Origin of the sequence: Senegalia massiliensis (genome assembly GCF_009911265.1) — a bacterium.
Taxonomy (GTDB): domain Bacteria; phylum Bacillota; class Clostridia; order Tissierellales; family SIT17; genus Anaeromonas; species Anaeromonas massiliensis_A.
Genome location: NZ_QXXA01000007.1, coordinates 1 through 115,343, shown reverse-complemented (window position 1 = coordinate 115,343; position 115,343 = coordinate 1). Strand labels below are relative to the sequence as shown.

General features: G+C 25.7%; 134 protein-coding genes and 4 pseudogenes (1 of these 138 running past the window's edge). 130 read left to right on the top strand and 8 right to left on the bottom strand.

From position 1 onward, the window contains the following. Both D3Z33_RS07665 and D3Z33_RS07660 read left to right on the top strand, forming a co-directional pair. Positions 1-1,100, top strand: partial view of a peptidoglycan D,D-transpeptidase FtsI family protein gene (locus tag D3Z33_RS07665; RefSeq protein ID WP_160197189.1) — the 3' portion only. Its footprint begins 532 nt before the window's first position; the window shows 1,100 of its 1,632 coding nt (coding positions 533-1,632); its start codon lies off the left edge, out of view; its stop codon occupies positions 1,098-1,100. 75 nt (positions 1,101-1,175) lie between these two features. Further along, a pseudogene (locus D3Z33_RS07660) lies at positions 1,176-1,616 on the top strand (sigma-70 family RNA polymerase sigma factor); the annotation flags it as partial. An 8-nt stretch (positions 1,617-1,624) separates the two neighbouring features. Here D3Z33_RS07660 and D3Z33_RS07655 read toward each other — a convergent pair. Further along, positions 1,625-3,163: a recombinase family protein gene (locus D3Z33_RS07655; protein ID WP_160197187.1), complete on the bottom strand. Its 1,539-nt coding sequence runs from the start codon at positions 3,161-3,163 to the stop codon at positions 1,625-1,627. A gap of 280 nt (positions 3,164-3,443) precedes the next feature. Here D3Z33_RS07655 and D3Z33_RS07650 point away from each other — a divergent pair, with 280 nt between their 5' ends. The 16 genes and pseudogenes from D3Z33_RS07650 (at position 3,444) to D3Z33_RS07575 (ending at position 16,300) form a co-directional block, all read left to right on the top strand. Then, positions 3,444-3,644, top strand: coding sequence for a hypothetical protein (locus tag D3Z33_RS07650; protein ID WP_160197186.1), 201 nt, complete (start codon positions 3,444-3,446; stop codon positions 3,642-3,644). A gap of 330 nt (positions 3,645-3,974) precedes the next feature. Further along, positions 3,975-4,184, top strand: a pseudogene (locus tag D3Z33_RS16710) (GNAT family N-acetyltransferase); the annotation flags it as partial. 215 nt (positions 4,185-4,399) lie between these two features. Next, positions 4,400-4,912, top strand: coding sequence for a GNAT family N-acetyltransferase (locus D3Z33_RS07640; protein ID WP_160197185.1), 513 nt, complete (start codon positions 4,400-4,402; stop codon positions 4,910-4,912). Between the two features lie 126 nt (positions 4,913-5,038). Further along, complete coding sequence (locus D3Z33_RS07635; RefSeq protein WP_160197184.1) at positions 5,039-5,548, top strand: ClbS/DfsB family four-helix bundle protein; 510 nt, start codon at positions 5,039-5,041, stop codon at positions 5,546-5,548. A gap of 256 nt (positions 5,549-5,804) precedes the next feature. Further along, complete coding sequence (locus D3Z33_RS07630) at positions 5,805-6,545, top strand: peptidase E (protein WP_160197183.1); 741 nt, start codon at positions 5,805-5,807, stop codon at positions 6,543-6,545. Positions 6,546-6,681: 136 nt separating this feature from the next. After that, positions 6,682-7,962 (top strand): erythromycin esterase family protein, encoded by a 1,281-nt coding sequence (locus D3Z33_RS07625; protein WP_160197182.1) that lies wholly within the window; start codon positions 6,682-6,684, stop codon positions 7,960-7,962. A gap of 48 nt (positions 7,963-8,010) precedes the next feature. Next, the gene (locus D3Z33_RS07620; RefSeq protein WP_160197181.1) at positions 8,011-8,646 is read left to right on the top strand and encodes a hypothetical protein; all 636 of its coding nucleotides are present in this window, start codon (positions 8,011-8,013) and stop codon (positions 8,644-8,646) included. A 566-nt stretch (positions 8,647-9,212) separates the two neighbouring features. After that, positions 9,213-9,977 (top strand): annotated as a pseudogene (locus D3Z33_RS16705) (Nif3-like dinuclear metal center hexameric protein). Between the two features lie 167 nt (positions 9,978-10,144). Further along, the gene (locus D3Z33_RS07610) at positions 10,145-11,323 is read left to right on the top strand and encodes a toll/interleukin-1 receptor domain-containing protein (RefSeq protein ID WP_160197180.1); all 1,179 of its coding nucleotides are present in this window, start codon (positions 10,145-10,147) and stop codon (positions 11,321-11,323) included. A gap of 135 nt (positions 11,324-11,458) precedes the next feature. Then, positions 11,459-12,043: an AAA family ATPase gene (locus tag D3Z33_RS07605; RefSeq protein WP_160197179.1), complete on the top strand. Its 585-nt coding sequence runs from the start codon at positions 11,459-11,461 to the stop codon at positions 12,041-12,043. Between the two features lie 135 nt (positions 12,044-12,178). After that, positions 12,179-12,982: a GNAT family N-acetyltransferase gene (locus tag D3Z33_RS07600; protein WP_160197178.1), complete on the top strand. Its 804-nt coding sequence runs from the start codon at positions 12,179-12,181 to the stop codon at positions 12,980-12,982. Positions 12,983-13,065: 83 nt separating this feature from the next. Beyond that, on the top strand, positions 13,066-13,230 hold the full coding sequence (locus D3Z33_RS07595) for a hypothetical protein (protein WP_160197177.1): 165 nt from the start codon (positions 13,066-13,068) through the stop codon (positions 13,228-13,230). Between the two features lie 313 nt (positions 13,231-13,543). Next, positions 13,544-14,314 (top strand): nucleoside phosphorylase, encoded by a 771-nt coding sequence (locus tag D3Z33_RS07590; RefSeq protein WP_243153458.1) that lies wholly within the window; start codon positions 13,544-13,546, stop codon positions 14,312-14,314. A 197-nt stretch (positions 14,315-14,511) separates the two neighbouring features. Then, positions 14,512-14,820, top strand: coding sequence for a hypothetical protein (locus tag D3Z33_RS07585; RefSeq protein ID WP_160197175.1), 309 nt, complete (start codon positions 14,512-14,514; stop codon positions 14,818-14,820). Between the two features lie 178 nt (positions 14,821-14,998). After that, positions 14,999-15,487 carry an HIT family protein gene (locus D3Z33_RS07580; RefSeq protein ID WP_243153457.1) on the top strand — a complete coding sequence of 163 codons (489 nt, stop codon included), beginning with the start codon at positions 14,999-15,001 and terminating at the stop codon, positions 15,485-15,487. Between the two features lie 507 nt (positions 15,488-15,994). Beyond that, positions 15,995-16,300, top strand: a complete 306-nt coding sequence (locus D3Z33_RS07575) for a hypothetical protein (RefSeq protein ID WP_160197174.1) — start codon at positions 15,995-15,997, stop codon at positions 16,298-16,300. A gap of 428 nt (positions 16,301-16,728) precedes the next feature. On the opposite strand, the gene D3Z33_RS07570 is transcribed toward D3Z33_RS07575, so the two are convergent. Together D3Z33_RS07570 and D3Z33_RS07565 are read right to left on the bottom strand one after the other, a co-directional pair. Continuing rightward, complete coding sequence (locus D3Z33_RS07570) at positions 16,729-16,998, bottom strand: hypothetical protein (protein ID WP_160197173.1); 270 nt, start codon at positions 16,996-16,998, stop codon at positions 16,729-16,731. An 81-nt stretch (positions 16,999-17,079) separates the two neighbouring features. Beyond that, positions 17,080-17,313, bottom strand: a complete 234-nt coding sequence (locus tag D3Z33_RS07565) for a hypothetical protein (RefSeq protein WP_160197172.1) — start codon at positions 17,311-17,313, stop codon at positions 17,080-17,082. A gap of 157 nt (positions 17,314-17,470) precedes the next feature. Here D3Z33_RS07565 and D3Z33_RS07560 point away from each other — a divergent pair, with 157 nt between their 5' ends. The 4 genes from D3Z33_RS07560 to D3Z33_RS07545 all read left to right on the top strand — a co-directional run bounded on the left by D3Z33_RS07560 (position 17,471) and on the right by D3Z33_RS07545 (position 19,471). Beyond that, entirely contained in the window at positions 17,471-17,653 is a 183-nt protein-coding gene (locus tag D3Z33_RS07560; RefSeq protein WP_160197171.1) for a hypothetical protein, read from the top strand. A gap of 825 nt (positions 17,654-18,478) precedes the next feature. Further along, the gene (locus tag D3Z33_RS07555) at positions 18,479-18,658 is read left to right on the top strand and encodes a hypothetical protein (protein WP_160197170.1); all 180 of its coding nucleotides are present in this window, start codon (positions 18,479-18,481) and stop codon (positions 18,656-18,658) included. 158 nt (positions 18,659-18,816) lie between these two features. Next, complete coding sequence (locus D3Z33_RS07550; RefSeq protein WP_160197169.1) at positions 18,817-18,978, top strand: hypothetical protein; 162 nt, start codon at positions 18,817-18,819, stop codon at positions 18,976-18,978. 166 nt (positions 18,979-19,144) lie between these two features. Then, positions 19,145-19,471 (top strand): hypothetical protein, encoded by a 327-nt coding sequence (locus D3Z33_RS07545; RefSeq protein WP_160197168.1) that lies wholly within the window; start codon positions 19,145-19,147, stop codon positions 19,469-19,471. A gap of 197 nt (positions 19,472-19,668) precedes the next feature. On the opposite strand, the gene D3Z33_RS07540 is transcribed toward D3Z33_RS07545, so the two are convergent. Next, positions 19,669-19,836 (bottom strand): aspartyl-phosphate phosphatase Spo0E family protein, encoded by a 168-nt coding sequence (locus D3Z33_RS07540; RefSeq protein WP_160197167.1) that lies wholly within the window; start codon positions 19,834-19,836, stop codon positions 19,669-19,671. A 197-nt stretch (positions 19,837-20,033) separates the two neighbouring features. On the opposite strand from D3Z33_RS07540, the gene D3Z33_RS07535 reads away from it, so the two are divergent. The 7 genes and pseudogenes from D3Z33_RS07535 (at position 20,034) to D3Z33_RS07500 (ending at position 25,341) form a co-directional block, all read left to right on the top strand. After that, complete coding sequence (locus D3Z33_RS07535; RefSeq protein ID WP_160197166.1) at positions 20,034-20,186, top strand: hypothetical protein; 153 nt, start codon at positions 20,034-20,036, stop codon at positions 20,184-20,186. Between the two features lie 230 nt (positions 20,187-20,416). Further along, positions 20,417-21,298 carry a M23 family metallopeptidase gene (locus tag D3Z33_RS07530; protein ID WP_160197165.1) on the top strand — a complete coding sequence of 294 codons (882 nt, stop codon included), beginning with the start codon at positions 20,417-20,419 and terminating at the stop codon, positions 21,296-21,298. Between the two features lie 225 nt (positions 21,299-21,523). Next, a complete protein-coding gene (locus tag D3Z33_RS07525) occupies positions 21,524-21,688 on the top strand; it encodes a hypothetical protein (RefSeq protein ID WP_160197164.1) in 165 nt (54 codons plus the stop codon). 750 nt (positions 21,689-22,438) lie between these two features. Beyond that, positions 22,439-22,720: pseudogene (locus D3Z33_RS16700) on the top strand (sigma-70 family RNA polymerase sigma factor); the annotation flags it as partial. Between the two features lie 48 nt (positions 22,721-22,768). Beyond that, positions 22,769-22,963, top strand: a complete 195-nt coding sequence (locus D3Z33_RS07510) for an H-type small acid-soluble spore protein (protein ID WP_160197162.1) — start codon at positions 22,769-22,771, stop codon at positions 22,961-22,963. A 157-nt stretch (positions 22,964-23,120) separates the two neighbouring features. Next, entirely contained in the window at positions 23,121-24,947 is a 1,827-nt protein-coding gene (gene typA, locus D3Z33_RS07505; RefSeq protein WP_160197161.1) for a translational GTPase TypA, read from the top strand. A gap of 25 nt (positions 24,948-24,972) precedes the next feature. Beyond that, positions 24,973-25,341 (top strand): hypothetical protein, encoded by a 369-nt coding sequence (locus D3Z33_RS07500; RefSeq protein ID WP_160197160.1) that lies wholly within the window; start codon positions 24,973-24,975, stop codon positions 25,339-25,341. Between the two features lie 24 nt (positions 25,342-25,365). On the opposite strand, the gene D3Z33_RS07495 is transcribed toward D3Z33_RS07500, so the two are convergent. Continuing rightward, positions 25,366-25,752, bottom strand: coding sequence for a DUF302 domain-containing protein (locus tag D3Z33_RS07495; RefSeq protein ID WP_160197159.1), 387 nt, complete (start codon positions 25,750-25,752; stop codon positions 25,366-25,368). A gap of 102 nt (positions 25,753-25,854) precedes the next feature. On the opposite strand from D3Z33_RS07495, the gene D3Z33_RS07490 reads away from it, so the two are divergent. The 63 genes from D3Z33_RS07490 (at position 25,855) to D3Z33_RS07180 (ending at position 79,454) form a co-directional block, all read left to right on the top strand. After that, entirely contained in the window at positions 25,855-27,018 is a 1,164-nt protein-coding gene (locus D3Z33_RS07490; protein WP_243153456.1) for an MFS transporter, read from the top strand. A gap of 59 nt (positions 27,019-27,077) precedes the next feature. Next, a complete protein-coding gene (locus tag D3Z33_RS07485; protein WP_160197158.1) occupies positions 27,078-27,398 on the top strand; it encodes a hypothetical protein in 321 nt (106 codons plus the stop codon). 52 nt (positions 27,399-27,450) lie between these two features. Next, positions 27,451-27,951, top strand: a complete 501-nt coding sequence (locus D3Z33_RS07480) for a YqeG family HAD IIIA-type phosphatase (protein ID WP_160197157.1) — start codon at positions 27,451-27,453, stop codon at positions 27,949-27,951. Continuing rightward, positions 27,952-28,770 (top strand): shikimate dehydrogenase, encoded by an 819-nt coding sequence (gene aroE, locus D3Z33_RS07475; RefSeq protein WP_160197156.1) that lies wholly within the window; start codon positions 27,952-27,954, stop codon positions 28,768-28,770. A gap of 55 nt (positions 28,771-28,825) precedes the next feature. Further along, complete coding sequence (locus D3Z33_RS07470) at positions 28,826-30,505, top strand: GspE/PulE family protein (RefSeq protein ID WP_160197155.1); 1,680 nt, start codon at positions 28,826-28,828, stop codon at positions 30,503-30,505. A gap of 8 nt (positions 30,506-30,513) precedes the next feature. Continuing rightward, a complete protein-coding gene (locus D3Z33_RS07465; RefSeq protein WP_160197154.1) occupies positions 30,514-31,563 on the top strand; it encodes a type IV pilus twitching motility protein PilT in 1,050 nt (349 codons plus the stop codon). Between the two features lie 19 nt (positions 31,564-31,582). After that, on the top strand, positions 31,583-32,791 hold the full coding sequence (locus tag D3Z33_RS07460) for a type II secretion system F family protein (RefSeq protein ID WP_160197153.1): 1,209 nt from the start codon (positions 31,583-31,585) through the stop codon (positions 32,789-32,791). 19 nt (positions 32,792-32,810) lie between these two features. Further along, complete coding sequence (locus tag D3Z33_RS07455) at positions 32,811-33,173, top strand: competence type IV pilus major pilin ComGC (protein ID WP_160197152.1); 363 nt, start codon at positions 32,811-32,813, stop codon at positions 33,171-33,173. Between the two features lie 6 nt (positions 33,174-33,179). Further along, a complete protein-coding gene (locus D3Z33_RS07450; protein WP_160197151.1) occupies positions 33,180-33,923 on the top strand; it encodes a prepilin peptidase in 744 nt (247 codons plus the stop codon). A gap of 43 nt (positions 33,924-33,966) precedes the next feature. Continuing rightward, entirely contained in the window at positions 33,967-34,902 is a 936-nt protein-coding gene (pilM, locus tag D3Z33_RS07445) for a type IV pilus biogenesis protein PilM (protein WP_160197150.1), read from the top strand. 11 nt (positions 34,903-34,913) lie between these two features. Then, the gene (locus D3Z33_RS07440) at positions 34,914-35,480 is read left to right on the top strand and encodes a PilN domain-containing protein (protein ID WP_160197149.1); all 567 of its coding nucleotides are present in this window, start codon (positions 34,914-34,916) and stop codon (positions 35,478-35,480) included. Next, positions 35,467-36,231 (top strand): hypothetical protein, encoded by a 765-nt coding sequence (locus tag D3Z33_RS07435; RefSeq protein WP_160197148.1) that lies wholly within the window; start codon positions 35,467-35,469, stop codon positions 36,229-36,231. The genes D3Z33_RS07440 and D3Z33_RS07435 overlap by 14 nt, the downstream gene beginning before the upstream one ends. Positions 36,232-36,269: 38 nt before the next feature. Next, positions 36,270-37,007, top strand: a complete 738-nt coding sequence (locus tag D3Z33_RS07430; protein ID WP_160197147.1) for a prepilin-type N-terminal cleavage/methylation domain-containing protein — start codon at positions 36,270-36,272, stop codon at positions 37,005-37,007. 8 nt (positions 37,008-37,015) lie between these two features. After that, positions 37,016-38,950 (top strand): hypothetical protein, encoded by a 1,935-nt coding sequence (locus D3Z33_RS07425; protein WP_160197146.1) that lies wholly within the window; start codon positions 37,016-37,018, stop codon positions 38,948-38,950. Continuing rightward, on the top strand, positions 38,940-39,515 hold the full coding sequence (locus tag D3Z33_RS07420; protein WP_160197145.1) for a PilW family protein: 576 nt from the start codon (positions 38,940-38,942) through the stop codon (positions 39,513-39,515). Before D3Z33_RS07425 ends, D3Z33_RS07420 begins: the two co-directional genes overlap by 11 nt. A 2-nt stretch (positions 39,516-39,517) precedes the next feature. Then, positions 39,518-40,954, top strand: a complete 1,437-nt coding sequence (locus D3Z33_RS07415; protein ID WP_160197144.1) for a hypothetical protein — start codon at positions 39,518-39,520, stop codon at positions 40,952-40,954. Between the two features lie 24 nt (positions 40,955-40,978). Continuing rightward, on the top strand, positions 40,979-41,476 hold the full coding sequence (locus D3Z33_RS07410; protein WP_160197143.1) for a hypothetical protein: 498 nt from the start codon (positions 40,979-40,981) through the stop codon (positions 41,474-41,476). After that, positions 41,473-41,742, top strand: coding sequence for a late competence development ComFB family protein (locus tag D3Z33_RS07405; protein ID WP_160197142.1), 270 nt, complete (start codon positions 41,473-41,475; stop codon positions 41,740-41,742). Before D3Z33_RS07410 ends, D3Z33_RS07405 begins: the two co-directional genes overlap by 4 nt. Before the next feature lie 23 nt (positions 41,743-41,765). After that, entirely contained in the window at positions 41,766-42,311 is a 546-nt protein-coding gene (locus tag D3Z33_RS07400) for a shikimate kinase (protein WP_160197141.1), read from the top strand. A gap of 62 nt (positions 42,312-42,373) precedes the next feature. Continuing rightward, a complete protein-coding gene (gene aroQ, locus D3Z33_RS07395; RefSeq protein WP_160197140.1) occupies positions 42,374-42,811 on the top strand; it encodes a type II 3-dehydroquinate dehydratase in 438 nt (145 codons plus the stop codon). A 25-nt stretch (positions 42,812-42,836) separates the two neighbouring features. Beyond that, a complete protein-coding gene (efp, locus tag D3Z33_RS07390) occupies positions 42,837-43,394 on the top strand; it encodes an elongation factor P (protein WP_130807149.1) in 558 nt (185 codons plus the stop codon). 36 nt (positions 43,395-43,430) lie between these two features. After that, a complete protein-coding gene (locus D3Z33_RS07385) occupies positions 43,431-43,718 on the top strand; it encodes a CD1247 N-terminal domain-containing protein (RefSeq protein ID WP_160197139.1) in 288 nt (95 codons plus the stop codon). A 132-nt stretch (positions 43,719-43,850) separates the two neighbouring features. Then, complete coding sequence (gene spoIIIAA, locus D3Z33_RS07380) at positions 43,851-44,849, top strand: stage III sporulation protein AA (RefSeq protein WP_160197138.1); 999 nt, start codon at positions 43,851-43,853, stop codon at positions 44,847-44,849. Continuing rightward, positions 44,837-45,361: a stage III sporulation protein AB gene (locus D3Z33_RS07375; protein ID WP_160197137.1), complete on the top strand. Its 525-nt coding sequence runs from the start codon at positions 44,837-44,839 to the stop codon at positions 45,359-45,361. Before spoIIIAA ends, D3Z33_RS07375 begins: the two co-directional genes overlap by 13 nt. 13 nt (positions 45,362-45,374) lie before the next feature. Further along, positions 45,375-45,572 (top strand): stage III sporulation protein AC, encoded by a 198-nt coding sequence (spoIIIAC, locus tag D3Z33_RS07370; protein ID WP_130807145.1) that lies wholly within the window; start codon positions 45,375-45,377, stop codon positions 45,570-45,572. A gap of 10 nt (positions 45,573-45,582) precedes the next feature. Then, positions 45,583-45,969, top strand: coding sequence for a stage III sporulation protein AD (gene spoIIIAD / locus D3Z33_RS07365; RefSeq protein WP_160197136.1), 387 nt, complete (start codon positions 45,583-45,585; stop codon positions 45,967-45,969). Positions 45,970-45,980: 11 nt separating this feature from the next. Beyond that, the gene (spoIIIAE, locus tag D3Z33_RS07360) at positions 45,981-47,162 is read left to right on the top strand and encodes a stage III sporulation protein AE (RefSeq protein WP_160197135.1); all 1,182 of its coding nucleotides are present in this window, start codon (positions 45,981-45,983) and stop codon (positions 47,160-47,162) included. 8 nt (positions 47,163-47,170) lie between these two features. Next, positions 47,171-47,755: a stage III sporulation protein AF gene (gene spoIIIAF, locus D3Z33_RS07355; RefSeq protein ID WP_160197134.1), complete on the top strand. Its 585-nt coding sequence runs from the start codon at positions 47,171-47,173 to the stop codon at positions 47,753-47,755. 9 nt (positions 47,756-47,764) lie between these two features. Further along, positions 47,765-48,346 (top strand): sporulation stage III protein AG, encoded by a 582-nt coding sequence (locus D3Z33_RS07350; protein WP_160197133.1) that lies wholly within the window; start codon positions 47,765-47,767, stop codon positions 48,344-48,346. A gap of 13 nt (positions 48,347-48,359) precedes the next feature. Continuing rightward, positions 48,360-49,010, top strand: a complete 651-nt coding sequence (locus D3Z33_RS07345) for a SpoIIIAH-like family protein (protein WP_160197132.1) — start codon at positions 48,360-48,362, stop codon at positions 49,008-49,010. 66 nt (positions 49,011-49,076) lie between these two features. Further along, positions 49,077-49,466: an Asp23/Gls24 family envelope stress response protein gene (locus D3Z33_RS07340; RefSeq protein ID WP_160197131.1), complete on the top strand. Its 390-nt coding sequence runs from the start codon at positions 49,077-49,079 to the stop codon at positions 49,464-49,466. Positions 49,467-49,600: 134 nt separating this feature from the next. Beyond that, positions 49,601-50,005, top strand: a complete 405-nt coding sequence (gene nusB, locus D3Z33_RS07335; protein ID WP_160197130.1) for a transcription antitermination factor NusB — start codon at positions 49,601-49,603, stop codon at positions 50,003-50,005. Beyond that, positions 49,998-50,957 (top strand): O-sialoglycoprotein endopeptidase, encoded by a 960-nt coding sequence (locus D3Z33_RS07330; protein WP_160197129.1) that lies wholly within the window; start codon positions 49,998-50,000, stop codon positions 50,955-50,957. The genes nusB and D3Z33_RS07330 overlap by 8 nt, the downstream gene beginning before the upstream one ends. Beyond that, positions 50,948-52,162, top strand: a complete 1,215-nt coding sequence (gene xseA / locus D3Z33_RS07325) for an exodeoxyribonuclease VII large subunit (protein WP_160197128.1) — start codon at positions 50,948-50,950, stop codon at positions 52,160-52,162. The genes D3Z33_RS07330 and xseA overlap by 10 nt, the downstream gene beginning before the upstream one ends. After that, positions 52,163-52,399, top strand: coding sequence for an exodeoxyribonuclease VII small subunit (gene xseB, locus D3Z33_RS07320; RefSeq protein WP_160197127.1), 237 nt, complete (start codon positions 52,163-52,165; stop codon positions 52,397-52,399). A gap of 11 nt (positions 52,400-52,410) precedes the next feature. Continuing rightward, positions 52,411-53,301, top strand: coding sequence for a polyprenyl synthetase family protein (locus tag D3Z33_RS07315; protein ID WP_160197126.1), 891 nt, complete (start codon positions 52,411-52,413; stop codon positions 53,299-53,301). 684 nt (positions 53,302-53,985) lie between these two features. Beyond that, entirely contained in the window at positions 53,986-54,558 is a 573-nt protein-coding gene (locus D3Z33_RS07310; RefSeq protein ID WP_243153455.1) for a hypothetical protein, read from the top strand. Between the two features lie 23 nt (positions 54,559-54,581). Continuing rightward, positions 54,582-56,450, top strand: coding sequence for a 1-deoxy-D-xylulose-5-phosphate synthase (gene dxs / locus D3Z33_RS07305; protein ID WP_160197125.1), 1,869 nt, complete (start codon positions 54,582-54,584; stop codon positions 56,448-56,450). Positions 56,451-56,462: 12 nt separating this feature from the next. Beyond that, complete coding sequence (locus tag D3Z33_RS07300; RefSeq protein WP_160197124.1) at positions 56,463-57,263, top strand: TlyA family RNA methyltransferase; 801 nt, start codon at positions 56,463-56,465, stop codon at positions 57,261-57,263. A gap of 11 nt (positions 57,264-57,274) precedes the next feature. Beyond that, entirely contained in the window at positions 57,275-57,727 is a 453-nt protein-coding gene (locus D3Z33_RS07295; RefSeq protein ID WP_160197123.1) for an arginine repressor, read from the top strand. A 13-nt stretch (positions 57,728-57,740) separates the two neighbouring features. Further along, positions 57,741-59,432, top strand: coding sequence for a DNA repair protein RecN (gene recN / locus D3Z33_RS07290; RefSeq protein ID WP_160197122.1), 1,692 nt, complete (start codon positions 57,741-57,743; stop codon positions 59,430-59,432). Between the two features lie 168 nt (positions 59,433-59,600). After that, entirely contained in the window at positions 59,601-60,965 is a 1,365-nt protein-coding gene (gene spoIVB / locus D3Z33_RS07285) for a SpoIVB peptidase (protein WP_243153454.1), read from the top strand. 85 nt (positions 60,966-61,050) lie between these two features. Continuing rightward, the gene (spo0A, locus tag D3Z33_RS07280) at positions 61,051-61,860 is read left to right on the top strand and encodes a sporulation transcription factor Spo0A (protein ID WP_160197121.1); all 810 of its coding nucleotides are present in this window, start codon (positions 61,051-61,053) and stop codon (positions 61,858-61,860) included. Positions 61,861-62,001: 141 nt separating this feature from the next. Further along, positions 62,002-62,994, top strand: a complete 993-nt coding sequence (locus D3Z33_RS07275; RefSeq protein WP_347561229.1) for a tyrosine-type recombinase/integrase — start codon at positions 62,002-62,004, stop codon at positions 62,992-62,994. 31 nt (positions 62,995-63,025) lie between these two features. Continuing rightward, positions 63,026-63,253 (top strand): hypothetical protein, encoded by a 228-nt coding sequence (locus D3Z33_RS07270; protein ID WP_160197120.1) that lies wholly within the window; start codon positions 63,026-63,028, stop codon positions 63,251-63,253. Positions 63,254-63,655: 402 nt separating this feature from the next. Further along, positions 63,656-66,370 (top strand): hypothetical protein, encoded by a 2,715-nt coding sequence (locus D3Z33_RS07265; RefSeq protein WP_160197119.1) that lies wholly within the window; start codon positions 63,656-63,658, stop codon positions 66,368-66,370. Positions 66,371-66,763: 393 nt separating this feature from the next. Then, positions 66,764-66,937, top strand: coding sequence for a helix-turn-helix domain-containing protein (locus tag D3Z33_RS07260; protein WP_160197118.1), 174 nt, complete (start codon positions 66,764-66,766; stop codon positions 66,935-66,937). Positions 66,938-67,027: 90 nt separating this feature from the next. Next, entirely contained in the window at positions 67,028-67,498 is a 471-nt protein-coding gene (locus D3Z33_RS07255) for a hypothetical protein (protein ID WP_160197117.1), read from the top strand. 69 nt (positions 67,499-67,567) lie between these two features. After that, positions 67,568-68,398 carry a hypothetical protein gene (locus D3Z33_RS07250; protein ID WP_160197116.1) on the top strand — a complete coding sequence of 277 codons (831 nt, stop codon included), beginning with the start codon at positions 67,568-67,570 and terminating at the stop codon, positions 68,396-68,398. A 66-nt stretch (positions 68,399-68,464) separates the two neighbouring features. Next, positions 68,465-68,686 carry a helix-turn-helix domain-containing protein gene (locus D3Z33_RS07245; RefSeq protein WP_160197115.1) on the top strand — a complete coding sequence of 74 codons (222 nt, stop codon included), beginning with the start codon at positions 68,465-68,467 and terminating at the stop codon, positions 68,684-68,686. Between the two features lie 114 nt (positions 68,687-68,800). After that, positions 68,801-69,595, top strand: a complete 795-nt coding sequence (locus D3Z33_RS07240) for a hypothetical protein (RefSeq protein WP_160197114.1) — start codon at positions 68,801-68,803, stop codon at positions 69,593-69,595. 15 nt (positions 69,596-69,610) lie between these two features. Next, positions 69,611-69,820 carry a hypothetical protein gene (locus D3Z33_RS07235; RefSeq protein ID WP_160197113.1) on the top strand — a complete coding sequence of 70 codons (210 nt, stop codon included), beginning with the start codon at positions 69,611-69,613 and terminating at the stop codon, positions 69,818-69,820. Between the two features lie 9 nt (positions 69,821-69,829). Continuing rightward, on the top strand, positions 69,830-70,411 hold the full coding sequence (locus D3Z33_RS07230; protein WP_160197112.1) for a hypothetical protein: 582 nt from the start codon (positions 69,830-69,832) through the stop codon (positions 70,409-70,411). A gap of 278 nt (positions 70,412-70,689) precedes the next feature. Beyond that, the gene (locus tag D3Z33_RS07225; RefSeq protein ID WP_160197111.1) at positions 70,690-71,085 is read left to right on the top strand and encodes a hypothetical protein; all 396 of its coding nucleotides are present in this window, start codon (positions 70,690-70,692) and stop codon (positions 71,083-71,085) included. After that, entirely contained in the window at positions 71,085-72,632 is a 1,548-nt protein-coding gene (locus D3Z33_RS07220; protein WP_160197110.1) for a hypothetical protein, read from the top strand. Before D3Z33_RS07225 ends, D3Z33_RS07220 begins: the two co-directional genes overlap by 1 nt. Before the next feature lie 19 nt (positions 72,633-72,651). After that, complete coding sequence (locus D3Z33_RS07215) at positions 72,652-72,792, top strand: hypothetical protein (protein ID WP_160197109.1); 141 nt, start codon at positions 72,652-72,654, stop codon at positions 72,790-72,792. Between the two features lie 47 nt (positions 72,793-72,839). Beyond that, positions 72,840-74,012, top strand: a complete 1,173-nt coding sequence (locus D3Z33_RS07210) for a hypothetical protein (RefSeq protein ID WP_160197108.1) — start codon at positions 72,840-72,842, stop codon at positions 74,010-74,012. Positions 74,013-74,056: 44 nt separating this feature from the next. Continuing rightward, complete coding sequence (locus D3Z33_RS07205) at positions 74,057-75,367, top strand: phage portal protein (RefSeq protein ID WP_160197107.1); 1,311 nt, start codon at positions 74,057-74,059, stop codon at positions 75,365-75,367. Between the two features lie 672 nt (positions 75,368-76,039). Further along, a complete protein-coding gene (locus tag D3Z33_RS07200) occupies positions 76,040-76,879 on the top strand; it encodes an SHOCT domain-containing protein (protein WP_160197106.1) in 840 nt (279 codons plus the stop codon). Between the two features lie 10 nt (positions 76,880-76,889). Next, positions 76,890-77,561, top strand: a complete 672-nt coding sequence (locus D3Z33_RS07195; protein ID WP_160197105.1) for a hypothetical protein — start codon at positions 76,890-76,892, stop codon at positions 77,559-77,561. Between the two features lie 86 nt (positions 77,562-77,647). Beyond that, complete coding sequence (locus tag D3Z33_RS07190) at positions 77,648-77,986, top strand: hypothetical protein (RefSeq protein ID WP_160197104.1); 339 nt, start codon at positions 77,648-77,650, stop codon at positions 77,984-77,986. Between the two features lie 87 nt (positions 77,987-78,073). After that, positions 78,074-79,183, top strand: a complete 1,110-nt coding sequence (locus tag D3Z33_RS07185; protein WP_160197103.1) for an Ig-like domain-containing protein — start codon at positions 78,074-78,076, stop codon at positions 79,181-79,183. Positions 79,184-79,355: 172 nt separating this feature from the next. Next, positions 79,356-79,454 (top strand): sporulation initiation factor Spo0A C-terminal domain-containing protein, encoded by a 99-nt coding sequence (locus tag D3Z33_RS07180; protein WP_347561228.1) that lies wholly within the window; start codon positions 79,356-79,358, stop codon positions 79,452-79,454. Between the two features lie 62 nt (positions 79,455-79,516). On the opposite strand, the gene D3Z33_RS16935 is transcribed toward D3Z33_RS07180, so the two are convergent. After that, positions 79,517-79,648 carry a hypothetical protein gene (locus D3Z33_RS16935; protein WP_279279072.1) on the bottom strand — a complete coding sequence of 44 codons (132 nt, stop codon included), beginning with the start codon at positions 79,646-79,648 and terminating at the stop codon, positions 79,517-79,519. A gap of 102 nt (positions 79,649-79,750) precedes the next feature. On the opposite strand from D3Z33_RS16935, the gene D3Z33_RS07175 reads away from it, so the two are divergent. From D3Z33_RS07175 to D3Z33_RS07040, 28 genes are all read left to right on the top strand, one after another. Next, the gene (locus D3Z33_RS07175) at positions 79,751-80,296 is read left to right on the top strand and encodes an NUDIX hydrolase (RefSeq protein ID WP_160197102.1); all 546 of its coding nucleotides are present in this window, start codon (positions 79,751-79,753) and stop codon (positions 80,294-80,296) included. Positions 80,297-80,358: 62 nt separating this feature from the next. Next, a complete protein-coding gene (gene spoIIM / locus D3Z33_RS07170) occupies positions 80,359-80,976 on the top strand; it encodes a stage II sporulation protein M (protein ID WP_160197101.1) in 618 nt (205 codons plus the stop codon). A 309-nt stretch (positions 80,977-81,285) separates the two neighbouring features. Then, entirely contained in the window at positions 81,286-82,176 is an 891-nt protein-coding gene (gene xerD, locus D3Z33_RS07165) for a site-specific tyrosine recombinase XerD (protein ID WP_160197100.1), read from the top strand. Between the two features lie 114 nt (positions 82,177-82,290). Next, positions 82,291-83,616 carry a pyrimidine-nucleoside phosphorylase gene (locus D3Z33_RS07160; RefSeq protein WP_160197099.1) on the top strand — a complete coding sequence of 442 codons (1,326 nt, stop codon included), beginning with the start codon at positions 82,291-82,293 and terminating at the stop codon, positions 83,614-83,616. Between the two features lie 85 nt (positions 83,617-83,701). Continuing rightward, positions 83,702-84,859: a D-alanyl-D-alanine carboxypeptidase family protein gene (locus tag D3Z33_RS07155; protein WP_160197098.1), complete on the top strand. Its 1,158-nt coding sequence runs from the start codon at positions 83,702-83,704 to the stop codon at positions 84,857-84,859. Between the two features lie 352 nt (positions 84,860-85,211). After that, positions 85,212-85,946, top strand: coding sequence for a segregation and condensation protein A (locus tag D3Z33_RS07150; protein ID WP_160197097.1), 735 nt, complete (start codon positions 85,212-85,214; stop codon positions 85,944-85,946). A gap of 4 nt (positions 85,947-85,950) precedes the next feature. Continuing rightward, entirely contained in the window at positions 85,951-86,487 is a 537-nt protein-coding gene (gene scpB, locus D3Z33_RS07145; RefSeq protein ID WP_160197096.1) for an SMC-Scp complex subunit ScpB, read from the top strand. 50 nt (positions 86,488-86,537) lie between these two features. Continuing rightward, entirely contained in the window at positions 86,538-87,137 is a 600-nt protein-coding gene (locus D3Z33_RS07140) for a DUF2953 domain-containing protein (protein WP_160197095.1), read from the top strand. A 3-nt stretch (positions 87,138-87,140) separates the two neighbouring features. After that, positions 87,141-87,563 carry a GerW family sporulation protein gene (gene ytfJ, locus D3Z33_RS07135; protein WP_160197094.1) on the top strand — a complete coding sequence of 141 codons (423 nt, stop codon included), beginning with the start codon at positions 87,141-87,143 and terminating at the stop codon, positions 87,561-87,563. Between the two features lie 29 nt (positions 87,564-87,592). Then, on the top strand, positions 87,593-88,717 hold the full coding sequence (locus tag D3Z33_RS07130) for a D-alanyl-D-alanine carboxypeptidase family protein (protein WP_160197093.1): 1,125 nt from the start codon (positions 87,593-87,595) through the stop codon (positions 88,715-88,717). A 92-nt stretch (positions 88,718-88,809) separates the two neighbouring features. Then, positions 88,810-89,529, top strand: coding sequence for a pseudouridine synthase (locus D3Z33_RS07125; protein ID WP_160197092.1), 720 nt, complete (start codon positions 88,810-88,812; stop codon positions 89,527-89,529). Further along, on the top strand, positions 89,519-90,091 hold the full coding sequence (locus D3Z33_RS07120; RefSeq protein ID WP_160197091.1) for a tRNA (mnm(5)s(2)U34)-methyltransferase: 573 nt from the start codon (positions 89,519-89,521) through the stop codon (positions 90,089-90,091). The genes D3Z33_RS07125 and D3Z33_RS07120 overlap by 11 nt, the downstream gene beginning before the upstream one ends. An 11-nt stretch (positions 90,092-90,102) precedes the next feature. Continuing rightward, positions 90,103-91,503, top strand: coding sequence for an oxaloacetate decarboxylase subunit alpha (locus tag D3Z33_RS07115; protein ID WP_160197090.1), 1,401 nt, complete (start codon positions 90,103-90,105; stop codon positions 91,501-91,503). Between the two features lie 324 nt (positions 91,504-91,827). Next, a complete protein-coding gene (locus tag D3Z33_RS16695; RefSeq protein ID WP_347561227.1) occupies positions 91,828-92,043 on the top strand; it encodes an indolepyruvate ferredoxin oxidoreductase subunit alpha in 216 nt (71 codons plus the stop codon). Continuing rightward, positions 92,033-93,175: a 2-oxoacid:acceptor oxidoreductase subunit alpha gene (locus D3Z33_RS07105; protein ID WP_160197089.1), complete on the top strand. Its 1,143-nt coding sequence runs from the start codon at positions 92,033-92,035 to the stop codon at positions 93,173-93,175. Before D3Z33_RS16695 ends, D3Z33_RS07105 begins: the two co-directional genes overlap by 11 nt. After that, on the top strand, positions 93,168-93,989 hold the full coding sequence (locus D3Z33_RS07100; RefSeq protein WP_160197088.1) for a 2-oxoacid:ferredoxin oxidoreductase subunit beta: 822 nt from the start codon (positions 93,168-93,170) through the stop codon (positions 93,987-93,989). Before D3Z33_RS07105 ends, D3Z33_RS07100 begins: the two co-directional genes overlap by 8 nt. Before the next feature lies 1 nt (position 93,990). Then, positions 93,991-94,518: a 2-oxoacid:acceptor oxidoreductase family protein gene (locus D3Z33_RS07095; RefSeq protein WP_130807113.1), complete on the top strand. Its 528-nt coding sequence runs from the start codon at positions 93,991-93,993 to the stop codon at positions 94,516-94,518. A 14-nt stretch (positions 94,519-94,532) separates the two neighbouring features. After that, a complete protein-coding gene (locus tag D3Z33_RS07090; protein WP_130807112.1) occupies positions 94,533-95,402 on the top strand; it encodes a MurR/RpiR family transcriptional regulator in 870 nt (289 codons plus the stop codon). A gap of 38 nt (positions 95,403-95,440) precedes the next feature. Next, positions 95,441-96,679 carry an NAD(P)/FAD-dependent oxidoreductase gene (locus D3Z33_RS07085; protein ID WP_160197087.1) on the top strand — a complete coding sequence of 413 codons (1,239 nt, stop codon included), beginning with the start codon at positions 95,441-95,443 and terminating at the stop codon, positions 96,677-96,679. A 60-nt stretch (positions 96,680-96,739) separates the two neighbouring features. Continuing rightward, a complete protein-coding gene (gene aroH, locus D3Z33_RS07080) occupies positions 96,740-97,096 on the top strand; it encodes a chorismate mutase (RefSeq protein WP_160197086.1) in 357 nt (118 codons plus the stop codon). A 9-nt stretch (positions 97,097-97,105) separates the two neighbouring features. Then, the gene (gene cmk, locus D3Z33_RS07075) at positions 97,106-97,777 is read left to right on the top strand and encodes a (d)CMP kinase (protein ID WP_347561226.1); all 672 of its coding nucleotides are present in this window, start codon (positions 97,106-97,108) and stop codon (positions 97,775-97,777) included. A gap of 1 nt (position 97,778) precedes the next feature. Beyond that, positions 97,779-98,384 carry a lysophospholipid acyltransferase family protein gene (locus tag D3Z33_RS07070; protein ID WP_130807109.1) on the top strand — a complete coding sequence of 202 codons (606 nt, stop codon included), beginning with the start codon at positions 97,779-97,781 and terminating at the stop codon, positions 98,382-98,384. Then, positions 98,381-100,339 carry a bifunctional 4-hydroxy-3-methylbut-2-enyl diphosphate reductase/30S ribosomal protein S1 gene (locus D3Z33_RS07065; protein ID WP_160197085.1) on the top strand — a complete coding sequence of 653 codons (1,959 nt, stop codon included), beginning with the start codon at positions 98,381-98,383 and terminating at the stop codon, positions 100,337-100,339. Before D3Z33_RS07070 ends, D3Z33_RS07065 begins: the two co-directional genes overlap by 4 nt. A 65-nt stretch (positions 100,340-100,404) precedes the next feature. Then, positions 100,405-101,178, top strand: coding sequence for a CheR family methyltransferase (locus D3Z33_RS07060; RefSeq protein WP_160197084.1), 774 nt, complete (start codon positions 100,405-100,407; stop codon positions 101,176-101,178). Positions 101,179-101,209: 31 nt separating this feature from the next. After that, complete coding sequence (locus D3Z33_RS07055; protein WP_160197083.1) at positions 101,210-102,265, top strand: M42 family metallopeptidase; 1,056 nt, start codon at positions 101,210-101,212, stop codon at positions 102,263-102,265. Beyond that, a complete protein-coding gene (locus D3Z33_RS07050) occupies positions 102,256-103,281 on the top strand; it encodes a M42 family metallopeptidase (RefSeq protein WP_160197082.1) in 1,026 nt (341 codons plus the stop codon). The genes D3Z33_RS07055 and D3Z33_RS07050 overlap by 10 nt, the downstream gene beginning before the upstream one ends. Further along, positions 103,281-104,279: a M42 family metallopeptidase gene (locus D3Z33_RS07045; RefSeq protein WP_160197081.1), complete on the top strand. Its 999-nt coding sequence runs from the start codon at positions 103,281-103,283 to the stop codon at positions 104,277-104,279. The genes D3Z33_RS07050 and D3Z33_RS07045 overlap by 1 nt, the downstream gene beginning before the upstream one ends. 41 nt (positions 104,280-104,320) lie before the next feature. Continuing rightward, positions 104,321-105,757 (top strand): PLP-dependent aminotransferase family protein, encoded by a 1,437-nt coding sequence (locus tag D3Z33_RS07040; protein ID WP_160197080.1) that lies wholly within the window; start codon positions 104,321-104,323, stop codon positions 105,755-105,757. On the opposite strand, the gene D3Z33_RS07035 is transcribed toward D3Z33_RS07040, so the two are convergent. Beyond that, the gene (locus tag D3Z33_RS07035; RefSeq protein ID WP_160197079.1) at positions 105,742-106,737 is read right to left on the bottom strand and encodes a potassium channel family protein; all 996 of its coding nucleotides are present in this window, start codon (positions 106,735-106,737) and stop codon (positions 105,742-105,744) included. The genes D3Z33_RS07040 and D3Z33_RS07035 overlap by 16 nt on opposite strands. A gap of 171 nt (positions 106,738-106,908) precedes the next feature. Here D3Z33_RS07035 and D3Z33_RS07030 point away from each other — a divergent pair, with 171 nt between their 5' ends. After that, positions 106,909-107,634 (top strand): hypothetical protein, encoded by a 726-nt coding sequence (locus tag D3Z33_RS07030; RefSeq protein WP_160197078.1) that lies wholly within the window; start codon positions 106,909-106,911, stop codon positions 107,632-107,634. A gap of 178 nt (positions 107,635-107,812) precedes the next feature. After that, the gene (locus D3Z33_RS07025) at positions 107,813-107,962 is read left to right on the top strand and encodes a hypothetical protein (protein WP_160197077.1); all 150 of its coding nucleotides are present in this window, start codon (positions 107,813-107,815) and stop codon (positions 107,960-107,962) included. Positions 107,963-108,006: 44 nt separating this feature from the next. On the opposite strand, the gene D3Z33_RS07020 is transcribed toward D3Z33_RS07025, so the two are convergent. Next, positions 108,007-109,206 (bottom strand): pyridoxal phosphate-dependent aminotransferase, encoded by a 1,200-nt coding sequence (locus D3Z33_RS07020; protein WP_160197076.1) that lies wholly within the window; start codon positions 109,204-109,206, stop codon positions 108,007-108,009. A gap of 1,116 nt (positions 109,207-110,322) precedes the next feature. Between D3Z33_RS07020 and D3Z33_RS07015 the strand changes: the two genes are divergently transcribed. From D3Z33_RS07015 to D3Z33_RS06980, 8 genes are all read left to right on the top strand, one after another. Continuing rightward, on the top strand, positions 110,323-111,096 hold the full coding sequence (locus tag D3Z33_RS07015; RefSeq protein ID WP_160197075.1) for an excinuclease ABC subunit C: 774 nt from the start codon (positions 110,323-110,325) through the stop codon (positions 111,094-111,096). Between the two features lie 409 nt (positions 111,097-111,505). Beyond that, complete coding sequence (locus D3Z33_RS07010; protein ID WP_160197074.1) at positions 111,506-112,090, top strand: type 1 glutamine amidotransferase family protein; 585 nt, start codon at positions 111,506-111,508, stop codon at positions 112,088-112,090. 313 nt (positions 112,091-112,403) lie between these two features. Beyond that, positions 112,404-112,583, top strand: a complete 180-nt coding sequence (locus D3Z33_RS07005; protein ID WP_160197073.1) for a hypothetical protein — start codon at positions 112,404-112,406, stop codon at positions 112,581-112,583. Positions 112,584-112,716: 133 nt separating this feature from the next. After that, positions 112,717-113,058 (top strand): hypothetical protein, encoded by a 342-nt coding sequence (locus tag D3Z33_RS07000; protein ID WP_160197072.1) that lies wholly within the window; start codon positions 112,717-112,719, stop codon positions 113,056-113,058. A gap of 102 nt (positions 113,059-113,160) precedes the next feature. Continuing rightward, positions 113,161-113,337: a hypothetical protein gene (locus D3Z33_RS06995; protein WP_160197071.1), complete on the top strand. Its 177-nt coding sequence runs from the start codon at positions 113,161-113,163 to the stop codon at positions 113,335-113,337. A gap of 79 nt (positions 113,338-113,416) precedes the next feature. Next, the gene (locus tag D3Z33_RS06990; protein ID WP_160197070.1) at positions 113,417-113,638 is read left to right on the top strand and encodes a hypothetical protein; all 222 of its coding nucleotides are present in this window, start codon (positions 113,417-113,419) and stop codon (positions 113,636-113,638) included. Between the two features lie 89 nt (positions 113,639-113,727). Next, the gene (locus D3Z33_RS06985) at positions 113,728-114,093 is read left to right on the top strand and encodes a hypothetical protein (RefSeq protein ID WP_160197069.1); all 366 of its coding nucleotides are present in this window, start codon (positions 113,728-113,730) and stop codon (positions 114,091-114,093) included. Positions 114,094-114,683: 590 nt separating this feature from the next. Then, the gene (locus D3Z33_RS06980; RefSeq protein ID WP_160197068.1) at positions 114,684-115,205 is read left to right on the top strand and encodes an isochorismatase family cysteine hydrolase; all 522 of its coding nucleotides are present in this window, start codon (positions 114,684-114,686) and stop codon (positions 115,203-115,205) included. Positions 115,206-115,343 lie beyond the last annotated feature (138 nt).

The following is a 115,343-nucleotide window of genomic DNA, read 5'->3' as shown; positions in this document are numbered from 1 at the left end:
TTTTAGATGGTAAAAGCAGATTATTAAGCAGTAAAGATGATTATTTAGAAGTTAATGAAAATAATGATACTATTCGAAATTCTATTCAGCTAACAATTGATTATAATATACAACAAATAGTTGAAGAAGCTATGGAAGAAAAAGAATATAAAGGTGCTGTAATAGTTACAGATGTAGAAAGTGGAGATATTTTAGCTTTAACTAGTCAACCTGATTTTGATTTAAATAATATAGGAGACAGTAACAAGGAAAAAGATAGTGAACAGATGAATAGAATTATACAAGTTCCATATTATCCTGCATCAACATTTAAAACTGTAATACTATTATCAGCACTTGAAGATGGAATAGATTTAGAACAAAAATTTGAATGTAATGGAAGTATAACGTTAGCTGAGGGTCAAGAACCATTCTCCTGTCATGATAATGTAGTTCATGGTGAAATAAACTTAAAAGAGGCTTTTACTGTATCTTGTAATAGCATATTTATAGAGTTAGCTAATATTTTAGGTGGCAAGAAAATCTTAGAAACAGTAGAAAGGATAGGTTTAACAAACAAGGTAGATATAGATCTTGATCTTGATATAGAAGAAAAGGGAGAAGTTTCAAAATTAGAAAAAGTATTAGGACCTGGCATAGGGAATTTAGCATTAGGTCAAGAACATATAAAATTAACTCCACTTCAAATTCATAATTTAACAATGATTATTGCTAATAATGGGATTAAAAAAGATATGTCTATAATAAAAGGCTATGCTACAAACAAAGGTGATATATCAATGCAATTTGAGAGAGAAAACGATGAGTGGATTTTTGATAGATCCTATGCTGAAATAATTAAAGACTATATGAAATCTGTAGTTGAAGTGGGTACTGCAAGCAATTTAGATTTATCAGAATATGGAGGAGCAGCAGGTAAAACAGGAACTGCTCAAAAAAATAATATAAATAATAATGGATTATTTACAGGATTTTCACCAAGTGATAATCCAAAATATGCAGTAACTGTAATCGTAGAAGATATAGGACATAAATATAGTTCGTCTACTGCAGTGGAAGTATTTAATAAGATAATTAAAAAAATAAATTTAGAAAAATAAATTGAGACTTGCACATAGTGTACTTTAAAAGCATACCTTATAATGTGGAATAATATATTGGAGGTGTGTGAATTAATGTGGGCTTCGCTTCTCTTTATGATTTTAAATCTCATTAAGCCTGTTTCAGTTTTTCTAGGTTATATTTCTAATAATAATTCATTTCCTCAGCCACTTAGCAAAGAGGATGAAACAAAATACTTAATCTTATATGAACAAGGTGATGAAGATGCAAAGAATATTTTGATTGAACATAATTTGCGTTTAGTAGCACATATTGTGAAAAAATATCATAATTGTGGAAAAGAAGTAGATGATTTAATCTCTATAGGAACAATTGGACTAATTAAAGGTATATCTACTTTTAATAGAAACAAAGGTACCAGACTAGCAACATATGCAGCAAGATGTATAGAAAATGAAATATTAATGTGCTTAAGGTCTGATAAAAAGATTAAATCTGAAATTTATCTTCAAGATCCTATTGGAGTAGATAAAGAAGGCAATGAATTACCCCTAACTATTTATCAACAGTTAGGGGTATATATTTTAGGTTTTAGATTAAGTTCAAATTTGTCATTTCGCCAGGACTTCTTTTTATAATATATTGCATATTCTATAACAGATTTAAGAAGTATGTTCTTTTGTTCAGCATCGTCTAATTCGTCGTATAAAGCTAATACATGTTTAACTCTAGGTATTATATCTCTTTTATCTATTAATTGCTCATGAGATTGTTTTATGCTTATATTAGTGCTTTTTATATTACTTTTGAGTTCATCTATTTTATTAGATATTAGATTATATCTTTCCATATAAGTATCTACATCATAAATTTCTTTTTCAAGTAAATCATGTAAATTATTTTTTTGTTTTATAGTTTGATCTAACTCTTTTTCTAATTTATTTAAAGCTTTATTATAAATTTCTATTCCATCATCACTTTTTACTATATTTTTGTTTTCCCATTTCTCTTGGTATTGTTTTAACCAAGATTCAAGACTATCTAATATACTTTTTTCTACATATTTAAGTTTAGAAGATTTATTTCCACATGATCCATAGCACATTATTTGGCTGTCTTTATTTTTATAAGGTCTAAGTACCATATTTTTATTACAAATACTACATTTTATAATGCCAGCAAGAGGATTAGAAATATTTCCTTTTATTTTATAAGGAACATGTGATTTGTTTTTAAGTATCATTTGAGCTTTATTGAATATTTTATCAGATACTAGAGCATGGTGCTTTCCTTCTGATATAATCCATTCGCTTCTTGGTCTTTCTCTAGATTCTTTTATTTGACCAGGTCTAGTAGACTTTTTAATATCTTTTTTCTTCCATACAATTTTACCATTATATATAGGGTTCTTGATTAGATGAATAACATGATTAGAGCCCCAATTCTTGCCTGTATATGTTTTATATCCAAGCTTATTTAGCTCATTAGCTATCCTACTCCCCCCCATATTTTTATTCGTGTATAAGTCAAATATTAGCTTTACAATGGGAGCTTGTTCAGAATGTGGGATAAGACTTCTATAATTTTTACCTTCTTCTATTTTATATCCAAAGGGAGGTCTAGGTGATATATAATTTCCCTCTTCTATAGAACGAATCCTACCTCTTTGGAGTCTTCTATTTATAAGTTTTAATTCTTTTCTTGCCATAAAGGCTTCAAACTCACTATATTCTTCATCCCATTCATCTTTAAGGTCATATGTTTTACGAGGTGTTATTATTTTAGTGTTACTTTTCTTAAAAGTATCTAATATAAGTCCTTGTTCTTGCATGTTACCACGACCAAGTCTGTCTACATCCATAACTAATACAGCATCATATATTTTATTTTCTATTTCTTTAAGTAATTCAAGCATTTCTGGTCTATGGACCATGCTTTCACCAGAAACTATTTCTTCTCTAATTTTAATTATGTTTAAGTTTTGTTCTCTAGCTACTTTAAGAAGTATTTTTCTATGCTTAGATAATGTTTCTCCTGCACCTTGTTTTTCTGCTTCTTCATCAGCACGTGATTTACGAAGATATATTGCAACTTTGTTCATAATATCACCTCAATTTAATTGTATGAGTTATTTTAAATAAGTATTAATAAGATTAGTTATAAATAATAATTTAAATATAAATTATCATTAAACCATCATAGTACTTACTGTATACTACAATAGATATATAACACCTTAAGTTTTAAAATATTATAGAGTATTTATTAACTTTTGAATTGTAAAAAAACATATATAATTAAAGGGTTTTAATGATATTCATAGAAGTTTATAGTGATGTGGTATCAATTATCATTCAGAAATATTATAGGAGGAGAATGTATTGAGAAATAATGGAATTATTAAATTTTTAATTATTTACTTCATTGCAAAATTAATTGGTGTAACAACTGGTTTATCTTACAATGTACTTACTCAAGATTTTAATTTGATAAAGTTAATATTGGATATAATAATATGGGTAATTGCTTATTTTATAGTAGATTTAGTTTTTTCTAAATCATTTAAAAAGCAAACAAAGTAAGTTGAACAATACTTACTTAATTTTTATAAACTACGTAATATAATAATTTTATTATATATAATTTTGGAATTGAAGTATTAGATTTTGAGGAATATATCGAAGAATACAGAATAAAAAGTAATATTTAAAAAAAAGCATATTGTTAGTTCATAGTTAAAGTGGTCAGTAGTAATTTAATGAAAAGCAAAGATTATTTATATTAAAAGAGGTGTAATGAATGATAAAAATGCTGCTGTTTTCTTCTGCTTAATTGATAATAAGTATATAGGGTTTACTCAATGTCAATTGCGTTTTGATTATGTTTAAGGAACAGAAAGTAGTCCTGTTGGTTATCTTGAAGGTATATATTCCGATAAGCAATATCGTAAACAAGGTATAGCTAAGAAGTTGATTGAACAATGTGAGTTATGCACAAAGGAGAATAACAGTATAGAATTTGGGAGTGATTGCGAGCTTGCTAATATAGATAGTTTGAATTTTCATATAAAAGTTGGATTTACTGAAGCAAATCGCATTATATGCTTTAATAAGAAATTATGAACATAACAAAGTTCTTATCTGGTATGTTATTTATAAATTATGTAGTATTATAACGTAAAATTGAGTTTTATGATATTACTTTTTTAATAAAAATAATGATTGTTAAAGTGTTATTATATTTTATAGAATAAATTAAAGGAATTTTAATGATGCTTATAGAAACTTATAATGACATAGTAGATAAATATGTTTTAATTTAATTAGACACTGGAGGTATGAAAATGTTAATTAGTACTAGTTTGAAGGATTTTAAAATAAGATTTGCAAAGGAAAAAGATATTCCGTTGATCTTAAAATTTATAAAGGAATTAGCTGATTATGAAGAATTGTTACATGAAGTTGTAGCAACAGAAGAAATTTTAATGGATTCTTTGTTTAAAAAGAAAACTGCTGAGGTTATTATTGGTGAATACAAAAATGAACCAGTAGCTTTTGCATTATTCTTTCATAATTTTTCTACTTTTTTAGGAAGACCAGGCATTTACTTAGAAGATTTATATGTTAGACCTGAAATGAGAGGAAAGGGCATGGGAAAAATCATGCTTTCTTATCTTGCTAAATTGGCAGTTGAAAGAAAGTGTGGAAGATTAGAATGGTGGTGTCTAGATTGGAATAAGTCTTCAATTGAATTTTATAAGCAAATGGGAGCTATTCCAATGGACGAATGGACAGTATATAGAGTAACTGATGGTGCGTTAGATAATTTAGCTGTTAAATTTGATAAATAAACTTTAAACTTTTTGAGATATAAATTTTTTAAGCTACATAATATAATAACTTCACTAGTAGTTGAAGGTACAAATAAAAGGTGTAAAATAATTTAATAGATATCAATTTGAAATTGAGGTGTTAAATTGGCAGGGTATCAAAATAGACAAGAGTTGATTTTAGAAATTTCAAAGCGTGCAAAATTATTTATCCAAGAATTTAATGATATTAATGAAAAAGATAAAGATAAGTTGATTGATGGAGTTGACAGAACACCTGCTCAAATGATTGCTTATCAGTTGGGATGGATGAATCTCATTTTTGATTGGGAGAATCAAGAACAGCAGGGACAAGTTGTTATCACGCCAACTCCAGATTATAAATGGAATAATCTTAATGGCTTATATCAAAGTTTTTATAAAAAATACGAGAGATATACACTTAAAGAGTTGAGTACTATGTTTATAAAGGCAGAACATGAAATTATTGAATTAGTTAATAGTTATACAGATTTAGAATTATTTCAGAAAGGAGGAAGAAAGTGGTCGTCATCAACTCCTTCTAATTGGCCAATATGGAAGTGGATTCACATAAATACTGTTTCACCTTTTAAATCATTTAGAACAAAAATACGAAAGTGGAAAAAATCACAATAGATATAAAAGCTTTAATCTTTAGAGTTAAATTAAATAATTTTAATTTCTTTTATACCGTATCTTTTTTAAACTACGTAGTATGATAACGTAAAATTTAGTTAATTTATGGTCAATCATTGTTAGATTATGAAATGTCTGTAAAGAGGAAGAATCTACACTTAATATAAAAAATGATTGCTGTGAATCAGTAGAGAAATTATTGGAATACATTTGTAAAATATAAAAACTTTAGGCATTAGTTAGGGAGGTTATTATAATGAAAAAGATAGTAGCAATTGGTGGAGGAGAGATTAAAAATCTTGAAACAATTAAAATAGATAAAGAGATTGTTAAATCCACAATGAAACAAACACCAAAAGCATTATTTATTCCCACAGCAAGTGGTGAGCCAAAAGAATATATTGAAGCATTCAGTAAAGTTTATGGAGAAAAGTTAGGATGTAAAGTAGATGTTCTAAAATTGATAGATGAAAATATTAAAGAATCTGAAATTGAATATAAAATAATGGACTCAGATATTATATATGTTGGTGGTGGAGATACGAAAACAATGTTAGAAATTTGGAAGGAAAAAAAGGTTGATAAAGCATTAAAAAAAGCCTGGGAAAAAGGAACAATATTGAGTGGTTTGAGTGCAGGATCAATTTGTTGGTTCGAAAGTGGTCATAGTGATTCTATGAGTTTTCTGGATGGAAGAGAAGAATGGAATTATATAAAACTTAATGCATTAGGTTTTATAAAAGCAATGCATTGTCCACATTATAATGAAGATAATAGAGAAGAAGATTTTGCAAAAAAAATTATGAAATATGATGTTATAGGTATAGCGATTGAAAATAACTGTGCTATAGAATTTAAAGATAATCAATATAGAGTACTCACATCAGAAGAAGGAGCCAAAGCTTATAAAGTATTTAAAAAGGATAATAGTATTATGAAAGAAGAAATAAAAAAGATAAGTACATATAGACCATTAGAAGAGTTGTTAACTAAATAAATAAATACACACAATTTAATAAGTATAATCATGATTTTATCTTTAATAATTTGTATTTTAATATTTATATATGCTATTTTAGGTTCAGTAAAGACTGAATCTAAAATAATTAAAAAATAAAGGAATGGGGATTATGATGAATAAAATTAAATATTTAATTCTAATTTTAGTATTAATTATAACATTAATTGGATGTAATAATGAAAATACAGAACAAGCAGTAACTAGTGAAGATGAATTAATAAAAGAATATTTACAAAAAAATTATAGTGAAATAGACTTAAAAGATGAAAACGAATTTAAAGATTTAGAAATAATGGATTCAGATCTAAAAGGAAAAGAAATATTTTTTACTGCAGAAATGCATGGAGTTAAAGCTAATGCAGAATTAGAAATGAAATTTTTAAAATACTTTAAAGAAAAAGCAGACTTTAAATATTATTTACTAGAAAATTCTTATAGTAATGCTCATTTTATAAATAAGTATTTAGATACTGGTGATATTCAAATATTAGAAGAAATGTATGAACCACTTAAAGGTACATTTGCATGGAATAAAGATGGATATAATCATTGGAAGAAATTATATGAATACAATAAAAGTTTACCTAAGTCTAAGAAAATTAAAGTAATAGGAGTAGATATAGAACATTCAACAGCTAATGCATATAAGTTTTTGTTAGATGTTTTACCTAAAAAAGAAATACCAGAACAAATAAAAGAAAGCGTGGAAAATATTCAAAATACATTTGATAAAATTGATAGCCCTAGAGATAAAAGAGCATTTGAAACCTCATTGAAATTACAAAAAGATATAATTAAGAAAGAAAGTATATATAAAGAATATCTGGATGAAAACTTTTCAGAATTTAAACTTGTAAATAAAAATATTATATATTCATTTGAAGCCTATGAACATCAAGATAATCAGATTAATTGGAATAATACTAGAGATAAAATGATTTATGAAAATTTTAAATGTATTCAACAAGAATTGCCTAAGGGGAAATACTATGGACAATGGGGTATGAGTCATACCTATCAAAATCCACATAATGATGTAAAGTGGTTTGCTTCATATCTAAATGAAGAAGATTCCTTGTTTAAAGATGAAATATTAACTATAGTATATAATTATGATGATTGCAATCAAATGCTCCCCTTAAAAGGTGGGAGTTATGATAATAATGACTTTAGTTTCATTTTCCCAGAAATTAAAGAAACAAATAATTTAATAGATAATGATTTTAATATTTATAAATTAAATAGTGATGGAACACCTTTTTCTGATATAAAAATGTCTCCTGACTTTAATAATGATAAACTAGAAGAGAGTATGTTAGAGTTTTTTCAATATATCGTTGCTATAAGAAATTCTAAAGCAACTGAACCACTTAAGAATGTAGAAATAAAATAAGCAATTTACAATAAAAATATATATATAAAAATTTAAGGAGGATTTAAAATGAAAAAAATAATAGCTATATTATTATGCTTAGTAATGATAACAATAACTGCATGTGGAAATTCAAGTAATGATGATACATCTAAAGAGAGCAACCAAGAGAAAGAAATAAATGAAGGTAATGAAGAATCAAATGAAAATGAGGACTTAGAAGTAGATAAAGGGCTTTTAAATGTAACAATAACACTTCCAGCATCAATGTTTGAAGGTGAAGATATAGATAAAGAAATGGAAGAAATAAAAGAAGAAGGGATTAAAGATGTTAAAGTGAATGATGATGGCTCTATGACAGTAAAAATGACTAAAACGAAACACAAAGAATTAGTAAAAGAAGTTAAAGATACTGTGTTAGAATATTTTGAAGAACTTAAAGCTTCAGAAGATACACCTTCTATAAATGATGTAAAATATGATGACAACTTTAAAGAGGTTACTTTAGAGGTAGATAAAAAGAAATTTGAAGAAAGTTTTGATAGTATGGCAGTATTTGGAGTTGCAATGACTACAGCTATGTATCATATATATGAAGGAGTACCTGCAGAAGAAGTAAATTTTAAAATAAATGCGAAAGACTCAGATACAGGTGAAATATTTAATACTATATTATACCCTGATGATTTAGAAGATATGGAATAATATATATATAATTTATTAGATATATTTTATAGTAGTAAAAATAAATATATTGTAGAAAGTTGACGATTGAATTCTATGAAATATAAAAATTAGTAGATGAAAACACAACTATACCAATACCTGATCCAGAAGAATATTTGAAAATTATAGATAGATCATCTGCTTTTTTGTAAGAAAAAAAGGATTTTAGAAAGATATGTAGAATAAAGGAAAGAAATAACCAAAAGTATTATCTAAAGAAGAACTTGTTATTGGGCCTTTGAATCCTATTGTTTTAATTAGCACACTTATAGTTACAATAAGTTAAAACATAAAGAAATATAATTCTAAGTTATTTAATAATATAGTATATATAGTAGTTTATATCATACTTCCATATATAAATAATACTTTTAATGGTGAAAAAATTAATTTTAATAGCATTTCCCAAGAGAAAAGTGTCTAAGGAATTCTTATATAAGAATCAAGAAGTTATATTAAGAATAGAAAACTTAAGGAAAAAACAAATAAATAAGGTAATAATGCGAATTGGAGACAGAACAATATAGAATTTTGGAGGTGAGTATATGGATGTTTTATATATTGTTGAAAGAATTAATGAACTTTTTAATGTAACAAATAAGGAAATATTTTCTAGTGAATCTGGAATTACATACCATGCAGATAAAAAAGTTAAAAAGTTAGGGTATTGTGTTAACCTAACGCTTGAAACTATAGAGAAAGCAAGAATTCATGGAGTTGATATGATGGTGACACACCATGATGCATGGGATGAAATATATGGATTAAAAGATGCATGCATAGAAAAACTATCAGAGTATGGTATAAGTCACTATTATAATCACTTGCCACTTGATGACTGTAACTTTGGAACAAATGATAGTTTATTAAAAAAATTGAAATTAGAAAATGTTAAAAAAACTCACGAATGGGAAGGGCTATATTTTGGTAGAATTGCAGAATATGATAAAGAAATTGAATTTAATGAATTAGTAAAAAATATTGAAAATCTACTTGAAGAACCAGTTAAATTTTGGCGGTTTAATGACTAAAAGGTGAAGCGAGTGGGTGTAGTCTGTGGTAATGGAGGACCAACAACTTGCCTTAAGGAAGCAGTTGAAAACAAGTGTGATGTATACATTACAGGTGAATGTAATTTATATACTATTCAATATGCTAAGTTTAAAGGAATCAATCTTATCATTGGGAGTCATACTTTCACAGAATTTTTTGGAATTGAAAGTTTAGCATTAAAGTTGAATGAGAGCATAAAAGAACTCGTATTAGTTGAAATCAAAGAGGATCATTATGAAGTTAATATAAAAGCATAGTAGAGCAGGTATGGATGAAGAGTATTATAAATAGTATGTTGGAATATCCGTTTAAGTTCCTATTATTCATTTAATAAGTTATCAGTAATAAGATATTTGAATTTTGTTCAGTGGAAATTTCCATTGATTTCATTTGCAAAATTTGAATTATTAAGGAGAGATGAAATATGAGTAATAAAGTCAAGGAGAAACTTGAAAAATTAATTGAACAGGGAAAGCATGTTAAGAGTGTTAACTTTGTTAAAGTTAATGAACCTGGATTAATAATGCCCGATTATATCTCTGGAGAAGAATACGATCTATGGATGAATAAAGTTAAGATATTTACATCTAAGTATTGTAAAGAACATATTTTATATGATGAAATTATAAATGTTTATAAAACAAGAAAAAACTCATGGGGAACAAGTGCATATGATGCTGTTATGTCATATTTAAATTCATTACTGAATGATGGTGATTTTATAAAAGACAATACTGTAGATACAGATAACTACTCTAACTTGCAAAAAACAAATCAAGATCAAAAGATGATTTTTATAAGTCATTCATCCCTAGATATTGATTATGTGAGTGTGTTAGTCGAGTTATTAGAAGACATTGGTTTTAAAGGAAAGTCAAATGTATTCTGTAGTTCTGTTTCTGGATATGGTATTCCAATGGGAAAACATATTTATGATTATTTAAAGGAACAATTTAATAAAGAGTTACATGTTATTTATTTACTATCTGAGAATTATTACAATAGCCCTGCTTGTTTAAATGAAATGGGTGCTGCATGGGTACAATCTAAACGTCATACTGCTATATTAGTGCCAGGATTTAACTATAACCAAATTAGAGGTTCAGTAGATGCATCTAAAATATGGTTTAGAATGGATGCAGTTGATAAAATTAATGAGTTTAAAAATGAGCTAATAGGAGAATTTGATTTAGATGATTTGGATGAGAATTATTGGGATAGAAGAAAAGAAAAATATATTAAAGAAATTAATTCTATATACGAAAATAATAAACATAAGTCATCACCACAGATTGTTGAACTTGAAGGAATAGAAGAATATGGTACTGATGATGAATTAAGATGTTTTTTTAGATTTATTAATAAGGGTAATATTGCTATAAAATGTACATATATCAATATAGAAATTGAAGATAAGTATGGTGGTAAAGCAGATATAACTCTTTCAAATTGTGATTTAAACAATCTAATTCTATATAATTATGAAAATAAAAGGGTTGAAATAATTGCAAATAAAAGAAGTTATAATATTTCGTCTTCCTTTAATCCATACCTATGGAGCAAATATAAAATAATAGATTCTGGGTGGTCTAAAGTTGTGTAAGTCTTTCAAGAATTTATTGACGTAAATTATAATTTATCACCTAACCTACAATTTACGAAAACCAAGTGGGATGTCACAAAATAGAAGGACATTAGTTGAAAAACAATAATATGATTACAAGAGAGGAGGTTCTACATGATTGTATGGATTAATGGTGCATTTGGATCTGGGAAAACCAGTGTATCTAATGAGTTAGATATACGACTGGAGAATTCTTATGTTTACGACCCTGAAGAAGTAGGTTTTTTTATTCGTGAGAATATTCCTTCAAAGTTGAAGAACAGTGATTTTCAAGATTTTAATCTTTGGCGAGAATTTAATTATAAAATGCTTTCATACATACATTCAAATTATGGAGGGACAATTGTTGTACCTATGACAATTATAAATAAAAGTTATTTAGATGAAATTGTAGGTAAGTTAAAGTCAGAGGGAATAACAGTTAAGCATTTCACATTAATTGCTAGTAAAAATATTTTGTTGGATAGGTTAAATCGTCGCGGTGATGGAGAAAACTCATGGATTCATAATCGAATTGATAGTTATATTGAATGTTTTAATAGTGAATATTTTAAAGAACATATAATAACAGATAAAAGAACAATTGAAGAAATAACTGAGATAATTGCAACTTCATGTAATTTAGAGTTGCTAACAAAATATGAAATAGATAATAAAGAAGTCAGAAGAAGATTAGAAAAAGACTTGGTAAGTGATTAATATTTAATTTAAGTAGTGTAGTTCATATTGATCATGGACTAACATAACATTTGCAACAGTCCACAAAACCATGTGAATCGTCAAAAGACACTAGGGACATTAGCCAAAAATAATTAAATTTAGTGGAGGTAAAAATTGAAGGATATAATTGATAAAGTAAAACAGTTTCAATATACCTCTTTAGAATTTTCAGATTATAATGATATATCTAATTCAATAATATGTATAAATAACAATGAAAGTTTATTTATTTATTCTATAGAAGATAAAAAAGCAACAATATATTGGGCAACAAATTCAAAGGAAGATTTTTTTGATGGATTAAAAAAGACTATCAATCTAATTTCACAGAATCAGATTCTTAAGAAAGCATATATAGAATTTATTCCTGAGTATTATATTTCTGAAATGGAAGATCAAGGATTTATGATTACAAATGAATGGGTAGATTTTTGGAATAATAATTTAGAAATAATATGTTTAGAACAACAGAATTCATTAATAATTAGAAGTATAAAAAATAGTGAATACCAAATAGCTTCAGAAGTTACAAAATCGTGTAAGGATTATTCAAGAGGATATAGAGGAGAAACTGCTGAATGGATAAAAGAATGGAATGAATCTGAGAAATCATATATATTTGTAGCTGAGATGAATAATGAGATTATAGGTATATGTTGTATTAGCTTATATGGTTTTGAAAGCGAAAAAGGAATAAATCTTTGGGTAAGAGAAGTAGCAGTTAAACCTAGCTATCACTCGAAAAAAATTGGACTTAGTTTAGTAGCATTTGCAATTAATTGGGGGAATAGAAATGGTGCAGTAAGAAGTTTCTTAGCATGTGATATAGAAAACATACCAGCTATTAAACTATATGAAGGACTAGGGTATAAAAGAAAAACAGGACGTGGTCAAATTAATATGGAAAAAATACTGTAACATGTAATTTACCTTATATTTTAAATTTGATGGTAATAGAATTAGGTATAAAGTTGAAATAAGTTATTAGGGGGAAAGAGATAATGAATAAGGAATTCAGAAAAGTTATATTTAAAGCAATTGGATTAGGGATGGGAGTTGCTACACTTGTTTTAAACATTATGAAATCTATTGGATTTAAAAGCGCTATAAGTTTATTGTCTATTGGCTTAATTTGTCTAGCAATTGATCAGCTTGAAAACAAATAATACATTGAGTTATTATATAAAAATCATAACATCTTCTAACATAGTGGTATATACACTCTACATAAAAACATAGAGTGTATATACCACTTAAAATGTTATCTGTAATATGTCAAAACATGATAATAACAATAAGAAATCTTGAAACTATAGAAGTAAAAATGAGAAAAAAGTTTTTAATCACATTCAAAATTTGTATAAATCGGATATCATAGATTATACAGGTCTAATGATATTGATTAATATGTGTTTGATGTCATAGTAGTAGAATTATGTGAAGTGGATAAAATTAATGCAAAAAGGGGATAAAACAATGATGTTAAAAAGAGATTTTCCTATATTGGAGTTTGATTCTGCTCTAAAAGCTAAGATTGAGCCTTCTGATACAATTAAAAATCAGAGAGATATTCCAGAGCATTGCGTAATCACATTCTTTGGTGATGTTATTAAAAGAATGATAAGTGAGGGAAGATTAAAAAAAGTTGGTAAATTCAAAACATGTACAGTTGTATTACCTATATATGAGACAGAAGTTGATGGCAAACCTATTGGAATTGTGCAAGGTTATTTAGGGGCAGCTGGTTCTGGTGCACAGCTTGAACAATTAATCGCTATGGGATTTAAGAAGTTTATTGTTTGTGGAACTGCTGGTGCGTTAAAAAAGGATATTCAGTTGGGTCACTTGATTGTTCCATATTCAGCAATTAGGGATGAAGGTTTATCATATCATTATTTAAAACCGTCTAGAGAAGTTGAATGTAGTAAGTCGGCATTGAAATGTATCACTAAGTATTTAAAAGTGAATGAGATACCATTTATTGAAGCTAAGACATGGACTACAGACGCATTTTATCGTGAAACAGACGATAAAATAGATCTACGTATTTCTGAAGGATGTGTAACTGTTGAAATGGAGGCCGCTGCATTTTTTGCAGTTGCTAAATTTAGAAGTGTTGTACTGGGACAAATACTTTATGGCGGAGATGACCTGAGTGGTATCAAATGGGATTCTAGAAATTGGAATAGATTAGAAGATCTTAGAATTAATTTGGTGGATTTATCTATGGAAATATGTTTAGAATTATAGATTTTCAAATAAATTTGATTAGAGATAAGCTTCAATTAGTAAATATAACTTTGTTGTAGCTACAAAGAATCTATAGTAAGCTTTGTAAGAAGTTGAGGTCTATTCTTTATAAAATACATAGTATGATAACTTAGAATTGAGTCTTACTTAATAAGAATTAAATAAATTTATATATGATAAATTTAGGAGGTTTATTTATGAGTAAAAAGAAAAAGATTATAATTGGTTCTATAGTTTGTTTATTACCGATTTTGCTAGGAAGTATATTATGGGATTTACTACCTGATAATTTAGTACGTTATATTGGTCCTGGATATTATAGATTTTCCTCCAAAGGAATAGTAATTTTTTTAGACCCCTTTATTTTTTTACTTTTACACTTTATCATAGTTTTTAAACCAGATTGGCTAAATACTCCGAAAAATGAAAAGAGATATTGGTACATGCCTATATTTAGTAGTGCTTTCTTTCTCATTTCTTTTACATTAAGTTTTGTAACAAACTAAGTCGTCTTTCATATTATTCAGGTTTATATAATTAGGAATTATGATAAACTGAACGAATTTATAGTTATGAAGTCTCATATATAGTAAATTATATATATAATTAAAGGATTTCATACTTTTTTATAGAATTTTATAGTATGTTTGTTAGCTGTTATTAATTATACTAAGGGGGATTATAATGTACGTTAAGAAATTATCTGAAAAAGAAGAACAAGAACTAAAACAAAGAGGTAGAAAGATAAGAGATTTGCAAGAAAAAGGTATATGCTTCGGCTGTGATAACTTTAGAACAGGAGGTATATTTCCTGACGATGGGTTGATTATTTACGAGGATGAAAAAATAAGGTGTCAATTTGAAAGATACCCAAGAGCAACAGGTCAAACAATTATTGTATCAAAGGAACATTATGAAGATATTTCCGAAATGCCTCTTGAACTAGGTACATATATATTGAAAATATCCCATGAAATTATTAAACTTCATAAAGAAATTTTAGGTGCAGAAAAAGTATACATGTGTACCATATGTGATGGTAAGAGGAATCATTTGCATTTTCAACTTTTTCCTAGACTAAAAGGAGAGACAATAGATATGGAAATTTTGTCAGAGAAGAAGGTATACTTATGGATTATCATAAAACAGCAGAACTTTATAAACAGAAACTAAAAGAAATTATAGAGGAATAGAACTCTAAGCTATTAAGCGTATTATAATATTTATAATTATGAATGGAGGTATATTATGGACTATGCTCGTGTAATTATTTTTTCAAAATAATTTGAATTCATATTTTATAGTCTGTTATACGCTATTTTAAAAGATGAATACAACCAATAATATAAAGACAGCGGTATTTTGCATAATAGAGTTATATGCTTTGTTAAAGGGGATGTAGACAATTACATTAGGAATATTCAAAATTTTAGAAGATATTAGGCATTATAAGGACAAATGATAAAGAATTCCATATTTTATAAATACAACTATGAGGTGATTATGAATGTTTAAGAAATTAGTAGATATAGGATCTAAAATATTAGAAGTTTATAAAAGAGGAGTTGGTCAACCAGTGATTGTCATTGAAGTTGGGATGGGCACCTCAATGAAAGAAATAAATTAGAATTTTTATCTAAACCAAATTTATATAGAGCTATGAGTTCAGAGTTCAATAATATGATTGATTCTGGAAAAGAAATTCGACAAGTTTGTAAATTTCTCAATATCCCATTAAAGGTTTTGATTAGCGATAGCGGAGTTGAAATATGGAAGTTAGTTAATAATGGGATTCCTAATGAAGAAGCTAAAGAATTAGAAAAATTGATACAAACCCTAATTAGGAAGCAAGTACATTATTCAAACAAAGGTGAGATAATTGAAGCAAAGAATTGTGGTCATAATATTTTTTATGATAATCCAGAATTAGTTATAACAACTATAAATGAGGTAATAAAAGAAATTATGGATATGAGATTAATATAATATCTCCTAACACAGTATTCGCATCGTTAGGCGTTAAGTACTATTAATGAACAAGAGATATATAGTGGCATAAAGAAGTATATGAGATAAACTGTGATATGAATGCTAGTAGATAAAACTATGTATTATAACGCAAAGTTCAATTTTATATAAGTATGATTATAAAAAGCTAAGAAAAATAAATATACTATGGATATTAAAAGTATAGAGTGACTTTAAAACTCTATGCTTTTTTATTTTTTTCTTTTGATTTGTCATAATTATATTCCGAGCAAGATTATATAAATGATCTTTAAAGTACTTTGTTGTAGAGTTTATCTATCTTTTATTCTATTATAGGAACCCTATAACAAAAAATAGTAATATAAAATTTTCATTAGAAAAAGAGTGGTTACTCTTGAAAAAGAATCTCAAGAATAACCAAATAGTTAATAATTTCTTTTTCTAAGGTATTCCCAAGCATGATTTGGCAACATACCATTGAAATTATTTTTAACTTCAATAATTAAAAGATTATCATCGCTATGTATATGAGACTTTATATTATTAGAAACCGATTGGCAGCTAGAGGAAGTTTCAATAATCCAAGTTGAATCTAAATGATGCCACCAAGCTTCATAAGATTTAATGGTTTCATATAAAGATTCATAATTGTTATCAGGTTTATTTAAATCATAACTTATTAAGTAAACTGCCATAATAGTTCACCCCCTTTTAACTAGAAACTTCTACAAAAAGGGACAAAAAACCTTTATGAATCGTGCGACAATAAACGACAATTAATCAACTATTTTACTAATACTATCAAAAGATTGATTAACTAAATCAGTACTATATTGATTAATTAGCAACAAAAGTTCTTCGAAGTTATTTAATACATCTTTTTTTTCATCATTAGATAGATTTAATCCATTGATCTGTTTAATAAAAGATTCAAGGAAAAGTTCTTGATATTTTAAATCAAGTTTATCTTTAGTTTGATATAAGTGTATTAATATCTCTTTCTTATTCAAATGAACGACCTCCTTCCATAGGAAATTGTACCACAGTGAAAAACAAGAAAGAAATTTATGGATAATTAGATAAATTATGTAATGTTTTTCATGAACTAAATCAACTGGTAATAGTACAATCTAGCAGTTTCATAAATTTAAATAGGAGGGATGTGAAATGCAAAAAGAAAAAATACTAGCTACTTACAAGACTGGTAATAGCATTTGCCATATATTAGAACCAGATCCAGAGTTGGACCAAGAGAAAGTTAAAGAAGAAATGAGGAGAGTTGGTTGGCAAATATGGAACAGTCTCAGTTACGAAGATAAGATAAGGATTAATGCAAAATATGAAGATTAGCATTAGTTTTTAATTATATTCTATAAGGAAAGTAGGTAAAATGAATGGGTAGTAAGTACGAAAACATAGATATAAATTCTAGAAAAACTATTATTCTTACTAAAAAAAGTCAACAGAATTTATAGAAGTATCTAAAATAAATCATTCATATATAGCAAAATTAGTTTTGAAGCTTCAAAAAGAAGTAAATGATTTAGAAAACAAAAGAAAGGACCTCTCTAGAGTGCTATCTAGAAAAGGTCAGGTTGTAAATAAATAATATATGTTAATTATACCAAATTGAGTAGTAATAATCAATGGACTTAGCATATGGATCACATTTTAAAGAATATATACTATATTATATGGAGGAACTAAATGAAATTTGTGAGAGAAGTTAAGTAAAAAATTTAAAACAGATATTTTTAATTTTAGAATTAGTAATTATTTAGAATATGTCATTACAGAAGCGGAAAAGCATATAACCTTACAGGCGGTGGATGAACAATACATTTAAGATATGTCTTAACTTAAAAGTAACGAAGGACTAGAAACTATGAACTCAAGTGATGCTAAAAATCTAAAGATGAATTTTCGTAAGCATAAGGATAAAAACTTAAAAGATTTTATCACAAATGATAATAAAAATATAATAATAAATACAAAAAATAAAAATATATGAAAGTAATAAACATAAATGATGCAAATTTGAAATAAATAAATGAAATAATTAATTATATATATTCATTAAAAATTTTTAGTAAATATACTAAAATAATGATATTTTAAACATAATATATCAATCAAAAAAGGATAAAAAACTACAAGTATCTGGAGGGAAAAATTATGAAAGTAGGAAAAAAATATGAAGTATTACAATCAGTAAAAAGAGGCTGTAAAAAAAAGATGATAGGGACTATCATAAAAGAATATCCGAAGTTTTATGTATTACAGACTATGAATTATAAGACGTGTATAAATAAATCAGGTATTATATCAAATCAATATGATATAACTGCTATATAAAATACTTTAAATAGTGAATCTATTTAAAATAATTAAACAGCACATTATCTATGAAAAAAATATATACTAAGAGAAGATATAATAAAAATTTATTTATAGCATAGTCAAGTAATAGTCTTAGAAAATGAAATGTTATTAGATTACTTGGAGGAACTAAAATGTTAAAACACGAATATCTAATGGTAGTACAAGCAATACCATATACAAGTTTTAAAGAACGAATAAGATTTACTAAAAAAATTTTACCCTATGTAGATAGCTTAACCTCTGATAAACAGTTTATTTATATAGAGAAGAGGATTAAGAGTGAAAGGGTGTAAAACTCAGAAAGAACAAGAGTTCATAAAGAAATATATGAGTGCACCTGATTCAAGTGAATATGAATTTAAAAAATATAAATTATAAAATATTGTCGAATATTGCGATTAAAAGATAAAGGAAAATACATTTATATGTAGAAGATTTTATATAGAAAGGGGAGCTGTTATGGATAAAAAATGGCCATATATGGCAAAAAATCATGTTAAAAATTATAATTCTAGAAAGAAAGAGATAGAAAACACATTAGAAACCCTACTGAATCAACTGAAAAATGCACCATATAAGATTTATACAAAACAAAATTTAGTTGATGATAAATACTTAATTTGGGAAGCAATGATTGGTAAACAAAAAATTAGGGTTTCAGAAGAAGAAATATCTAAAAAACAAATAATAATGAGAACAAGTTATAATGAATTAGTAACAGAAATAAATAAGAGAAGAAGTATAAAAGATGTATTAGAAGAGATCATTACTGAAAAATTAATATAATTTAAGAGAATAATAGAAATTTTCTATATAAAAATAAATGAATAAAATTGTTAAGTATTCCCTAATATATTATAATAATATATATAGAAGGATAGATAATTCTTGAAGGTTATTATAAAATTAATTTATAAAAATATATATTAAATATAAAATTAAAAAGACCAGGTTTATAATAAATAGACCTAGTCTTTTTTATGTCAATTGATTTTATTTTTTATTTTATGATATAGGTTTAGAACTTCATCTAATTCCTGACTTATTTTTACTATTTCTTTTGTGGTAATAAAATCATTTTTATGTAGCAGTTTATGCATTTGGGTTCTTAATGATATTATTTTATTTTCAATATCTTTTAATTTTTCCATGCCACCACGCTCTCATAAATTTTTGTGTTTTCTTCACTTTCCCTATTATATTATAAAGTTAGTTTATTAACAATAGGAAATATAATGAATAACATTCTGATATTTGATAAAATGAATTAATATTCTGAAATTTTCATTTTTATGTAGAGGAATTAATAACTTTATGTAGAATATATATTAAAAAGGGGGAATTGAATATGAAATATAAGAAAAATGACCTTGAAGAAATAACAAAAACGTTTATTAAATTAGCAGATAAGTTATTTGAAGATAAAAGAATAGATAAAAATACTTATATAGATATTACAAAGAAAAAGAAAGAATTTTTAGGAATTACTAAAAAAAGGTAAGAGGTATAATTAACTTTTTCAAATATTATAAAAAATATTAAAACATTAATACCAATAAGGACTGAGACTCTTCTTGGACTTACTTTTATGTCGAAATTTTTAAAAAAACCTCATTTTTTTATATAAGATTATATGGTAAAATATAGTATAGTTATATATTAATTTAAATAGTATTAAATATTCAGGTTAAGGGTATAAACTTACAACTTTTATAGGATAAGGAGAAGATTATGAGATACAAATTATTTTATTTTTCTAAATATGCAAAATATATTGGACTATTAGGATTACCTATGTTTTTTAGTGATTTTCCAATATTTAAATTATTCTGGCTATTTTGGTTATTTGGCTTGCTCGAAGTTGCTTTAGATTTTTCATTTTTTAAATGCTCATTTTTTCAGATAATCGGAATTGTTAAATTAAAGATTAAGTATAGAGGTAATTATCCTAATGTAGAAAACTATAGAAATAAAGTAGAATATGATTTACCTTTTGAAGGTGAGTGGGTAGTTGTAAATGGTTGTTATACAAAAGAATTTTCACATTCATGGGATATCCCAACCCAAAGATATGCTTATGATTTTGTTATCTTAGATGATGATGGAAAGTCCTATAGGGATAATCCAAAGTCTGTAGATGAATATTATTGTTACGATAAACCTATTTTATCTCCTGCAGATGGTATAGTAGTAGATATTGTAAATAATGCAGAAGATAGCTATATACTTGGAAAAGGTAAGTTTTACAGTAGAGCAAATCATATTGCAGGAAACTTTATTGTAATACAACATGATGTTGATGAATATGGGACTCTTGCACATTTAAAAAAAGGTAGTATTACTGTACAAGTAGGAGATAAGGTGAAAAGAGGGCAAGTCATTGCTAAATGTGGAAATACTGGAAATTCAACTGAACCACATTTACATTTTCAATTACAAAATGGCGAAAGTTTTTATAGTAGTTTTGGGTTGCCGATAATGTTTAAAAACATAAAATTAAGAGTTCCTTTGAAATATAATGAATATGATAATAGACAGTATATGAAACAGATTGATATTCCAAGTGGAAGGGTTACACGTGGGTATAATGTATCGTCATTGAATAATAAATAATAATATTATAATTCAATACATTTCAACTTCTTATAGTTACCACATTTTTATAAATATTACCTTTCCTTTACTTTTTTTATTATATTATAAAGTTACTTTGTTAACAATAAGAAATATAATGAAAAAAATGCTTATATTTGATAAAATGGAATCGACATATTTTTTACTTTTTACAGAGAAGTTTTAAGCTATTTGTCGAATATATACTAGGAAGGGGAGTTTAAATTGAAATATAATAAGAATGACCTTAGGGAAGTAACAAGAATGTTCATTAAACTAGCCGATAAATTATTGGAAGATAAAAAGATTGATAAAAATACTTATATAGAAATTACAAAGAAAAAGAAAGCGTTTTTAAAATCTATTTCAAAGGATACAATGTATAATTGATATTGATAAAATTAGATTAAAAATATTTTATATTGTTTTTTAACATTAATAGCAGTGATCTCATATTATGATATAAGGGGGATAATAGCTTAAACTATTAGAGCAGAAGGGAGCATTATAAATGAAGTTAGATTGCTTTAATAATTCAGATGATAGCAATGTAAAAATATCAAGACTAAAAAATAAAATTTAATATAAAATAATTAAGACAAGGAATATCTAACGTATTCCTTGTCTTAATTATTTTATATTAAATTTTATCATATATATCTAAAAGCTTATCTAATTTTTGACTTATATTTCCCACTTCTTTTACACATATGTAATTTTTTTTTAGTAATATTTTATTGATTTGACTTTTCAATAACTCTATCTCCTTTTCAATATTTTCCATATTAACCACACTTTCATTAAAAATTATGTTTTTTCTTATTTTTTCCTATTATATTACAAACTGATTTGATTAACAATGAGGAAAAAGTAACAAAAAAAATATATTTTTTTGTATAAAAGTGACAATGTATTTAATTTTATATAAAAGTTCAATAGTAATATATACTATATCTATTTAAGAGTAGCTAAAAAAATATATATATAGTATTTACTTAATTTTTGTTATACATATTATTAATTTAAATCAAAGTTTAGCATATAATATAATTTAAATCAATTAAATTTATATTATATATTTTTTAAGGTTGTATTATTATATAAAGTATAAAATTGAATATATGTTGATAATAAGTAAGGGGCAATGAAATCTCCCTTTTAGATATTTTAGGGACAGATCCAGATGAAGTAATTGATGAAGTACATTTAAAGTTACAAGTGAAAAAATTATATAATAAAATAAATGACGTTTTAAAAGAAAGGGAAAAAAATATTATAGAATTACGATATGGATTATTAGGTTGTGGATGTAAAACTCAAAGGGAAATTGCAAAAATGCTTGGAATTTCGAGATCTTATGTCTCAAGAATAGAAAAAAAAGCAGTAAACAAATTAAATAAAGCAATGGAAATGACAAATTAAGAATAATTTATTCATCAATATATCAAACTAGTTTTAGGAGGTGTTTTGATGGATAAAAAAAGAGCAAAACAAATAATAGAAACTGATAAACAGATAGAAGTATTATACAATAATTTTCCTGTATGGTTAAAAAAAGTTGAAGAAAAAAAGGGATTAGTAGAAGTAGAAGATATGATAAATGATAAAACAATAAAGGTACCAGCAAAGGAACTTAAAGAAACAGACTTAGAATTTGAAATGTAACAATATAAAAAAATATGGCAATTGCCATATTTTTTATATTGTCATAATTAATCTTATCATAATTGATAATAAATTTTCATATATTATTTGTACTAAAGTGAACTGTATGATATAGTATTTAAGTTGAGGATAAACTTTATAGAGAGAAGGAAATATTTTGAGAAATAAAAGAGAAGATATTAGAAATATAGCAATAATAGCACATGTTGATCATGGAAAAACTACACTTGTAGATGAACTTTTAAAACAGAGTGGTATATTTAGAAAAAATGAAAATATAAAAGAAAGAGTTATGGATTCAAATGACTTAGAAAGGGAAAGAGGAATAACTATCCTTTCAAAGAATACTGCAGTAGAATATAATGGGACTAAAATAAATATTATAGATACTCCAGGACATGCTGATTTTGGTGGAGAAGTTGAACGTGTACTTAAAATGGTAAGTGGAGTAGTGCTGGTAGTAGATGCATTTGAAGGACCTATGCCTCAAACTAAATTTGTGCTTAAAAAAGCATTAGAATTAGATTTACCTGTTATAGTGGCAATAAATAAAATTGATAGGCCGGAAGCAAGACCAGAGAAAGTAATAGACGAGGTATTAGATTTATTTATTGAATTAGATGCTAGTGAGGAACAAATTGAGTTCCCTGTGGTATTTACTTCTGCAAAGGAAGGGACCTCTTCATTAAATATAAATAAACAAGAAGATAATATGGAATCTTTATTTAAGAGTATCATAAAAAATATTCCTGCCCCAGAAGTAGATGAAAAAGATGACTTACAAGTTCTTATATCTACTATAGATTACAATGAATATGTAGGACGTATAGGAATTGGGAAAGTTGAAAGAGGAACTATAAAAACAAATCAAGAAGCAGTTATGGTTAATAAACTTGATGAAGGAAAAAAGCAAAAAATAAAAATAACAAAATTATTTGAGTTTGAAGGGTTAAACAGAACTGTTGTAGATAATGCAAGAGCTGGTAGTATAATTGCTATTGCTGGAGTTGAAGGAATAAGTATTGGAGATACTATTTGTGATATAGAAAATCCTGAAGCTTTACCATTTGTTGAAATATCTGAACCAACTATATCTATGGTATTTTCTGTAAACAATGGACCTTTTGCAGGTAGGGAAGGAAAGTATGTTACATCTAGACAGATAAGAGAAAGACTTTTTAAAGAACTTCATACTGATGTAAGTTTAAGAGTTGAAGAAACAGATTCTCCTGATTCTTTTGTTGTCTCAGGTAGAGGAGAACTTCATTTATCTATATTAATAGAGACAATGAGAAGACAAGGTTATGAATTTATGGTATCTAAGCCAAAAGTATTATATAGAACAATAGACAATAAAAAACATGAGCCTATGGAACTTGTAACAATTGATGTACCTGAAGAATTTATGGGAAATGTAATTGAAAAATTAGGTAAAAGAAAAGGTGAAATGGTAAATATGGTTCCATCTGAAGGTGGATATACTAGACTTATATTTTCTATACCAGCACGTGGACTTATTGGATATAGATCAGAATTTATGACTGATACTAAGGGTAATGGTATAATGAACTCAATATTTGATGGATATGAAAGATTTAAAGGAGATATTCCAAGCAGAAGTAGAGGCTCACTTGTAGCATCTGAAACCGGAACTTCTGTCACATATGGAATGTATCACGTTCAAGATAGAGGAAATTTATTTATTCATCCAGGAACAGAAGTATATGAAGGTATGATAGTTGGGATGAATTCCAAAACTCAAGATATAGATATAAATGTAAATAAGAAAAAACATCTTACAAGTATGAGAGCTTCAGGGTCGGAAGAAGCACTTAGACTTGTACCACCAATTGAATTTAGTTTAGAAGAAGCTCTAGAATTTATAGAAGATGATGAACTTGTTGAAATAACACCAGAAAATATTAGATTAAGAAAAAAAATATTAGATAAAGTAAAAAGAAAAAGAGCTAATAGAAAAAGTTAAATTTATTATACAAGGGGGATATATATTGAATAATTTTGGACTTACAGATAAATTACAAATTAAAATAATTGGGTTATTTATGATTATAATCAGTATATTTTTATTTTTCTATTTGTTAACACCTAATTTAAATGATTTTTTAAGTTGGATTATATTAGCATATTCTATATTCCTTTTTATAGGAGGTATAGGTATGTTTTTACTTAAGAAGTGGGGAAGAGTTATAGCTCTAATATCAGATATAATCTCTATAATATGTATTGTTATACTATCTGTATTATCTGTTAAAAACTATGGGATGAGAAGTTCCCTTACAATGATATTCAGTTTATTAATACCAATAATAATTTATATTTTTTTAATTGATAAGAAATTAGAAAGCCTATTTAAATAAAGCTCTGCATATGCAGAGCTTTATTTAAATAGAAAGTTCTATTGCATTTTTTAAAGATTTTTCTACTTCTTTTGCAACACTATCTAATTTAGGTATATCAAATAAACCTATTAGTTTTTCTGGTCTTGTCATACCAATGTATGTTTTATTATTTTCAGATCTAACTACCATTTTACAAGGTAAAATATAACCAATATGGATATTTATTTCTAATACATCTTTTGCTTGCTTAGGATTACACACTTCAAGCACTACAAAATCATCTTTAAATTCTAGACCTTTTTCTTCTAACTTATCTTTAAAATTAAGTTTCCAAAGCACACCAAAATTATTATCTTTTAAGTTTTTTTCTAATGACTCAAGTGCTTTTTCTAAAGACTTTTCACTGCTTTTCTCATAAACTAAATCCATAATACACCTCCTAGGAATTCCTAATATAAAGTTACCCTATATTAGTTTATTTAATCTTAAATAATATGTTATAATAAATAAGATGGATGTGGAGGGATTTTTTTGCAAAGTATAAAAAATAAAAAAACTATAGGTTTTCTTTTTTTGTTAATGATATTAGTTTCAATGGGGGACAATGTAAGAGGAGTTTTTATACCGGTTTTTAAAAAAGAATTTGGAGTCGATGACACATCTATGGGTTTAATGTTAATTATATCTTCTCTAGGATATATGACATTTACATTTATAGGTGGTATATTGTGTGATAAAATAGGTCAAAAGAAAGTTTTGAAAATTGGAATGGTATCTTGTATTACTTCGTTAATTTTATTGTTTTACTCACCAAATTTTATTGTTCTTTTAATTGGAATGTTTATTATAAACATGGGAGTTTCACTTATAGTAATAAGCATAAATACACTGATACCTTTACTAGCTATTTCTTTTCAAGCGGTACTTATGAATATGATTCATTCTTTTTATGGTGTAGGTGCTACAATTACGCAAAGAGGCTCAGGATATATGTTATATGAAGGTTTTAGTTTTAGAACAATTTATATGATATTAATATTTTTATTTTTAATTGCTTTTTTAATTTCTTTCATTATAAAAATACCAGAAAAAAATAAAGATGAAGTTGAAGAAAGTATTAATTGGAATATTATATTTAAAAATAAAATAACGTATTTTTATATATTAGCATTAGGTCTTTACATATCTGCTGAAATGAGTACAGGAAATTGGTTTATTAACTTTATGCAAACGACATATAATTTTAATGAGAATAAGTCTGCTTTATATTCTTCAATATTTCTAGGTATATTTACAATAGGAAGATTTTTTGGAGGGTTTATTGTGGAAAAAGTAGGACATTTTAAATCTGTTATGATATCTTTATTCCTTGCAACAACTTTATATACAAGTGGACTGCTTTTAGGTTCTAAAGGTCTCATAATAATATCTTTTTCAGGTATATTTTTTTCTATAGTGTTTCCTACAATAGTTGTAACTATATCAAAAGTATTTCCAAATAATAGCTCTTTTGTAACAGGGATAGTTGTCTCTATTGCATCTGGCATAAGTATGATTGTAAACTTTTTGATAGGATATTTTAACGATATTATCGGAACTTATGGTTCTTTTTATATAATACCAATTTCTTTAGTAATTAGTACTATTTTTAGCATTATTATATTTTTAGATACAAAAAATGTTAGATTAAACTAAATATTAATAATATAATTGGGTAAAAATATATTATATAAATAATTAGGAGATGATTTTATATGTCAGATAAAGAAACTAAGAAAAGAGAATATTTACATCTTTATAATTTTATTTCTGAGAAAGGAGATTCTATTTCATTTAGAATAAATCCGGATGAAAATATGACAAAAGAAATATTTGAACAATATGAAAGTGCTGATAGTCTAAATAATCAAGAACTAGATGCATATTTAATATCAGAATTAGAAAAAACTGTATATATAAATCATAATAATAAAAGTGAAAATTTTGAGGAAAGAGATGCTACTAAACTAGAAAGAAAAGATAAGGTAGAATTACTTAAAAAAGTAGCAAAAATAAGAGAATGTGATGTAAAATAACAGGCGTTTATGCCTGTTGTATTTTTGCTAATAAATAAATGGAGGAAAAATTATGAAAAATTTACTTATACCAAAACTTTATGTAGATTCTATATTTGAAATAGACCTTGAAAAATTAGTTGACAAAGGTATTAAAGGTTTAATTGTAGATATTGATAATACACTAGTTGCATGGGATAAAAAAACAGCACCAGCTAAAGTTATAGAATGGTTTGACGAAATAAGGAGTCATGGACTCGATATATGCTTGGTATCAAACAATACTGAAGATAGAGTTGTAAAGTTTACTGAAAAAATAAAGATATATACTGTTCATTCAGCTAAAAAGCCTACTAAATCACCATTTAAAAAAGCAATGAGTTATTTAGAAACTGACAAAACAAATACTGCGATTATAGGAGATCAAATCTTTACTGATGTTTTAGGAGGAAATAGAATGGGAATATATACAATTCTTGTTGTTCCTATTAAAAGTAAGGAATTTTGGTGGACTACATTTGTACGTAAATTTGAAAGGTTTGTACTTAGAAAAATAAAAAAGGGAGAAAATTAATTGAATATAGATTCCTATACAAATCTTTTTTGTCTCATTGGAAATCCCATATCAAAAAGTTTATCTCCTTATATACATAATACTAATTTTAAATATAATGATATAAATGCAGTTTACTTAAGCTTTAAAGTTGAAAACTTAGAACAAGCTATTTTAGGAATTAAGTCATTATCTATAAAAGGATTCAATGTAACATTACCTTATAAACAAGAAATAATAAAGTATTTAGATAACATAGATCAAATAGCTGAAAAGATAGGCGCTATTAATACTGTAAAAAATATAAATGGAAAACTTATTGGCTTCAATACTGATGGATTAGGATTTATGAAGTCATTAAAAGATAGACATATACAGTTAAAAAACAAAAATATTCTCATAATAGGTGCTGGTGGAGCAAGTAGAGCTATTTCTTTTACAATTGCTAATGAAAGTATAAAATCATTAACAATTGTTAATAGAAACAAAAAAAGAGCACTTAGCTTAATAAAGGATATAAAAAGCAAATATAAAAATTTAGACTTAAGTTTTTTAGAAAAACAAGATATAAAAGATAATTATGATATTATTATAAATACAACTTCAGTGGGAATGTATCCAAATGAAAAGGAAAAGCCTTTGGATACTTCTTTATTTTCCGATAAAACTATTATTTATGATATTATATATAAACCTAAAGAAACTTTATTTTTAAAACAAGCAAAAGAGGAAGGCAAAACCACAATTAATGGATTAGATATGTTAGTAAATCAAGCTATATTAAGTGAAAGAATATGGATATCAGAAAATTTGAAAATTTATCCTTTTATATTTAAATAAAAGAAGGATTTAGCTTAAAATTGTAGAATACTATAATATAAATGTGGGTGATATTATGGCTAAATATTCAAAGAGATTAGGTGATCTTTTAACTTCAGTAGGGAAGATTTCACATGATCAATTAGAACAAGCATTGAAGTCACAAAAGGATACAGGTAAAAAATTAGGAGAAGAGTTAGTAGATAAGGGTTATGTAACAGAAATAGATATTATTGAGGTATTAGAGTTTCAAATGGGTATTCCCCATGTAGATTTAAATAAGTATTTTATTGAACCGGATGTAGTAAATTTAGTATCTGAGACTATTGCTAAAAAATATGCTTTGATTCCTATTAAAAAAGATAGAGGGAAATTAATAGTAGCTATGTCTGACCCTTTAAATTTATTTGCTATAGATGATGTGAAAATAGCTACAGGTTTAGATGTAGAGCCAGCTATATCAATAAAAAAAGATATATTGGATTCTATAGAACAATATTATGGAAAGAAAAGTGCTGAAAAAGCCATAGAAGATTTAAAAGATCAATATGACATAGAGCTCAATTCTAATTTAGATGAGAAATTATTAAATGAGATAAATAATGCACCAGTGGTAAGGCTTGTAAACTCACTTATAAAGCAGGCTATATCATCAAGGGCTAGTGATATACATATTGAGCCATATGAAGATAGAATTAGAATTAGATTTAGAATAGATGGTACTTTACAAGAAATCATGAACCCTACAAAGAATACTCATTCTGCAATAATTACAAGAATAAAAATAATATCAAAGATGGATATAGCAGAAAGAAGAGTACCTCAAGATGGTAGAGTAGAAATGAATATAGAAGGGAGAGATATTGATCTTCGTGTATCAAGTCTTCCAACTGTATATGGAGAAAAAATAGTTATAAGAATACTAGATAGAATAAATAACATAATGACAAAAGAGAGATTAGGCTTTAATAAATATAATTTAAATAGATTTGATAAGTTATTAAATTATCCTAATGGAATATTACTTGTAACAGGTCCTACTGGTAGTGGAAAAACTACTACTTTATATGCAGCATTACAAGAGCTCAATTCAGTAGGTAAAAATATAATTACTCTTGAAGATCCAGTTGAATATAGATTAGATGGAATAAATCAAGTTCAAATAAATACAAAATCTGGTCTTATATTTTCATCAGGACTTAGATCAATATTAAGACAAGATCCTGATATTATAATGGTAGGAGAAATAAGAGATGAAGAAACAGCAAGACTTGCAATAAGAGCAGCTATTACAGGACATCTTGTAATAAGTACAATGCATACAAATGATGCAGCATCAACTGTATCAAGACTTGTAGACATGGATATAGAGCCTTATCTTGTAGCTTCATCAGTGATAGGAGTAATAGCTCAAAGACTAGTTAGGAGAATATGTGATAATTGTAAAACTGAATATATAAGTGGAAAAAAAGAAGAAGACATATTGAGTATATGTGAATCTGTGAAACTGTACAAAGGGACAGGTTGTAATAAATGTTATAATACAGGATACAAGGGAAGAATTAGTATTCATGAAATATTAGAAGTAAATAAACAAATAAGAGAAGTCATAAATAATAATAGTTCTATAGATGATTTAAAAGAAATGGCTATAAATAGTGGTATGACTTCTCTATATGAAAATAATAAAGATTTAGTGCTAAAAGGCATTACATCAATAAATGAATTACTTAAAGTTTCATATACAAAAGAGTAGGTGATAAATTGGATATAGGAGAGCTTTTAACTCAATCAATGAATATAGGGGCTTCAGATTTACATGTAACAGTAGGTTATCCACCAGTAGTTAGGATAAATGGTAATTTAGAAAAGATGAATTTAAAAGATTTAACTCCAGAAGATAATATAAATTTGGTAAATCAATTATTAAGCAAAAAAGAATTTGATATATTAGAAGATAAAGGACAATTGGACAAGTCATATTCTCAAAACGGTGTAGGAAGATTCAGAGTTAATATATATAAACAAAGAGGTACTTATGGAATTGCAATAAGAACTGTATCACTTGATATACCGACTATAGAAGATTTAAATCTCCCACCTGTAATAAAGGATCTTACTAATAAAAAAAGAGGACTTATATTAGTCACTGGATCTACTGGTAGTGGGAAATCTACTACACTTGCTTCAATGATAAATCATATAAATAAAACCCGAAAAGAGCATATTCTTACATTAGAAGATCCTATAGAATATTTGCATAAACATGATAAGAGTATTGTAAATCAAAGAGAGATAGGAACTGACTCTGAATCTTTTTCTGTAGCTCTGAGATCATCTTTAAGACAAGATCCAGATGTTATATTAATAGGCGAAATGCGGGATTTAGATACTATAAAAACTGCACTCATTGCAGCAGAAACAGGACATTTAGTATTATCTACCCTTCATACTGTGGGAGCAGCAAAAACAGTAGATAGAATAATAGATGTATTTCCATCAAGTGAGCAGCATCAAATAAGAATTCAACTTGCAAATGTGTTAGAAGGAATTATATCACAACAATTACTTCCAAATATAAATAATAAAAAGAGAGAATTAGCACTTGAAACAATGTTTTTAACTCCTGCTATAAAGAATTTAATAAGGGAAGGAAAAACTCATCAAATACAGACAGCTATAGTTACAGGTAAAAAATACGGCATGCAAAATATGGATGATAGTTTATTAAACCTGTATAACAAAGGAAAGATATCACGTGAAACATTAGAAACACATTCTATAGATAAGGAAAATATAAAAAGGTTTATGTAAAGTTATTGGGAGGTAGACTATGCCTGAATTTGAATATAGTGCTATAAAAAAAGATGGCACTAAAATAAAAGGTTCTTATATAGTTGATACAGAAGCAGAAGTTGTGGATATGATTAGGTCTAATGGTTATTATCCTTCAAAAGTTGAAAAAGTTAAAGGCAGCAAAAATATAAAATCAATATTTTTTAGTAAAGTTAAATCAAAAGATATTTCTATATTTGCAAGACAATTTTATGCAATGCTAAATGCAGGTATAACAATACCTACAATTTTAGATATACTTAGAAAGCAAATCACTAATAAAAAATTGAAAATAGCTATAGAAGAAATATTTGAAGATTTACAAAAAGGCCTTACTTTTTCAGAAAGTTTATTAAAACATAAAAAAATATTTCCAGATCTTTTTATAAATATGATAATAGCAGGTGAGAGTACAGGTAATCTTGATGTAGTAATGTATAAAATGGCTAATCATTATGAAAAGGAAAATAAAATTAATAATAAAATTAAATCAGCAATGATTTATCCTGTTGTTTTATCAGTAGTATCTATATTTGTAATAATATTTTTGTTAACTATAGTAATGCCTACATTTGTATCCATGTTTGAATCTAGTGGAGCGCCATTACCTAATGCTACTATGATATTGCTTTCCAGTAGCAATTTTATAAAGTCACAATGGCATATATTATTATTATTTATATTAATATTTGTAATTTTTATTAAAAAATATAATGATACTGATAGAGGAAAATATAATATTGATAAATTCAAATTAAAAATACCAGTACTTAATAATACACTAAAAATGATAATGACAGCTAGATTTACAAGAACATTTTCACTACTTCAATCAAGTGGAATATCACTTCTTGATTCATTAGATTTAGTATCAAATGTATTAGGGAACAAAGTGGGAAGTGATTTTATAAAAAATTCTAAAGAAGATATAAAAAAAGGCAAAACTTTAAGTGAGTCTTTAAAAAACACTAAAATATTTCCACCTATGTTATCTGTAATGATAAATGTAGGAGAAGAGTCAGGTTCTCTTGATACAGTATTAGAAAATACTGCAGATTTTTATGATGAAGAAGTCAGTACTACCATAGAGAAGTTTACATCATTACTTGAACCTATTATGATAGTAGTTATGGCAGTAGTAATAGGTTCAATAGTAATAGCAATGGTACTTCCTATGTTTGATATGATAAACACAATATCCTATTAAAAACAAGGAGGAATGTAAAATGTTAAAATGGATTAATAAAAAAATCAAGAAAGACAACAAAGGTTTTACATTAGTAGAACTTATAGTAGTTTTAGCAATATTAGGTATAATAGCAGCAATAACAGTGCCGAAGTATTTAGATATACAAGAAAATGCGAGGATAAAAGCGGATGATGCAACAGCAAAAACTATAGAAAAAGCTGCAGAGTTATATATTGCTGAAAAAAATGCTGATAGTACTCCTACTATAGATAATTTAGTTACTGACGGTTATCTTGAAAATTCACCTATGCCACAACAAAAAGGTGCAACAGGATTTACTATTACATTAAATGATGGAATAGTAAATGTTGAAGTAAATAAGCCAACAACGAATAAATAACCCTAAATGCAAATACTCATATTATTAACAGGTATAATAATAGGCTCATTTCTAAATGTATGCATATATCGCATACCTAAAGGTGAATCAATAAATTATCCCTCGTCAAATTGTACAAGCTGTGGGAAAAGATTAAAACCATGGGATTTAATTCCCATATTAAGTTTTTTATTTTTAAAAGGAAGATGTAAATATTGTAATGAAAAAATATCTATCATTTACCCTATAGTTGAATTATTAAATGGTGTAATTTATTTAACTATCTATAATATATTTGGGATTAGTAGTATTTCTGCCATATATATGCTAATAGCATCTATACTTATAGTCATTAGTTTTATAGATTACAATTATCAAATAATACCAGATAAATTAATATTGTTAGGATTTATCATTATAACTCCTATACATATATTATATAGCTTTCCTTCTTCACTTATAAATGGGCTTTTAGGACTATTTATAAGTGGAGGGTTATTTTTAAGTATTGCATTTATATCTAAAGGGGGTATGGGTGGTGGAGATATAAAACTTATATCTCTTATTGGATATTTGCTTGGACTTAAAGTATTTATGGTGATAATTATATCATTTATATTAGGAGCTTTAGTTTCTATAAGTTTGTTAATTACAAATGTAAAAAATAGAAAAGATGCTATTGCCTTTGGTCCTTTTATAGCTATAGCTAGTATTATAGTAATGTTATTTTCAGATGAAATATTAAATATTTATTTTAAAATTATATTTTAAGGGTTTATATTTCATAAACCCTTAAAAAAAATAGGAGGAAGCTATGTTTGACAAAAAAATATTATCATTAGACATTGGAAATAAAAACATAAAAATATTACAATCAAAAATCACAAATAAATCCTTTGTTTTAGAAAATGCAATTACAATAAAGACTCCAAAAAACTCTATAAATGATGGAAATATCATGAATACTAATTATTTATCCTCCTATATAAAAGAGAATTTAGATAAAGAGAAAATGAAAGGTAAATATGGAATTATAACACTGGATTATTCAAATATAATATCAAGAGAAATAATTTTACCTTTTGTAAAAAAAGATGATATAGAAGAGATGGTTAAATATGAAATAGAAGAATTTTTACCTATAACACTAAATGATTATGTATTAGATTATAGAAAAAGAGAAGAGTTTATTGATAACTATAATATAAAAAAAATAAAACTTTTAGTTGTGGCAATACCTAAAAAAACTGTTAAAGGATATATGGAACTCTTAGAAGAATTAGATTTAAATCCTATGGCTTTAGATTTAAATTCTAATGCAATATCAAAATTAATTAATAAAGAAATAAAAATCAATGGTACAACTTTAAATAAGAATACCCTATCTTTTTTAGATATAGGTTATAAAAATACTAATATAAATCTAATTTCAAATGGTGTGAATATGTTTAATAGAGTAATGACCACAGGAACTAATGATTTAACAGATAATACTATAAGTGAATATTTAGAAGGTATTGAAAGGTTATTTACATACTATAAAAATTTAAATAGAAGTAATGAAATAGAGAAAATTTATTTGTATGGTGGAGGGGCTAAATTAAAAGATATTGATAAGAATATTCAATCTTATTTTAATATTCCAACTGAAAAATTAAAAGAAATAGATCCATTAAAGGTATCTAAATCTATGAAAAGTATTAATATAGTAGATTATTTTAACAATATTGGTTCTACAATAAGATTATAGGAAGTGATTAAATGACTGATATAAATTTATTTTCGCCATATATTAATAAAGAAAAAAATAAGAGTATAAACTCTAAATATATAATAATATCTATTGCTGTATTTTTAGTATTATCTATTATTTATACGGGATGGTACTATTATAATACTTATAAAATTGAAAATAATATAGTTAAAATGAATAATATTTTAAACTCTAAAAAAGTACAATCTCAATTAAATAAATTAGAAGTAAAAAATAAAGAAATCCAGATATTAGATAAATACTTATATTCAGCTAATGAAATAAATTCAGAGTTTGAAGGTGTAAATACTATAAATACAAATATAATAAAAAGCATAAATTCTAGTATTCCAAATTCATTATACTTTAGTTCTATGAGTATTACAAATAATATAGTTGAAATTAATGGAACTACAGAGAATAGAGAATCTATTGCTGAATTTCAACAAGTTTTAAGTGAAAAAGACTTTTTTTCTAATGTATATATAACATCTATTTCAAAAGATAATTTACATGATAAATATATATTTGTACTTACTTCTATACTTAGAGGTGATGAAAATGCAACTAAATAAAAGAGAAAAAAAATTATTGATAATAGTAGCTAGCTTATTATTTGTAGTTTTATTATATAATTTTATATTAAATCCTCAATTAAACAAATTAAGTAAATTAAAAGAGCAAGAATCTGAACTTTTAGATGATTTATCAAACTCTAAAACTAGTATAAATACTGTCAAATCTTTAGATGAAGAAATAGAAGATAAAAAGAAAAAAATATCTTTTTTAACAAGTGATTTATTTCCTGAACTTGAACAAAGTAGAATAATATTATTACTTGATAAATTTATAGAAGAGTCAAATTTAAAATTAGATGCTATAAATTTTTCTGAAAAAGCTATGAAATCCATAAAATTAGAAGAGATTAAAATAGAAGAACAAGAAGATAGTAGATTTAAAAATATAGTAAACCAATATAATAATTTAGTTAAAAATAATAAAGAATTAGTTGAAAAAGATTATGAAAATGAAATAGAACAATCAGAAGAAACAGAAGAAATTAAAGAAAGCACAAAACTTGAAAGTATTTCAGCTACAATAGTTTACTCAGGGGATTATCATCAAATTAATAAATTTTTATCATTAATAGATAATTATAATAAAGATATTATAATTAGAGGTATTACCATGGTAAAAAATGAAAAAGGTATTACTGGAAATATATTGTTGGATTTTTATGGAATACCAAAAATAGATGAATTTAAAGATGATTTTGAAATACCAAATACAAATGTAAATGGTAAGGATAATCCATTTACCACATAGCAAATAAAATTAATCCTTATATTTAGAAGGAGCATATTATGAAAAAAATATTTGAAAATAATAAGGGGTTTTCTTTACTGGAACTTATAATTACCCTTGCTATACTTTCTATAATTATAATACCTATAAGTTCTTTTTTTATAAATTCAGCAAAAGCAACAAATACTGCAAATGATAAAATGATGGCTTTATCTATAGCACAAGATGAGATGGAAAAAATAAAATTAAAGGAAAATTTAAAAGAGGTAATAATTGAAAAAAATGATGATGAATATAATCATTTTTCATATAAAGTAGAGATAATAAAAAATGAGAAAAAAGAATTTGAGAATAAAGAAGAGACAAAAAATATTATAGAAATAAACTCATCTTTATTAGAGAAAAATGACTATTATATTTTAACTATTACTAATGATAATTATATACTTAAAACAAATTTAAACAATCCAAAGATAGCTCAAACAGTGAATTTAATAAAACCTATAGAAGAATCTATTAATATATTTATAAAAGATAATAATTTAAAGAAAGAAAAAACAGTAAAAATAGAAGCTTTAAATGAGTCTATTAAATTATTAAAAATATATACAGAAAAAGATCAAAAAGTCTCCATTCTAAACAAATTAGGTCCTATAAAAATTTACAAAAATTATAGTAGTAAAAATTCTAAATCTGTTTTGTATAAAGTAAATATTAAAGTATATAAAGGCGATATAAATGATCCTAAAAGAGAATTAATTGAGGAAATTGAAAGTTATAAAAATATAGTTCAATAGGTGATGATATGAAAAATATTTATAAAAATAAAAAAGGATCAACACTTGTAACATTAATTATAATATTTGCTATACTTTCTATATTGGGTACTACTCTTTATTCAATAGCTATTACAAATAGTAAAATAGGTATAATGAATAGTAAATTAAAAAGAAATTTTTATTTTGCAGAATCAGGGTTAGAATTAGCTCAAGATGAGCTAATAGAAACAATTCATATAGGAATAAAAGAAGCTAATAAAGATGCAAATAAAATATTAGAAGTAGATTTAGAAGCAGAAAGAGAAAAAGAAAATAGTCCTTACATAACAGATGATGGAAATATAAATGATGAATATATAAACCGAAAACAAGAAGAAATATTTGAAAATAGTTATTACCAATTTTTAGATAAAAAAATTGGTAATTCTAATAATTTAATTTTTTTTAAGATATTAAGTGAAAAATTACTAAAGTTAAGTGAAGATAAATCAAATAAAAATGAAAGTTATGATATAACTGCTGAATATGAAAAAGATGATGATAAAGTTAAAATAACCTCCACATATATAAAAGGTCAAATAACACAATCAGTAAGTGCTATGTATAGTTTGAAAAAACCAAACTATAGTGGTTTATATTCATATGAATCAAAAATAACAGAAATACCAAATTATCATATGCTTAAAAATGCCATATCAGTAGACAGAAATTTAAATATTGATTCTTCAAATTTTAATATAAATGGTGATGTTTTTGTAAATCCACAATATAATTATAAAAATTTACAAGAACAAAAATTTGGAAATATAAATATAAATAATTCTAGAAAGTTATCCATAATAGATGGCAGAGTTATTACAAAAAATGTTAATACAACTGATACATTAGTTAAAATAGAAGAACTCTATACTAGTGATGATTTAAATATTAATGGAAGAATTAATGATATTAATATAAATAGTTATTTTGGATATGGTGATGGTAATATCCCTGGTAGTTCGAGTGCAATAGTGATAGATTCTATGGAGAACAACAAGATAATAGTTAATAAAAATTTAGCTATATTAGGTACTGCATTTATTAATACAAAACCAAATTATCAGACTGGTGAATCAGTTTCTATAAAGGAAAATTATGAAATTTATACTGAAAAATTTTCTAATGAAAATGATACATTTGACTATTATAATCCTATGGTATTATTAAAAACAAATAATTTAGATGAAAAAATAGAAAGATTTTATTCTGAATCAAATAAAAATCATACTAAATTAAATTTAGGACAAAGCATAAAAACACCTAAAAATTCACTAAGTAAAGGTATATTATTAAATCAAGGTTTAGCAATTGAACCTAATATTCCAAATGGTACACAAGTACAGGTTATTAAAGAAAAAGCAGATGAATTAATAGGTACTTTAAGTAATGGAGTGATAGATAGATTTAAATATATTCCAAATTTAGTAAATGTAGAATTTGAAAGTGAAACAGGGAAGGTAAATGTTGTTAATGGGTCTATAGATATACAGAATAAATCTAAGTTTAAAGGAATAATGATATCTTCTGGTAGTATAGCAATAAATAGTGATTTAGACTTTGATGGAATAATGATAGCTGGAGGTAGTATAGACATAAACAATAAATTGAATTTTAAAGGAATATTAATTTCAGGTGGAGAAATGGCTATATATAATGATACAAATATTAATGGAACTGTTGTATCTGGATATGATCTTAATTTTAATTCTACTAGTAATGTCAATGTTATTAGTAATGAAAATTATGTATTTAAATTACTTTCACAAAATGAAAAACTTACTAAAAATTTATTTAAAGAATATGACAATATTGAAAAAAAGAAAATAATAGCATATGAAAAATTAGTTCCTTATGAAGAAATAAATTATGATATAAATTCTATAATAGAATTAAGTGAATGGAAGATAAACTATGATAAATAAAAAGGGGTTTACTCTTATAGAATTACTTTTAGTACTAGGGATAATTGGAATAGTCTCAACTATGGTCTTTTCGATATTTATCACAAATATAAAAAACTTTGAAAGAAATCAAAAAAAGATAGAAGTTCAGCAGAATATGAGAACAGCAGTAGAATTTATATCTAGAGAAGTCATTGAAACAAAAGGAATATTAGAAATAAAAGATATAAATAGAAAAAAATTTAATGTAGAAGAATTAAGAAATTATAAAAATAAAGAAATTGAAATAAAATATGTTATTTTTTCAACTTTACTTGAAGCAAGAGATGGATATGAATACAATAGAAAAATATTTGCATTAAGAAACAATAAGTTAGTTTATGGTCATATTCGCAAAAACATGAATAACATTACTGAAACATCTGCTAATATGGAAATATCTTTTTATATAAATAAAATAACCATAGAACCAATTTTAGATGAATTAGACAATCAAAAAGGAATATCTTTTACAATTTATACAAAGGAAGAATATGATATAAAACCTATTAAAACTAGTATATATTTTAGAAATATGGAGGTTTGAAAATGAAGAACAAGAAATTAATAATAATTTTTATAATAATATCTATATCAATATCTCCATTAATAATATTAGCCGATAAAATTACAAATTCTAATAGAGAAGAAATAGTAGAGTTAGATATAAAAAGCACTCTAATAAATTTGACAGGAGATTACTATTTAACTGATGAAGAAATAGAAATAAACTATACTATAACCCCTAATAATATTCAAAAAGATTCAATTGATGATAATAGTAGACTAATTAATAATGTAGAAATTATAAAACATAATGAAAATTTAAAGTTAAATAAATTTGGAGCTAGTTATACTTTAAACAATAACCATTATAATTATAATAATGTAGAAGATATTTTTTTATTGTATTCATCAAAATCATATAATGAAGTTAAAAATAAACTTAATAAATTAGATATTCAAAACTATTCTAATAAAAATGGAAATGGTGTTCCTCTTCAGTCTTATTATAAAAATAAAAATAAATTAGATGATGAAACTTATTTCCATAACAATCAAATACCTCTTTTTGAATTAAATGATCCGCCTATTGAAAACAGTGAAGATTATCTGAATGGTGAATTTTATGTATATGTTTTAGCTGTAGATAGTAATTATGATCTTATAGAACTTAAAAAGTCTAATTATCCTATTGGAGATAATAAAATAGGTTCGATTGAAAGGATAATAGATATTAATTATAAAATACCTCCAGACATTAAAGTTATTGAAGATGAAAATTTTAGGGAACTAGGACTTAGTTATGAAAATGGAAAGATTACAGGCTCATTAAATCAACGACTAGTATATAAATTATTAGGTGATTACTATAAAGCTAGACCTATTAGTTTTAATATTAAATTCAAATCTAGTAAAAGAGGAACATATAACTTACCAAATAATAATAGTGAAATTTCATTTGAGAGTCTTAAAGATCCTAGTGTTATTTCAAAATTCACTATTCCTCCAACACAAGTAAGAATAGAAAATTTTAGAAATAATATTAAAATCGAAGATATGGGATTATTTTATAACAACAATATTTCTTATAAATATGATAATATAGATTTAGCTATAGAAAACAAATATAATCTTGGGGTGGAGTTTACTTCTAACAATATTAATACTAGAAATACTGATATTGATATATATTTTAATAAAGATAATATTAAAATTGATTCTTATAAACTATATAAATATGATATTAATAAAGAACAATTTTTAACCATTAATGATGGAATAAAATATAATAATCAAGACAATAAACTAAGATTAAATATATTAGATAGCGGTATAGAAAATAGATATATTTTAGTTTATACTATAAAAAGTGATACTGTATTCAAAAACATAAAAAATACTATAATATTTAATAAAAGTACAAGCCTACAAAAAAAAGCAATAAAAAATATAAATTTTGTAGATTTGCCAAATATAGATTAGCTCTAATTAAGAGGAGTATAAATTATGGATAATAAAGGTATTACAATAATAGAATTAATTTTAATATTAGCTATTATGGGTATAATATTTCTTATAGCAATACCAAAGTTTGATTTTAGTGATTCTGAAATGAAACGATTTGGTAGAGAACTTGTTATGGATTTAAATTATATTAAAACAAAAAGTAAAACAAGTAAATATAATTTTGATAATAAAATACATTTTATAACTTCTGCAGGCAAAAAAGATAGTTATTATGTTTCATTAAAAGGAGAACCTAATAAAAGAGTATATTTAAATGAAAAATTTACAATAGCAACTAATTTAGTTGACAAAAAAAATTATTTTACTAAAATAGGAGTTCCATCTCCAAGAGCTGGAACAATAAGACTTATAAATAATAGTAATAATAACTATATAGAAATAACAATTACACCTGCAACAGGTAGAATTCATATGTATGAAGATGTAAAGAAAGGATATCAAGATGATCTGGAGTATGAAATGGGGACAAACAAATGACATTATATAATTTTATGGAAACTGAAGCAAAATATCACTTAAAAGAAGTATTAAATAAATATCCAACTGCTTGTAAATGTGAAGAGTGCAAAAATGATATACTAGCAATAGCACTTAATAACTTGCCACCTAAATATATATCAAGATCCATAGGTGAAGTTTCTTCTAAACTAAAATCACAATTAGAAGGACAATTTCCTGCAGATATTCTTAGGGAACTTACAAAAGCTACAGAAATAGTAATAAGAAATCCAAGACATAAATAAGTATTTAAATAGTTGGTGATAAAATGAAGACAAATATTGTATTAATAGGATTTATGGGAACAGGTAAAACCACAAATGGAAGAAGACTTTCTAGAAAATTAAAGAAGGAATTTATTGATACGGATTTTTTAATAGAAAAAAAAGAAAATATGAAGGTTGAAGATATATTTAAAAAATATGGGGAAGTATATTTTAGAGAATTAGAAAATCAGATAATAAAGGAAATCAGCAAAAAGGAAAATAAAATAATTTCTACAGGTGGAGGTACGATTTTAAATCCTCAAAATATTCAGCTTTTAAAAAAAAATGGATTCATTTTTTTACTTCAAAGCTCTACAGATAATATTATTTATAACCTTAAAAATTCTTATAAAAAGAGACCATTATTAGAGAAGAAAAATTGGACTAAAGAAGTTTCTATATTATTAAATAAAAGAAGAAAGTTATATTATAGGGATGCTGATTTTGTAATTAAAGTTGATAATAAAAATCACTATACTATTGTAAATGAAATAAGCAGACTTTATTTTAAGAATAGATATAAAAAAAATTATAGAAAGAAAAAATAACTTATCTATTAAATATGTGAAATTTGTGGTAATATATAATAGTGTATGATAGGAGAGGATTTATGAAAAATATACTTATGATAAATGGTCCTAATTTAAATTTATTGGGAAAAAGAGATAACGATATATATGGTGATAAAACTTTAAATGAAATTGAAAACCTTTGTATTGAAAAATGTAAAAAATTAAATTATAAATTAGAGACTTTTAGTTCAAACAGTGAAGGAAGTATTATTGATAAATTGCAAATATCAGATGATAAATTTGATTATATAATACTAAATGCTGGTGCGTTTAGTCATTATAGCATAGCTATTAGAGACACAATTGAATCTATTAATATACCTGTTATAGAAGTTCATATTTCTAATATTTATGCCAGGGAAAGTTTTAGAAATAGTTCAGTTATATCATCTGTTACAAAAGGCAGTATAAGTGGCTTTGGATATAAAACTTATCTAATAGCAATTGATGCTATAAATGAAGTTTTAAAAATATAAATTAATATTTAGGAGGAATTTTATTATGATTATGGCAGGAGATTTTAGAAAAGGAATGACTATTGAAATTGATGGAAGTATATATCAAATTATTGATTTTCAGCATGTAAAACCAGGTAAAGGAGCTGCTTTTGTAAGGACTAAAATAAAGAATTTAAAAACTGGTGCAATAAAAGAAAATACTTATAGTCCATCTGAGAAATTTCCAAAGGCACATATTGAAACTAAAGAAATGCAATATTTATATAGCGATGGTGAGTTATATCATTTCATGGATACAGAAACATACGAACAAATTGCATTAAATTATGATCAAGTAGAAGATGCAATAAAATTTTTAAAAGAAAATGATGTAGCTACTATGAAGTTTTATGAAGGAAGGCCATTTCAAGTAGATGCTCCAAATTTTGTAGAATTAGTAGTAACGCATACTGAACCAGGTATTAAAGGTGACACATCTTCAGGAGCTACAAAGCCAGCAGAAGTTGAAACAGGAGCTACTGTTATTGTACCATTATTTATTAATATTGATGATAAAATAAAAATTGATACAAGAACTGGTGAGTATTTATCAAGAGTTTAGGTTATAATATAATAAAAAATATAGGAGGTTTGTATAATGGAATATTTATTTGAAAAAGTATCATATTTAAGAGGTTTAGCAGATGGATTAGACATTAATGAAAAGAGTAAAGAAGGTAAACTTTTATTAAATATTGTTGATGTATTAGATGATATTGTGGATGCATTAGAAGGTTTAGCACTTGAGCAAGATGAAATGGCTGAATATATCGATTATATTGATGAAGATTTATCTGATGTTGAAGAAGATATATATGATGTATATGATGAGTTTGATGAATTTGATGAAGATTTTGATGAATATGAGGATGATGAAGAAAAGTAATACATAAATAAATAATTTTTCATAAAAAAATGACTATGATTTATCATAGTCATTTTTTTATGAAAAATTATTTATTTAGTAATATTTAGAGTGATTCCTTAATACAAATATATATATAAGGAGGGACATGTTATGAATCAACTAAGAAATAAAGAAAAAAACTATGATTTTAAGCGTTTTGAATCTGTAATATCTAGACTTGATATCAAATTAGAAAATGTATTAAGAAATATACCCACTAGATATAAAGAAACTATTGAAGAAATAAGATTAAGGGTAGACTGTCCTTTAATGATTGAATCACTGGGAAATGATTATTATGTAAATTGCAATGGACAAGTAGGAAAAGAGATGAATAATAGTTTTATAATAGGAGAAAAAATTATAAAAAACACTTTTGAAAGGCTATGTGAATATTCAATATATGCAGTACAGGATGAATTAAGAAATGGCTTTATAACAATTAAAGGTGGTCATAGAATTGGAATTGCAGGAAAAGTTGTATATAAAGAAAGAAGTATTACTACTATAAAAGAGATATCTTCTATAAATATCAGAATAGCTAGACAAAAAATTGGTATATCAAAAGAAATTATGGGTTTTTTATGGGACAAGTCTAGTATTTATAATACCTTGATAATTTCTCCTCCTCAATGTGGAAAGACAACTTTATTAAGAGATATTATAAGAACAGTTAGTAATAACGGTCTTAAAGTAGCAGTTATTGATGAAAGATCAGAAATTGGAGGAATGTATCAAGGAAAACCACAAAACGACTTAGGTGTAAGAACAGACATATTAGATAGAGCAAATAAATTTGAAGGAACTCTTATGATGTTAAGAGCATTATCACCTCATGTAATTGCAACAGATGAACTAGGAGACAAACTAGATATTGACGCTATACATAATTCAATTAAAGCAGGAGTAAAAATTATAACTACTATCCATGGAGAAAGTATTAATGACATAAAAACTAAACCTTATATATCGGATATTATTAATCAAAAAATATTTAAAAGAATAATAATACTTGATAATTCAAAAGGTGTAGGTACTATAAATGATATTTTAGATGGAATAACAAATAAGTCTTTATTAAATAAAGGAGAAATTAAATGTTTTGGATAAAAATATTAGCATCTATAATGATATTTATTCCTAGTACAATTATTGGAATTATGTTAAGCAGAAAATATTCTAATCGAGTAGAAAATATTACTTCATTAATTAATTGTATTTTAATTTTAGATACTGAGATAATTCATTTATCTAACCCAGTAAATTTAGCTTTTAAAAATGTCTACGAGAGATCTAAAAGTAAAGTTTCAATCATTTTCTTAAAAACTATTGAAACTTTAAATAATAACAGGGATTCAAATTTGTATAGTGCATTTAAAAATACGTTAGAAGTAGAAAGACTAAAATATAATTTTACAAAACAAGACAAGGAAATATTGTTGTCATTAGCTAAAGTTATTGGTGTAACTGATAGAGAAGAGCAGAAAAAATACTTTGACACTACAATAGAACAACTAAAAATTCAAAGGAAACAAGCAATTGAAGAAGCAAATAAGAATGAAAAGCTTTATAAAAAGCTAGGTATAATTTTTGCACTTCTAATAATACTTATATTAATTTAAAGGGGAGTTTAAGATGAGTGTAGATATAATTTTTAAAATAGCTGGAATAGGTTTATTAGTTTCTATTACTAATCAAGTTTTAATAAGAGCCGAAAGAGAAGAAATGGCAACTATGGTAACTTTAGTGGGTATTGTAATGGTACTTGGTATAGTGATAGATTTAGTTACCAATCTTTTTGATAGTGTAAAATCTATATTTGGATTATATTAAGAGGAAAATTATGAATATATTACAAATTGTAGCTATATCATTGGTAGCAACTCTCCTTATTGTTACGATAAGAGCAGATAGACCCGAAATTGCAATAATGTTAAGCTTAGCTACTGGTGTATTAATATTTATATTTATTATAGATAAGATTGTATTTGTAATAGATGTTTTAAAAGATCTATCTATTAGAGCAGACTTAGATTTTATATATTTTACAACTATATTAAAAATCATAGGTATTGCTTATATTTGTGAATTTGGATCTCAGATAGCTAAGGATGCAGGTGAAGGTTCAATAGCTACTAAAATTGAACTTGCTGGTAAGATAATGATTTTAGTAGTTTCTATTCCAATCTTACTTTCATTATTGGAATTAATCTTAAAAATAATGCCTTAAAGGTGTGAATTATGAAAAAAATAATAATTATTATAATAATTATATTACTGTTTATAAGTTCGAATGTTAATGCAGAAGAAGAGAAAAGAAATACAGAAATCCCTTATCAAATAGTAGAAGAACAATTAGAATCTTTAAATATAGAAGAAATTACAAATATGATTAAAGAAGTTAATAATACTACTGAAGGTTATTTTGGTGATATGGATTTTAAGAATTTAATTAAAAAAATAGTTAAAGGTGAAAAAATATTTGAAGAGGATAAAATTTTAAATGGCTTTTTAAAACTTATATCAGATGAATTTATAAAAAATATAGATTTGTTATTACAAATTTTATTATTATCTATAATTTCAGCTATACTTATAAATCTTCAAAATTCTTTTGATAATGAATCTATATCAAAAATAGCAAATTTCATAGTATACATTATATTAATATCTATAATAATAAAGAGTTTTGTAGTAGCATTAAATATTGGAAAAGATACTATAAACAATATGGTTATGTTTATGCAAATATTATTACCCATATTAATAACTCTTTTAATGGCTGTAGGAGGATTAACATCTTCAGCATTATTGCATCCTTTAATATTAGGATCCCTTGGAATCCTTAGCACATTAATTAAACAAGTAATAATACCTTTACTCTTTTTCTCAACTATACTTAGTTTAGTTAATAAGATAACGGATAAAATTCAGATTAATAGAATAGCAAGTTTACTAAGAGAAATATCAGTAATTATAATAGGAGGTTCTTTAACTATATTTATGGGGATAATGACTATTCAAGGAGTTAGTGCATCTCAATTAGATGGTCTTACTATTAGAACAGCTAAATTTGCTATTGATAATTTAGTTCCTGTAGTAGGAGGATTTTTATCTGATGCTATGGATACTGTAGTAGGATGTTCATTATTATTAAAAAATTCAATTGGGATTATAGCTGTGATAGTTTTATTTTTAATAATAGCAATTCCAGCATTTAAATTATTGTCTTTAATTTTTATATATAGATTAACTGCAGCTATAATTGAACCTATATCAGATGAAAAAATTGTAGATAGTTTAATTGAAACAAGCAAATCAATTATTATTATTTTAGGGTTATTATTAATAGTGACAGTTATGTTTGTAATTTCAATAGCTATAATAATTGGAGCTGGAAATATTACTCTTATGATGAGGTAGGTGAATACATGATTGAATTTTTAAGAGGATGGATTATTAATATTGTAATAATTTCTATTTTGATTACAATATTAGAAGCGATAATTCCTAACAACAGTTTTAAATCATATATAAAGATGGTAGGAGGGTTTTTAATAATTATCGCTTTAATAAATCCTTTCATAAATTTACTAACTAATAACATAAATATAGATAAAGGTGTTTTTTCTAGTATAGATGTTAATGATATTAATTATTCTAAAGAAAAAATAAATAGTTCTAATGAAGATCAAATTGAAGAGTTATATATAAACAATATGTCTTCTGCTATTAAAAGTTCTTTGGAATCTAAATTTAGCTATACTGTAGATTATATTAATATTGAGTTATTAGAAAAGGGTGAGTTTAAAGGAGAAATTAGAAAAGTAACTATAAATTTAAATAAAAAAATTGAAAAAAAGGATAAAAAACAAAACAATATAGTTATTAAGAAAGTAGAAATTGGAAACAAGGAAAATAAAGATCAACAAATAATAAATGATAAGGATTTGAAGGAACATTTAAATAAGGAGTTTAATATAGACCATAAAAAAATTTATATAACTACTGATTAGGAGGAGAGTATGAAATTAGAAAAACATATAAATATGCTATTTAAAAAAATTTCTAGTAATAAAAGATACACTAATCTAGCTATTGTTATTTCAATTGGTATAATGCTACTTATAGGAATAAGTATATTTTTTGAAAGCGAAGAATCAATAAAAGATATAAATAATATAAAGCCAGGAGAAAAAAATAAAGAAATATATGAGGAAGATTATTCAAATGAAATAGAAATAAAATTAAAGAAAATATTAAGTGAGATGAAGGGGGTTGGAGATGTAGAAGTAATGGTTACATTGTTGGAAACTGTGGAAAATATTCCTGCAACTAATAGTACAAAAAATAAAGAAGTAACTAAAGAAAATGACTCCGAGGGTGGCACTAGAGATGTTATGAGAGAAGAAAGTACTGAACAAATTGTTATGAATGGGGATGGAGGAGAAATGATAACTATAAAAGAAGTTAAACCTGAAATTAAAGGAGTTATTATAGCAGCTGAAGGTGCAAATGATATTAGAATAAAAGAAACTATATACAATGCAGTAAAAACTGTATTAGGTATTAGTGGTAACAAGGTAGAAGTTTATGTTAAAAAATAAAGGAGGATTAATAATGATAATAAGAAAAAAGACAATTTATTTAGCTTCATTGATATTAATACTTGTTATGCTAGGCTTTATAAATCATGAATTATCAAAAGACTCAATAACTGAATCATCTAATGATTATCAAAAGTATGAAGAAGAGCTAACAGAGGTATCTACAGAAGAAAGTGAGTTAGTAGAAATTGTAGATGATAACACAGAAACAATTGAAGTAGTAGACAGCAAAGATAATGAAATTAATACTCTTTCAAAAGAAACAAATGCTGAAATAGGAGAAACTTTAACAAGTGAACAAAATATAGAAAAAAGCAACTATTTTGCAGAATATAGATTATCTAGAGATAAAATGAGATCGGAATTAATTGATAGATTGAATGATATAGTAAAAAATGATAAAAGTAGTAAAGAAGTTGTAGAAGATGCTCAAAAAGAAATAATAGAAATTGGGAAAAACTCTGAAAAGGAATTGTTAATAGAAGGTTTATTAGGATCTAAGGGGTTTGATGAGTCTATAGTATTTATAGGTGAAAGTGATGTTAGGATAGTAATATCAAAAAATGAATTTTCTAAAAAAGAAGTTGCTCAAATACTTGAGATCGTAACATCAGAAACAGAATTTAAAGCTGATAATATTAAAATAATAAATAAAAATAGTTAGTGTTTGTAAACAACTATTTAATTTGATATAATTGTGATATAATTAAGTTAATTTGGAGGTATAAAGATGACTAATATAGATGAAGGAAAAGAGTATGAAAATGGTCAAGTTAAAATTTCTGATGAAGTAGTAGCTACAATTGCTGGACTTGCAGCTATAGATATTGAAGGTGTTCATGCTATGAGCGGAGGATTCACTGGAGGAATATCAGATATATTAGGTAGAAAGAACTTATCTAAAGGTGTTAAAGTTGAAGTAACTGATAAAGATGCATCTATTGATTTATATATAGTTGTTAAATATGGTTCTAAGATTCCAGATGTAGCATGGGAAATTCAAGAGGCTGTAAAAGATGCCATTGTAAATATGACAGGTTTAAAGGTTTTAGAAGTAAACATTCATGTCCAAGGTGTTGAGCTTAAGCAATCAGAATCATTAGAAGAGGAAGAGTCTTAAAATAAAATATATTAATAGAAATTAACCCTCACTAAAGTAGAGGGTTAATTTCTATTAATATTGGTTATTATTTTAATACATATTATTATAAAAAAATAAAATTAAATTTATAAAGTAATTTAGGAGTGAAAACAATGGGAAGAAGAAATGCTAGAGAAGCTACAATGAAATTGTTATACCAATTAGAACTAAATAAAACATTTGATGACGAAATAGTAAGTATATTTTTTGAAAATAATAATTTCACAGAAGATGAAAAAGTATATATTGAAAATACCATAGAAAATATACAAGATAATTTGAGTTTAATTGATGAAAAAATAGAAAAATATATTAAAGGTTGGAAAAAGGAACGATTATCAAAAATTGATTTATCTATACTTAGGATATCAATTTTTGAAATAATATTTAGAGAAGATATACCTACAGAAGTTTCCATAAATGAATCTATAGAAATAAGTAAAAAATATAGTTCTGATGAATCAAGTAAATTTATAAATGGAGTTCTTGGAAGTTTTGTGAGAAAAGAAAATGAATAAATATTATCTTGGAATTGATACAAGTGCATATACTACTTCTATAGGAGTGGTAGATAGAGATTTTAATATTATTTTGAATTTAAAAAAAGTATTAAAAGTAAAAAAACATACCAGAGGGCTAAGACAACAAGAAGCTGTATTTCAACATATCAATAATATTCCTGTATTAATGGATGTTGTTAAAGATCAAATTAGCATAAAAGATATTTTATCAGTGGGATATACTGATAAGCCTAGAAATATAGAAGGATCTTACATGCCAGTATTTAATGTTTCTAAGAGTTATGGTAGTTTTATTTCAAGTATTTTGGGATTGAAATCATTTTGTTTTAGTCATCAAGAAGGACATATAGAGGCAGGGTTATATAATAAATATATTGAAGATGAAAAATTTATTGTAGTGCATATTTCAGGTGGAACTACTGAAATATTATTGACAGAAAGGAAGAGAGAAAGATATATTACTAGTATAATTGGAGGGACTAAAGATATAAGTGCTGGTAAATTAATTGATAGAGTAGGTGTAGATATGGGATTAGATTTCCCCAGTGGAGAAACATTAGATTTAATTTCAGCAAAAGGAAATTTAATTCCTAAAATCCCAATTAGTTTTTCAAACAATTGGATAAACTTTTCTGGTCCAGAGACATTTTTTTTAAGATCTATATCAGAAAGAAGATATAAAAATGAAGATATTGCAAAGTCTGTATTAAGATGTATTGAAAAATCCTTAGAAGGGGTATTAATTAATATATTAAAACAGTATAAAGATATTAATAAAATAATTATTGTAGGAGGAGTAGCATCAAATAATTATTTAAGGGAGAACTTAAAGCTTTACAATAATTCTAATGCAAGTATTTATTTTTCAAATACAAATCTATCAACTGATAATGGAGTTGGTATAGCACTGCTCACTAAAAAAGCTATGGAGGTGAACAGATGGAATTAAAACCATTAAAAGTTTCAGAACTTACTTCTTACATGAAACAAATAATATCTAGTGATCCTATATTAAATAAGATAAAGATTGAAGGGGAAGTTTCAAATTTTAAACATCATTATAGTGGGCATATGTATTTTACATTAAAAGATAATAGGAGTAGGCTTAAATGCGTAATGTTTAACGGAGATAATAAATCACTTCCGTTTGAATTAGAAGATGGGATGAAAGTAATAGCTGAAGGATATATTTCTATATATGAGAGAGACGGTTGTTATCAATTATATGTAAAAAAAATTAAGCGTGATGGAATAGGAGATTTGTATATAAAGTATGAAAAATTAAAGAAGAAGCTAGAGTATGAAGGGTTATTTGATTCTATTTATAAAAAAGAAATAAATACAATGCCTAAAACCATAGGGGTTATAACTTCTTCTACTGGTGCAGCAGTAAAGGATATAATAACTGTTATTAAAAGGAGAAATCCTAATATAAATATCTTAATATATTCTGTTCATGTTCAAGGTATCTATTCTAGAGATGAAATATGTAGAGGTATTAAATATTTTAATTCTAGAAATGATATAGATACTATAATAATAGGTAGAGGTGGAGGATCCATAGAAGAATTATGGTCATTTAATGAAGAAGATGTTGCGAGGGCTATATATAATTCTAAAATTCCAATTATATCTGCAGTAGGTCATGAAACTGATTTTACTATTTCTGATTTTGTTTCAGATTTAAGAGCACCTACTCCTTCTTCTGCAGGTGAATTAGCAGTGGAAGATATAAATTTTATAGAACAAAGACTTGAAAAATTAAATAAAGATTTAAATACTTCTATAAATAGATTTATAGAAAGTAAAAAGAATGAATTAAGTTATTATAAAAAAACTAGAATTTTTACTGAACCAATTTATTATATTGATCAATATAAACAAACATTAGACTTTGAACTAAGAAGATTAGTAGCTGCTAAAGATAGTATTTTGAAGGATAAAAAAGTGAAATTAGATAATATGAGACAAAAATTAAATTCACTTAATCCATTAAATGTATTAGATAGAGGCTTTTCTTATGTTGAAGATAATCAAAAACATGTATTGAAATCTGTTAAAGATATTAATTGTGGAGATATGATAAAAATTAATTTTAAAGATGGTCAAATAAAAGCTAAAGTAATAAAGTCTCTATTGAAGGAGGAATTTTAAGTGGTTAATTATAATGAATTAAAATTTGAAGAAGCTATAAATGAATTGGATAATATAATTGAAAAGTTAGAAAATGGAGATATAACAATTGATAGTGCTTTAGATGAATTTAAAAAAGGTATTGATTTATATAAACATTGTTATAAAAAAATTGAAGAAACAGAAGGAAAGATAAGATTAATATTAGAAGACAGCGATAAAAATATAAAAGAAACTGATTTTGAAAACGTAGAATAGGTGGGAGAAATTTGGATTTTTACAATGAATTAGAAAAGTATAAAAATATTGTTGAAAATGAATTAAAAAAAGTATTGAATGAACTAGATTTACCTCAACAAGAAATTGTTGAATCAATGAGATATAGCTTATTATCAGGTGGTAAAAGGTTGAGACCTATACTTTTAATTAAAAGTTGTGAGTTATTTGGTGGAAATATAAAATCAGCAATAAAACTTTCAATTGCTATGGAGATGATACATACCTATTCATTAATACATGATGATTTACCAGCTATGGATGATGATGATTATCGACGAGGACAACTCACTAATCACAAAGTATATGATGAATCAATTGCTATATTAGCAGGAGATTCCCTTTTAAATTATGCATATGAATTAATGATAGATGAAGTAATAGCAAATGACTATTCAAAAAAATATGTTGATGCAATGAATATAATAGCTAAATCATCTGGATATAAAGGTATGATAGGCGGACAAGTAGTTGATATAATATCAGAAAAAAAACAAATTGATGATAAAACATTGAATTTTATCCATAAATATAAAACTTCAAAATTAATAGAAGCTTCTATAATAGCAGGTTCTATTATAGGTGGGGCAAATACTCAAGAAATAAATACTTTAAAAAAATACAGCGAATATATTGGAATATCATTTCAAATAAAAGATGATATATTGGATATAGTAGGAGATAAAAACATTTTAGGAAAGGATATTGGAAGTGATATAGATAAGAAAAAAAGTACTTATGTCTCTATTTATGGAATGGAAAGAGCCAAATCTGATTTAAATATGTATAAAGAAAAAGCTGTTAATATAATGAGAAAATTTGAATCAGATGAGTCGTTTTTTTTCATAGATTTAGCAGAATATCTAACTAAAAGAGTGAATTAAACATGATTTTTTAATATTTGTATATTAAAAAATCATGTGATATAATAAATTTGCTATGAATGGTGCAGTATTCTAGTCAGAGCAGCCAATTTTGAAGGCGGGGCTAAAAATCCGTCAAAGGGCATATCGATGAAGTTCCTGGTTATGGCTTGTGACGCCCAGTCAGGGGTCATTTCTGGGAGTTAAGGAGGATGGGGCGATCCACAATGGCATGTGGGCGTTGACCCTGCCTCCGTGGAGACCTAATATTAGGATAACCTGCAATGTGGTGAAAGCTATGTGCAGTGTAGCCTGCCTTGAGTGAAATAGGGAGATAATAGTTGTAGTTATGAATTTGAGGGGCCCTAAGAAGGAATAGCATTGCTATTGAAACCTATTTTGCAAAAGAGGCTAGGGATTGGCATGACTGTTGAGGAAAACTCCTAGACTGTTCTTTGTAAGTATGTTGAGGATTGCAGTGCGGACTAAATGGCAATCTGGCTCTATCTTATTAGATAGGATGAGATTAAAGGGAAACCTCTGTTATGGCGACATACAGCTCTCAATCGGGAAATCCTGCCAGACCTCAAGCCGCAAAATTTACTCAAAATACTACCATTCTAAAGCTGATAGCTTTTGTGCTGTCAGCTTTATTTAAATATATATTTAAATAAAGCTGACAGTATAAAATTATGGAGGTATGTTTTGTCGAAATCAAAAAAAATGAAAGCTAAAACAAATTATAAATGGATTATAATTATTACTATATGGACATTTTTTCTTGCCATAGCAGTAAGTTTATTAGCAGAAAATGTAATGAGAAATTTTAATATATTATTTGCTTTTATAACATTGATATTTATTATTTTATTAGGTGTTTTCTTTGATACTATTGGAATAGCTGTTGCTGCTGCTAGAGAAAAGCCATTCCATTCTATGGCTGCTCAAAATAATAAAGCTGCAAGATATTCTATAAAATTAATTAAGAATGCAGGGGTGGTTTCTAACTTTTGTAATGATGTAATTGGAGATATATGTGGGATAATAAGTGGTGCTGCAGGATCTATAATAGTATTCAAGATAACTAATTTTTATAATATAAAAGAATTGACAACACTAAGCGTTGTAATGAGTGGATTTATTGCTTCTTTAACTGTAGGAGGCAAGGCTATTGGTAAAGAAATAGCTATAAATTATTCTAAAAATATAATGTATTATACTGGGAAAATAGTAATGTTTTTTGATAATAAATTAAATTTAAAAATACTAGACAAATAAAAGAGAAGGTGAGTGACCTTTATATGAATGTTTTAGAAAAGGTAGATTATATATCAGACTTAAAAAAACTAAATAATTCTGAATTAAATATATTAAGTAGTGAAATTAGAAAGTATTTACTAGATAATATTTCCAAAACTGGTGGGCATCTAGCTTCTAATTTAGGAGTTGTTGAGCTTACCATTGCAATTCACAAAGTATTCAATAGTCCTAAAGATAAGATTATTTGGGATGTAGGACATCAATCTTATATACATAAGATTTTAACTGGAAGGAAAAAACAACTATCAAGTATAAGGCAACTTGATGGATTAAGTGGATTTCCAAAAAGGTGCGAGTCTTCTCATGATACTTTTGAAACTGGACATAGTTCTACTTCAATATCTGCAGCTCTTGGTATGGCAATGGCAAGAGATATAAAGGGAGAAAAACATGATATTGTTTCAATTATAGGTGATGGTTCTATGACAGCTGGAATGGCATTTGAAGCTTTAAACCATGCTGGTGATATTAAAAGTAAAATGATAGTAATATTAAATGACAATGAAATGTCCATATCTGAAAATGTTGGAGGCTTATCTAAATATCTTGATAGAATCAGAACAGCACCAACTTATGGAAGGATGAAAGATGATTTTGAAAATATATTGAATAGTATCCCTGCTATAGGTAAAACTATGGTAAGAACAGCAGAAAAAGCTAAGGATAGTTTTAAATATTTTGTTGTCCCAGGAGTGCTTTTTGAAGAACTAGGTTTCACTTATCTTGGTCCTATTGATGGTCATAACATACAATCTCTTATTAAAACTTTGAATCGAGCAAAGAGAGTAAATGGGCCGGTTATTGTTCATGTACGTACAAAGAAGGGAAAAGGATATAAATATGCTGAACAAAACCCTGATAAATTTCATGGAACTTCAGCATTTAATTTAGATACTGGTAAAGCTTTGAAGAAATCTAAAGGAATTAAGTATTCTCAAGTATTTGGAGATAAATTATATGAACTTGCTCTAAAAAATAAAAGTATTGTTGCTATAACTGCAGCTATGCCTTCAGGAACTGGATTAGAGAAATTTAAAGAAAAGTTACCTCAAAAGTTTATTGATGTAGGTATAGCAGAACAACATGCTGTAACACTTGCTGCAGGACTTGCATCTCAAGGGTTGAAACCTTTTTTTGCTGTATATTCTACATTTTTACAAAGAGGTTATGATCAAATAGTACATGATGTAGCTTTACAAAACTTACCTGTGGTATTTGCCATTGATAGAGGTGGACTTGTTGGAAATGATGGCGAGACACATCATGGTGTTTTTGATTTTTCTTATTTAAGTCACATACCCAATCTTATAATAATGGCTCCAAAGGATAAACTTGAACTAGAAAAAATGATAGAATTTAGTAGCGAATATGACAAAGGTCCTATTGCTTTAAGATATCCTAGAGGAATAAGCGTAGTAAAAAATGAATTAACTACAAATAATGAATTAATTTTAGGTAAAGGTGAGACGCTTATAGAAGGGAAAGATATTGCAATTATATCAATTGGGAAAATGGTAGAGATAAGTTATGAAGCATGTATTAAATTGAATAACAATAATATTAATCCTACACTTATAAATATAAGATTTTTGAAACCAATTGATGAAAACTTAATTGAAAGACTTTCCAACAAATATAAATTAATTATAACTGTAGAAGATAATGTTATAAATGGTGGTCTTGGAACAACTGTAAATCAAACTTTAATTAAAAGTAATTATAGAGGTAAAGTATTAAACATTGGTTTACCTGATAGATTTATTGAACACGGTGATACTGATAAACTGTTTGAAAAATACAAACTAGATTCTAATAGTATATTTGAAACTATTTTAAACTATATTAAATAATAGGTGTTAATCATGGAACTTAAGCGTATAGATATTTTGTTAAAAGAGAAAGGGTTAGTTAAAAGTAGAGAATTAGCTCAGAAAGCCATATCAAAAAAGATTGTTAAATATAATGGAACTTTTATAAAAAAGGCATCAATGAAAGTTCCTATTAATGCTAATTTAGAACTAATAGATGAACCACTAAAATATGTTAGTCGAGCAGGTTATAAATTAGAAAAGGCAATAAACACTTTTAATATTGATTTAAAGAATAAAATTGCAATAGATATGGGGGCATCTACAGGCGGTTTTACTGATTGTATGCTTCAAAATGGAATAAAAAAGGTATATTCTATAGATGTAGGACATTCTCAACTTGATGAAAAGTTAATTAATAATTCTAAAGTAATTAATATGGAGAATATAAATATAAGGTACTTAGATTTAAATAAGATAGAAGATGACATTGATTTTATATCTATTGATGTATCATTTATTTCAATAACTAAGATTTTAAATGTAGCTGAAAAATTATTAAATAATGATGGAAAGATAGTTGCCTTAATTAAACCTCAATTTGAAATTGGAAGGCAGTTTTTAGGTAAGAAAGCTATTGTCAAAGATAAAAAGTATCATTTAAAAGCAGTAAATACTATAAAGGACTTTTTAAAAACTACGAAACTTAATTTAGTAGATATTGATTATTCTCCAATAAAAGGATCAAGAGGTAATATAGAATTTTTAGCATTAATTAGTACTTCTAATCCTACATTTGATATAGATAAAAAAATAAAAGAAATCATAAATAATTCTCATATTAGTAATTATTGAGGGGGCAACACATGAAAAAATATGTTAGACAAAGTAAAATAATCGATTTAATAAATCATAATGAAATAGAAACACAAGAAGAATTGGCTAAATTTTTAAGAGAATCTGGTATTGAAGTGACACAAGCAACAGTGTCAAGAGATATAAAAGAATTAAGACTTGTAAAAGTTATGTCTAAAGCTGGTAAATATAAATATGCTGCTATTGGACAAAATCAGGATGGAATAACAGAAAGATTAGTTAATATTTTTAAAAATTCTATAGTTTCAATAAAAGTAGCAGGTCATATATTAGTATTAAAAACAATACCTGGGGCAGCACAAATATCAGCTTCTGCTATTGATAATTTAAATGTAAAAGAAATAATAGGGACAATTGCTGGTGATGATACTGTATTTGTTGCTATTACAGATGTAGATAAAATTGATGATATATTAGATACATTCTATAAAATGTTGGAATAGCGGAGGAATAATTATGATTTTAGAGCTAAATATTAAAAATTTTGCTATAATTAATGATCTGAAGATTTCCTTTACAAAAGGATTCAATGTTTTAACTGGTGAAACAGGAGCAGGTAAATCAATAATAATTGATGCAGTAGGACTTATTTTAGGTGATAGATCAAATAAGGACTTTATAAAAATTGGACAAGATAAATCTATAATTGAAGCATTGTTCTATTTAGAAAATTCAAGTCATGTAAAAGAATTATTAAGGAGTTATGGTATACAATATGAATTAGATGATACTCTTTTGATAACAAGAGAAATTCATAAGAATGGTAGAAGTTTTTCTAGAGTTAATGGACATACTATAACTTTAAATATGTTAAGAAAAATAACAAGTTCTCTAGTTGACATTTATGGACAACATGAGCATCAATCACTTTTAAACTCAGAAAATCATATTGAACTGATTGATTTATTAGGAGATAATGATTTGCTTTTGCACAAAAAAGAAATTCGTAGAAATTATTTACAATTAAACGAACTAAAAAATAAATTATCAAAGATTGTTACTGACGAAAAAGAAAGAGAAAGAAAAATTGATTTATTGAAATTTCAGATAGATGAAATAGATTCTGGAAGTTTAAAATCAAATGAGGAAAATGAACTTATAAATGAATATACAAAATTATCTAACTTAGAAGAAATAGCAAAAAAATTAAATTCTATCCATTCAATTTTAGACTCTAATGATTATAATAATTCATCAGTTATTGATGAATTAAATAAAGTTTCAAATATATTAAATAATATTTCTAAATTTGATAATAATATTAAAGAATATGAAACAAATATAAATGAGACAATATATCAAATTCAAGATTTAATAAGAGATATAAGAAATTATTATGAAAATATAGATTATGATATTGAAAAATTATCTATTTTAGAAGAAAGAATGGAATTAATAAATAAATTAAAGAGAAAATATGGAAATACTATAGATGAAATTTTAGAGTATAGGGATAATATAGAAGAAGAACTTAATATAATTATTAACAATAAAAAACAAATAACTGTATTAAAATCAAATATTGAACAATTAAATATAAAAATTTTAAAAGAGTCAAAAATCTTATCAAAAAAAAGAATTAAAGTTATAAAAGCTTTTGAAAAGAAAATGATAGATGAATTATACAATCTTAATATGAAAAACATAAAATTTAAAGTTAGTCATGAGATATTAAATAATTCAAATATAAATGGAATTGATAAAATTGAATTTTTAATATCTACAAATTTAGGAGAGCCTCTTAGAAAATTATCAAAAATAGTTTCAGGAGGAGAAATGTCAAGGATAATGTTAGCTTTTAAATCAATAATTGTAGGAGTTGATAATATTTCTACTATGATTTTTGATGAAATTGATTCTGGGATTAGTGGGAGAACTGCACAAATAGTGGGAGAAAAAATAGTAAATATATCTAGAAATCATCAAGTACTTTGCATAACTCACTTACCTCAAATAGCAGCTATGTCAGATTCTCATTATTTAATAAAGAAAATAGAAAACAATGGAAATGTTAGAACTATAGTTAGTAGATTAGACTATAATTCTAAAATAGAAGAACTTTCTAGATTACTTGGAGGTGTAGATCTGACAGATACAACACGACTTCATGCTGAAGAAATGATTAAAATGTCAAAAAAATACAAGTAAAAGAAGTATTTTAAATACTTCTTTTTTTTATAAAAATAAATCATATGTTAACATTTAAATAAATTATTATATAGAATATTTATAGTGTATTAAGCTCAAATTAATATAGAAGATGAAAAATAAATTATAGAAGAAAATTTGAAATGTGGAATTTGGAGAGTGTTATCTTTGGATTCTAATAATTTAAGCAAAAGAAAATTACTATTCTATATGATTTTATTAACATGTAGCATATATTTATTACAGATAGTGAATTTATATAAAATTCCATCAGAAGTAAATATTTTTGAAGGTGGAAAAAAAGATATTAATTTATTATTACCATTTACTATTAATAATAAATTAGATTCTAAAAATAATATATTAAAAATAGAAAATAGTAAAAATGATTCAAAATTTAACACTAGTAATAAATATAGTTTAAAAAGCAAGAAAATTGGAAGTACAAATCTTAATATTAAATTATTAGGTTTATTTCCTGTAAAAACAGTTCAAGTAAACATTATGGATAGAATTAAATTACAACCTGGTGGTCAATCTATAGGAGTAAAATTAAAAACAGAAGGTGTATTAATTGTAGCGTTGTCAGATATTAAAGGAGAAGATGGTAAGAATTACACTCCTGGTATAGAATCAGGTTTAAAAATAGGAGACTCAATATTGGAAATAAACGATGTTAAAGTTAAAGATTCTTATCATGTAATAGATTTATTGAATGATATTCAAGATAGTAAAATTAAACTGAAAATTAAAAGAAATGAAGAAGAGTTAATTAAACATATAATCCCTATAAAAAGTAAAGAAGATGGAATATATAGGATTGGTCTTTGGGTAAGAGATAAAACAGCGGGCATAGGAACTTTAACTTTTTATGATAAAAAAACTAAAAAGTTTGCAGCATTAGGTCATGGAATTTCTGATATTGATACTGGTAAATTAATGAATATAAGTGGAGGCGAGATACTTGAAGCAAGTATTTCTTCAATTGAGCAAGGTACTAAAGGGCATCCTGGTGAATTAAAAGGTATGTTTTTTGAATCTCAAAATTTATTGGGTAATATAGAGAAAAATACATCTTTAGGTATATATGGTACTATAAATAAAGAAATGAATAATTCATATTACAAAGATTCAATACCAATAGCATTACAGCATGAAGTAAAAAAAGGAAAAGCATATATACTAAGTACTATTGGAAATAAAGATGTTAATAAATATGAAGTAGAAATAGTGAAAAAAGAAACACAAGCTAATATTGCACCAAAAAGTATGACGGTAAAAATAACAGACAAAAAACTTTTATCAAAGACTGGTGGAATTGTTCAAGGGATGAGTGGAAGTCCTATAATACAAGATGGTAAAATAATTGGAGCTATAACACATGTATTTGTAAATGATCCAACTAAAGGCTATGGGTTATATATTGAATGGATGTTAGAAGAATCAGGAATATTAAAAAACGACATAGGAATGCAAAAAATAAGGGAAATCCCTTATTTTTTTGTTGAAAAATGCAAGAAAAAAATAAGATAAAAATATCAAAAATAAAAAGGAATTATCATAGTTTTGTCGAAATAATATACAAGGATGAAATTAGAAAATAATGGGGGTAATTTAAATGAACAGTTCTAAGATTGATATATTGATTGCAGATGATAATAAAGATTTTTGCAATATACTTAATGAATATTTATCTACACAGAATGATGTCAATGTTATTGGCATAGCAAATGATGGATTAGAAGCATTAGACTTAATCTCAGATAAGATTCCAGATGTATTAGTACTAGATATTATAATGCCACATTTAGATGGCTTAGGAGTTTTAGAAAAACTAAACTCTATTAATTTAGATAAATATCCTAAAATTATAGTATTATCTGCAGTAGGTGAAGATAAAATAACTCAAAGAGCAATAAGTTTAGGTGCAGATTATTATGTTGTAAAGCCTTTTGATTTTGAAGTTTTTATGAAAAGGATTAGACAGTTAAATGGTGGTATGGGAGAAACAAATAAGAGGAATATTAACACTAATAAAGCAAATGGAATAATAAATAGAACTACTTATAATAAAACTAAGACCTTAGAAGCTAATATAACTAATATAATACATGAAATTGGGGTTCCTGCTCATATAAAAGGATATTTATATTTGAGAGAAGCTATAGGTATGGTAGTAGAAAGAATAGATTTATTAAGTGCTGTAACAAAAGAATTATATCCCGAAATAGCAAAAAAATTTAATACAACTCCAAGTAGAGTTGAAAGAGCAATAAGACATGCAATTGAAGTAGCTTGGAGCAGAGGAAAAATAGATACTATAAATAACTTATTTGGATATACCGTTCAAAATAATAAAGGAAAACCTACTAATAGTGAATTTATAGCAATGGTTGCTGATAAATTAAGGTTAGAAAGGACTAACTAAACTTGGCTAGATTTACACATTTATGAGGAATTATACTTATATTAAAATACCTATAAACATGAAAATATATCTATATATATGGTACGACTATATAAAATACATCTCTTATTTATTGGATATTAAATCTAATAGATTGGAGGTGTGTTTTTTATTAAGAATTTAGAATTTGAGTTAGAAAATTTTATGTTATATTGTACTAGTAAAAATTTATCATCTAAAACCATTAAAGCATATGAGCAAACAGTTAAGTTATTTCTTAGATATTTATACCATGAACATAATATTGATGAAATAGAAGAAGTGAAAACATCACATATAAGAAATTATGTCAAATATCTTCAGGAAAGAGGTAAATATACAGATACTATTAAGATCAAAAATAATAAGTATATCAATAATCCAGAAAATAGGAACGATTATGGAAAACAAATATCTGAAACAACAATAAATAATTATCTAAGAAATATAAAAGTGTTTTTTAGCTTTCTACAAGAAGAAAGAATTATTAGAGTTAATCCTTGTAACAGAATTAAATATTTAAAAACTAAAAGAAAGATGAAAGAAACTATATCACAAGAAGAGTTTAGAACTTTATTAAGAGGTTTTGACTTAACAAAGTATACAGGTTATAGAGATTATATTATAACGATAATTTTATTAGACACAGGAATGAGAATAGGAGAATGTTTATCATTAACTACTGAAGATATAGACATAAAAAACAAAGTGATTCTGATATCTAAAAATGTAAAAGGAAATAAGGAAAGATATGTATACTTATCTTTCAAAATGGCATCTGAATTAAGAAAGTGGATAAATTATAAAGATAGATATATAGAAAGTTATTTATTGTTTCCTACTAATAGAAATACTTTTTTAAAGGTTGGTAACTTTGAAAAGAATTTGAAAAAAGTCGGAAATAGCGTAGGAATCTCTATACATCCTCATCAATTAAGAAATCAGTTCGCTAAACAATATCTTTTAAATGGGGGAGATTTATACACTCTATCACGAATATTGGGGCATAGTTCAGTCAAAATAACAGAACAAGCATATTTAGATTTAACCACAGAAGATATAAAAAAGAAATATTGTAGGCATAGCCCATTAAGTAAGTGGAATATAATAAGTTAGTATTATATTAAATAATAAAGGAGAGATTTAAATGAAAAAAACTATGGAAGATGTGTATGGAATTACAGAAACAGAAGGCAAAGAAAGTATTAAAGAATTTGTAAAAAATATGGGAATTAGAAATTCTGAAGATTGGACTGAATATTTTTATAGGAAATATTTAGAGTTAGATATTCATAAAAAAATGAGATTTTGGTCTATATGTGACGAAGAATCTAGATTAGATATAGTTTTTTACAAGTTAGATTTATTATACTAATTAAAATAGGACTGTATTAGTAAAAATACTAATACAGTCCTATTAAGATAAGTTAATCTTTATAATATAGCTTGTATGAGCTTGATATGGTAGGTTAGGAATGTTTTAAATATATTATAGGAACAAAGAGACATACCTTAAATTTAAGGGTGCTTAGAAGGGCGAGAAATCAGGCAATAAAAAAACAATAGATAAAATCTATTGTTTAACAATTTTATGTTACATTTTCATTACAAAACAAATAATACATTGACAAACCCTATATCCATGATATAATAATTAACGAGGAGGTCTGCGTATGCACAATTATCCATAATCTCACTATTTTCATCTAAATCAAGTTTATCAGAAAAAAACTATAGTGTCAAGTATAAATTTTAAAAAAATACGGGGGGAATACTATTGAATAACAATGTATACATAATGTCTTTAGAAGGAACAGAAATATACGAGCATCAATACAGGAATGATGACAACTACAGTATTAAACAAAAGTATATAGGAATGATCCCTTATAGTTTAGAACTAAGAAAATTAAGGGAAGTTGGATTAAAGGTTGTAGAGAGTAAAAAATATGACAAGTTAATGACTAGGGATTTAATTAATGTAAAGTTTGATTGGAAAGTTAAAAAAGGTGAAAAGGTAATTGAGGGACTAAGGGAGAAAATTGAAAAGCAAGAATTAAAAGAAGAATATAAGGAAAAATTATTAGAATTTATAAAAACAATAAACAGTGAAATAGAAGATGAAAGATGGAATGGTATAAGCAGTAAAAAACTAAGGGAAAAGTTATATACAGAAGGTTTTAAACTTGATTTTGGGAATGGTAAGAAAATTGAATATGTAGTATACAAACGTACTGGTGCAAAAAGTAGAACGGGGCAGGTACTATTTATAAGAAAACAACTAAAAAACAAGATGATAAAGTGGTCGAGATTGGGAATGAATCTAGGTAATAGAAATGATATTGATTATCCTTCATTGCTTGCTTACGAATCTTTGGTTAGTAGTAGTATAGAAGATATTATAAAAATTAATCCTGATAATATTTTAATAGTTGATGATGTGAAGAGCAATTTTAAAATTGATGCTAATGTTGTAAAAACAAATGAACAAGGTATTTTGAAAAGTTTTAGAAATAAAGAGTACATAATGGAAAATGATTTATATGATGGAGAAGGCCTACTTGATAGTAGTTATTTTAAGAGTATAGGTAAAACAGACAAAGGAATGATGCTATTAAGACAACATATGTTTAAAAGTTGTGTCTTTAATACAAATATACAACAGTTTTTAAAAGATCATGCAAATAAAAAAGGAATAGATTTTAATACATATAAAGTTAAAAATATGTTTGGTGAAGAAATGTATGCGAAAGATATACATATGATTATAACTCCTAATTCTTTAAAAGCATTAAAATTCAGTTTTATAAAAGGTAGTAGACCGAAAATGTGGAATCATTGGAAAAAGAAAGTCAAAGAAGATGATAGTATATTTGGTATATGTAAATTCGACAAACAAAGTAAAAGAGGTAAAGACCAAGAAGGAAATATTTTAAATCAAACTAGTTATCAAATGTTAAATAGTATGCCAATATCCTATAATGATATGAAAAAGCTGAGTCAATTAGAGGTTAATTATATAGAAAAATTAAAAAATGATGATAGTACATATATAGAGTTTTTAAAAGATAATGATAATGAAGTAAATAGTAATATGATGTTTGTAGATATTTATAATAGGAATAATAATATAGTTAATACTAAGGTATTTAAAAACAAAAGAAAGAAAGATATACACAATTATATTTCTCATTGCAAGAGGGGGAAGATTAGATTAGTTGGTGATTATTGCACTATAGTTGGCAATCCTGTTAGCTTTCTTTATCATTCTATAGGTGTCGATGATAGTAAGTATAAATTAAAAGAAAATGAAGTGTATACAACATTACATCCATTTGGATTAGAGTATGTGGCATTTAGAAATCCTCATACAAGTCCAAGTAATGTACTAGTAGTCAAGAATAAAAATAACGATTTTATTAGTAAGTATTTTAATTTATCAGAAAACATTATCTGTGTTAATGCCATCGACTTCCCTCTTCAGAGGATACTATCGGGTAGCGATTACGATTCTGACACTTTGATATTGCTTTCTGATAGCATATTGTTAAAAAATGCTAAAAAATGTTTTGGAAAATACAGAGTTTGTGTAAATGAAGTAGACACAGATAGTAGGCAATATATAGTAGATCCAATAAATATGGCTAAAATTGACAATATACTTTCTGAAAGTCAAAGAAATATTGGCACAGTGGTAAATATAGGACAATTCTATATGAGTACATACTGGGATTTAATAAATAATCATACCATAGGTGATAAACTTAATAGATTGCTTGAAGGTATAGACATAACAACTATTTTATCGGAAATTGCAATTGATAGTGCGAAGAGGATGTATGAAGTTGATGTTGATAAACAAATTAGAGAATTAAAGAAAAGTGACTTGATAGAAAAATTAAAACCTATATTTTTTAAATCTGTATCAGAAAACAATAAAAACAAGAACAAATATAAAAAGAAAAGTAAATCAAAAGGCACTAAAAAGAACGAAGATAAGTATGGAATATATAACTGTCCAGTTGATTACTTAAACACGATATTAGATGATATTGATATGGCACAAAGTAGGGAGACAATTAAAATGGAAAAAATGCTTAATTCTCATTCTAACATTAATATTAAAGCTAGACAAAGAGATAAAATACTCTCATATGTTGAAGAAATGGGCAACGGAATCAGAAGTGCGATTGAAAATATTATAGATGAAGATGAAAGATATGAAGAAATTGATAATGTAAAGAAAGAGTATATAGATAAGATTAATAAATTTAAGATCAAAGAGGAAACTATGAGCGATATTGTATTTAGAGTATTTACTAATAAGAAGAAATATAGAATAGGGTTTAAGGATAAAACAGAGCTACTTAACACATTTTATAAACTAGATAAAGAGATGTTTTTAAACATATTTAAGAGCAATAAAAAGAAAGAACTGGAAATTATAAGGGAAAATGTCGAAACTGTGGATAAAGATATACTTGTAAGTTAGGTGTTTTAATACATTAAAATGTTCCCTAATGGTTAGAGGATTAGCTATCCTTTATCCATAGGGATTATTTTTTTGAATAATATCTCTTAAAATTTAAGTATACCATATATGGAAAACTAAAGTCAATACTTTTTATTGAATTAATATAACTTTTCAATAAAATCAATCTTTTATGTAAATATATGTTTTTTAAATAGTGTTTAAAAACTTAAATATTATTTAAAGGATGTATATCCTTTTTCCTTTTGTGAGATGAATTACATCTCCTCAAATAATTATATTGTTGTATATTGTATTTGCCATGATACAATATTCCCCGTTAATGCCCTATCTTTGGGTAGGGCTTTTATTTTTTTTAGTAAACAAAAATTTACTTTTAAGGTGGTGATAGTATTGGATTTTGTAAGAGAAAGATTAATAGAAACTGTGAAAAGCAAAGGTATCAAATATGATTTTATTGCTAAACAAATTGGAGTAGGAAGATCAATGCTATCACAGTTTAAAAATGGTAAAAAAGATTTATCAGAAGAAAAATTGAATAGATTAATAGATTATTTATGGGACTAGAGATAGTCCTATTTTTAATATAAAAAATTAGGGTGCATAGTTGGAACGATTATTCGGGCTAATTATAGCAAACTGAAAGGATGTGTAAATATGGATTGGAAAGAAAACATGACAAAAGAGGATTATGAGAAAGCTATACAAGGAGCAGAGGACAGAGTTAGGACTCAACTGTATAGCGAGAAAATCAAACCTTTAGAAACTGAATTAGAAGGTCTTAAACCTAGTCAAAAATCAGAAAAAGAACTTGAACTAGAGAAGAAAGAAAAAGAGTTACTTGCAAAGGAAAATCAATTCAAAGTAAGGGATACTTTAGAAAAGCATAACTTACCAAAAGATTTAGGCAAGTATATCAATATTAGTGATGAATTAGATATTGAAGATGTAGGAAAAGAGCTAGGAGAAATAATCAATAATTTTGTATTAGATAGTTCTTATAAACCTGAAAAGAAAGTTAATAAAGGTGATGCTATATCTAAAGAAGATTTTAAGAAAATGAACTATACACAAAGATTAGAATTATATGATAGTAATCCTGATTTATATAAAAAGTTAAGTAACTAAGAGTATTTAGAATAGTTTTCTAGGTACTCTTTTTACATAGATAACAAAAACGGAAAGGTGTGATTACATATGACATTAATTAAAAAAGATATTTACGCAGGTCTTGTCAGAGAAAAATTTGATGGCAAGGTTAAAATCTTACAATTAGCCGATGATATGGGTAACTTAGAAGGTATGGGGCAAGGTGAGAAAATAACTTTCCCCAAATGGTCTTTGATAGGCGATCCTAATGAAATGGCAAAGGGAGATCAAATTTCTACAGAAGAATTACAACAAACAGAGCAATCTGTGTTAATCAAACAGGTAGGTAAGGGAGTTAGATGTTATGATTCTTCGAATAAAACTAGTATAGGAAATCAATTAGAAGAAGGTGCATCTCAAACTTCAATAGTTATGGCTAGAAAACTCGATGCAGATTTGATAGAAGTTGCAAAAACAACTCCATTTCAAGCTACTTGTTCTAGTCCTAACGCAATAACTTCAGGAGAAATAGAAAGTGCTTTATTAAACTATGGTGATGAGAGGGACATAGATGAATTTTCAGGTATTGTAGTTAATTCTCTTTTAATACCTTCATTTTATGCTATGCCAGAGTTTACAGATGCACAAAACACAACAACTGTGTCAGGTAATGGACTTATTAGAAATGGTCTTTTAGGTTACTACAGAGGAATACCAGTATTTGTAACAGATAAAGGTACTTATGATTCTACAAATAATGAGTGTATTACTTTTGTTATAAAGAAAAGATCGTTAGGGTATAAGTTTGCAAAAGATTTAGATATAGAGCTTGAAAGAGAAGCATCTTACAAGAGAACTAATATATATGCAGACATGATGTATGCAGTTGCATTAGTTAAAGATGATGGTGTAGTTGTAATTAAATCAACTAATGTATAAGAAGGGTGATTCCCTTCTTTTTTAAGTGACTATTTGTCACAATAATAAATTGAAAGGATGTATATTATGTTACGAGGTTATCAGTTAAAGAGAATGAGAATATTAAAAGGACTTATACAAGACGACATTGCAAAGGAATTAGATGTAAAGAGAAATTATATATCTATGTTAGAGAATGAACAGAGAGAAATACCAGAGGATAAGTATAATAAATGGATTAAATTTTTAAATAGCAAAGAGGCAAGAGCAATAGTAAAAAGAAGAAGTAATAAAAAATCTAATAAATAAAACGTGGAGGTGTAAATTAGAAGGAGAATCATTTAGGGGTAATGGACACAAGGGGTTCTTAAATAAGTAAAATTTAAGGTGTTTGTTGGTTTGCTTGTACTTCAGAGATGGCAAATGCAAAAAGAATTTAAGAACAAATTTAACAAATGGTACGAGGATTTAAGAGATAAGAAATTAATATTAACAAATGATATTGACAGTTTAGCTAGTTGCTATGTATTGAATAGATTGTTTGGATGTAAAGTAAGGGGATTTTACGATTTTAAACAACTAGGATATACTAACTCTTTTGATAGGAAAGGTTTTATAGGTGTAGATATGGATGCAGTAGTTAAAAATGCAACTGTATTCGGTAATCACGTAACTTATTTTAAAAATCCTGATGTAGTATCTCTCAATAAAGATATTACAAGGGCAAATTATACTAATAAGTTTGCAGGATCAACACTTATAACAATACTTTCTCTATATAATATAGATTTAAGTAGTTTTACAGAAGAACAACTTGAAGTATTAATTAGTGTAGATGTAGCTTTTAAGCAATATTATTTTAACAAGGACTTATTCAAATATTATTATAACGATATATTACAATATCCTATATTTACAAAAATAGTAGGAAAACACAATAAACAATACTTTTATAATATTATTAGGAAGTACAATTTACATAAAGATATAAATTTAAAAAATGGATTCTTACATACCGAGATAGACCTTCAAGGTTTGTCTTTTTTATTTGATATAGATTTAACTCTACCAAAAGATAAATTTGAAGTCACTCATAGATTTTTTGATGAAGGTATTAATCTAAGTCCAGGTAATATAAAAATACTTGAAAAAGAAAGAAATAGGATTTTTAGTAGTGCATTAATTTATAAAAATACATTAAAGTATTCGGCATTATAGAAAGGAAGATTAAACATGAATGATAAAATTTATAAAAATGACTATTACATATATCATCTTGAGCAAGTGAATTGGTTACTAGAACAGGGATTAAAACCCCAACGTGTAGGAATAGGAAAGCATGGAGATTATTATGCACTCTTTGAACGTAACCAAGAAACAGAGGATATAATTAATAGATGGAAATTACATAGACGAGCAATACAACAAGGCATACAAGAGTAGGTGTAGGTTATGATAAAGGGATATCAGATAGGCAATTATAATATTGATTTTGAAGATAATAAAATAATAGATATTGATACAGGTGAAATTGTAGAAAATAAAAGTGATATAAAGGATATTTTAAAAGATTTAGATAAACATATCAAAGAAGATAAAGCGGTAGAAAAAGAAGTAAAGAAAATGGTAGGAGAAGAACAAGAAGAAATTATTTATAGCTGGAAAAAGGATTGCCATTTTATAAAAATTTACAGAACTGAACTAAGAGAATATGTGAATACTATAGAGTTAAGCCCTGATTCAAGGGCTTTTTTATTTTCTATAGAGGTATATATCGAGTTTATATCAAACAGAATTGCTTTCAAAGATGGTAAGAGAATTAATAATAAAGATTTAATGAAAATAACAGGACTTAAGAAAAAAGCATTAGTATATGCACTTGATGAATTAGAAGAAAAACATTTTATTAAAAGAGTCGGTGGAACAAGGTCTAGAGAAATATATTGCAATCCTCATTTAATGTGTGCAGGAGATAGAGTATATACCTATACAAAGGAATTATTTAAGGATTATATACCAATTACTCGTTATTAGGTGCAAATAGGAACTTAATAATAGGGATATTAGGTGCATATAGAACCTAATAAAAACCTTAATAAACATTGAAATATAGGTATTTACTCATATTTTTGACCGTAAATTACTTCTTTGTTCTACATAAATAAATTAGGTACATAGTAAACATAAAATTAAAGATTACATAAGCAATCATAAATAATAAATAAAAAAATTAAATTCCCCCTTAGGGGGAAGGGAGGAAAAATCTTTTCTTTTCCGACCTAGGGGGTAATCATTTAAAAGTAGGTGATAGTATGGGTAGATCAGATAACAGAACATTTATGCAAATATTAACGGATATGACAAACTATAAGAAAGCACGTTACATTGTATGGTATTGTACACCAGAAGATGAGAGAGAGGACTTTGAAGATTTAAATAAAAAGGTATTAGGCGATTTGCAGAGGGAGAACGTGGAGAAATGGAGATTAGAGCCAGATGTTAGCAAGGGAATACAATATTATATGAAGTTATTACATACCGAAAAAATGAAGAATATATACGATAAAATGTATCAACAGGCATTAGATGGAGATGTTCAGTCGGCTAAGTATTTAATGGACTTTTCAAAGGACTTCTTCAAGGACATTGAAGGTAAGAATGAATTAGAAAGTATATTAGATAATATAAATTTAGGGATTGAAGAATAATGAAAAAAGCAGATAAATTAAGAAAGGTATTAAGCGATCCTAAACTATACATAGAAAATTTTATGAGTTTACCTAATAAAGATGGTGTAATAGTACCCTTTAAATTAAATACAATGCAACGGGCTATAAATGATGGAATGGATGATTATAATATTATCTTAAAGGCACGACAAGGGGGAGGAAGTGTATTTATAGGTGCATTAGCATTATATTATGCACTTACAACTCCACATACTCATTGTTTAATGGTTAGTCATAGAATAGAGAGTACAAGGTCTATATTTAATAAATTAAAAACTATATACTATACTATTCCTGATGCTATAAAACCTAAACTCAAAAGAAATAATAGACAGGAATTAGCATTTGAGAATGGTAGTAGTATTAATTGTGAAACTATGGGTAAGAAGGATTTAGGCAGAGGATCAAGTTTAAAACTTATACATATATCAGAGTTGGCATTTGTTGGAGATCAAGCAAAAGGACAATTATTATCCTTAGAACAAGCATTAGTACCAAGTGGAAAGATTTTTATTGAATCAACTGCCAATGGTATAGGAAATTTTTATCATCAACTTTATGGTAAAGCAAAGGATGGCGAGAACTCATATAAGCCATTCTTTTTTAATTATCTTGATACTTTAGAAATGTTCAAGAAAGACCATGCAAAGCAAAAGAAAATATATAGGAATATTCATGGTAGAGATTTAACTAAAGATGATTTAACTACAGAAGAATTACATCTATTAGAATTAGATAGTAGATTTAATTTAGATATTCTTACATGGCGTAGAATGAAAATAGCAAATTCAAGCAGAGATCAGTTTGCACAAGAATTTCCCTTTGATGATGTTGAAGCATTCGTTTCAACAGGAAATAATGTATTTGATAGTAAAAAGATACTAGAACGTACAAGATACCTTCCTAAAACAATAAATAATAATAAATTAGGCGACTTATCAAGTAATCTGAAATTTTACTTGAATAGGACGCTTTTTATATGGGAAAAACCTAAGCCCGACACTAGATATTATATAGGTGTAGATAGTGGGGAAGGTATAGGGCAGGACTATTCTGTAATAGAAGTGGTATCTGAAGAAGGAATACAAGTTGCAGAGTTTAGACATAACAAGTTAGCCCCACATACTTTCGCAGAGGTATGCTATCAAATAGGGACTTACTATAATACAGGTTATATGACAATAGAAAAGGCATCCAGTGGACATTCGATTATAACTAAACTCAAATATGACTATAAATATCCAAACCTACATAAACATAAGGATTATGATGCTAGGGGTAGGGCTAAGAAGAAAGTCGGCTTTGTAACTAATGGTAAAACTAAGCCAATTATGGTGGATAGATTAAGGGAATTATTTGAAGAAGGACAGATACTCATTAATAGTAAAATACTGTTAGAAGAAATGAAAGTATTTAAGTCAAAAAATGGGAAAATGGGTGCTATTAGTGGACAACATGATGATACAGTAATGGCAATATGTTTAGCCCTTGAAGGACTTAATACAGGAATTTGGTATAAAGGATAAAATAGGAGGATTGATTAATATGGATATGAGAGATTATTTACAAGAAATATGGGATAAGGTATTTATAGAGTATAAAAACAACAAGATTCAATTAATAAGAGAATACAGAGATAATATTGATTACATGAAGGTATTAAAGATTGTAACATTACTAAATTAGAGGATAATTTACAGGAAATAGATAAAGGAGATAGAGTAGAATATCAAGTGAAAAAACAACCTATATTCTGGGATTATAAATCTTCTATTATACTTGATGATTCTTATCTTTATCATGGAACAGATATTGAGTCGGCAAAGAATATTCTAGGGACTGATAAATTATTAAGTAAGGATATGTTTGATTTAGGTACTAGAAGAAATAATTATTTTAATATTGGTAAGATATTCTTTACGGATAAACTCAAAGAATCTATTAAATATGCGACTAGATGGTCGATTTACCAAAAACATATTATATTTCAGTTAGATTTAAGTAAATTCAAACTTTATAAAAGAGAACATTTACTAGTGAATAGACAGGGAAACTTATTCTTTGTAAATTCTAAGGAAATACCATTAATAGAAAATCTACTTAAAATCTATCTATTAGAAGGTGGAGAAGTAAAAGAAATATCTCTTAATGAACTCAAACAAGAAAAAATTGAATATATTCAAGATGAATTGACAGAAAAAGTAATAAGAGTAAGAAAAGATTTAGTTGAAAAGAGAAGAGAAATGGCTAAATTAGATAAATGGTTTGAGGATATGTATGAATATTATGCTAAGGAAGGTTTTACTAAAGAAGAAATTAATAAAATGTTTAATATTAAAGGGATAGAGAAAGAAGTTGAAAAGCCACGTAGAGAGTTTTCTAACATCTATGAACATTACGACTATCTCAATAATAAAGGATTATACAAAGTGGAGAAGAATAAGGATATTTATATTGTCAGTGGTGGAGATTTAAAAATGAAATCTACAAAAACTATATATCCTTTAGATGGTTTAATTGATAGTCAATACCATGGCACTTCTGTTTGGGCTGCAAAAGAAATATTAAAGAATGGAAATATAGAAAGAATAAATAAGAATATTGATGATGAAAAGTATAATAAGATATTCTTAAGTCCAGATATTAATTACTGTAAAACTTATGGGATAATTGGTGGAATGGATCATACTAAAATAAATTATATAAGCGATGATAAAAACTTTAAACAAGGAGATTATATTATATTTAAAATAAACTTAAATAATCATCAGGTATATAACTATATAACATCACAAGAATATGTTATATGGGGGAAAATATCATCTAATGATATTGAAAATATATATCTTTGTAATGATGGAGAAATCATTAGAGAGTTAAGTAAAGAAGAATTAATTAACTTATAGAAAGGTCTAAAAGACCTTTCTATTTTAATATAGGAGGTTATATTATGAAATTAGATAAATACATACAAGATCATTATAGTAACAATCCTTATTGGTTTGCAGAGGAAATACAACAAGCTCATCATATAGGGAGGATTAGTAAAGTATTAAATAATAAACAATACTTGAATGGAAAGTTACATAAGGTACTAGAACGAGAAGATATAACATATAAAGATAAAGAACTAAAGGTATCTAAGATGATATTACAAACTGCAAAGGCAATTCTAAGGACTCATAATTCTTATATAATGGGTAAGAAGGTTAGTTTAACAGGTACAGATAACATGGTAAAGGAATATAACAAGGTATTCAGAAAAGGTAAGTATAATAGTATTAATTATAAGGTAGTAAAAGACCTTAATCAATATGGAGATATATTTGAATATGTGTATTATAGTAATGGTAAGGGAACAAGTAAACTTATCAGTTCTGAAGATGGATACCCTATATATAGTGATGAAGGGGATTATATCGGCTTTATAGAACATTGGACAGATGCCGTAAGTAGTATATCATATTACATAGTATATAAACCTAATATAGTTGAAAAGTGGACTAATGCATGTGGTAACTATATCTTAGAGGATACTAAAGCAAATATAACAGGTCTACCTATTCATTACATTAATGGACAGAATACCGAGGAAGAAAACTTTGGTAGAAGTTTATTAGAGGATATAAAACCTATATTAGAGAAATTGGAATATCTATTAAATAAAATGGATGATGCTATTACAATATTAAGTTTAAATCCTATTCCTTATGTATCAGGACAAAGGGTTTCAGGTACTATTGATGCAGATGGTATAGGTTATATGATTAATTTAGAAGATGGAGCAGAGTTTAAATATGCAGTTGCCGAGTTAGACAGTAATAGTATTAAGATATTATACAATGCTTTGATAGAGCAGTTGGTTATTATAAGTGGAGTTCCTTCTCATATGTTTGGACAATCTAATATAGCTAATGTATCAGAGGTTAGTTTAAAGATACTATATCAGAATTTAGATGCAATGGCTAGGGAGTTAGAAGTATATCTTAGGGATGGACTAGAAGAAAGATTTGAGAAGTTAGAATTATTATTAAATAAAAAAGGAATTAAGTTTAATGATGATGATTACATTGATATAGAATTTAATTATAATAGACCTATAGATAGTTCTGAAGTGATAGAGCAGTTAAGCAAGCAATATCAAGATGGTGTTATTAGTAGACGTACATATATTGAAAAGAGTCCATTAACTAATAATGTTGACAGTGAGATAAAGAGAATTGAACATGAAAGTAAAGATAGTAAAACTGAAGGTGAATAGGTAGTAGGTATATCATAGTAAAATGTTAGAAATTTATAAAATTATAACATTACTCATGGTGTGGGGTATAGTGTATAAAGATTAGTTAATAAGCAATAGACAAAGGGTATAGAGTGTAGGGATATAGTATAGTGTAACAAAATAGGTATAGTAGTGTATGAAATTAGGACACTTAAAAATCTCTGTTATAGAGTAAATGTCTAAATTAATCCATTTTAAGTAATGTTATACTATATTTTGATGACTTAAAATATACCCTATACAGTTTACATAATACTATAAATATACAAAGGTAGATATAATAATAATTATATCTACCTTTTAAAATGAGTTATAATATACATGATTAACACATTTATAAGGGTTTGACATAAATTATATAGCTTTATTCTAATGTCGCAAAATATTTATTTTGCGACATTAGAATCGATTACCCCTTATTTGGTTGGGTACGGGGAGTAAGTACACTTTTTTTCTACAAACAAAAATTTAAAGTTTCTAATATAATCTCTGTTCATTATTTACTTTAAACTAGATATTAAACCTTTATATTACTACATCTGAGATTCGTATTATATATGTTTAGATTAGGATAGTATCAAAAAAATGTTGAATATTGAAAATTTAATAACAAATATGATAAAATATAGAAAAGAAAAAGGGGGTTGTTTTATGGGTTGGGGTTTTATAATGTTGGGTTTAATTGTATTTCTTTTGTTCCTTTCTTCACCTATTATAGGAATAGTAAGTTTAGTATTATTTATTATTATACTTATTACATACGGGATGGCAACTGACAAAAAAAGAATGGAGAAGATGAAAGAAGAGCAAAGAATTCAAGAAGAGAAAAAGGAAAAAGAAGAACAAAGATTAAAGGTATTAATGGAAAAGTATGAAGTACCCGAAGAGACAAAATCTATTAAGTATAAGCATGGACATCCACTTATTGATAAGAAAAATTTTCATCTCAAAACTTGGGTTACTGAAGATAATTTATGTTTATTCGATAAAACTGAAGGTGGAGTTGGTAAAATAGTAATACCATTAGATGATATAGAATACTTCAACATGAGAGGTGAAGTATATAGAGAAAATAAGATATCTGGTGGTGGTGTTTCTGGTGGTGGCACTTCTGTAGGTGGTGCAGTTGCAGGAGGACTTATAGCAGGTGGTGTTGGTGCAGTTGTCGGAAGTAGAAAAAGTGTGAAAGGCGACCCAATTAAGTCAGAAACAATTACACATGACAATAGAGAGGTGCTTTTAAGAATTAATTTAGATAGCAAAAAATATGATATAATTTTTAATAATAATGCATATCAATCATTAAAAGAATTAATACCTGATAAAGATTATGAGAGTATAAAAAACGATTATTTAATAGATCAAGTAAATAAAAAAGAAAATGATGCCATTGATAAAATAAAAAGATTATCTTTACTCAGAGATGAAGGAATTTTAACAGAAGAAGAATTTAGATTTAAAAAGAAAGAATTATTAGATAAAATAAATTAGGTGGGATATAGTGAACGTATTATCAAATGTACTTTCAGGAACTATTGGAGTAATTGTAGGAGGAATAATAACATACTGGAGCAATTGTATTATACAAAAGAAAAAAATAGTATATGAGTTGCAACAAGAGAATTATATAAAAACTAAAAATCACATTGAAGAAATATCTTATTTACTTGAAAGAATAAAAAACAAAATTGAAATATATCAAAACAAGATTTTTATATTTTATTCGCCAATTATATTTCCATATAATAAGAATGATAAAGATAATATAAATGAGATATTCAATGATTTAAGCGAATATAAAATAAAAATTGACCATATTAAAGGAGAACTAAAAATAAAAATTAACAATTTTCAGTATTATATTGATACTAATGAATTAATACTGTTTAATTACATGGATGATTTTAAAAATTTTATATTTGAAGGTAAAGAGATTATAGAAAAAACAAAAGAAATTAGTAAAGTTAGTATGAATAATATAATTGAATTTAAAAATGAGTATAACTTAAATAATGAATTTTCCAAGAATAGAAGGGAAGATTATGACTATATTCAAGATCTAATAGATAAAAATCATAAGAAAATAAACGAGAGAATAGAAAAAAATATTAAAATAATTAAAAAACAACAAAAAAATATATATGGTAGATACTTTAGTAATAAAAATAAGTAAACTAAAAAATAAAATTTAAAAAAGTTTTTAAATACTGGAATTTACCAGTATTTTTTTATACATAAAATTAAAAAGGAGTTGAGACCATGACAGTATTAGAGCGATTAAAGTTAGAACTTAACAACAAAGAATATTTTACAAATGCAGAGTATAAGGTTTACTTAGAAGAAAATAATCTTGTAGATACAGATGTATATATAAAAATTAGTATGCAAAGGGACTTATTGTATACAGTTACAGATATATTAGAGTCGGTTGCTAATGATGTTGATTTGATGAGAAAGGTAGAAACAGAATTTTCTACAACGAGTGAGGCAATAAGATTTTTAAATGATAGGATAGATAGAATCAGAAATAGAATATTAAATATTCCCGAAACAGAAGAATTAAGTACAAATGTAAGTTTATTATTTACAAGAGGATAATAAGGGGGTGCTATTGTATTCCTTTATTTATTTAAAGGGCTTAAAACTAAAATATAAAGTCCTTATTTTTTTGAAAGAGGTGATTATTTGTTGAATCCATTAAAAAACCAATTCAAACAACATCTTAAAAAGTTTGGTTATAATGCAACATTAAATAATACAGAAACAATAAGGGTATTTATGCAAGAGTTAAAAGATGGTAAATCTTTAACAGATCATAAATATTTATTTGCAGAGTTAAGACAAGTAAAACAAGGCGACTTTATAAACATACTAGGTGTAGATTATATGATTATCCATGAAGAAGAAAGCATTAATAATGTATATAGTAAATACACTATAAGACGTATAAGGTTTGATATTAACTTTATTATAGGTGAAACTGTATATCCTATTCCTGCTATTGTAGATGAGGGTAGTGTTGGATTAGATGAAAATAAATATATTACACTTGGAGAAGGTAAGATTATTATATACATTAAAGAAGATGATATTACAAGTCAAATACCAATAGGAGAAAGGTTTATTAAAATGAAGTCGGCCTGGAAAATAATATCTATTACAAATGCGGAAAAGGGAATATATAAAATCTATGCAGATAAAGATTTATTTGTTCCTAATGATGATAAAGTAAATGAAATAGCCGATGCAGATAGAATAAATATTGATACTTATAGCGTTACTATAACTAATACAACTACTAATTTATATGTAGGTGATACTTTACAAATAAATGTAGATGCTATGAAGAATGATATGCCTGTATCTAATCCCATATTAACATTTAATATTAGTGATAATACTATTGCTACTGTTGATAATACGGGACTTGTAACAGGCGTTTCAGTTGGTAGTGTAGATATAACGGTTGATTATGAAGGTGTTACAGATACTATAGCACTAAATATTGAAGAAGTAGCAACTGGTGGAAGTTATGCTATTGAAATAGTAGGAGATGCAATCTTAAAACAATGGGAAACTAGAACTTATACTGCTAATGTTACAAATGGAGGTGTATCAGTTTCTAAGGGCGTTACATGGGATGTATCTAATGCAAATGTATCAATTAATAGTCAAGATGAAACTTCAATTGAAGTTTATGGTGAAACAAAAGGAACAGTTACAATTACTGCAACTTTAATAGAAGATAATAGTATTATAACAACTAGAGAAATAGAAGTTATAAGTGCATGGTAATATAATCATAACAAATGTTATCATAATTGATAATAAATAATTTTAAAAATAGTTGTATAAATAGAAAAGTATGGTATAATATTTAATATAATAATACCGATAAATAAGAGAGAGTTATACCAATAAAGATGTCATAGAAGGGTATACGATATAATTTAATAAATGTGTAAAAATGAACAATCTTACCGTTCAAAATAATAAAGGAAAACCTACTAATAGTGAATTTATAGCAATGGTTGCTGATAAATTAAGGTTAGAAAGGACTAACTAAACAAAAAGAACAATTGTTCTTTTTGTTTAGTTATATCATAATAAATCTTATCATAATTGATATTAAGAATTATTTAAATAAGAAATTAATTCACCTAAAGTTTGAAATTTAAAAGAATAATATTTGAGTTTTTTGTGTACATCATCAATATTACCAATTAATAATAAATGTTTATCAGTAAATGTTTTATACATATTAATAGCCTCCAAGCTTTACAAATTTGAAAAAATATATATAATATAGTTAAGTATATGTAAGTACCTATAAAATATTCTTATTATTTTAGGAGGTTTTTGATGAGTTATATTGAGAGAACTATGAAATCTGAAAAAGTATATGAAGGGAAAGTATTAAATTTAAGAATAGATACTGTTGAATTACCAGATAAAAAATACTCAAAAAGAGAAATTGTAGAACATCCTGGTGCTGTATGTATTGTTCCTATAACTTCAGATAATAAAATATATTTGGTTAATCAATATAGAAAATCTATTGATAAAGAAATTCTTGAATTACCTGCAGGTAAAATAGAGATTGGAGAAGAACCCAAGGAATGTGCTATTAGAGAATTAAAAGAAGAAACTGGTCTGACAGCTAATAAATATGAATATATGACTGAGTTTTATACTTCACCAGGATTTTGTAATGAGAAAATTCATTTATTTTTTGCTAGAGAATTAGAAGAAGGGATTGCTACTCCAGATATTGATGAATATATTGATGTAAAAACATATTCGTTGGATGAATTACTCCATATGATTCAAATTGGAGAAATAAGTGATGGTAAAACAATTATTGGCATTCAAATGATTAATGCTACATTTGCTAGTAAAAATGAATAAGTAATAAAATCCTCCTTAAAAGCATAATATTTTGTATAGCTTGTATAAAGGAGGATTTTTAATTGTCTAATTTTAAAAATGAATTTATAAAACACTTTAAGAAAAATATTTTTGTTTATTTATCAATTATAATTACAATAATGATAGGAATATCTGCTGGTGTTATTACTATAAAAATAATGTCTGAATCACAAACAAGTGATTTATATAGTTTTTTAAATAATTTTTTTGAGATTATTGAAAATGAAGAAGTACAAAATACTATGTTGCTTAAAGATTCAATTATGAACAATCTTAAGACTACCATTATTATTTGGGTAATGGGTATAATTGTAATAGGACTCCCTATTACTTTTACAATTATTTTATTAAGAGGATTTACAATTGGATTCACAATTGGTTTTATGATTGATAATTTTGGATTTAAAGGTTTTTTATTATCTTTTTTAACTTTAATTCCACCTAATATATTTATAATACCTGGACTTATTATAGTATCTTCTTTATCAACAATTTATAGCATTAATTTCATAAAAAATAGAAAAAAACCACAAAGGGAAAATACATTAAAAGAAATTTTTAGATTTTCATTCTTTGTTTTTTTGTCTTTAATTGCTTTTTTGTTTGCAGGAATAATAGAAGCCTATATTACTCCTTATCTTATTAAAATAATTTTATAATTTTTTAAATAAGGAGTAGATAATTTATGAAATACAATTTTTCAAAAAAAATAAAAATAATACTAATAATATTAATATTATTAGTTACTATTAAAATATTTATAGAAGAATATAAATATATCAACAGTATAAATGAACCACCTCCATCTAATTCTATATTAGTTTTTTCATATAGGTATATAAAGATGAATTCAATATATTATTTTATCAAAATAATATATTTTTATTTTAACATTTAAAATGAAGGATTTTAAATGTTAATGTAGAATATAAAAACAAAGTATTTTAAATCCATTTAAGGAGTATGAAATGAATATATTAACGACAGAATTTATAGACTATATAAAATGGGATAAAGAATTATCTCAAAATACGATAGAATGTTATACAAGAGACCTAAATCAATTTATTAATTATTTAAATGAAAATGATGTGACGGAAGATTTAAAAGAAATTTCACAAACTACTATAATTACATATATGCTTTATTTAGAAAGAAAAGGAAGAGCTTCTTCAACAATATCTCGTAGATTAGCATCTATAAGAGCATTTTATCAATATTTATTAAATAAAAATTTAATTAAAAAAGATCCTACTTTGAACTTGAAATCACCTAAAAAAAATAAAAAAATTCCTGAGACTTTAACTTTAAAAGAAGTTGATATGTTTTTAGAACAGCCAAACATATCAACAACAAAAGGAATAAGAGATAAAGCAATGCTAGAATTGCTTTATGCAACAGGCTTAAAAGTTAGTGAATTATTAAAGTTAAAGATAGAAGATATAGATTTAGATTTAGGATTAGTTATAACATCTAAAGAGTTTACAAATGAAAGAGTAATACCTATTGGTAATATTGCTCTAAATTCATTAAAATTATATTTAAATGAATTTAGAAGAAAGTTCGTAAAAGATAAAGATCAAAATTATTTGTTTTTAAATTACAATGGTAACCCACTAACAAGGCAGGGATTTTGGAAAATAATAAAATATTACAAGAAGAAAGCATCTATAGATAAAAAAATAACTCCTCGTATATTAAGGCATTCATTTGCTTCCCATTTACTTGAAAACGGAGCTGACTTAAAATCTGTACAAACTTTATTAGGACATGCTGATATATCTTCTACTCAAATATATGCCAATACAGATAATAAACGCTTAAATGAAGTTTATAAGAGAGCACATCCAAGAGCATAATATAATAATTACCTTGATTATTAACAATATTATTTAATATTATGGGTAAATATAAAACTAAATAAATTTCATTCTATTTTATATAAAACATAATTCACAGGAGGTATCGAAATAATGGATATGTATGAGATCATAAAGAAAAAAAGAGATGGAAATGAATTAACCAGTGAAGATATCAAATATTTTGTAAAAAATTATACTAAAGGAAATATACCTGATTATCAAGCATCTGCTCTACTTATGGCTATATTTTTTAATAAAATGAATAAAGCTGAAACTTTAAACTTAACTAATGCAATGTTAAAATCAGGGGAGGAAATAGATCTTTCTTCTATTAATGGAATAAAAGTTGATAAACATAGCACAGGAGGAGTAGGTGATAAAACTACTCTTGTATTAGCACCTATGGTTGCTGCATGTAATTTGCCTGTTGCTAAAATGTCTGGAAGGGGATTAGGTCATACTGGAGGTACATTAGATAAATTAGAATCAATTGAAAATTTTTCAATTGATCTTAGTAAAGGTGAATTTATTAAAAATGTAAATGATATCAAACTAGCTGTTGCTGGGCAAACTTCTAATATAGCACCTGCTGATAAAAAATTATATGCATTAAGAGATGTTACTGCCACTGTAGATAATATATCTCTTATTGCTAGTAGTATTATGAGTAAAAAATTAGCCTCAGGTTCTGATGCAATTGTACTTGATGTTAAAGTTGGTAGTGGAGCTTTCATGAAAACATTAGAGGATGCTTTTGAATTAGCAAAAGAAATGGTAGATATAGGCAATGGCATGAATCGAGATACAATGGCCATAATATCTGATATGGATGAACCTTTAGGATATGCAGTAGGTAATGCACTTGAAGTAAAAGAAGCAGTACAAACATTAAAAGGACATGGTCCAGAGGACTTGGTTGAGCTTTGTCTTTCATTAGGTTCTAGATTGCTATTACTAGGTAAAAAAGTTAAAAATCTTGAAGAAGGAAGAAAACTTTTAATGAGCAAAATAGAAGATGGAAGTGCTTTTAATAAATTTAAGCAATTTATTAAAAATCAAGGTGGCAATGTAGAACAAATTGAAAATTTAGATTTACTACCAAAATCAAATAATGTTATGCACTTTAAAGCTAAAAAAACTGGATATATTTCACAAATGAATGCAGAAGAGATTGGTAGATGTGCACTTTTATTAGGAGCTGGGAGAAAGACAATAGAAAGTGAAATAGACATGTCTGCAGGTATAGTACTAAATAAAAAGAAATTTGAAAAAATAAAAAAAGGCGAAATAATTGCATCTTTACATGGAAATGATAAAGATAAACTTAAAGATACATTAAATAGACTTGAAAAAATCATAAAAATTTCATCTGAAAAAATAGGTGAAAAGAAAATAATTTATGGTACAGTTGATAAAGATGGAATTAAAAAGATATAAAACGAAAAACTACTAATACTATTAGTAGTTTTTTTCGTATAATAATAAACTACATGGAAAATATAATTATACGAGGAGGATTTTTATGATTAAAAAAATCTTAAATATATTAGTAATATTATTTATTATAGTATCAGTATTGCCATTTAATATTTATGCTATGGAACCTTTTGAAGTGGATGGAAAAGCTGCTATACTTATGGATTTTAAATCTGGTAAGGTAATATATGAAAAAAATCCTAATAAGAAACTAGAACCTGCTAGTATAACTAAAATTATGGTTTTAATCTTAGCAAGTGAAGCATTAGAAAGTAGAAAAATAAATCTAGATGATCAAGTTTTAATAAGTGAAAATGCTGCTAGTATGGGAGGAAGCCAAGTATATTTAGAGGCAGGAGGAACGAATACAGTAGAAGAACTATTTAAGGCTATTTGTTTAAGGTCTGCAAATGATGCTTCTGTTGCTATGGGTGAATATATTGCAGGAAGTGAAGAGTTATTTTTAGAAATGATGAATAAAAAAGCAAAACAATTAAATATGAAAAATACAAAGTTCAAAAATCTTACTGGTTTGCCAGATGAAGAACATTTAACTACTGCATATGATATTGCTCTTATGGGAAGAGAACTTTTAAAACATGAAATAGTTCATAAATGGCTTTCAATGTGGACTACTTCTATAAAAGTTGGAAAAGATAGAGATGTTACTCAGGATCTTGTTAATACAAATAAACTTATTCGTTTTTATCCTGGTGCAAATGGAATTAAAACTGGATTTACTCAAAAGGCAGGGTATTGTTTAGCTGCTTCAGCAACTAAAGATAATACTACTTTTATAAGTGTAATATTAGGTTCTAAATCTTCAAAAATTAGAAATGAGGATTCAAAAAAATTGCTTGATCACGGATTTTCTAATTATAAATCTATATCCCTTAATAAAAAAGGAGATATAGTGGATAAGATATCAATAGAAAAAGGAAAAAAAGAATATGCAAAAATAAGAGTTAAAGATGATATAGATATACTTATGAAAAAAGATAATGAAAGTGATATAAAGAAAGAAATTAAATTATTAGATACAGTTAAAGCTCCTATAAAGAAAGGTGATAAAGTAGGAGAAATAATTGTAAAATCTGAAGGTGAAATATTGTTAAAGGAAGAATTAATTATTGATACAGACATAAAAAAAGCTAATATTTTAAACATATTAGCTAAATTATTTAAAAATTTAACAACTAAATGATTTGATTATGCTAAATATATTTGTAATTTTAATATATAAATTATAAAATATATTTAGCTTTTTTATTATTAAATATTACATTTTATGAATTAATACATAAATTAACTATTTAATTAGTATTAAATTCTATTTCTAGCATAAATAATATATTAGTTTTCATTTCATTTTTATATGATATAATATTGTACTAGCATCATTTAACTTATTGTTTTTACTTTTTTTAGATTAATCTAAAATACTTACTATCTTATTATCAGGTAAATTTGAATATAGTTTAATTATATATACCATTAACAATTTTTAATATAAGAATTTAATTGAGTTATTAGCTTAATTGATAGGAGCAATTAATATGAAATATAATATTACACTGGAAAGTTTTGAAGGACCATTTGATTTGCTGTATCATCTCATAGAAAAATCAGAAGTAGATATTTACGACGTTTCTATTGCTAAAATTGCTGAACAGTATATAGAATTTATATCTAAAATGCAAGAGTTAGATTTAGAAGTAACAAGTGAATTTTTACTTATGGCAGCAACCTTATTAGAAATAAAGTCTAAAATGTTATTGCCAAAAAATGATATTAAAGATGATCAAATGGAAATGGAAGGTATAGATCCACGAGAGGAACTTATAGAAAGGTTGATAATTTATAAAAAATATAAAAATGCTGCAAATGAGTTGAAAAATAAGTTTGATATACATGGTAAAGTTTTTTATAAACCTAAGGAAGAAATTTCATATCCTGAAAATAAGGATATAACAATTGAAGGAATAGATTTAAATAATTTAGTAAAAGCATTTGATAGAATTTTAAAAAGTAATAACTTTAAAAAAAATGATTTAAAATTTCATGAAATAAAAAAAGAAGAAATGAGTATTGAACAGGCAATGAAATTTGTGCAGAATAAACTAGATAATATAGAGAAGATAGAGTTTACTAATTTATTTGAAGATAAGTTAACTAGAACAAACATTGTTGCAATATTTGTTGCAATATTAGAATTACTTAAATTAAAAAAAATAGATATAATTCAAGAAAATAATTTTACAGATATAAGTATAAGAAAAAAACATAGGTGATTATATGGATAAAACACAGGTTAAAGGAATAATTGAAGGAGTACTTTATATATGGGGGGAACCTCTATCTATTGATTCTTTACATAAAATACTTGAAATAAATAAAAAGGATATAAAATGCATAATAGAAGAAATGATAGATGAATTTGATTATAATAGACGAGGTTTACAAATAATAAAAATAAAAAATAGCTATCAACTTGCTACAAGACCTATACATTATGATTATATAAAAAAACTAATGCCAGAGAAAACTAATAAAGGTTTATCAAATGCAGCTCTTGAAACATTATCTATAATTTCTTATAAACAACCAATAACTAGGGTAGAAATTGAAAATATTAGAGGGGTTAAATGTGATAAATCTATATCTACACTCATAGATAAAGGTTTAGTAGAAGAAAAAGGAAGACTTGATAGAACAGGTAAGCCAATTATTTATGGAACTACAGATAATTTTTTAAGACATTTTGGATTAAAAGATATAAGTGAGTTACCTAAATTAAAAGATGTTATATTAGAAGAAAATAATACATTTTAATGTATTATTTTCTTTTTATATACGCAAAATAATAAAATGGAGTGATAAACTTGTATTTTTTATTATTTTTTTTATTAGTAATAATTTTTTTAAATATTTCTATATCAATTAATATAATGATATCTAGAAATAATAATGTTAATAAATTAGAAATAATTATTAGCATTTATAAGTTTAAAATTTTTACTATAAAAATTCCATTTCTATATTTTAAAATAAAAGATGATAATATTTATATTGAGTTTTATCAAAAAGTAATATTATATAAAAAAATATTAAATGAAAAGAAAAAACAATTTAAATTAAATGATAAATTATATAATATTGAAAAAAATTTAAAAAGAAAATTTTTTTCAATATTATATAACGAAATTAAAAGATATATAAGAATACATAATATATTATTAACTACAAATATAGGTAATAAAGATGCATTTACTAGTGCTATTTTAAATGGATTAATATATTCCTTATATTCTAATTTATTTTATTATTTAGATTCTAAATTTTATATAATAAATTTAAATTATTTAGTAAACACTATTTACAATAGAAATGTTTTTGAATTTGAATTTAATTGTCTATTTAAAATTAAAATTATTTATATAATTAAATCAATATTATCATTAAAGATAAAAGGTGGTGAATAAACTATGGCTAATCATCCTATTGAAGGATTAATGAATTCAACAATGGAATCACTTAAAGAAATGGTAGATGTAAATACCATAGTAGGAGATCCAGTTGAAACTCCTGATGGATTAGTTATTATACCAATATCTAAAGTTTCATTGGGATTTGCATCTGGAGGTAGTGAATTTGGGAGAGAAAAAAATATATCTGAAAAAGAAGCTGAAAATACAAATTCTAAAATGCCTTTTGGTGGAGGGTCAGGTGCTGGTGTATCAGTTCAACCTGTAGCTTTTATAGTTGCAGGAAATGGTAAAATGAAATTACTACCTGTAGATCAAGGTACTAATATAGTAAATAGCATATTAGAGCTTTTACCAAAAGTAAGTAGTTCATTTAAAGATAAATCTAAAAACAATCAAAATATCGATAGTGAAAAAAATTAATATCATTCAGTTTAATGAGAGGTGATTATTTGTATAAGAAAACAATTTTATTAACCATATTAATAACTATAATGATATCTATGATTTCAACTACGGTATTTGCAATTAATGAAAATATATCTGCAAAAAGTGCCATACTCATAGAAAGAGATAGTGGAAGAATTCTTTACTCTAAAAATATTTCTCAAAAGCTCCCCATAGCAAGCACTACAAAAATAATGACAGCTTTAATTGCTATTGAAAAAGGAGATTTAAATAAAGTAGTAACTATAAAAAAGGAATGGACTGAAATAGAAGGATCTAGCATTTATTTAAAACCCAATGAAAAAATTAAATTAAAAGATTTAATTTTTGGTCTTATGCTTAGATCAGGAAATGATGCTGCAGTTGCAATTGCACATGAAATAGCAGGTAGTATTGAAAACTTTTCAGTATTAATGAATAAAAAAGCTAAAGAAATTGGTGCTAAAAATACAAATTTTACAAATCCACATGGATTACATTCTGAAGATCATTATAGCACAGCTTATGATTTATCGATTATTACTAGAGAAGCATTAAAAAATGACATTTTTAGAGAAATATCAAAAACTAATGATTATGTTCCAGATAGAGAAACTCCATCACATTTTTATAATAAAAACAAAACATTATCTCAATACAAAGGTGGTGATGGAGTTAAAATAGGATATACTAAATTGGCAGGCCGCTGCTTAGTTGCAAGTGCTACAAGGGATAATATGCAACTTATTGCAGTTGTATTAGATGATAATAATTGGTTTGAAAATAGTTATAAATTGTTTGATTATGGATTTGAAAATTATAAAAAAACAACAATTATAAGAAAAGATACTTTTATTAAGTACTTAGATATTAAAAATAGTAGTATTCAGCAGTTACCTATTTTTATTCCTGAAGATTTTACTTATCCCTTACAAGAAAATGAATTAGAAGATGTCGATATATTAGTGAATTCAAAAGATAATTTAATTGCTCCCGTGGAAAAGGGTTATGTAGTTTCTAATATTGTAATAAAGTTAAAAAATAATATTATTTATAAGAGTAATATTATTCTTAATGAAAAACTGAAACAAAAATCTATATTTACAAAATTAAATGATAAAATAGAATATTTTTTCTCAAAGGACTTTTAGTTTAAAAGTCCTTTTATTATAAAATTGATTTATAATAAATATAAAACTATGTTATGATATATATATATTTATATAATAAAAGGTAGGTTGATATGAGATTACAAAAATTTATGGCAAAAGCTGGGATAGCATCTAGAAGAAAATCAGAAAAAATAATATTAGATGGAAGGGTAACTATAAATAATACAATGATTAAAGAGTTAGGATTTAAAGTTGACCCTAAAAAAGATATTATAAAAGTAGATAATAAAAAAATATTTTTAGAAAAAGAAAAAATATATATAATTTTAAATAAACCTGTTGGTTATATAACAAGTGTTTCAGATCAATTTAATAGAAAAACAGTTATTGACTTAGTTTCTAAAGTAGATCAAAGAATATATCCTGTTGGTAGACTCGATTATGATACATCAGGTTTATTGTTATTAACCAATGATGGAGATTTAACTTATAAAATGACTCATCCTAGTCATGAAGTTAATAAAACTTATATAGCAGAAGTTAAAGGTATTCCAAACAATGAAGAATTAAAACAATTTAAAGAAGGATTAAAAATTGAAGACTATATAACTTCTCCAGCAGATATTAATATTATTAAAAAGGATAAAGGTAAATCAACAGTTAAAATAACTATTCATGAAGGTAAGAATAGACAGGTTAGAAAAATGTGTGAAAAAATTAATCACCCTGTTATTAAATTAAAAAGAGTTAGTTTTGGAGATATAAGATTAAATGATTTAAGAGAAGGGGATTATAGGTTCTTAACAGATAAAGAAATAAGATACATTAAGGATGAAATAAATGAAAAATAACTTTTTATCAAATGCTATTAATATTTCAAATAATATTATAAATCAAAAAGTAAAAGAAGGTATGATAGTAGTTGACGCTACAGTGGGCAATGGGAATGATACATTGAAATTAGCTCAAAAAGTAGGGGAATCGGGTAAGGTTTATGGTTTTGATATTCAGAAATTAGCTATAGATAACACTACTGATCTTTTAAATAAAAATAGATTTTATAATAGAGTAAGTTTAATACATGATAGTCATGCAAATATTAGCAATTATATTAGAGATAAAATAGATTTTGCTATATTTAATTTAGGGTATTTACCTAAAGGTGATCATTCTATAATTACTAAACCGGACTCTACAATAGAAGCAATTAAATCAATATTGTCTTTTTTACATATAAACGGTATACTAATTGTAGTATCATATTATGGACATAAAGGCGGAATTAAAGAAAAAAATGAAATTGAAAATTATTTAACTATATTAAATCAAAAAAAATTCACTGTATTGAAAATGAATTTTTTGAATCAAATTAATAATCCACCTATTATTTTTTGTATCGAAAAAATATCTTAAGGAGGCTCATAATGGGAAGTGTAAAATTTACAGAAACAATTTTAAGAGATGCTCATCAATCTTTAATGGCAACTAGAATGAAAACAGAAGAAATGCTACCAATTGCTGAAAAGCTTGATAAAGTTGGTTATCATTCTTTAGAGATGTGGGGAGGTGCTACTTTTGATGCTTGTTTGAGGTTTTTAAATGAAGATCCATGGGAAAGGTTAAGGAAATTAAGAAAAGTTATTAAAAATACGAAGTTGCAAATGTTATTGAGAGGTCAGAATATTTTAGGCTATAAAAATTATCCTGATGATGTAGTAGAAGAGTTTGTTAAAAAAGCAATTGAAAATGGAATAGATATAGTTAGGATATTTGATGCTTTAAATGATACAAGAAATTTAAAAACTGCATTGAATGCTACAAAAAAAGCAGGAGGACATGCACAAACTGCAATATCTTTTACTACAAGTCCAGTTCATGATATTGATTATTATTTAAATCTAGCAAAAGAAATGGAAAGTATGGGTGCAGATTCTATATGTATTAAAGATATGTCAGGGATATTACTTCCCTATAATGCCTATGATTTAATAACAAAAATGAAACAATCAATAAAAATACCAATTCAGTTACACTCTCACTTTACTAGTGGTATAGCAAATCAAACATACATGAAAGGTGTAGAAGCAGGTGTTGATATTATTGATACTGCATTATCACCTTTAGGAAATGGTACAAGTCAACCAGCAACAGAACCTATGTTATCTTCTTTAAAGGGCTCTGGAAGAGAACCAGAGTATAATATGAATAATTTAAATGAAATTGCTGAATATTTTACAAAGCTTCGAAATAAATATGAAAAAGAAGGATTATTAAAATCAAAAGTATTAGGAGTTAATACTAAAACTTTGATTTATCAAGTACCAGGAGGCATGTTATCTAATTTAGTTTCTCAATTAGAAGGTCAAGGAGCTATTGATAAATTTGAAGAAGTGTTAGAAGAGGTTCCAAAGGTGAGAGAAGATCTTGGATATCCACCATTAGTTACTCCAATGAGTCAAATGGTAGGAACACAAGCTGTATTTAATGTAGTTTTAGGTGAGAGATATAAAATGATACCTACTGAGATTAAAAACTATGTAAAAGGTTTATATGGAAAACCTACAACTCCAATAAAAGATGATATAATAAAAAAGATAATAGGAAACGAAGAAATTTACACTGGACGACCTGCAGATTTACTGAAACCTGAACTTGATAATTATAGAGAAGAAATTAAAGAATATATTGAACAAGAGGAAGATATATTATCATATGCATTATTCCCACAAGTAGCTATAAAATACTTTAAATATCGTCAAGCTCAAAAGTATAATATAGATAGTAATTTATTAAATAAAGATGAAAATACTTATCCTGTTGTATAAATAAGTATATATAATATTAAGATTACTTGATAGATATAATCCCCTTATTATATTTTATAAAATATAATAAGGGGATTATTATAAAATGAAATTAAATAAATAATTCTTGCAATATATATTTTCTATAATATTTTTAAATTCTTGTTAAACTACTTGTTTAAAAGCTTTAACCGAAATTCAAAACAAATAAAAGTTATTTAAAATATGCATAATATGAAATAAAACTTGCATATTGATTAAATATAACAAAAAAATGAAATAAAACTTGCATGCAGGATATATTTTTGATAATATTTAATTAACAATATTAAAGGGGGCTTTATAGTGACCACAAAAATTAATAAAAAATTAGTGGTAAATAAAGATTGGTGTAAAGGTTGTGGGATTTGTGTTGAGTTATGTCCCAAAGGTGTTTTAACTTTAGAAAATGGTGTGATTAACATAGATAATGAAGATATATGTATAAAATGTGGTTTATGTGAACTTAGGTGTCCTGATTACGCTATTTATATTAAAGGAGATGAAGAAGATGGAAAATAAAGTTAAGTTAATGCAAGGAAATGAAGCATGTGTAGAAGGTGCACTTGCAGCAGGAATGAAATTTTATGCAGGGTATCCAATAACTCCATCTACAGAAATTGCAGAGATATCTTCTTTAAGACTTCCAAGAGTAGGGGGAAAATTTATTCAAATGGAAGATGAGATTGCTGGTATGGCTGCAGTAATAGGAGGTTCATTAGCTGGGCTAAAATCTATGACAGCTACTAGTGGACCAGGGTTTTCATTGAAACAAGAGAATATTGGGTATGCTACAATAACTGAAATCCCTTGTGTTATAGTAAATGTTCAAAGAGGAGGCCCAAGTACAGGACTTCCTACATCGCCTTCACAAGGAGATGTAATGCAAGCTAAATGGGGAACTCATGGTGATCATCCTATGATTGCACTAACTCCATATTCCGTTAGAGAGACATTTGATTTAACGATAAAAGCATTTAATTATGCAGAAAAATATAGAACTCCTGTAATTCTTTTATTAGATGAAGTTATCGGGCATTTAAGAGAAAAAATAGAGATTCCGAATAAAGAAGAAATTGAGATATTTGATAGAGTAAAACCTAGTTGTGAGCCTAAAGATTATAAGCCATATAGAGTTGAGGAAAATGATTTAGTTCCTAAAATGGCTTCTTTTGGTGAAGGGTATAGATATCATGTAACAGGTTTAGTTCATGATGAAACCGGTTTCCCAAGTAATGACTCTAAAATTGCTGAAGAACTTGTAAATAGGTTAGTGAATAAGGTAGAAGACAATATAGAAGACATAGCTAATTATGAAGAATATATGTTAGATGATGCAGATATTGCTATAGTTGCATATGGAGCTACTGCAAGATCAGCAAAAAGTGCAGTAAATGAAGCTAGAGAAAATGGACTAAAAGTAGGTTTATTTAGACCAATAACTATATGGCCATTTTTAACTAAACAGATTAAAGAGTTAACAAAAAAAGTAAAGAAAATTTTAGTTGTAGAAATGAATTTAGGACAATATTTAATAGAAGTAGAAAGAGCTGCAGATAAAGGAGCAACAATATATAGATATAATAAAATAAATGGACAATTAATATCTCCGGATGAAATAATCAAAAAAATTAAGGAGGATATATATGCCTAGTAAGTTATTACAAAAATATTTTAGAATGGATAAATTGCCTCATATATGGTGTCCGGGGTGTGGTCACGGTATAATAATGAAATCTGTAGTTGAAGCTATAGATGAATTGGGTTTAGAAAAAGATAAAGTCTGTATAGTATCTGGTATAGGATGTTCTTCGAGAGCTCCTGGATATATGGATTTTAATACACTTCACACTACTCACGGAAGAGCTTTAGCATTTGCAACGGGTATTAAAATGGCTAATCCTGAGTTACATGTAATTGTAGTTACTGGAGATGGTGACTCTGCTGCAATAGGTGGAAATCATTTAATTCATGCTGCTAGAAGAAATATAGATATTACTACAGTTGTCTTCAACAATAATATTTATGGAATGACTGGAGGTCAGTATTCTCCTACTACTCCTACAAGAGAAAAAGGTACTACAGCTCCTTATGGTAATATTGATAAAAACTTTGATTTATGTGAACTAGCTAAAGCATCAGGTGCAACTTATACTGCAAGAGCCACTGCTTATCATGCAAAAATGATTAAAGATTTAGTTGTAAAAGGGGTAAAAAACAAAGGCTTTTCATTTGTTGAATCTATAAGTATATGCCCTACATACTATGGAAGAAAAAATAAAAAAGGTGAATCACCTGATATGATGAAATATTTAAAAGATAATTCAATAAATGTAAAGGCATTAAATAAACTTCCAAAAGATGATTTAAAAGATAAGATAGTGATTGGTGAGTTATATAAAAATGAAGAAGCAGAATATACTGAAGAATATCAAAAGATTATAGAAATGTTTAGGCAGGAGGTATAGCATGAATAGTCAAACTGAAATTAGGTTAAGTGGTTCTGGAGGTCAAGGGTTAATTTTAGCAGGTATAATTTTAGCAGAAGGTGCATTAAATGATGGTAAGAATGCAATTCAATCTCAATCTTATGGTCCAGAAGCTAGAGGAGGAGCTAGTAAGGCTGAGGTAATAATAAGTAATACTGATATTAATTACCCTAAAGTATCTAAATGTGATATATTATTAAGTTTAACTCAAAAATCTTGTGATAAGTACTTGGATTCCTTAAAAAAAGATGGTATCCTTATTATAGATAGTGGAGTAGAAAGACCTAATAGAAGTGATGTTAAAATTTATCAAGTACCAATTCTTGATAAAGCTAAAAAAGATGTAGGAACATCACTAGTCTCTAATATTGTTGCATTAGGAGCTATTAATGGTATAACAAAATTAGTAGATAAAGAGATTTTAAAACAAGCTATATTAAATAGAGTACCTCCTGGAACAGAAGAAAAAAATGAAAAAGCATATGAATATGGATTAAATATTTTTTAATAAGGAAGATATCTATGGATGAACACAAAAGAGATTTAAATGAATTAATTCAATCTAACTATTCTCGTTTAAGTAAAGGACAAAAGCTTATAGCAGAATACATAACTTCAGATTATGATAAAGCAGCATTTATGACAGCATCTAAATTAGGAGAAATGGTTGGCGTTAGTGAATCTACAGTTGTTAGATTTGCTAACGCTTTAGGATTTTCTGGTTATCCTAGTCTTCAGAAATCTTTACAAGAACTTATAAAAAACAAATTAACAACGGTTCAAAGATTAGGAATGGAAGATTTTTCAGATAAAGAAAATTTGGTAAAACAAGTTGTAACAACAGATATTAATAATATGAAGACTACATTAGAAAATCTAGATAATAAAATATTCTATGAGGCAATAGAGGAAATCTCAAATGCTAAAAGAGTATATATTTTAGGTCTTAGAAGTTCTACAGCATTAGCAGGGTATTTAGGCTTCTATTTAAGTTTTATTCTCGATAATGTAAAGGTAGTTAGTTTTGGAATGAGTGATATATTTGAACAATTGCTACAAGTTTCAGAAGATGATGTAGTAATAGGAATTAGTTATCCAAGATATTCAAAAAAAACACTGGATGCACTTAAGTATGTAAAAGAACAAGGTTCTACAATTATAGGAATATCAGATGGTAAATTATCTCCTATAGCTAAATGGGCTGACTATATTATAGAAGTAAAAAGTAATATGATTTCGTTTATAGATTCTTTAGTTGCTCCTTTGAGTATCATAAACGCTTTAATAATTGGAGTAGGAATAAAAAATAAAAAGGACGTTAGTACATATCTTTCTAAACTAGAGAATTTATGGCAAGAATATGATATATATGAAGAGAAAGAAAAAAAGTAGCTTAGCTACTTTTTTCTTTGGTGTAAAAGGAGAAAATTATGTCGAAAAAAGTTTTAGTTATTGGTGGAGGACCTGCTGGAATAATTGCAGCAGCTACAGCGAGTAAAAAAGGTAATAAAGTAATACTTTTAGATAAAAATAGTATTATAGGTAAGAAAATGCTTATTACAGGTAATGGTAGATGTAATATTACTAATAATTGTGAGATAGAAGATTTAATTGAAAATGTAACTAGAAATAGGAATTTTTTATACTCCTCTTTTTATAGCTTTTCTAATAAAGATATAATTGATATTTTGCAAAAGTATGATGTAGAAATTAAAGTAGAAAATGATGGTAGGTGTTTCCCTAAATCAGATAAATCAATTGATGTTACAAATGCTTTAAAAACATATTTATTAGATAATGGTGTTATATTATCTTTAAACTGTAATGTCATAAATGTTGAAAAGTATAAAAATAAGTTTATTACAGAGTATACAAAAAATAATAGGAAAGAAATAATTGAAAGTGATAGTCTAATAATAGCTACAGGAGGAAAATCTTATCCTTCTACAGGCTCAACAGGAGATGGATATAAATTTGGGAAAAAATTTGGACACAATATTATATCAACTAAACCTTCTATTGTACCTATAAATATTAAAGAAAATTGGATAAAACAAAATAAAGGATTAAGTTTTAAAAATGTTAAAATAGTTTTAAGTTCAGATGATAAAATAATTGATTATGAAATTGGAGATATTATTTTTACACACTTTGGAATTTCAGGACCTGCTATATTTAATATTACATCTAGAAACAATAGAAAAATAAATGCTAAGGATAGATTTAAATTAGATATAGATTTATTTCCAAGTTTAAATCTAAAAGAATTAGATGAAAAAATAATTGAATTATTGGGTTCTAATCCTAATAAAAATATAATTAATGTTTTATCAATTATATTAAAATATAATTTTGTTTTAGCAATATTAAATTTATTACAAATCAACATATCTTTAAAAGCATCTAATTTTACAAAAGAACATAGAAGAAAGCTAGTTAGGTTACTTAAATCAATAACCTTAAATATAGCTGATTTAAGGTCTATTGAAGAAGCTTATGTAACTTCTGGTGGGATAGATATTAATCAAATAAACCCATCTACTATGGAATCAAAAATTGTTGAAGGTTTATTTTTTTGTGGAGAAGTTTTAGATGTAGATGCCTATACTGGAGGATTTAATTTGCAAATTAGTTACTCAACAGGATATCTTGCTGGGGATAATCAGTAATTTTAAATGTTGAGCATAAAGTTAAATTAATATATAATATATAGATAGAGGTGAACTTTTATGAGGGTTATAAGCATAAGAGGAGCAATTACTGTAGAAAAAAACACTTCTGAAAATATCTTAGATAACACAACAAAGTTGCTTGAGACAATAATAAAAAAAAATAATATTAAGAGTAAAGATATAATATCAGTGTTATTTACTGCTACAAGTGATATAGATTCTGCTTATCCTGCAAAGGCAGCTAGACAGATGGGATTACTTGATTGTAGTTTATTATGTTTTCAAGAAATGTATGTTAAGGATAGCTTGAGTAGATGCATAAGAGTATTATTAATGTTAAATTCTATCAAAAGTCAAACTGAAGTTAATCATATATATTTAAAGGAAGCAAAAGTGTTAAGAAAGGATATTTAAAGTGTTTGTATGAAAGGAAGAAAAAAATTGAATAATTTAGTAATAGCAATAGATGGCCCTTCAGGAGCTGGTAAAAGTACTATTGCAAAATTAATAGCAAAAAAATTAAATATTGTTTACATTGATACAGGTGCTATGTATAGGGCACTAACTTATAAGTTACTAATGAATAAAATAGACTTTTCAGATTTGTCAAAAATAAAAAAGGTATTGAGGCAAACCCATATAGATTTTAAAAATAATCATATATATTTAGATGAGGCGATAGTTGATGATGAAATTAGAACAAATATTATTAACAAAAATGTATCTAATGTTGCTAAAATAAAAGATGTACGATTAAAATTAGTAGAAATTCAGAGGGAAATTGCAAAAAATAAAAGTGTTATCATGGATGGTAGAGATATAGCTAGTCATGTGCTACCTAATGCAGATTTCAAATTTTATTTAAGTGCTACTCCTGAAGAAAGAGGAAAAAGAAGATATAAGGAATTAACTAAAAACAATAATAATATATCTTTAGAAGATGTTATAAAAGATATGAAAGAAAGAGATAAAATTGACAGTACTAGGGAAATTTCTCCTCTGATAAAAACAGAGGATGCTGTGGAAATAGATACTACAAATAAATCAATTGATGAAGTAGTAGATTTTATTATTAGTTATGTAAAGAGGAGATAATATGAATTTTTATCATTTTTTTAAAAATATTACAGGTGCTATATTAAAAATTTTTTATAGAATAAATTATCATGGAAAAGAAAATATAATTAAAAATTCAAAAATTATAGTTTGTTCAAATCATACAAATTATTTTGATCCTATAATTTTAGCTAAAGCTTTCGATGAAAGGCAACTTCATTTTATGGCAAAAAAAGGACTTTTTAAATATAAACTTATAGGAGCATTTATAAAAAAACTAGGCACTTTTCCAGTTGATAGAGAGGGTTCAGATCTAAGTGCAATAAAAAAAGCTTTAAAAATACTAAAAGAAGATAAAGCATTAGGTATATTTCCAGAAGGTACTAGAGTTATTAATGATAAAAAATCAGAGGCTAAACCTGGGGTTGCCATGATAGCAGTAAAATCTAAATCACCAGTAATCCCTGTATATATTGATACAAACTATAAAATTTTCACTAAAATAAATGTATATATAGGACAACCTATAGATTTATCTATTTATAAAAAGCAAAAAAATACTATTGAGGATTATAAAATTTTAAGTGATAAAATTTTAAAAAAAATATATAGTTTAAAAGATGAATTTAGGGAGGGTGAAAATTGAAAGTAATTCTTGCTAAGAACTCTGGATTTTGTTTTGGAGTAGAAAGGGCTATGGATAGTACATTAGACGCAATAAATATTAAAAAGAATGTAAGTTCTTTAGGACCTTTAATTCACAACAAACAAGTTACAGATGATCTTAAGAAAAAAGGATTAAATACTATTAGTGATATAGACACTATAAATAATGGTACTATTATAATTAGATCTCATGGTATCTCTAAAGATATTCATGAAAAACTTAGTTCAAGAAATATAGAAATTCTAGATCTTACTTGTCCTTTTGTAAGAAAGATTCAAAAGAAAGTACAGAAATTTTATAATAAAGGATATAATATAATTATAATTGGTGACCCGAATCATCCTGAAGTTATTGGTATAAATGGATGGTGTGAAAATAGTGCTGATATATTTAACTCCAAAGATGATATTGATAATAGTAAGAAATATGATAAAATATGTATTGTGGCACAAACTACTATGAATTATGAAAAGTTTAAATTATTATCAGATATTGTTAGTAAAAATGCAGAAGAAGTTTTAATATATAATACTATTTGCAACGCTACTAAACTAAGACAAACTTCTTGTAGGGAAGTTGCAAGTGATGTAGATGCTATGATAGTTATTGGTGGATATCATAGTTCTAACACTCAGAAATTAGTAGAAATAAGCAAAGAAATATGTAAGGATACTTATCATATAGAAACTGTTGATGATTTAAATTTAGAGAAATTAAAAAAATATAATGTAGTTGGAATTACAGCTGGTGCATCTACACCTGACTGGATAATTAAGGAGGTTGTAAATAGAGTGAGTAATATTGATAATGAAATGAACAAAATGATGGAAGAGATTGAAAAAACTTTAGTAGACTTTAAAAAAGGTGATATTGTAGAAGGGAATATTATCTCAATAAATAAAGATGAGTTAATGGTTAATATAGGTTATAAGTCAGATGGTATAATTAAAAGAAATGAAGTATCTAATGATAATAATATAGATTTAGAAAAAGAGTTTAACTTAGGAGATGAAATTGAAGTTTATATTTTAAAACTTGATGATGGAGAAGGCAATGTTTTACTATCTAAAAAGAGAGTTGAAGATATAAAAGGTTGGGAAGAACTATTAGATATATTTGAAAGTGAAGAATTAGTAAAAGGTAATATTGTAGAAGTTGTAAAAGGTGGAGTTATAGTATTAGTAAAAGGTATAAGAGGATTTATACCAGCTTCTCATATGTCAACAAATTACGTTGAAGATTTAAATGCATATTTGGGTAAAGAATTATCACTAAAAATCATTGAATTTAATAAGTCTAAAAAGAAATTAGTCTTATCTAGAAAAAATGTAGAACTTAAAGAAATACAAGAAGAAAAAGAAGAACTATGGAATAGCATAGAGAAAGATATGAAAATTGAAGGTGAAGTAAAAAGACTTACTAACTTTGGTGCTTTTGTAGATATTGGAGGAGTTGATGGATTAGTCCATATATCTGAACTTTCTTGGGGGAGAACAAATCATCCTTCTGAAATTGTTAATGTAGGAGATAAAGTAGAAGTAGTTGTATTAGATTTTGATAAAGCTAAAGAAAGAATTTCTTTAGGTTATAAACAAACTAAAGATCATCCGTGGAATAATATAAAAGAAAAATATAATATTGGCGATATTGTAGAAGGAAAAGTTGTTAAATTAGTTGACTTTGGTGCATTTGTAGAATTATTACCAGGTTTAGATGGATTAGTTCATATATCTGAAATTTCAGAGGAGCATATTGCAAAACCTTCAGAAAAACTTTCAAAAGGTGAAGTTGTTAAAGTGAAAATTTTAGATATTGATGAAGAAAATAATAGATTGAGTTTAAGCATAAAAGAAACTCAAGAGAAAGAAGAAATTAGTTATCAAACTGAAGATAGTGAATTAAGTATTGGAGATATGGTAAATAAAGATAATTAATATTCATCTTAACAAGGAAGGCAAACCTTCCTTGTTTTACTATATCAAATAATAAGGAGAAATATATGGATAACTACGAAAAGTTTAAAAATGAAATTTATAATTTAATAAATATAGATTTATCAAGTTATAAGGAAAAACAAATGAAAAGAAGAATATTATCTTTAATATCTAGAAATAAATTTTCTGGTTTTGAAGATTATATTAAAGGATTAAAAGAAGATAAAAATTTATTAAATGAATTTTTAAATTATTTGACTATAAATGTATCAGAATTTTATAGAAATAAAGAACAATGGAATATTTTAGAAAATCAAATTATTCCTGATTTGTTAAAACAGAAGAAAAAGATAAAGGTATGGAGTAGTGCATGTTCTACAGGAGAAGAACCTTATTCAATAGTTATGTTATTATCTAAATTTATAAACATTGATGACATTTCAATATTAGCTACGGATATTGATAACTCAGCAATAAATAAAGCCAAAATAGGAATTTATTCAGAAAAGAGTTTAAAAGAATTACCTAATGAGTTTAAAACTAAGTATTTTGAAAAAATTCAAAATACATATAAAATTAAAGATGAAATAAAAAATAAAGTTAAATTCCAAAATATAAATCTTTTAAAAGATGAATACCCTAAAAATTGCGATTTGATATTTTGTAGAAATGTTATGATTTATTTTACTGAAGAAGCAAAATCGGTAATGTATAATAAATTTTATAATGCACTTTCAGATAATGGAATATTATTTGTAGGTAGTACAGAACAAATAATATATTCTCATAAATATAATTTAGAGTCTGTAAAAACTTTTTTCTATAGAAAGAAATCATAATAGTGAAATAAGATAAAATAGGAGGAATATAATGGATACAATAGAATTTTTAAAAGAATTATCTAATTATAATAGTGTCTCTGGTTATGAACAAAATTTGTCAAAGTATATTCATAATGTTTTTCAAAAATATACAGATGATATAACTTATGATAAGTTAGGAAGCTTAATAGCTATAAAAAATGGTGAAAAAAATTATCAAAATATTAAAATAATGCTTGCAGCACATATAGATGAGATAGGATTAATGGTAACTGGAATAGCAGAAAATGGATCTATTAAATTTACTTCTGTAGGAGGTGTTGATCCAAGAACTTTAGTTGCTCAAGAAGTTATTATTCATTCTGAAAAAGAGATATATGGTGTGATAGGAACATTACCGCCTCATTTACAAGATTCTGATTCCAAAGATAATGCTTTTAAAATGGAAGATTTATATATTGATATAGGTTATGATGAAGTAAAAGCTAAAGAATTAATATCTATTGGTGATATAATCACTATTAAAAGAGAGTTTAAAGTATTAGAATCTAATACTGTTACAAGTAAATCATTAGATGATAAAGCAGGAGTAGCTACATTATTAGAATGTGTTAAAGAATTAAAAAAACTTAAACACCAAGCAGATGTATACAATGTTTTTACAGTACAAGAAGAAGTTGGGACAAGAGGTGCGATAACAAGTACATATAAAATAGATCCTGATATTGGAATTGCAATTGATGTAGGTTTTGGTAAAACTCCAGAGTTAGAAGATGCTGATTCAATTAAGATGGGAAAAGGTCCTGCTATTACACTTGGCGGAAATATTCATCCACAACTTAGAAAAAAACTGATTGTAATAGCTGAAAAATATAATATTCCCTATCAAACAGAATTAGATCCTGGACCAACAGGTACTGATGGAAGAAGTATACAAATATCTAGAGCTGGTATACCTACTTTAGTTATATCTATACCCTTAAGATATATGCATACTTCAGTTGAAACAATTAATATAGATGACATAAAAAATACTGCTAAACTTATAGCTAGATTTATATCTGAAATTGATAGTAACAATCTGGAGGGATATCTATGTTATTAAAAAATCTTACAGAAGCTAGTGGGGTTTCTGGAAATGAAAAAGAAGTAAGGGATATTATTATAAATGAGATAAAAAATTATGTTGATAATTATAAAGTAGATAAAATAGGAAATGTAATTGCTTATAAAAAGGGGCAAAAAAATAACAATAAAAAAATATTAATAACGGCACATATGGATGAAGTAGGTTTAATAGTTTCTGATATTGATGATATGGGATTAATTAAATTTATGACAGTAGGTGGAATCGACAAGAGGGTACTTGTTTCGAAAAGAGTAAAAATAGGAAAAAATAAAGTTTTAGGTGTTATAGGTGCAAAACCTATTCATCTTCAAAAACCTAGTGATCGTAAAAAAGCTTTAGATTTAAAACAATTATATATAGACATTGGAACATATACAAAAGCTGAAACAGAAAAAAAGGTTAATATAGGAGATTATATTGTATTTGATAGTAACTATATGGAATTTGGAGATGATCTGATAAAAGCTAAAGCTTTAGACAATAGAGTAGGTTGTACTTTATTAATTGAATTATTGAAATCAGATATCCCATATGACTTACATGTAGCATTTACTGTTATGGAAGAAATAGGACTTCGTGGTGCGGGACCTGCTGCATATAAAATACAACCTGATATATCAATAATCTTAGAAGGTACTACATGTGCTGATTTAGAGGATATTGATGACCATAAAAAAGCTACAATATTAGGTAAAGGAGTAGCAATATCATTAATAGATAGAACAACTTATTATGATGAAAATTTAAGAAATATGCTTGTAAATACTGCTGAAGAAAATAATATTCCTTATCAGTTTAGAAAAACAAGTGTAGGAGGAAACGATTCAGGTAGTATTCATTTATCAAGAGAAGGAGTAAAAACAGCAACTTTATCTGTACCATGTAGAAATATCCATTCTCCAATTAGCATCATGAGTAAAAAAGACTATAAATCTACTAAAATATTATTAAATAAATTTATAGGAAAAATATTAGAAGGAGAGAATAAATAATGGAATTTAATAGTGTGTTATTAAGAAAACTTGTAGATTCATTTTCACCATCAGGTAATGAAAATAATGTAAGAAAATTAATTATAGAAGAAATTGAGGATTATGTAGATGAAATAAAGATTGATAACTTAGGAAATCTTATAGCTAGAAAGAAAGGAAATGGTAAGAAAGTAATGATTGCTGGTCATATGGATCAAATTGGACTTATGATTATAGATATAGATGATAAAGGTTTTTTAAGGTTTACAAATATTGGAGGAATTTCTCCTTTTTTAAGTATAAATCAAAGAGTTATATTTGAAAATGGTATTGTAGGAGTAATATCAAGTGAAGATATAGATGATAAAAATAAATTGAAATTAGATAATTTATATATAGATATTGGAGCTAAAGATAAAAAAGATGCAGAGGGGAAAATTGGAATTGGAGATACCTGTGTATATTTAAATAGTTTTTATGAAGATAATGATAAGGTTATTTCTAGATGTCTTGATGATAGAGTAGGTTGTTTTGTAATGATTGAGGCTTTGAAAAAAATGAAGAATGTAGATAATGATCTTTATTTTGTCTTTACTGTTCAAGAAGAGTTAGGTATAAGAGGTGCTAAAACATCTGCTTATAAAATAGAGCCAGATATAGGCATAGCAATTGATGTTACTCCAGCAGGAGGTACTCCTAAGTCTAAAAGATTATCAGTAACTTTAGGTAAAGGTACTGCCATAAAAATTATGGATAAGTCCTTAATAGTACATCCTAAATTAAAAGATATACTAATTGATATGGCTGAAAAAAATAATATAGAATATCAAAGAGAAGTTTTAGAGTATGGTGGGACAGATTCAGGTAGTATACACTTAAGTAGAGAAGGTGTTCCTTCAGGTGTAATATCTATTCCTACTAGATATATTCATTCTTCAAATGAAACAGTATACAAAAAAGATGTGATAAGTTCTATTGAGTTACTTAAAACAGTATTGAATCATGAATTCAAAATATAAATGAGCTATATATAGCTCATTTATATTAATGGAGGAGTTTTATGATTGTATTAAATGAAATAAAATTAGATAAGGACAAGAAATATCCTTTATATAAACAATTGTATAAAGGAATAAAAGATCTAATTATTGATAATAGAATAGAGGTCAATACTAAATTACCTTCTATTAGAGAAACCTGTAAAATATTTAATATAAATAGTTCTACTGTTGTAAGTGCATATAATTTATTGGAAAAAGAGGGTTATGTATATAAAAAAACTGGTAGTGGAACTTATATAAAGAATATTGATGTAGATAACACTTTAGATAATAAAAAAAATTTAAATATTATTTATGATTTTCAAAACTTAACAGCTGATTCAAAATTATTTCCTGTATCAGAGTTTAAAGAGTTAATGAATGTAGTTATAGATAGAGATGGAGGCAGTGCCTTTGATTATCATGAAAGTATAGGATATTTACCTCTTAGAAAAGTGATTAAAAGCCATTTAGAAGAAAAAAATATTTTTACACCTTTAGAATCTATTCAAATAATATCTGGAACTCAGCAAGGCATAGATATATTAAGTAAAACAATATTAGATTATGGTGACATTGTAATTACAGAAGCTCCTACTTATCCTGGTGCTTTATACTCATTTAAATCAAGATCTGCTAAAATTATTGAAATACCCGTTGATAGAGATGGAATAGACATTACTATATTAGAACATAAAATTAAAAATTTTAAACCTCGTGTAATATATACAATGCCAAATTTTCAAAATCCTACTGGATTTTCTTATTCTTTAAATACGATGAAAAAAATATTGGAATTAGCTGAAAAATATAATACATATATTATAGAAGATGATTATATAAGTGATATTAATTTTAATAATAAAAAGGTAAAGTTACTTAAATCTTTAGATGATAATAATAGAGTCATATACTTAAAAAGTTTTTCAAAAACTTTTATGCCAGGAATTAGGTTAGGTTTTGCTGTTCTACCTATAAAACTCAGTCAAAACTTTTTATTAGGAAAACATTTTTCTGACATATCTACGTCAGGTTTTATTCAAAGAATATTTGAACTATATTTAAAAGAAAAAATGTGGGATAATCATATAAAAAAATTGTCTAGTATATATAAAATGAAATATGATTTAACAAAAAAATATATTAAAAAATATATACCACTATATCTAAGATACTATAGACCAGATGGAGGTCTTAATTTCTGGTTTGCACTTCCTGATGGTTACTCTTCAAAAAAACTAGAAATTTATTTAAAGGAAAAAGGAATTTTAATATCTTGTGGATCAAGATTTTATTCTAGCAATAATGATACAGAATATTTTAGAATAAATATATCATCAATAGAAATAAAAGAGATTGAAAAGTCTATTATATTATTATTTAAATATATTAATAAGTTTATAAAAAATAAAAATAATAAGACACTTATACATCCAATTAATTATTTTGATTTTTGATATTTTTCTTTAGATATATATATTAATATATCTTTGTCTTTTATTATAGTACTTTTTTCAGGGTTTAAATTTGTTTGTCCTTTTCTATAAATTCCTATTAAAGTAATATTCTTTTTAAGTAATTCTAAAGAAACATCAATATATTTTTTATTAATATAGTATTTAGGAGCTAACATTTCATATAATTCAGAGCCATAAGAATTTGTTATAAGCTCCTTAATTGCTTTATTTACTGTCTTATATAATATGCTTCTTACTAATACTTTACTTTCTATTTGATTACTTACGATAATATCATTTACATTTACTCTTAAAAAGTGATTTGAATTTTCGGGATTTACTACTTCGGATATTAAATATATATTATTATTAGTTTTTTCTATTGCTAAACATGTAAATACAGATTTTGCATCCATCATTTCTAAGCTATCTAATTTTCTATCAGCTAATACTATTGCTGTTTTAGCATAAGATATATTAGCTCTTTTTAAAACATTGTCATTCCAAGGATTTCCTTTTATATATGATATATTCTTTTTGGTATAAGGATTTTGATCTATATTATCAATTAAAACTATATTTATATCTTTATTTTCGTTAATTAATTCTTTAATAATAGATTTCGACCTATAGTTCCATCCAATTATAACTATGTGATTTTTAAAATTTACATCCATTAATCCCATCCCTTTTTTAAAATTTTTTTCTACAAATATTGATGCAAATGAAGCAGTTATAAATCCAAATATACCTATACCAATTAACATTAAAATTATTGCTATTATTCTGCCTAAATAAGTTATTGGAAATATATCTCCATATCCAACAGTAGTACTAGTGACAAAACCCCACCAAATAGCATCTCCTAAATTATTTATTTTAGAATTATTTTCTGTTTCAACAACATAAAAAATTATTGATAAACTCAATATAAATATAATTACTATAATTAATGATTTATAAAGTTTAGCATTTTTCATTAGAATATGTAATTTTTTAATAAAAAAAATAAGTCATCAACCTTTCTTTACATTATTTTCTATAGTATTTAGAAATATTTACTTTAGATAAGAATTTAAAGTAAATATAGAATTATTGTATTACTATATTTACTTTAATCTTACAAAGAATAATATAGAAGGAGGGATAAGATGTATTCTTATAACATTTTTAAAAAAGAATTATGTAACTTTTTAAATGAAAACGAAAAAGACATTATAAGAAAAGATATTTATGAATTTAATAAATTAATAAATATTATTGATTATCTTCCACCACTATATCTTGAAAAAAACAAGTATTTTAATGTTTTATTTAAAGAAAAAAATATTTTTAAATTACTATACTTAGTTTGCACAGAGTATTTAAAAAATATAAATAAAACTTATGAAGAAGATAATGAATTATTTAATCTAAGCATAAAGTTAATAAATAAATTTTATGATGTTTTTAAACCAATAAACTTAAACAATAAATATATAGTTATATATCCCAAACTTTCAATAAAAAAATATATTACTCAAGTTAAAGAGTCAGAAGACTTTAGATTTTCTTATATATCAGAAAAAACATTAGAAAAATTGATATATTTAATCATAAAATTTAGTGAATTTGAATTGAGTAATATAGACAAAAGAAAGTTTGGGGAAATAAATTTACCAAGTTTAGTCTTAGCAAATATTAAGTTATATGAAAAGGGTATTTTAAAGATCTATCAAAATGAAGATAGAAAAATAGAGTTTTATTTAACTAAAATAAATACCAACAAAGCTAATTCTAAAATAATAAAAGATGATGAGTATATAATGTACAAAATAATTGAAATATTATGTAAAAATAACTATGGTTCCTTTACAGCATGTGATTTTATGAAATAGAATAATTATTCTATTTCATTTTTTTTGCAACATTTATTTGATTATTATGCATTATTTAAGGGTATAATTAATATAATAATATAAATATGAATTTTAAATAACATTACATTGCATAATTCTGAATTATTGTTGACATTAAATTCAAAATTTAGTATAATTAAAATAAGGAGGAGTAAAGATGAACGAAAATATTATCAAAACTAATAAAAGAGAGCAAATAAGTAGACTTAAAAAGTGTGGAGCTATAACATGTATACAGAATATTGATGGATATTGTAACACTGATAAATGTGAAATGTATGAGAGAATGTTAAAACAAGAGTATTAAGCATAAGAAAAAGAGGAAGAAATTCTTCCTCTAATGGTTAACACCTATAGGGTGTTATTTTTTTTATATTTTTTTAAACCTACTTTTAATATATTCATTGATTTTTTTAATGAATTTTCATTTAATACATATGATATTCTTACTTCATCTATACCTAAACCAGGAGTAGCATAGAATCCTTCTGCAGGTGCTAACATTATAGTTTCACCATCTATATCAAAATCTGTTAACAACCATTTCACAAAATCTTCTGCATTATCTACTGGTAATTTTGCTATAACATAGAAAGCTCCATGAGGTTTTTCACATATAACACCCTCAATATTTTTAAGTTCGTTATAAACTATGTCTCTTCTTTTTTTGTATTCTTCTACTACATCATCAAGATACTCTTTACTTACTTTTATAAGCTCAGTTGCTCCGATTTGTTCTAATGTAGGAACGCACAGTCTTCCTTGACAAAGCTTTAATATTTGCTTAATTAAATCTTTGTTTTTACAAGCGATCATTCCAATTCTTGCTCCACAAGCACTATATCTCTTTGATATACTATCTGTTAATATCACTCTATCTTTTATATTTTCAAAGGAAGCAAAACTTTTATATTCAAATCCATCATAAATAAATTCTCTATATACTTCATCAGATATAATATATAAATCGTTTTCCTTAGCTATGTCTGTTAATGCATTCATTTCATCCCTAGTATAAACTGCACCTGTAGGGTTGCCAGGATTTGATAATAAAATTGCTTTTGTTTTTTTAGTGACTAAACTTTGGATGAAGTCTTTTGAGGGTAATTTAAAGCCATTTTCAGCCTTAGTAGTAATTGGGACTACTTTTACCCCTGCTGCACTGCTAAATCCATTATAATTAGTATAAAATGGTTCAGGGACAAGAATTTCATCGTCAGTATCTGTTACTGCTAATAAAGAAAATAATATTGCTTCACTTCCACCATTAGTGATTAAAATTTCATCTTTTTCAAATTCGAGGTTATAAGTTTTATAATACTTAATAAAACTTTCTATAAGTTGAGGTAATCCTTCAGAAAATGAATAAGATAAAACCTCTTCATCATATTTTTTTATTGAATTCATAAATTCTGGAGGTGTTTTTATGTCTGGTTGTCCTATGTTAAGGTGATAAACTTTTTTACCATTTTTCTTTGCTTCTTCTGCCACAGGTACTAACTTTCTGATAGGTGATTCTTGCATTTGATCAATTCTTTTAGAAAATTCCATTTATATTCCCCCTATGTTATGTATTTAAATATATATTTTAATGATAACATAAAATATATTAAAAATATATATATTTATCACTATTAATTACAAATTTTACAAGGTAATTATATTCTGAAGAAGTACTTTTAGATACTATAAATATGTTATAACTTAAATCATTTATGTAAATTTTAAAGATTGAGGCGTATGATATTAAATTGAATGAATTATAGCAACAGATGTAGTAAATGGTAAGTAACATAATAAATATTATCATAATTGATAATAAATATGAAGTTTAAAAAACAAAAGAAATAAATAAAAAATCAGAAATCATATCTTATTTTGATGGAGATTTATTTAAATTAATTGAAGAGATCATATTAGGATGGATAATTAATCATAGGGGAGTAGAGGATAGAAGGTTAAAAATTTACAGTTTCAACTTTGGGGTTGTTTGGTGATTGGATTAAATGGTGGTTACTAATTATCATTACATTTAGTATTTATGAATTTTAGTTAGAAATAGCACTAGAAAAATAGAGAGCAAGAAATACAGCATTTGCAAAGTAAAGCACTGATAATGTATCTTTTTTATAAAAACAAATCAGGACAGTTAGTCCTCACTTGCAAAATTTATTATCGTTTTTTACTGACACAAGCTTCTCCTTGCGTAAGCAAAAAGCTTGTTTGTCCTCATCTTGAATGTCAAAATATAGCTTCATAAAAACTTTTTCTCTATCAATTTTAATTTTTTTAATTATAGATTGCAACATCTTTCTTTTCTCATTCACATCTAAATACTCATAGGTGTTTTTAAAATCTAATAGATACTCTTTTACTTTTTCAAGAAAACATCTAAAAATATTGTAATTTCTTGTCGAATAAATAAAAAATATAAGAAAAGTTACCTATAGACAAGTAATTATATTTATTTGATTACTAAGTTCTACATTTATTGACATTTATAGTACAAACTAAACATTAGATATGGTAAAATAAGTATAGCTTGAACAAATAGAAAATATATCCATAAGGATACGTGGCCTATAATGAGAGGTAACTGTTAAGACGGTAATATTAATATTTTGAAATAAAATTAAGTAAGGATATAACAAGTAAGAAGGTGATCATGTGCTAACAGAAGATGAGCTAAAGTGGATAAGGAGCGTTTTAGTAGATGATTCTATGAAAATATCTCCTTCATATTTTTATAGACGAAAGAAAAAGATGGAATGGCTTAAAAATAAAACAAAAGTAAGACAAGAGTTAGATAAATTAAGAAAAGAAATGTTAAAAACAACTCCAAAAGATTTACTTGAATTAAAAGATAAAAGTGTAAGAGAGAGTCGGAAAATTAAAAATTTTGAGGGGATATATATAATACATAATCGTATAAAAGATATTTATTATGTTGGACAATCAAAAAGAGTTTTAGATAGAGCTTATATGCACTTTATTGTAAATCCAGAAGCTATAGAAGGGAGGTATAACCTCACTGTTGAATATAATTTTCCTGAAATATATTTTGATTATAATGCAGGAAATGAATTTATTATTAGTTTGATACCTTTGATAGAGACATCATTTTCATCTTTAAATGAGCTAGAAGGCTGTGCAATAATTGCTTATAATTCATTGGCTCCAAATGGTTATAATAGGGTAAGCGGTAATATGATGGATAAACCTATTTTTAAAAATGATGATTATAAAAAAGCTATGAATTTAATATTTAATAGGATAAAAGAAACAGAAGGAGAAGATTTTATTTTAAATCTCACCAATCAAAAAAAGAGAAGATCTTATACTTTAAATTTATTTACAAAACTTAGATTGCCACGTAATCCTAATTTTTATTTAACGTTTTTAAAGATGTTAACAGAGTATAGAAAGTATAATAAAAAATAATCAATTATCTATTGGTTCTTTTTCAGATAATTTTGGAAAAAAGAATGAAGTAAAATTAGATATCATTTATTATGAGTAAATATCACTTATGGTTAGATGTTAACACACGTTTACTTATTTAATGTATCGGGCACATGGAATACATTAATTATCTAAACGAATTAATACTCTCTCTTTATAAAACTACTTAGTATTATAACGTAAAACTGAGTTTACTTAATATTAAATATAATAAACTCATTTGAATCATAGTTAAGAAGTATCATATATAGTAAAATACATATATTTAAATAAAGGATTTTATACATATTTATAGAATTTTATAATGACGTGGTAGTAGAAAAATATGAAATAAGTGTATTCGATTGAAACTCAGAAATTATTTATAGAATTTGGGAGGAAAATGACTATGTTAAATAGCAGAAATCAAGTATTAGTTTTATTAACAGATCGTTGGTGCGATTGGGAAGCAAGCTATGCAATTGCGGTGATTAATTCTTTTTCGGACTATGTAGTAAAAACAATTTCAAGTGATACTATTCCAAAGGTATCAATGGGAGGTATCAAATCAGAAATTGATTATTGTATAGGTGATTATCAAAATTTTGATAACCTTGCTATGATTATTATTCCTGGTGGTCTTTCTTGGGAAGTAAATGATTATGATGAAATTGCAGAATTTATTCAAAGTGCTGTAAAGTCAGATATACCTGTTGCGGCAATATGTGGAGCAACTCTTTTTTTATGCAAGCATGGCTTTCTTAATGAGATAAAACATACAGGAGATTCTTTAGAACTATTTTTAAAGCAGAAGAATTATAAAGGGCAATCATTTTATGTACCTGCTCAAGTAGTTGTTGATGGAGGTTTTATCACAGCAAATGAAACTGCGTCTGTAGAATTTGCTTATAACATATTTAAAATACTAAAAGTAGATAGTGATGAAGAAATGGAAGAATGGTATAATAATTTTAGAAATGGTGCTATTCGTTAAGTTATGTATATAACTTGAAAGTGGAATGTTTCACAGTTTTTATAAACTACGTAATATGATACTCCAGATTGAATTTTACAAAATGTTCATTGGAAGTTAATATTTTCTACTATATTTTATAGTGTGATAATTATATATACTCTCAGTAAGAGAGAAGATTTTAATACAAAATATGTTAGTTCATAAGTTTTGTAATTATTTAATATAAGCAATTAATATTTATATTCAATATAAGAACTAAAAGAAAATTTTAAGATATTACATAGATATGGATATAATTTAGGCAGAATGTTTAATAAAGGAGTATTATAACATGAAAATCAATCAATTTTTAATTCGATTATCATATATGATGATTATCATTTTTGGTGGAGTTTTTACTATTCGTTATTTTAGAATGAATGAACTTCTATTAGATCAACTGATAGGGGTATTTATTGGTGCAATACTTTTAATAGTTTCATTACTCTGGAGAAGAAAATATATGCTATAAGAATATTAATAGTAGTTAAATGAACGTTATTTTTGAAATAATTCTTATGTATGATAAATTGTCTTAAATAGAAAGTTATAGTGATGCAATAGTAGAATTATGCGTCATAAACTTAATCTCTTGGGGGGATGAAATGGCTAGTTTATTTGATAAAAAGGAAACAAGTGCCTTGCCATTATTAATATACACTGTTTTTCTAATTTCACTTATGGCTTTAAATAATAATGAAAAAATAACAACTATCCCTTATGTATATATAGCTTTTAGAGTTATAAATATAACTTTCAGCATCTATATAGCATTAAATGTCATAATGCTTATAAAAGACACATTTAAAGAACTACAAAAAAGAACGCTGCTAGAGACAATGCAGATTGTATTTATAGTTTTTTTAATGATTGTAATGTTATTTGTGACGATTGAAAGTATAATTCATACAGCATCGTATATTAATAAAGTTTTTAAGTTAGTATAAATAAGCTAGTTTAAAGAAAGTAAAATATTATGACTCAAGTTTGATGATTTTAGAAAGTTTATATTTAATAGAATTGAATTTGCATCTAGGAGGGTGAATTTTATGTTCAAGAAAGATACAATAAAGAGTTTTATAATTGGTTTTATAACTTATTTTGTATTATCAATTATTTTAGATTTATTTGGAGTAAATACTACAATTATTAAAAGCATAATTGTCATTATTATATTAATAATTTATTTTATAATACAATCACAGAAGAAAAATAATAAGTCGTGATTTTTATAAACTACGCATTATGCTGCAATCTGAGTTTTACTTAATATTAATTATAATAAATTTAAGGAGGTTAAGTAATTTGAAAAAAATGATTTTTGGTGCACTCTTATTTATATGTGGGATGATAGGTATTTTAGCATCATTTATAGTAGTAGGACTTAACCCTGGTTTTCATTATAAAATTCCTGGATTACTTGGTTCACTATTAGTTTCAAGAACTATATTTCCACTTATATTTTTTGTTATCATGGCATTAGTAGGAACTATAATATGTGCATATGAAGCATATTTTAGGAATTAATAAAGTGAAATTTATATATAATAAACTCACTAATTTTTAATATTACAGACTATGACATATAGAAAACTGTATAGGAGGTACTAATTAATATGGTTATTATAGAAAATATAAACTCTTTAAAAAACTCAATTCAAGATAGCATTTTTTTGAAATTAATTATAATGATTTCAGCATTAATATATCCTACAATATTTGTATTAGGTTTTAATGGTATTCTTAATATGGAAATTTTGAATCCAATGTTATTAATGTGGATAGGATTTTATACCTCTATTATTTTAATTTATTTTGTTGGTATAAGTTTAATAAATATATTAATAGTACTAATTAATGTATTTATTATTTTATTTTTAATGTTTGTATCTATGATGGGAGGAAGTGGAGTTCCATGGGCCCTAATCATCAAAATGATTTTACCAATTATCCCATTCTCTTGGATAATCTCTTTATTTTAGTAACTAAAATCAGTTGTTAAGTAACTGAGATTATTGAATAAATCAGGGAGGTCAGACAAGGAATATGTTTAATAAAGAGAAAATGATATATCTATCAGATTTGTTATTTTATATCTTTTTAATTATAATTGTGAGTTTAAATAATAATGAGAGAATAAAGGATATTCCTTATGTATATATGGCTTTAAGATTAGTGTTTACAGGGTTAAATGCCTATGTAATAATAAAGATTATAAAATTACTTAAGAATACATTTAAGGATTCTCAAAAAAAACCATTTATAAAATTTATTTATAGTATATTGGGTGTTTTTTTAATATTGCTAATGTTATTTTTATTTATTGAAAATATAATTCATATAATATAATAGACAATATAATTCAAAAATACAATTTAAATATGTTTCTAAAGTTTACTGAGGAAGAAATTTTGAGGAATATTTTTATACATCTAATTGGTGATCTTCTCCAAAATAAAAATAGTTAAAGGATAAAATATTATGACTGAACAAATGACTATACTTTATGGATACATTATTATGACATCATTTTTTATCATAAGAATTATTTTAAAGGATGGAGGCAATATGTATGAGAAAAGCACTCTTAATATTAGACGCACAAAAAGGATTTTTTAAACATGCTGATTTAGATAAAGAATATAAAGTCATTAAAAAGATGATAGAAATTTTTAATGAAAATAATGACTTGATCCTTGGTACCAAGCATATAGATGAAAACCCTGATAGTATTATTTACTCAAATTCAGAAAACTCAAAACTAGACAATCACATATTAAAATCTTGTGATAAAGTGTTTGAAAAAACAGTTCCAAGTGTGTTTTCAAACACTAATTTCACTAATTTTTTAAAAGATGAGTCTTTAACAGACCTAATTATTTGTGGATTCAATACAGAGTATTGTGGGCTATTTAATGCGATAGTATCAAACGATCGTGGTTTTAAAACAACTTACATTGAAGATGCGATAGGAACTGTAAATAACGATGAAACATATGAAATGCCTGGATTGGATATTAACGACTTTGTATCGACCGTTCTACATTGGTCAGGAGTAATTGATGTTGTAAATTTTGAAGAATTTATTAAGTGATTAGTTTGTCTTAATAATAAAATGAGTAAAACTCAGATTTAATAATTGAAAATAAAAATAATAAGGAGATTTGATATGGAAATATGGATTATTGCATTATTATTAATTATAATAGGAATATTAGTAGCTTCTCCTGAT

Excerpts from the sequence above, each read along its gene's own strand:
- D3Z33_RS07655 (WP_160197187.1), bottom strand. The coding sequence starts at position 3,163 with ATGAACAAAGTTGCAATATATCTTCGTAAATCACGTGCTGATGAAGAA.
- D3Z33_RS07640 (WP_160197185.1), top strand. The coding sequence starts at position 4,400 with ATGAAAATGTTAATTAGTACTAGTTTGAAGGATTTTAAAATAAGATTT.
- D3Z33_RS07630 (WP_160197183.1), top strand. The coding sequence starts at position 5,805 with ATGAAAAAGATAGTAGCAATTGGTGGAGGAGAGATTAAAAATCTTGAA.
- D3Z33_RS07625 (WP_160197182.1), top strand. The coding sequence starts at position 6,682 with ATGAATAAAATTAAATATTTAATTCTAATTTTAGTATTAATTATAACA.
- D3Z33_RS07620 (WP_160197181.1), top strand. The coding sequence starts at position 8,011 with ATGAAAAAAATAATAGCTATATTATTATGCTTAGTAATGATAACAATA.
- D3Z33_RS07610 (WP_160197180.1), top strand. The coding sequence starts at position 10,145 with ATGAGTAATAAAGTCAAGGAGAAACTTGAAAAATTAATTGAACAGGGA.
- D3Z33_RS07605 (WP_160197179.1), top strand. The coding sequence starts at position 11,459 with ATGATTGTATGGATTAATGGTGCATTTGGATCTGGGAAAACCAGTGTA.
- D3Z33_RS07595 (WP_160197177.1), top strand. The coding sequence starts at position 13,066 with ATGAATAAGGAATTCAGAAAAGTTATATTTAAAGCAATTGGATTAGGG.
- D3Z33_RS07590 (WP_243153458.1), top strand. The coding sequence starts at position 13,544 with ATGTTAAAAAGAGATTTTCCTATATTGGAGTTTGATTCTGCTCTAAAA.
- D3Z33_RS07585 (WP_160197175.1), top strand. The coding sequence starts at position 14,512 with ATGAGTAAAAAGAAAAAGATTATAATTGGTTCTATAGTTTGTTTATTA.
- D3Z33_RS07580 (WP_243153457.1), top strand. The coding sequence starts at position 14,999 with ATGTACGTTAAGAAATTATCTGAAAAAGAAGAACAAGAACTAAAACAA.
- D3Z33_RS07575 (WP_160197174.1), top strand. The coding sequence starts at position 15,995 with ATGATTGATTCTGGAAAAGAAATTCGACAAGTTTGTAAATTTCTCAAT.
- D3Z33_RS07570 (WP_160197173.1), bottom strand. The coding sequence starts at position 16,998 with ATGGCAGTTTACTTAATAAGTTATGATTTAAATAAACCTGATAACAAT.
- D3Z33_RS07560 (WP_160197171.1), top strand. The coding sequence starts at position 17,471 with ATGCAAAAAGAAAAAATACTAGCTACTTACAAGACTGGTAATAGCATT.
- D3Z33_RS07555 (WP_160197170.1), top strand. The coding sequence starts at position 18,479 with ATGAAAGTAGGAAAAAAATATGAAGTATTACAATCAGTAAAAAGAGGC.
- D3Z33_RS07550 (WP_160197169.1), top strand. The coding sequence starts at position 18,817 with ATGTTAAAACACGAATATCTAATGGTAGTACAAGCAATACCATATACA.
- D3Z33_RS07545 (WP_160197168.1), top strand. The coding sequence starts at position 19,145 with ATGGATAAAAAATGGCCATATATGGCAAAAAATCATGTTAAAAATTAT.
- D3Z33_RS07540 (WP_160197167.1), bottom strand. The coding sequence starts at position 19,836 with ATGGAAAAATTAAAAGATATTGAAAATAAAATAATATCATTAAGAACC.
- D3Z33_RS07535 (WP_160197166.1), top strand. The coding sequence starts at position 20,034 with ATGAAATATAAGAAAAATGACCTTGAAGAAATAACAAAAACGTTTATT.
- D3Z33_RS07530 (WP_160197165.1), top strand. The coding sequence starts at position 20,417 with ATGAGATACAAATTATTTTATTTTTCTAAATATGCAAAATATATTGGA.
- D3Z33_RS07510 (WP_160197162.1), top strand. The coding sequence starts at position 22,769 with ATGGATAAAAAAAGAGCAAAACAAATAATAGAAACTGATAAACAGATA.
- D3Z33_RS07495 (WP_160197159.1), bottom strand. The coding sequence starts at position 25,752 with ATGGATTTAGTTTATGAGAAAAGCAGTGAAAAGTCTTTAGAAAAAGCA.
- D3Z33_RS07485 (WP_160197158.1), top strand. The coding sequence starts at position 27,078 with ATGTCAGATAAAGAAACTAAGAAAAGAGAATATTTACATCTTTATAAT.
- D3Z33_RS07480 (WP_160197157.1), top strand. The coding sequence starts at position 27,451 with ATGAAAAATTTACTTATACCAAAACTTTATGTAGATTCTATATTTGAA.
- D3Z33_RS07470 (WP_160197155.1), top strand. The coding sequence starts at position 28,826 with ATGGCTAAATATTCAAAGAGATTAGGTGATCTTTTAACTTCAGTAGGG.
- D3Z33_RS07460 (WP_160197153.1), top strand. The coding sequence starts at position 31,583 with ATGCCTGAATTTGAATATAGTGCTATAAAAAAAGATGGCACTAAAATA.
- D3Z33_RS07455 (WP_160197152.1), top strand. The coding sequence starts at position 32,811 with ATGTTAAAATGGATTAATAAAAAAATCAAGAAAGACAACAAAGGTTTT.
- D3Z33_RS07450 (WP_160197151.1), top strand. The coding sequence starts at position 33,180 with ATGCAAATACTCATATTATTAACAGGTATAATAATAGGCTCATTTCTA.
- pilM (WP_160197150.1), top strand. The coding sequence starts at position 33,967 with ATGTTTGACAAAAAAATATTATCATTAGACATTGGAAATAAAAACATA.
- D3Z33_RS07440 (WP_160197149.1), top strand. The coding sequence starts at position 34,914 with ATGACTGATATAAATTTATTTTCGCCATATATTAATAAAGAAAAAAAT.
- D3Z33_RS07435 (WP_160197148.1), top strand. The coding sequence starts at position 35,467 with ATGCAACTAAATAAAAGAGAAAAAAAATTATTGATAATAGTAGCTAGC.
- D3Z33_RS07430 (WP_160197147.1), top strand. The coding sequence starts at position 36,270 with ATGAAAAAAATATTTGAAAATAATAAGGGGTTTTCTTTACTGGAACTT.
- D3Z33_RS07425 (WP_160197146.1), top strand. The coding sequence starts at position 37,016 with ATGAAAAATATTTATAAAAATAAAAAAGGATCAACACTTGTAACATTA.
- D3Z33_RS07420 (WP_160197145.1), top strand. The coding sequence starts at position 38,940 with ATGATAAATAAAAAGGGGTTTACTCTTATAGAATTACTTTTAGTACTA.
- D3Z33_RS07415 (WP_160197144.1), top strand. The coding sequence starts at position 39,518 with ATGAAGAACAAGAAATTAATAATAATTTTTATAATAATATCTATATCA.
- D3Z33_RS07410 (WP_160197143.1), top strand. The coding sequence starts at position 40,979 with ATGGATAATAAAGGTATTACAATAATAGAATTAATTTTAATATTAGCT.
- D3Z33_RS07405 (WP_160197142.1), top strand. The coding sequence starts at position 41,473 with ATGACATTATATAATTTTATGGAAACTGAAGCAAAATATCACTTAAAA.
- D3Z33_RS07400 (WP_160197141.1), top strand. The coding sequence starts at position 41,766 with ATGAAGACAAATATTGTATTAATAGGATTTATGGGAACAGGTAAAACC.
- aroQ (WP_160197140.1), top strand. The coding sequence starts at position 42,374 with ATGAAAAATATACTTATGATAAATGGTCCTAATTTAAATTTATTGGGA.
- efp (WP_130807149.1), top strand. The coding sequence starts at position 42,837 with ATGATTATGGCAGGAGATTTTAGAAAAGGAATGACTATTGAAATTGAT.
- D3Z33_RS07385 (WP_160197139.1), top strand. The coding sequence starts at position 43,431 with ATGGAATATTTATTTGAAAAAGTATCATATTTAAGAGGTTTAGCAGAT.
- spoIIIAA (WP_160197138.1), top strand. The coding sequence starts at position 43,851 with ATGAATCAACTAAGAAATAAAGAAAAAAACTATGATTTTAAGCGTTTT.
- D3Z33_RS07375 (WP_160197137.1), top strand. The coding sequence starts at position 44,837 with ATGTTTTGGATAAAAATATTAGCATCTATAATGATATTTATTCCTAGT.
- spoIIIAC (WP_130807145.1), top strand. The coding sequence starts at position 45,375 with ATGAGTGTAGATATAATTTTTAAAATAGCTGGAATAGGTTTATTAGTT.
- spoIIIAD (WP_160197136.1), top strand. The coding sequence starts at position 45,583 with ATGAATATATTACAAATTGTAGCTATATCATTGGTAGCAACTCTCCTT.
- spoIIIAE (WP_160197135.1), top strand. The coding sequence starts at position 45,981 with ATGAAAAAAATAATAATTATTATAATAATTATATTACTGTTTATAAGT.
- spoIIIAF (WP_160197134.1), top strand. The coding sequence starts at position 47,171 with ATGATTGAATTTTTAAGAGGATGGATTATTAATATTGTAATAATTTCT.
- D3Z33_RS07350 (WP_160197133.1), top strand. The coding sequence starts at position 47,765 with ATGAAATTAGAAAAACATATAAATATGCTATTTAAAAAAATTTCTAGT.
- D3Z33_RS07345 (WP_160197132.1), top strand. The coding sequence starts at position 48,360 with ATGATAATAAGAAAAAAGACAATTTATTTAGCTTCATTGATATTAATA.
- D3Z33_RS07340 (WP_160197131.1), top strand. The coding sequence starts at position 49,077 with ATGACTAATATAGATGAAGGAAAAGAGTATGAAAATGGTCAAGTTAAA.
- nusB (WP_160197130.1), top strand. The coding sequence starts at position 49,601 with ATGGGAAGAAGAAATGCTAGAGAAGCTACAATGAAATTGTTATACCAA.
- D3Z33_RS07330 (WP_160197129.1), top strand. The coding sequence starts at position 49,998 with ATGAATAAATATTATCTTGGAATTGATACAAGTGCATATACTACTTCT.
- xseA (WP_160197128.1), top strand. The coding sequence starts at position 50,948 with ATGGAATTAAAACCATTAAAAGTTTCAGAACTTACTTCTTACATGAAA.
- dxs (WP_160197125.1), top strand. The coding sequence starts at position 54,582 with ATGAATGTTTTAGAAAAGGTAGATTATATATCAGACTTAAAAAAACTA.
- D3Z33_RS07300 (WP_160197124.1), top strand. The coding sequence starts at position 56,463 with ATGGAACTTAAGCGTATAGATATTTTGTTAAAAGAGAAAGGGTTAGTT.
- D3Z33_RS07295 (WP_160197123.1), top strand. The coding sequence starts at position 57,275 with ATGAAAAAATATGTTAGACAAAGTAAAATAATCGATTTAATAAATCAT.
- recN (WP_160197122.1), top strand. The coding sequence starts at position 57,741 with ATGATTTTAGAGCTAAATATTAAAAATTTTGCTATAATTAATGATCTG.
- spo0A (WP_160197121.1), top strand. The coding sequence starts at position 61,051 with ATGAACAGTTCTAAGATTGATATATTGATTGCAGATGATAATAAAGAT.
- D3Z33_RS07270 (WP_160197120.1), top strand. The coding sequence starts at position 63,026 with ATGAAAAAAACTATGGAAGATGTGTATGGAATTACAGAAACAGAAGGC.
- D3Z33_RS07255 (WP_160197117.1), top strand. The coding sequence starts at position 67,028 with ATGGATTGGAAAGAAAACATGACAAAAGAGGATTATGAGAAAGCTATA.
- D3Z33_RS07250 (WP_160197116.1), top strand. The coding sequence starts at position 67,568 with ATGACATTAATTAAAAAAGATATTTACGCAGGTCTTGTCAGAGAAAAA.
- D3Z33_RS07245 (WP_160197115.1), top strand. The coding sequence starts at position 68,465 with ATGTTACGAGGTTATCAGTTAAAGAGAATGAGAATATTAAAAGGACTT.
- D3Z33_RS07240 (WP_160197114.1), top strand. The coding sequence starts at position 68,801 with ATGCAAAAAGAATTTAAGAACAAATTTAACAAATGGTACGAGGATTTA.
- D3Z33_RS07235 (WP_160197113.1), top strand. The coding sequence starts at position 69,611 with ATGAATGATAAAATTTATAAAAATGACTATTACATATATCATCTTGAG.
- D3Z33_RS07230 (WP_160197112.1), top strand. The coding sequence starts at position 69,830 with ATGATAAAGGGATATCAGATAGGCAATTATAATATTGATTTTGAAGAT.
- D3Z33_RS07225 (WP_160197111.1), top strand. The coding sequence starts at position 70,690 with ATGGGTAGATCAGATAACAGAACATTTATGCAAATATTAACGGATATG.
- D3Z33_RS07220 (WP_160197110.1), top strand. The coding sequence starts at position 71,085 with ATGAAAAAAGCAGATAAATTAAGAAAGGTATTAAGCGATCCTAAACTA.
- D3Z33_RS07215 (WP_160197109.1), top strand. The coding sequence starts at position 72,652 with ATGGATATGAGAGATTATTTACAAGAAATATGGGATAAGGTATTTATA.
- D3Z33_RS07205 (WP_160197107.1), top strand. The coding sequence starts at position 74,057 with ATGAAATTAGATAAATACATACAAGATCATTATAGTAACAATCCTTAT.
- D3Z33_RS07200 (WP_160197106.1), top strand. The coding sequence starts at position 76,040 with ATGGGTTGGGGTTTTATAATGTTGGGTTTAATTGTATTTCTTTTGTTC.
- D3Z33_RS07190 (WP_160197104.1), top strand. The coding sequence starts at position 77,648 with ATGACAGTATTAGAGCGATTAAAGTTAGAACTTAACAACAAAGAATAT.
- D3Z33_RS07180 (WP_347561228.1), top strand. The coding sequence starts at position 79,356 with ATGAACAATCTTACCGTTCAAAATAATAAAGGAAAACCTACTAATAGT.
- D3Z33_RS16935 (WP_279279072.1), bottom strand. The coding sequence starts at position 79,648 with ATGTATAAAACATTTACTGATAAACATTTATTATTAATTGGTAATATT.
- D3Z33_RS07175 (WP_160197102.1), top strand. The coding sequence starts at position 79,751 with ATGAGTTATATTGAGAGAACTATGAAATCTGAAAAAGTATATGAAGGG.
- xerD (WP_160197100.1), top strand. The coding sequence starts at position 81,286 with ATGAATATATTAACGACAGAATTTATAGACTATATAAAATGGGATAAA.
- D3Z33_RS07160 (WP_160197099.1), top strand. The coding sequence starts at position 82,291 with ATGGATATGTATGAGATCATAAAGAAAAAAAGAGATGGAAATGAATTA.
- D3Z33_RS07155 (WP_160197098.1), top strand. The coding sequence starts at position 83,702 with ATGATTAAAAAAATCTTAAATATATTAGTAATATTATTTATTATAGTA.
- D3Z33_RS07150 (WP_160197097.1), top strand. The coding sequence starts at position 85,212 with ATGAAATATAATATTACACTGGAAAGTTTTGAAGGACCATTTGATTTG.
- scpB (WP_160197096.1), top strand. The coding sequence starts at position 85,951 with ATGGATAAAACACAGGTTAAAGGAATAATTGAAGGAGTACTTTATATA.
- ytfJ (WP_160197094.1), top strand. The coding sequence starts at position 87,141 with ATGGCTAATCATCCTATTGAAGGATTAATGAATTCAACAATGGAATCA.
- D3Z33_RS07125 (WP_160197092.1), top strand. The coding sequence starts at position 88,810 with ATGAGATTACAAAAATTTATGGCAAAAGCTGGGATAGCATCTAGAAGA.
- D3Z33_RS07120 (WP_160197091.1), top strand. The coding sequence starts at position 89,519 with ATGAAAAATAACTTTTTATCAAATGCTATTAATATTTCAAATAATATT.
- D3Z33_RS07115 (WP_160197090.1), top strand. The coding sequence starts at position 90,103 with ATGGGAAGTGTAAAATTTACAGAAACAATTTTAAGAGATGCTCATCAA.
- D3Z33_RS07105 (WP_160197089.1), top strand. The coding sequence starts at position 92,033 with ATGGAAAATAAAGTTAAGTTAATGCAAGGAAATGAAGCATGTGTAGAA.
- D3Z33_RS07100 (WP_160197088.1), top strand. The coding sequence starts at position 93,168 with ATGCCTAGTAAGTTATTACAAAAATATTTTAGAATGGATAAATTGCCT.
- D3Z33_RS07095 (WP_130807113.1), top strand. The coding sequence starts at position 93,991 with ATGAATAGTCAAACTGAAATTAGGTTAAGTGGTTCTGGAGGTCAAGGG.
- D3Z33_RS07090 (WP_130807112.1), top strand. The coding sequence starts at position 94,533 with ATGGATGAACACAAAAGAGATTTAAATGAATTAATTCAATCTAACTAT.
- D3Z33_RS07085 (WP_160197087.1), top strand. The coding sequence starts at position 95,441 with ATGTCGAAAAAAGTTTTAGTTATTGGTGGAGGACCTGCTGGAATAATT.
- aroH (WP_160197086.1), top strand. The coding sequence starts at position 96,740 with ATGAGGGTTATAAGCATAAGAGGAGCAATTACTGTAGAAAAAAACACT.
- cmk (WP_347561226.1), top strand. The coding sequence starts at position 97,106 with ATGAAAGGAAGAAAAAAATTGAATAATTTAGTAATAGCAATAGATGGC.
- D3Z33_RS07070 (WP_130807109.1), top strand. The coding sequence starts at position 97,779 with ATGAATTTTTATCATTTTTTTAAAAATATTACAGGTGCTATATTAAAA.
- D3Z33_RS07060 (WP_160197084.1), top strand. The coding sequence starts at position 100,405 with ATGGATAACTACGAAAAGTTTAAAAATGAAATTTATAATTTAATAAAT.
- D3Z33_RS07055 (WP_160197083.1), top strand. The coding sequence starts at position 101,210 with ATGGATACAATAGAATTTTTAAAAGAATTATCTAATTATAATAGTGTC.
- D3Z33_RS07050 (WP_160197082.1), top strand. The coding sequence starts at position 102,256 with ATGTTATTAAAAAATCTTACAGAAGCTAGTGGGGTTTCTGGAAATGAA.
- D3Z33_RS07045 (WP_160197081.1), top strand. The coding sequence starts at position 103,281 with ATGGAATTTAATAGTGTGTTATTAAGAAAACTTGTAGATTCATTTTCA.
- D3Z33_RS07040 (WP_160197080.1), top strand. The coding sequence starts at position 104,321 with ATGATTGTATTAAATGAAATAAAATTAGATAAGGACAAGAAATATCCT.
- D3Z33_RS07035 (WP_160197079.1), bottom strand. The coding sequence starts at position 106,737 with ATGAAAAATGCTAAACTTTATAAATCATTAATTATAGTAATTATATTT.
- D3Z33_RS07030 (WP_160197078.1), top strand. The coding sequence starts at position 106,909 with ATGTATTCTTATAACATTTTTAAAAAAGAATTATGTAACTTTTTAAAT.
- D3Z33_RS07025 (WP_160197077.1), top strand. The coding sequence starts at position 107,813 with ATGAACGAAAATATTATCAAAACTAATAAAAGAGAGCAAATAAGTAGA.
- D3Z33_RS07020 (WP_160197076.1), bottom strand. The coding sequence starts at position 109,206 with ATGGAATTTTCTAAAAGAATTGATCAAATGCAAGAATCACCTATCAGA.
- D3Z33_RS07010 (WP_160197074.1), top strand. The coding sequence starts at position 111,506 with ATGTTAAATAGCAGAAATCAAGTATTAGTTTTATTAACAGATCGTTGG.
- D3Z33_RS07005 (WP_160197073.1), top strand. The coding sequence starts at position 112,404 with ATGAAAATCAATCAATTTTTAATTCGATTATCATATATGATGATTATC.
- D3Z33_RS07000 (WP_160197072.1), top strand. The coding sequence starts at position 112,717 with ATGGCTAGTTTATTTGATAAAAAGGAAACAAGTGCCTTGCCATTATTA.
- D3Z33_RS06995 (WP_160197071.1), top strand. The coding sequence starts at position 113,161 with ATGTTCAAGAAAGATACAATAAAGAGTTTTATAATTGGTTTTATAACT.
- D3Z33_RS06985 (WP_160197069.1), top strand. The coding sequence starts at position 113,728 with ATGGTTATTATAGAAAATATAAACTCTTTAAAAAACTCAATTCAAGAT.
- D3Z33_RS06980 (WP_160197068.1), top strand. The coding sequence starts at position 114,684 with ATGAGAAAAGCACTCTTAATATTAGACGCACAAAAAGGATTTTTTAAA.